Consider the following 97,165-nt stretch of genomic DNA (forward strand, 5'->3'; position numbering starts at 1 on the left):
GCCTTGGCCTGGCGCATCAGCTTCGATTGGTCGATGTACTTCACGACCATGATGTACCAGGTCGCGCCCGACATGATCAGCATCGCTACCAGCACGAAGCGCGCGACGAAATCGCCCTGCGCCCATAACGCGCCGATACCGTAGGGGTTCTCGACCGATTCGGTCTTGGCTTCCGCCAGTGGGGCCTCCGCGGCCGGCGTGGCTGCCGCGGAGGCCTCGACCGGAGCCGAAGCCGCGTCCGTCGGGGCAGGCGCAGTGGCTGGCGGCGGGTCCTGCGCTATCGCGGTCAGCGAGCTCGCCAGCAGAGCGGCGCACGCCAGAACCTGCATTTTTTGCTTGATACCACGCATGAAATATCCTCGCTTGGTGAAGTGAAACCCGCTCGCTCAGTCCTGCTTGCGGAAGGTGTACTTTATTTGTGCCCAGGCCGGTTCGGGCTTGCCGTCCACCGTGCCGGGCTCGAACTTGCAGCGCGACAGGCCGGCTATTGCGGCTTTGTCCAGGCGATCGAATCCGCTGGATTTTTCGACCTTGCTGTCGGTGACCTTGCCGTCGACGCCGACCAGCAATTGCAACTGAACCGTACCGATTTCGCCCAGACGTTCCGAGACAGCTGGATAGTCCGGTTCCCGGCAGGCCTTGGCTTTGACCAGCGGCGCCTTGTGGATGCCGCTCGCCACCGGTTGCGGCGGTGCCGCGACCGGTGGCGGGGTATGGGTCACCGTGATCGCGTTCGTCGGCGGCGGGGCCGAGGCAATGTTGATCTCCGGCGGCGGAATGAACGGCGGCGGCGGAATATCGAGCTGAGGCGGCGGTGGCGGTGGTGGCGGCTCTTCGTCCGTCTTCACCTCATCAAGAATCTTGGTCTCGATCGGCGCCGGCAGCAGCTCGATCGCCTTGCGCGCCAGGCCATTGACCAGGCCCCATACAAGCAAGACATGCAAAATCAGGACGCTGCTGAGGCCGACAATACGACGACCAGGATCTTGCTGCTTTCCAAACTCCACGAGACCTCCGAATCAGATGGGGAGCACGAAAGTAGCAGGCACCCGATTCGTGTCGGAACACCGACGCGAAACCGGCAGCGCGGCTAGAACACGAAGGTTCTTCTGGCGAAACACAAGGCCAATCGCGCTCGAAGCATCAACAGGTCGCCTGGGCATGGCAATAACGAATCTCCTCGCTAGACGGAACTTGTGCTCCATAAGAGCCGTTCCTCTGATTGGCCAATCGCTGATTTCAGCTGCAGCCACGTCTTTGCGGCCACGCCTTTTTGATCACATCGCACCGAAAACCGCTACGCCCGCCGTCAATAGTTATTCGTATCGTGGGACGGCGTGGGCGTTATCGTACCTATCTAAATAGATACGTCAACGCCATTGTTTATTGAACTTAGCTGGAAATTGCGCTGACATGCATGCGGATGGGTCGCAAATAGACGTCTTGGATCTCGCTTTCATTTTCGGCGCAAGCCGGCTGAAAAAAAGCATTATTCACCGATACTACTGGTCTGCCGCGCACTCAAGACTGACCCGGGTTCATAAGCTTGCGTCACTCGACGATGCCCGCACGACTTCGCTCGATCATTGACCGTTTCGATAGACCGTGACGACGCAGGCGCCGCCGAGACCCAGGTTGTGTTGAAGCGCGATGCGCGCGCCCTGGACCTGGCGACCGCCGGCAGTGCCGCGGAGCTGGTTGACCAGTTCCGTGCACTGAGCGAGTCCGGTCGCGCCGAGTGGATGTCCTTTCGACAGCAGTCCGCCGGAAGGGTTGGTCACGTAGCGGCCGCCGTAGGTGTTGTCGCCGTCGTTGACGAACTTCTCGGCGCCCCCTTCAGGGCAGAGCCCGAGCGCTTCGTAAGAGATCAGTTCGTTCTGCGCGAAGCAGTCGTGGAGTTCCACTACGTCGACATCCTCGGCACCGATGCCGGCCGCCTCGTAGGCCTGGCGTGCCGCCTCCTTGGCCATGCTGAAGCCGACGACCTCGCGCATGTCGCGCGCAGCGAAGGTTTTCGTGGTATCCGTGGTCATGGACTGCGAGGCGATCCACACGTCGGCGTTCAAACCATTGCGCTTTGCGAATTCTTCGCTGCACAACACCGCTGCGGCCGCGCCGCAGGTCGGCGGGCAAGCCATCAGTCGCGTCAACACACCAGGCCATACCGCCGGCGACGCCATGACTTCCTCGACCGTGACCGGCTTGCGAAACAGCGCCAGCGGGTTGTTCGCAGCATGCAGGCTGGCCTTCGCCCTGATCTTGGCAAAGGTCTCGAGCTTGGTGCCGTACTGCTGCATATGGGCAAGGCCGGCGCCGCCAAAGAAGCGCAGCGCGAGCGGAACCTCGCTGTTGCCGACCAACTCGTCTGCCGCCGCGTCGAATCTTTCGAACGGGCTTGGGCGATCACCGAATGCGGTCTTCAATGCACCGGGCGTCATCTGCTCGAAACCGAGCGCCAGAACGCATTCCGCTGCACCTGCAGCGATCGCCTGGCGCGCGAGATACAGCGCTGTCGAACCGGTGGAGCAGTTGTTGTTGACGTTGACGACGGGAATGCCGGTCATGCCGACTTCGTAAAGTGCACGCTGGCCGGCGGTGGAGTCGCCGTAGACGTAACCGACGTAGGCCTGCTGAATGCGCTCGTAGCCGATGCCGGCGTCCGCCAGCGCGGCATGCGTGGCAGCGGCCGCCATGACCGGATACGGATCGCTGGCGCCTGGCTTGGCGAACGGGATCATGCCGACACCTGATACCAAGACTTTCCGACTCATTGGCTGACTTTCTTCAGTGGTGTTTGGGGGAACCGATCACCCGCATTTGCAGGCGATCGAGCCGATGCAGCCTGCCATCGATGCTCGCGGGACTCAAGCGAGTACTCGCCAAACAGTTGATCGTCATCGTTGATTAGCCTGGGATTCTGAGTCTACCGGCCGAGGCGGGCGCAAACCGCGCCTTGAATTCAGCCGGAACGTCGCCTAGCGTAGCGGGCCCGGCTCGGCGCTCAGCGTTCGGCTGCGATGACCACCGCCTTGCGTGGACGCCCGCCGGAAAACCCAAGCAGTTCTGGCGAGGAGATGGCACGAATGACGGAGTTGATGCGCGAGGCCAGCCTGATCGGCGGTCAGTGGGTGACCGCCGATCAATGGATCGAAGTGGACAACCCGGCTACGGGCGAGCGTATCGGTCGCGTGCCGCGCTGCAGCGGCAAGCAGACGGCTCAGGCCATCGACGCCGCCGCGCAAGCCATGATCCCGTGGTCGCGACGCCCGGCCAAGGAGCGCGCCAATGTGCTGCGCTGCTACTTTGATCTGATCATCGCCAATCAAGAGCCGCTCGCCGCGCTGCTGACGCGCGAGCAGGGCAAGCCGCTGGCTGAGGCGCGCAGCGAGATTATCTATGCGGCCGGTTTCATCGAGTGGTTCGGTGAGGAGGCCAAGCGCGTCTATGGCGATGTGCTGCCGAGCCACGCGGCCGACAAGCGCATCGTCGTGCTCAAGCAGCCGATCGGCGTGGTCGCGGCGATCACGCCGTGGAATTTCCCGGCGGCGATGATCACCCGCAAGATCGGCCCGGCGCTGGCTGCCGGTTGCGGCGTGGTGCTCAAGCCGGCATCGCAGACGCCGTTCACCGCGCTGGCGCTCGGCTTGCTGGCGCAGCAGGCCGGCCTGCCCGACGGCCTGCTCAACGTCGTCACCGGCAGCGCCGCCGAGATCGGCGACGTGCTCACCGCCAGCGAAACCGTGCGCAAGCTGTCCTTCACCGGTTCCACCGAGGTCGGTGCACGGCTCTATGCCCAGTGCGCGCCGTCGATCAAAAAGCTCAGCCTGGAACTCGGCGGCAATGCGCCCTTCATCGTCTTCGACGATGCCGACATCGACGCGGCCGTGATCGGAGCCATCCAGTCCAAGTTCCGTAACGCCGGGCAGACCTGCGTCTGCGCCAACCGCATCTACGCCCAGGCCGGCATCCACGATACCTTCGTCGAGAAGCTGGCGGCCGCCGCCGCGGCGCTGCGCGTGGCGCCCGGCACCGAAGCGGGCTCGGAAATCGGTCCGCTGATCGACGACAAGGCCGTGGCCAAGGTGCGCGAGCACATCGCGGACGCGGTTTCGCACGGTGCGCGCGTGGTCACGGGCGGAACGCCGCATGCGCTCGGCGGGCGTTTCTTCACGCCCACGGTACTGGCTGGCGTGACGCAGGCCATGGCGATCAGCCGTGAGGAAACCTTCGGCCCGGTCGCACCGGTGTTCCGCTTCGAGACCGAGGACGAGGTGATCGCTCAAGCCAATGACACGCCTTTCGGCCTCGCCTCGTATTTCTACGCGCGCGATATCGGCCGCGTATGGCGCGTGGCCGAGCGCATCGAAGCCGGCATCGTCGGCGTCAATACCGGCCTGATCTCCACCGAGTTGGCGCCGTTCGGCGGCGTCAAGCTGTCGGGCCTCGGACGCGAAGGCTCGCGCTACGGCATCGACGACTACCTGGAGATCAAGTACGTCTGCCTGGGCATTTGACCGCCGCGCAAATCGCTTGCGCGCTTGTCGATCCTCGCGCTGCCCGTTCGTCGTCGCAATAGAGACACCACCACCCGGGAGAAACGAGGATGCGGTTCATCATCACGGCACAGACGGACACGAGCGCAGCGGAAGCCGAACCTGGACGCGACGGCGACCCGGGCCTCGACCAGGCCACGCTCGTCGCGTACATGAAGTTCAACGAAGACATGCACCAGGCTGGCGTGCTGGTTGCGTCCGAAGGGCTGAACCCGGCCGCCCCTGGCGCCCGCATCGTCGCCCACAAGGGCAAGCGCCGCGTCGTCGACGGGCCTTTCGCAGAATCCAAAGAGCTGGTCGGCGGGTTCTACGTGATCGACGTGAAATCGCTGGACGAGGCGATCGACTGGGCCTTGCGCTGCCCGGTCGGCATGAGCAGCGCCGACGTGCTGGAAGTGCGCCAGCTCACCGGCGCATCCGACCTCCCGCCCGAGATCATGGCGATCATTTCCGCGGCGGCGCCGAACTGGAGCGCCGCCATGCTGGCGAACTGAGCCAGCGATGCCCGATCAGCGCTTTCCGTGATGAGCATCACATAAAGCCGCCGCCGATCACCCGACACTCAGATCATCTGAGATCACGCGGGGATTGCGATGCCGGTGTTGACGGGAAGAGCCGCGAGAATTGCCGAGGGCCTGGACCGATGTGGGACGGAGTAATCGTCGGCACCGGCCTGTCGGCGCTCGGCGGCTTCGTGCTGATCGAGTCCGGCGATCGGCATCAGGCGGTGGCCGGCGGCGGCTTGCTGGCGGTGGGCATGCTGTTGCTGGTGATCTCGGTGCGCCTGCTCCGCCGCGGGCGGCGGCGCTAGTGTCGTGAGTCATGGCAAGCGTCGCGCCACTGTAGGTCGGCAATCCCTTGCCGACGTGTACCCCCGGATGCGCAATCGCCGCCTCATGTCGGCAAGGGATTGCCGACCTACGGGTCACCGGGCGGCGATCGCCCCGGCCTTGCGGTAGTACGTCGGTGCAACCCCGTGCCAACGCTTGAACGCCTGCGAGAAGCTCGACAGATCGGCGAAGCCCAGGCGCATCGCGATCTCGGTCAGCGACAGGCGCGAATCACGCAGCATTTCGTCGGCCATCGCGCGACGTGACTCGGCGAGCAGCTCGCGGAACGAGGTGCTCTCGTTTTTCAGCCGCCGCTTCAGGGTGCGCTCGCTGGTATTGCCGAGCCGCGCCATCGACGCCAGATCCGGCGCGACGCTACCCGGCACGCTCAGATACTGACGCACGAGCGACGCCGTGCTGGAGCGTGCCCGGCGCCGCTCCAGCAGCTCGCTGCACAGCTGATGGCACATCGCCGCGGTGATCGGATTGGCCTGAGGCAGCGCGCGCGGCAAAAAAACTCGATCGAACGCCAGGCTGTTGGTCGCGGCACCGTAGCTCGGCTGCGTGCCGAACAGGCTGCGCAGCTCGGTTGCGGCTTTCGGTGGTCGCTTCGGTTCCGGCGCCCGGAACCTGAGCCGCGAAATCATCAGATCGGGGCCGGCGATTTCGCGCATCAGCGTCGCCGCGGCGGCCATGTCGCGCTCCACCAGGAAGCGCCGCAGATCAGGAGCCAGATCGGGTTCGCCGAAGCTCAGTACCGCAAGCTCGCCTTCCTCGTGCAGCGTGATCAAGGTGAACGCATAAGTCAGCGGCAGGAAGCGCAGGGCCAGTCTCAGCGCGTCGGCGACCGTGGCGCTGCTGATCAGGCCGTAACCCCAGAGCCCGTAAGTCGAGAAGTGGTAGCGCAGCCCGACCTCGATACCGAAACGGCTCGGGCCTTCGGACAGCCTGAGCAGATTGCCGATCACACGCAGCTCCTGCGCCGCCGACAGTTCGGTGTTCGGGTCATCGAGTTGAGGCAGCGACAGGCCGCTGCCTCGCAGCAGCGGCTCGGCCGCCATGCCGCGCTCGCGGCCGAACTCGACCAGCAGCCGGGCGCTGGCAGTGCTGCGTTTGAAGTCCCAGAAGCTCAGAACGGACTCGCTTATTTGGACCGGGTGTTGGCCCCGATAATAAAGCGACTGTCCCCGATCGTCATTGTTTCGCGCTTGGGCCGGACGCAACATGGACCGCATGACAGCGGCCATCGGCCGACGAGCACCGGCTCCAGCCGGCGCCACAGCGAGAGAGGACGGCAGCGATGAGCGAGGTATTCGATTTTGTCGTAGTCGGTGGCGGTTCCGGCGGTTGCGTGGTGGCCGGGCGGCTGAGTGAAGATCAGGACGTGAGCGTCTGCGTGCTCGAAGCCGGTGGCGGTGGCGACAGCGCACTGGTCAACGTCCCGGTCGGCACCGTCGCGATGATGCCGACCAGCATCAACAACTGGGCATTCGAAACCGTGCCGCAGGCCGGGCTCGGCGGCCGCCGCGGTTATCAGCCGCGCGGCCGGGTGCTGGGCGGCTCCTCCGCGATCAATGCGATGGTCTACGTGCGCGGCCATCGCAGCGACTACGATCATTGGGCCGCGCTCGGCAACAGCGGCTGGTCGTTCGACGAGGTGCTGCCCTACTTTCTGCGCAGCGAGCACAACCAGCGCATCGACAACGCCTGGCATGGCCGCGGCGGGCCGCTGTGGGTCAGCGACTCGCGCACCGACAATCCGATCCACGCACGCTACCTGGAAGCGGCGCGGCAGACCGGGCTGCCGGTCACCGACGATTTCAACGGCGCCGAGCAGGAAGGCATCGGCATCTATCAGCTCACGCAGCAGCACGGCCGGCGTTGCAGCGCGGCGCGCGCCTATCTGCTGCCGCATGTCGCATATCGCGACAACCTGTCGGTGCAGACGCATATGCAGGTTCAGCGGATTCTGTTCGAAGGCCGGCGCGCGGTCGGCGTCGAGGTATTGCAGGACGGCAGACTGCGCACGATACGAGCGCGCCGCGAGGTGATACTCGCTGCGGGCGCTTTCCAGTCACCGCAGATGCTGATGCTGTCCGGCGTCGGCGATGCGGCGGAACTCGCCGGGCTCGGCATCACCGCGGTGCATCACCTGCCGGGCGTCGGCAAGAATTTGCAGGACCATCCGGATTTCATTTTCGGCTACGAATCCAGCAGCCTCGACACGATGGGCGTGTCGCTGGGCGGCAGCCTGCGGATGCTGCGCGAGATCTCGCGGTATCGCAAAAGCGGACGCGGCGCCATCACCTCGAATTTCGCCGAAGGCGGCGGCTTTCTGAAGACGCGGCCCGAGCTGGGCGCGCCGAATATCCAGCTGCATTTCGTCGTCGCGCTGGTCGATGACCACGCGCGCAAATTCCACTTCGGCCACGGCCTGTCATGCCACGTCTGCCTGCTGCGGCCGCGCAGCGCCGGCTCGGTCGCCTTGAGCAGCCGCGATCCGGCTGCGCTGCCGCTGATCGATCCGGCGTTCTTAAAAGATCCGCGCGATGTCGAGGAAATGGTCGAAGGTTTCAAACTGACCCGGAAGCTGATGCAGGCGCCGGCACTGGCCGAGCTGTGCCGCAAGGATCTGTTCACCGCCGACGTGCACAGCGACGACGAAATCCGCGAGGTGTTGCGGCGCCGCACCGACACCGTCTATCACCCGGTCGGCACCTGCAAGATGGGCATCGACACGATGGCGGTCGTCGATCCGCAGCTGCGGGTCCATGGCATCGAGGGCCTGCGCGTCGTCGACGCGTCGGTGATGCCGGCGCTGATCGGCGGCAATACCAATGCGCCGACGATCATGATCGCCGAGAAAGCGGTCGACATGATTCGCGGCTTTTTCGGCGCGCGCGAAATCCCCGCTCGTGCGACACCCATCAACGCCGAAGAGACCCGCCATGCGATCGCCTGATCCTCAACTGCTGGCACAAATGTCGCGGCCGCTGGCCGCGGTGATTATCGGCAGCGGCTTCGCCGGCATCGGCATCGCGATCGCGCTGCGCAGGCAGGGCGTGCTGGATTTCGTCATCGTCGAGAAGGCCGCGGACGTCGGCGGCGTGTGGCGCGACAACTGTTATCCGGGTGCGGCCTGCGACGTGCCCTCGCATCTGTACTCGTTCTCGTTCGAGCCGAATCCGCACTGGTCGCATGTGTTCGCGCCGCAGGCCGAGATCCACCAGTACCTGCAGCACTGCGTGCAGAAATACGATCTGCTCCGGCACATCCGTTTCAGCTGCGAAGTCGAGCAGGCGCAGTTCGACGAGCAGCAGAACCTGTGGAACGTGAGCCTGGCCGGCGGTGCCAGCCTGAGCGCGACGCTGCTGATCAGCGCGACCGGCCAGCTCAGCCGGCCGGCGTATCCGCGCCTGCCGGGCATCGAGGATTTTGCCGGACGCAGCTTCCATTCCGCGCGCTGGGACCGCGACTACGCACTGCAGGGAAAGCGCGTCGCGGTGATCGGCACCGGCGCATCGGCGATCCAGTTCGTGCCGGCGATCGCCGGCCAGGTGCAGCAGCTGACACTGTTTCAGCGCTCCGGCGCCTACCTCATGGCGCGCTCCGATCGTGCCTACAGCAGCTGGGAGCGCGCGCTGTGCCGGCGCTTTCCCTGGACGATGAAGCTGTACCGCGTCGGCACCTATCTGCGCTACGAGACGCGCGCGCTGGCGTTCACACGCTTCAAGCCGCTGATGCACATCGCGGTCGGCTGGCCGTTCAAGAGACTGCTGGCCACGCAGGTGCCGGATGCAGCGCTGCGCGAGCGGCTGATGCCAGACTATCCGATCGGCTGCAAGCGCGTGCTGCTGTCCGACGACTACCTGGCCGCGGTCACGCGTCCGAATGTCGAACTGGTGACCGAGAGCATCCGCCGCATCACCAGCAGCGGCATCGAAACCGCCGACGGCCGGCATCACGAGGTCGACGTGCTCGTCTACGGCACCGGATTCGCGGCCACCGAATTTCTGACGCCAATGCGCATCCGCGGCAGCGGCGGCCTCGATCTGAACCAGGCCTGGCGCCGCGGCGCGATGGCCTACCTGGGCATGACGGTGCCGCACTTCCCGAACTTCTTCATGCTGTACGGCCCCAACACCAATCTCGGCCACAACTCGATCGTCTACATGCTCGAAAGCCAGATCGCGCATCTGATGCGCTGCTTCAAAGCGATGCGTGCCAGCGGCATGACGCGCATCGAGGTGGAAAGCCGGCGCTATCGCCAATACAACCTCGGCATCCAGCAGCGGCTGAGCGGCACCGTCTGGAACGGCTGCAGCAGCTGGTATGTCGACGCCAACGGCCACAACAGCACCAACTGGCCCGGCTTCACCTTGAGCTACCGCTGGCTGACGCGGCACACCAGCCTGCAGGCGTATCGCTTGACGCATCACGCGGTCAGCCCGGTCGCCGGCTCCGGCACACAATGGATCGCCGAGCCGGATGGCCGGGTCGAGCGCGCGTTCGCGGCCTTTCTGCGCGGCGTATTGCGCAGCTGCTTCCGGGTATTGATCGGGCCGCCATTCGGCGCCGTGTTCCAGCGCCGAGTGGTCGCGACGCTGGCGCTGTTGATGCCCGGACGCGGCGGTGTGTTGCGCTATCGCAGCAGCGCGCGCGGTGTACCGGTCGAAATCAATGCGCCCCGTGCCGGCGAGGCCGGCGGTGCGATGCTGTATCTCCACGGCGGCGCGTTCTGTCTAGGCGGACCGTGGACGCATCGCAATATCAGCTCGCATCTGGCGTTCGAGGCCGGCATGTCGGTCTGGGTTCCGGTGTACCGGCTCGCGCCCGAACACCCGTATCCGGCCGCGATCAACGATGCCTTCGACTGCTATCGGGCGATGCTCGAGCACGGCTATCGCGCCGAGCAAATCGTGATCGCCGGCGACTCGGCCGGCGGCTCGCTGGCCCTGGTGCTGGCGCTGCTGCTGCGCGAGCGCGGCTACGCGATGCCGGCCGGCCTGGCGCTGATCTCGCCGGTCACCGACGCCAGCCTGGCCGGCGCGACGATCCGCGATCTCGCCGGTACCGATCCGATGCTGCGCAAGGGCTGGGTCGAACAGGGCATCGCCTGGTACGCGGCGCCGTCCGGTGCCGGCAGCTCGGTGCTTGAGCAGGATCTGCGCGGCCTGCCGCCGATGATCGTGCAGGTCGGCGACCAGGAGATCCTGCTGTCGGATTCCACGCGTCTTGCCGAGCGCGCCGCGGCTTGTGGCGTGAGCTGCGATCTGCAGATCTACATGGGCCGCTGGCACGTGTTCCATCTGCAGGCGCTGTATCTGCGCTCGGCCGGGCGCGCGCTGCAGGCGCTGGCCGACTTCGCCAGGATGCGCGTTGCCGGCAAACGGATCGGCGTCGCCGCTACTGCCCGCAATGAAACCAGCCGGGCGCTCGAGTCGTAGGTCGGCAATCCTTTGCCGACGTGAAGCCCCGATTGCGCATCGAAGGTACACGTCGGCAAGGGATTGCCGACCTACGAGCCAGCCGTCCCGGCCCTGTGACTCAGCTTGCGCTATGCAGCCGCTAGGGGGATGCTGATCGCGAACTCATCGCATCACGCGAGCGAGGCGTAGGAGACTCATACTTGATTTGCAAAGCATGTTCGGGCCAGATCGGCCTTGCGGCGGTGTGGCGCCCCCACAGCCGGCTGCGAGCGCCGGGCTCGGCTGGAACCATGGGCTTCAGCGCGTCCCCGAACCAGAAGCTCTACGCCTGCTCCGACTGTGAAACCGTACTGGTGAAAGGCCGCAATACCGGCTGGTCGGCCGCCATCAGGCTGGCCTGAACTTCTGACTCACGGTACTAGCGCAGTTCGGCGCCGCTGGCTAGCCTTGGATTCGCGGCGCTCAGACGGTATCGTCGCGGCCCGTTTTATACGCAGACCCGCCACCGCATGAGTTCCATCGCCAACCGCCTTAACCAGACTATTCGCCAGACTATTCTTCAGACCATCGCTGCCGAAATCGGCGCGCAGGCCCGGCAGGTCGACGCGGCGGTGAGTCTGCTCGACGAAGGCGCGACGGTTCCGTTCATCGCGCGCTACCGCAAGGAAGTCACCGGCGGACTCGACGACACGCAGCTGCGCAAACTCGAAGAACGGCTCGGTTATCTGCGCGAACTCGAGGATCGCCGCGAGGCGGTGATCGACTCGATCCGCAGCCAGGGGAAACTCGCCGACGAGCTTCACGCCAAGCTGCTGGCAGCGACGACCAAGTCCGAAGTCGAGGATCTTTATCTCCCATACAAGCCGAAGCGTCGCAGCCGCGCCGAAATCGCTCGCGAGCGCGGGCTGGAACCGCTGGCGGATTGCTTGCTGCAGGATCGCAAGCTGATTCCGATCGAAGCGGCAGCCGCCTTCGTGCAAAACGAAGTCACCGACGTGATCACTGCTGTGAAAGGGGCGCTCGAAGGCGCGCGCGACATTCTGATGGAGCGCTTCAGCGAGGACGCGGCGCTGCTCGGCAAGCTGCGCCACTACCTGCGCGAGCGCGGCCTGCTGCGCTCGCGCGTGTTCGACGACAAGAAGGAATCGGGAGCCAAGTTCTCCGACTACTTCGAGCACAGCGAGCCCTGGTCGAAAGTCGCCGGGCATCGCGCGCTGGCGATGATGCGCGGACGCAACGAAGACATCCTGATGCTGGAAATCGAGATCGATGCCGACGACGTAGCGCCGGTGAAGCCGGTCGAACGCATGATCGCCGAGACCATGGCGATCCGCGCCGATGGCGGCGCGGCCGACGCCTGGCTAATGGACGTGGTGCGCTGGACCTGGCGCGTGAAACTGTCGACGAACATTTCGGTCGACCTGATGATGGAGCTGCGCCAGCGCGCTGAAGCTGAGGCGATACAGGTGTTCGCCGATAATCTGAAGGATCTGCTGCTTGCCGCCCCTGCGGGCTCGCGGCCGACCCTCGGACTCGATCCGGGCGTGCGCACCGGCGTCAAGATCGCGGCGATCGACGGCACCGGCAAAGTGCTGGATACCTCGGTGATCTATCCGTTCCAGCCGCGCAACGACCTGCGCGGCTCGCAGGCCGAACTGGCACGTCTGATCAGGAAGCACGGCATCGAGCTGATCGCGATCGGCAATGGCACTGCCAGCCGCGAAACCGAAAAACTGGTCGCGGAACTATTGCCGCTGCTGCCGGAACCACGGCCGCGCAGCGTCGTCGTCAGTGAGGCCGGTGCATCGGTCTATTCGGCATCCGAGACCGCCGCCAACGAATTCCCGAATATGGACGTAACCCTGCGCGGCGCGGTGTCGATCGCGCGGCGCCTGCAGGACCCGCTGGCGGAGCTGGTGAAGATCGACCCCAAAGCGATCGGCGTTGGTCAGTATCAACACGACGTCGACCAGTATCGCCTGGCGAAGTCGCTGGATGCGGTCGTCGAAGACGCGGTGAATGCGGTCGGTGTCGATCTCAATACTGCGTCGGCTTCGCTGTTGTCGCGCGTGTCCGGGCTCAGCAGCAACCTGGCCGAAGCGATCGTCGTGCACCGCAATGCCAGCGGCGCATTCAAGACCCGCAAGCAGCTGCTCGACGTCACCCGCCTTGGACCGAAGACTTTCGAGCAGTGCGCCGGATTCCTGCGTATCCGCGACGGCGCCGAGCCGCTCGATGCCTCGTCGGTACATCCCGAGGCCTACTCGGTCGCGAGCCGCATCGTGAGGGCTTGCGGGCGCGATCTGCGCAGCCTGATGAGCGACAGCGCGGCGCTGAAAAAGCTCGACCCGCGCGATTTCGTCGACGCGCGTTTCGGCCTGCCGACGGTGCGTGACATCCTCACTGAGTTGGAGAAGCCCGGCCGCGATCCGCGCCCGGAATTCCGCACGGCGACTTTCGCCGAAGGCGTCAACGAAGTCGCCGACCTGAAGCCCGGCATGATGCTCGAGGGCACGGTCACCAATGTCGCCGCGTTCGGCGCCTTCGTCGATATCGGCGTGCATCAGGACGGTCTCGTCCACGTCTCACAACTCTCCGACCGCTTCGTCAAAGATCCGCGTGACGTGGTCAAGGCGGGGCAGATCGTCAAGGTACGCGTCGTCGATGTGGATCTGAAACGTCAGCGCATCGCGCTGTCGATGAAGAAGGACGACGGCAGCACGCCGACGGTCGCCGGCTCGCGCAGCGACAGCACGCGGGCACCGGACCGGCGCAGCACCAGGCCGCCGGCGAAAACTGCAGCACCGGTGGGTTCGCTGGGCTCGGCGCTCGCCGACGCGTTCAAGCGCAAATAGCAGCATCAGCGAAACCCCGTTCCTCCCGAGGAGCCGGGCTCCTGCGCCAGCCAGTCAATGAACACGCGCACGCGCGGCGACAGCTGGCGGTACTTCGGGTACAGCAGCGACACCGGCAACGGTGTCGGCGGATGCGCCGGCAGGACCTGCAGCGGCAGGATGCGGCATCGGCACCGCCGTCGCGCAGCGCCTGGCGACCGACGGCTTACGCCATGGTCGTCAACAAGGCCGGCAACGCCGCCGCGGTCGCCTTCCTGGCTGGCCCGGACGGCGGCTGGAACAACCATCAGACCCTGCGCGCCCACGACGGCATGGTCTGAGAAATCCCCAGTAAATCGGCTGCGGCGAGCCGATGGGTAACTCGGTCGGTCGGGCGGGCGGGCGCGAGCGACCGCTGGCCGAGGCTCCGCGAGGCCGCTCGGCGTAGCCTGGATTACTAAAACTTACTTACTGATTGATAAGTTTTAACAATGGCGAGCATTACAACTGACGATTGGGAAAGCGGAGGCCGCGCCCTCAGAATTCCTCCCATCGCAGCAAGATCTGCCGTCAGCTTCAAGGAGTCACCCATGAAAACCATCTTCCCCAGCCTTTCCAGCCTGTTCGTCACCTGGGCGTCCGCCGGCCAGTACGGCGAGGTCGCCGAGATCGATGCCACCGGCGACGAAGCTCCCGCCGCGCCCGGCAAGGTCCACACCCTGGCCAGCGGCAACCGCAAGAAGGCCGTCGGCGGCGTTCAGCAGTTCGGCGTCAGCGTCGGCGAGCCGAAGTACATTGACGGCTCGATGCTGGTGAAGCGCAAGATCGCCTGACAACAGGCTGCATCGGCCAAGGCCCATCGCTCGCAGGAGCGATGGGCCTTTTTGTTGTCGCGACACTGATTTGCGCTGCGTTCAGCAGCGACCGTCGAGAATGAATTTCTTACATCGAAAGCATCGAAAGCTTTGATATCTGCGATCGGGCAATCGGATATCAAACTATTTTGAAATCACCCTGAACTTATTGCCTGCATGCCTCTCTAATCCTGTGAATGTGGATCTCTCCCTTTTCACATTCTCCGTCTTCACTCCCTAGACGGATCTGGTTTCCCCAAGCCAGAAACTCTTGCCTCGCGAGTCCCACCCCTGGCTCGCGGGGCATTTTCTTTTTTGCGGCGCAATTTTCAGCGAGGCCTCGGTTGCGCATCGGGCCGCGCACGTCGGCAAAGGATTGCCGACCTACGGTGCGACGTAACAGTCCCGATACCTTGCCGCGGTGATCGCAGCCGAGTGGCGGCTCTACAATAGCCGCCCGAAACGAACACCTCAGCTTGCAAGGATCAACGGCTTATGTGGATCGAACTTCCGCCACGCAGACGGCGGACATTCGAAGCAGTCAGGGACGTATACGAGGAAAAACGCAGCTTCGCCCAGCGCGTCACCGTCGCGGTAGTGCTCGTACTGCTGATGGTCGGTCTCCTCGTCGGCAAGCTGGTCGGCATCCAGTTGCTGCAACACGACTACTACTCGACTCGCGCCGACGCCAACCGCACCCGCCTGGTGCCGGTGGCGCCGGTGCGCGGCCTGATCTACGACCGTAACGGCGTCGTGCTGGCGCAGAACCAGGCGAGCTTCGTACTCGAAATCACGCCGGAGAAAGTCCAGGGTCTGGACGACACGCTCAAACGCCTGGCGTCCGACGTGCGCATCACCGACCGCGACATCGCACGCTTCAAGGATCGCATGCGGCGCACGCCGCGCTATCGTGCGGTACCGCTGCGCACGCATCTGTCGCTGGAGGAAGTCGCGCGCTTCGAGCAGGACCGCTACGAGTACCAGGGCGTCGAGGTCAGCGCGCAGCTATCGCGCGAATATCCGATGGATACCCAGACCGCGCACCTGATCGGCTACGTCGGCGGCATATCGGAGGCCGACTACGCCAACCTCGATCCCGACCAGTACCAGGGCCTGAACCAGATCGGCAAATCCGGCATCGAGCAGAGCCATGAAGACGAGCTGCGCGGCAGCCCCGGCAGCAAGGTGATGGAAGTCAATGCCGACGGCCGGCCTCTGAACGAGCTCGGCTATCGCCCGGGCAAGGGCGGCAAGGATCTGGTGCTGTCGATCGACGCCAGGCTGCAGAGCGTGACCGTGCAGGAGTTCGCGGATCTGGATGGCGCGGCCGTCGCGATCGATCCGAAAACCGGCGAAGTGCTGGCGCTGGTCAGCACGCCGGGTTTCTCGCCGGCGCCTTTCGTCGACGGCATCGACAACGACTCCTACCAGGCGCTGCTGAGCGATCCGCGGCGGCCACTGTACAACCGTGCGGTGCTCGGAACCTATCCCTCGGGCTCGACGATCAAGCCGTTTCTGGGCATCGCCGGCCTGTACTACGGCGCCATCAGCACGACCAAGACGATCTTCGATCCGGGCTATTTCCAGCTGCCCGGCGTGGCGCGCAAGTATCGCTGCGACCGCCGCAGCGGCCACGGCTGGCTGGCGCTGGACCAGGCGATCGCGCAGTCCTGCGACGTCTACTTCTATCAGACCGCGGTGAACCTCGGCATCGATCACATCGACGAAATGCTGGCCCGCTTCGGCTTCGGCAAACTGACCGGCGTCGATATCCCCAACGAGAAGGCCGGCATCCTGCCGTCGCGCGAATGGAAGCGCCGCGTCTACCGGCAGAACTGGTATCTGGGCGAGACCGTGAACATGGGCGTCGGCCAGGGTTATTTCACGGTGACGCCGATGGAGCTGGCGCAGGCCGCGGCGCGCCTGTCCACGCGCGGCGGTGGCTTCAAACCGCACCTGGTTCACGCAAGCATCGATACCGCAACCGGCGAGAAGCGGGAACAGCTACCCGAAGCACTGCCGCCGATCTCGGACGTCGCGCCGGCGATCTACGACGAGGTGATCCGCGCGATGGGCATGGCGACTCAGGGCCCGACCGGCACCGCCTACGCAGTGTTCAAGGACGCGCCTTACACCGTCGGCGGCAAGACCGGCACCGCCCAGGTCGCCGGCCTGCGCCAGGACGAGGCCTACGCGCCGAAGATCGACCGCATCCCCAAACATCTGCGCGATCATGCGCTGTTCATCGCGTTCGCGCCGATCACCGATCCGAAGATCGCGGTCGCCGTGATCGTCGAGCACGCCGGCTTCGGCGCGACCTCGGCCGCGCCGATCGCGCGCCAGATGATCGACCAGTACCTGCTCGGCAAGGTGCTGTTCCGCGCGCCGCAGCCGGTGGTGCTGGCGACGCCCGAAGAGCAGGCGCCGGCCGATGCCGACGACGCCGTTCCCGACCCGGCGCCACCGGCGCAGTAGCGCGGCGGACCCGCGCCAGACGTGAGCCAGTTCTCATGTTGGGTCCGGGACTGATAAGTTGTGGGGGCGCCCCTCGCCGACACAGCGGATGACCGACAGGCTGGCCCAGGATTGCAGTGTGCTGCTCATCGACGTCGCCGGCTCGGTGCAGCTGCGCCGCGACGTCGGTGAGGTGGCCGCCGGCCGCCAGATCATGCACTTACTGGACTCGGCCATCGCCACCGCACGCGCGCACGGCGCGAGCTTCATCAAGGCCTACGGCGACGACATGCTCGCGATCTTCGAAAACGATGCGATCGCTGCCGCCGCCAATGTAGCGATACTGGCGCGCCTTGACATTCGACGGTGACGAGAAAAAGCACCGGCTCGGGCGCGGCCCCGCCTGTGAACTGCCGATCGCCGATCCCGAACTGCGCATTTCGACCACACACCTGGTCGTCGATTGCATCGATGGCTACTGGTTCGTGCAGGACATCAGCCGCAATGGCTCCTGGCTGCTCAGCGCCGACAGCGCACACGAGATGCAAATGCCCTACTGCCAGAGGGCGATGCTGCCGCAATCCGGCAGCCTGTCGCTGGGCCGGCCGGCGTCGCTCGATCCGGCGCAGCAGTTCTCGGTCCGGTTCAGAATCGAGCCGGCCTGAAACGCAAGCTATTCCACATGCTGCCAGCCGAATTCCCGGGCATTGCGCGCAACCGTTCCATGCCGGGCGGCGTGGTCATTCCGGTGCTGTACTACCCGAGCGCAGTCGACGCGGCACGCTGGCTGTGCGAGGCCTTCGGTTTCAGCGAAAGACTCCGGATTGGCGGGCATCGCGTGCAGATCGACATCGGCGGCGCAGCCGGCGCGGTCGTCGCGGCGATGCGTCCCGATGCATATCCGGCCGCGGAAAATAGCGGCCATTCGCTGATGGTCCGCATCGACGATGTCGATGCGCATTGCGCGCGGGCGCAATCCCGGGGAGCACGCATCCTGGCAGCGCCGGCGGACTATCCCTATGGCGAACGGCAATATTCCGTGGCCGATTGCGGCGGCCACGCCTGGACGTTTTCACAGACGCTCGCCGACATCGACCCGGCGAGCTGGGGCGGTGTCGAGCCGCCGTTTTGATCCAAACGATGGCCCACGCTACTCGGCCTTGATCGACTCCATCTGGATGCGCAGGGTCACGTCCATCTTGAACCCGTAGTCCTTGCCGGCCGTCAGTCCAAAGTCATCACGCTTGAACGTGGCGATCGCGTCGGCGCCGCAGAGTTCGCGCTTGAGCATCGGATGCGGGATGCAATTGAACAGATCGATATTCAGCACCAGCGGCTTGGTCACGCCGTGCAGGTTCAGATCGCCGACGACATGGGTCGGGTACCCGTTGACGAAGTCGGTGAGCCGGCCCTTGTAAGTCGCCTTCGGATATTTCGCGACGTCGAAAAATTCGTCCGACACCGCGTGCTCGTTCATTTTCTTGTGGCCGAAATCGACACTGGACAGGTCGACGACGACATCGACGCTGCCGGTCTTGGCCTCGCGATCGAGCACCATGCTGCCGCTGCTGCGGTCGAACTTGCCGCGCCAGACCGACACGCCCATGTGGTCGGCCTCGAAGCTCGGGAACGTATGCTCCGGGTCCATCTTGTAGGTCGCCGGCGCGGCGCTGGCAAAGCTCACCGGCAGCAGCACCAGCAGCGGGATCAGTATCTTTCCCGGCATTTTTTTCGGCATCTTCTTCGGCGTCGGCATGGCGTTCATTCCTCCGGAAATATCTTCAGGTAAGGCTCAGCTTCGCACAGTACGCGCGCGTACGACGGACGTTGCTGCAGGCGGTCGAAGTAGGCCGCGATATTCGGATACTGGCCGCGGAACGGCTGCACTTTTTCCGCATAGAACAGCGCCGGCGCCGCCGAGCAATCCGCCATCGTGAAGTCGGCGCCCAGCGCCCAGGTGCGCGTCGCCATCTGCGCATCGATCAGTGCATAGGCGGTGTTCAGGCCGGCGCGCGCCGCCGCAACGCCAAATGCATCGCGTTGCCCGGCCGGACGCAGCCGGTCGCCGACGATCTTCTGCATCGGTTCGCTGACGTAGTGATCATAGAAGCGGTCCAGCAGCCGGATATCGCGCGCGGTCTCGGCGTCGGCCGACATCAGCGCGCTGCGGCCGGGATGATGCAGCGCCAGATACTCGATGATGATGCTCGACTCCGGCACGAGCCGGTCGCGGGCCTCGTCGCGCAGTACCGGGAACTTGCCGATCGGCCAGATCTTCAGAAAGTCGCCACGCGAGGTTTCATTGCCCAGATCGACGATCACCGGCTCGAACGCCGCGCCGCTTTCGTAAAGCGCAATCAGCACTTTCTGGCAGAACGATGACATCGGGTGCAGGTACACGGTCAGTGTCATCACGCCTCTCCCGTCAGAGCTGCACCAACGGCTTGAAGCCGCCCCAGAACATGCGCTTGCCGTCGAAAGGCGCGTTCTGCGGGCCCATGCCGGCGAGCCGCGGATCGCTCATCACCTTGGCATTGATGCGGTCACGATCACTGCGCGACTTGTAGATGATGTAGGAGAAGATCACGACCTCGTCGGGCTTGAGCTTCACGCTCTGCGGGAACGAGGTCAGCTTGCCGGGCAGCACGTCGTCGGCGATCCATTCCCGGTATTCCAGCGCACCGTATTCGCGCCAGATCTTGCCGGCCTTGCGCGCCAGGCGACGATACGCGGCGAGATTCGCCTTGGGTACCGGCACCACGAATCCATCGACGTAAGCCATGAATATTCTCCTCGCAGGTCTTCGTAGGTCGGCAATCCCTTGCCGACGTGTACTACGAATCCCAACAGGACACATCACTCACGTCAAGCGCGGCAGCCACACGCCGACGCGCAGGCCGCCGCCTTCACGATCGTCCAGCAGCAGGCGGCCACCGTAGCGCCTGACGATATCGGCGACGATCGCCAGGCCCAGGCCCGAGCCCTGCACGTCCAGCGTGCGCGCCTGGTCGAGCCGGTAGAACGGCTCGAGCACCAGCTCGCGCTGATCAGCCGGAATACCGGGGCCGCGATCCTCGATGCGGATCTCGGCCTCGCTGCCGCGCTCGATCACGCTGAGTTCGGCCGCGCCGGCGTGCTTCAGCGCATTGCCGATCAGGTTGTCGAGCACCCGTGCCAGCGCCGCGCCGCGCACCGCGACGAAGATCGGCGACAGCGGCGGCGTGAACGACACCGGCTGCTGCAGCTCCCGGTACGAGTCGGCCTGCTGTTGCGCGATCTTCACCACGTCCACCGGCTCGGCAACTTCGACGGCCGAATCGAGCCGCGCCAGCGTCAGCGTGTCGCGCAGCAACTGCTGCATGTGGCCGAGATCGAGAACGGCGCGCTCGCGCTGCGTCGCGTCATCGATGTATTCGACGCGTAGCCGCAGCCGCGTCAGATAGGTGCCGAGATCGTGGCTGATCGCGGCGAGCATGCGCGTGCGGCCGTCGAGCAGGCCGCGCACGCGATCGCGCATCAGGTCGAAGGCGGTCACCAGCTGCTGCACTTCCCGCACGTTCGAGCGCGGCAGGGCGGCACCGTCGATCTGCTGGCCAAAGCGCTCGACCGCGCCGGCCAGGGTTTCCAGCGGGCGGACCTGGCGCTTCAGGCTCCAGGCCGAGAACAGCACGGTCAACAGGATCAGCAGCGCGGTGCCGGTGACCAGTTGCCCGGCCAGCGGTCGCGCCAGCAGGCCGCTGTGGATGTCGATGATCGCGACCCGGCCGTCGCGCAGCTCCACGCGCAATTGCAGCGGCTGCCCGGTGCGCAGGCTGTTGCGGCCCAGCAGCGCCGCGAGCCGGCCGCGCGGCGGCTGCGCGGTGCCGGCCGCCGCGCCGACACCGATATCGACACGACGATCGCCCAGCTCGCGCTTCAGCAGGTACAACACGGCAGGGAAATCCGCCTCGGCGGCGGCGGGTTCGACCCAGCCGCCCGGCTGCAGACGCACATCGAGATCGTCGTCGTCGCTCAAGGACCGCAGCAGCCAATACTCCGCCGTCGGCGGACTCGCCTCCAGCAGCTTGACGATCGCGGCGACGCGCGCCGGCAGCGGCAGAACCGGGTCTTCGCTGCTCTCGGCCTCGCGCTGCAGCAGGAACGCGCCGCCGGTGATCAGCATCGCCAGCAGCATCGCGCCGACCATCACCACGGTCACGCGCAGCGTCAGGCCGAACATCAGATGCGCTCGACCGGCACCGCCAGCATGTAGCCGCCATTGCGCACCGTCTTGACGATCGCCGGATGCGCCGGGTCGAGCTCGATCTTGCGGCGCAGCCGCGACAAGGCGACGTCGATCGAGCGATCGAAAGCCTCCCAGCTGCGGCCACGCGTCAGATCCATCAGCTGGTCGCGCGTCAGCACGCGCTGCGGATGGCGTACCAGCACCGATAGCAGATCGTAGTCGCCGGCCGATAGTTCGATCTCGCCGCCATCGGCGCGATTGAGCTGGCGCGCGGACAGGTCGAACTCGAACTCCGCAAAGCGCACGCGTTCGGCCGGGATCAACGACGTCGCCGCCGATACCGCCGGCGCGGTACGGCGCAGCACCGCGCGGATACGCGCCAGCAGCTCGCGCGGATTGAAGGGCTTGGGCAGATAGTCGTCGGCGCCCATCTCCAGGCCGATGATGCGGTCCAGATCATCGGCCTTGGCGGTCAGCATCACGATCGGGATGCCACTGCCGGCGCTGAGGCGGCGGCAGATCGACAGGCCGTCTTCGCCTGGCAGCATCAGGTCGAGCACCACCAACTCGGCACGGCGCTCGCTCAGCGACTGATCCATCTGCACCGCCGAGCGCACCCAAACCACGTCATAGCCTTCGCGCTGCAGCAGGCCCTGTACCAGAGGACCGATTTCGCGGTCGTCTTCGACGATCAGAATACGGGTCGCCAGCATGCGGACTCCTGGAAGGTTGTGAGCCGCGTTATAAGCGAAATCCGCCGATTTCCGCGCGCTTGTTACATCGTGTCACACGCCGACACCGCGGTGATATCGGACGGAGGCGCGACAGGCGGATGGTATGACCATTGGATTAGCGGAACACCACGGCGCGCTCGGCTTTATCCTGCTGTTCGTCGTCGTCGTCGACGTCGCCTACTACGCCTTCCACCGCACCAGCCATCGCGTGCGCTGGCTGTGGGCAACCCACTCGGCGCATCACCGCGTGCATCACGCCTGCAACCCGGAGCGGATCAACCACAATTTCGGCGGCGCGCTGATCGTCTGGGACCGGATGTTCGGCAGCTATGCCCACAGCGACCGACACGCGCCGCTGCGCTACGGTATCGACGGTGTCAGCCCGCGCTACAACGCGCTCGCCATCGCATTTGCGGAGTGGCGACAGCTGTTGACCGACATGCATCGGGCGGGTGGGCCGATCGCCGCGGTACGTACTGCGCTGTCGAGGCCAAGGGCGGCTTAGCCGCCAGGCTTCACACTACGGTTACTGCGCGGATATGCCGGACGCCAGGTAGCAAAAGTTGCTCGCTCCGCATGACATAAAGAATGAACACTTTTCGTCCCGCCACACGATAGAAAATCCGGCAAACATGCCTCGGTGGAGAGATTACCGCAACTCGATCGCGACGGACGTTTCAAACGGCTGCGCAATTCGATCTGCTGGCTGTTCTCGCCCTATCTCTGATCGACCGGCGCCGGTGACGGCTGCAGATCGATCTCGATGTGCCGGCTGTCCGGCTCGTCGTCATGATCGCGGCTGACGAAGCCCAGGCTGCGCGCCAGTGCCAGCATCGGCATGTTCTGTCGCAGCACATCGCCATGAATCCGCTGCAGGCCCTGGCGGCGGCCGTGCGCCAGCAGTTCACCCATCAGCTGGCGGCCGAGCCCGGAGCCAGCGTGGTCGTGATGCACCAGCAGCGCGAATTCGCCGCTCTCGCCATACGGGTCGGTCACCAGATGTGCGACCGCGCAGATCAGGCTGGGCTCGTCCTCGGCCTCGGCGGTCAGCACCAGCTCGCGGTCGTAGTCGATCTGGGTCATGCGCGCCGCCATCTCGTGCGAGAAATAGCGGATCGCGGCGAAGAAGCGCATCCGGATGTCTTCGGGGCGCAGGCGTTCCAGCAAGGTGATCAGCGCCGGTTCGTCCTCGGGGCGGATCGGCCGCACCCGGTAGCGTCGGCCGCGGCGCGACACGATGATCTTGCCCAGTGTCTCCGGATACGGCGCCAGCACCAGACGCTGGCGTTCCGGTGCCGGCTGCGCATCGAGCTGCAGCTGCGCGTCACCGCTGCGGTGCAACTCGCCGGCCGCATCGACGGCCAGCGTCAGGCGCAGCGCCGCGATCGGCGCCAGATCCAGCGCCATCTGCGATACGCCGGACAGCGCCCGCATCAGCGGCGCCTGCATCGCCGCCGGCAAGGCCAGCTCCATCGCCTCGATCATGCGCTGCGCGAGCAGGCCGTCGAGTGGCGGAAACGCGCGCGCGGTGGTCGAGCGCAGCAGGCCGCTGACCGCGGTGATCGTAAGATGCGTGCCGAACTCGCGATGCCGCTCGATCGCCAGCTCGAACTGCTGCGCGCCGGTGTCGGCCGACGATGACGGCAGCCGGTAGCGATCCAGCAGATCGTTCGCTGCGGCGGCATCGAGCGTGAGACAAGCACGTGATAGCGCGGCGTCGAGCAGGCCGCGCGCGGTTTCGCAATCCACCACGGCGCGCTCCGACGGCGGCGGCGTCTGCATCAGCAGCTCGCGGGTGCGGCCATGCAGCCAGCGATAACGCAGCGCGCGCGCCGCCTGGCCGGCGGTGACGAACGTCGCGAGCCCGGCTTCGGTCGAGCGCCGGCGTGCGTCGAGCGCGGTCTTCAAGCCCAGCCAGACCGTCACCAGACGCGGCCCGAGCTGCGCCGACAGCAGCGCGTCGACATAAAGCCGGTGCGCCGAATCCAGCTGCGGGCTGTGCACCAGCAGCAGGTAGTCGCACTGCGGGTCGGCGAGCAGCGCGCCGCACAGACCGGCCAGCGCCTCGGGCTCGGTCGGGCCGGCGTCGATCGCGCCTTCGAGCCGCCGTGCGCGCGGCGCGAGTTGGTGGATCGCGTCAAAGGTCTCGTCGCTGCAGGCGCCGAGTGCGAGCTGCTGCCGCAGCACCGCATCGACGCCCAGCGCGCACAGCCCGGCGCCATTGCCGACCGTCATCACGCGCACCCGATCGCGGGCCGGAATCCGCGCCAGCGCGGTCAGCGCGTCGAACAGGCCATCCAAGGTCAGGCACTCGACCAGCCCGGCGCGAGCGAATGCCGCGCTACGCACCGGATCGGCGCCGCTGAGCGCCGCGCGGCCGCCGACGCGGCTTTGCAGCACGACCACCGGCTTGAGGCGCGCACAGGCCCGCGCGGCCGACATGAACTTGCGCCCGCCGCGCACCGCACCGACCTGCAGAATCACCGCGCGCGTATTCGGATCGAGCGCGGCGACGTCGAGAAAGTCGGCGACGTCGGCGTCCTGTTCGGCGCCGGTGGTCACCGCCCAGGAGAAACCGATGCCGCGGCCGCTGGCCCAGTCGATCGCAGCGGCGGCGATCGAGCCCGACTGCGTGATCAGCGCCAGCGAGCCGGCGGCCATGTCCGGCGGAAACTCGCCGGCCGACAGGCCGCTGCCATGGAAAAAACCGGCGGAACGCGGCCCGAGGAATCGCAGCCGGTGCGGGCGCGCCGCCTGCAGCACCGCGTCCGGAATCGGATCGGCACTCGGCCAGATCACGCCGCGACAGCCCGACTCCGCCAGCGCCGCGATGGCGCGCGGCCCGATCAGCCGCGCATCGAACACCACCGCCAGCCGCTGCAGGCTGGCGCGCTTGAGCTGCGCATGCAGCGCCGGTTTCGAGACGACCTGCTCCAGCGAAGCCGCGCTCGCAGCCAGACGCTGCAGCAGGCCGCGCTCGAGCGCCGTGGTCGGCTCGCCGATCGCCAGCACGTCGCGGCTGCGCAACAGCTTGTCGAGATTCTGGCCGCTCATGCGCCGCTCATGCGCCGATAAACGGCCGCACGAAAGCTTCGACACAGCGCGCCAGCGCATGCGGGTTGTAGCCGCCTTCCAGCATCGCGACGACGCGGTTCTTGCAGCGGCGCGCGGCGAAGTCGCGGATCTGAGTGCCGGTCCAGTAGAAATCCTCGTCGCTCAGGCACAGCCCGGCCATCGGATCGCGCGCATGGGCGTCGAAGCCGGCGGATACGAAAATCATCTGCGGATCGAATTCTTCCAGCGCCGGCAGCCAGTGGTTCTGCACCGCGTCGCGATACGCCTCGCTGCCGGCGCCTTCGGCCAGCGGCATGTCGATCAGCCCCGGCGCATCGGGATCACCGGCCCAGTAGGGATACAGCGGATGCTGGTAGGTCGAGCACAGCAGCACGCGCGGCTCCTTGCGGAAAATGTCCGCGGTGCCGTTGCCGTAATGCACGTCGAAGTCGAGCACCGCGACGCGCGGGATACCGCGCGCCAGCGCTTCGGCAGCGGCCACCGCGATGTTATTGAAGAAACAAAAACCCATCGCGCGATCGCGCTCGGCATGATGCCCCGGCGGCCGCACGTTGCAGAACACGAAGCCGGCCCGTTGCGACAGCAGCAGCTCGACCGCCAGCACGCCGGCACCGGCCGCATGTAGTGCGGCCTCGGCGGTGTGGGCGTTCATCGAGGTATCCGGATCGATGTGCACCAAGCCTACGGCCGGATGCGTACCGAGCACCGCTTCGACATGCTCGGCGCCGTGCACGCGCAGCAGGGCCTCGGCGCTGGCGGACGGGGCTTCGGCGCGATGCAGGAACAGATCCAGGCCGGTGGCCAGCAACCGGTCCTCGATCGCCGCCAGGCGCTCCGGACATTCCGGATGCTCGTCCTCCATCCGGTGCAGCCGGCAACTCGGATGCGTGATCCAGTAGCTGGGCAGCGCGGCCATCGTGACTCCGGTGATCAATCGACGCCCGATTGAAGCACGAGTCCGCGCGGATTTCGCTGACGCCGGTCAACAGGGCGTAGGCGTAGGTTGGGGTGAGCGCAGCGAACCCCAACATTGATTCGCGCCGATGTTGGGGTTCGCTGCGCTCACCCCAACCTACACCGGTTTGCGCCAGATCCACAGCAGCGCCAGGCCGCCGATCAATCCGCCCAGGTGAGCAAAGTGCGCGACACCGGCAAACGTGCCGGTCACGCCCGAATACAGTTCCACCGCCGCGTACAGGCTGACGAACACCGGTGCCGGCAACGGGATCGGCGGGATCAGCAGGATCACCTTGCGCCGCGGATACAGCCAGGCAAACGCGGCGAGCACGCCGAACAGACCGCCGGAAGCCCCAACCGTCGGCACCGGATCGCGGGCGAAGAACGAGGTGAACGCGAGCTGCGCGAAGCTCGCAGTCAGCACACTCGCGGCATAGAGCTGGGCGAAGCGCGAGGAGCCGAGCGCGCGCTCGACGTCGCGGCCGAACATCCAGACACCCAGCATGTTGGTACCCAGGTGCATCAGGCTGCCATGCAGGAAGGCGCAAGTGACGATCTGCCAGGGCGCGAACCCGGCCTGCAGCGGCCACAGCGCGAAGTCTCGCAGCATTACGTCGCCGAGCAGCATCTGCAGGCCGAAGATCAGCAGATTGACAACGAGCAGCGCGTAGGTAACGGGAGTCATCATAGGGCCTGGCTTAGCGAGTAGCGCGGCAGGGCGTAGGTCGGCAATCCCTTGCCGACATGAGGCCCCGATTGCACATCGTGCTTCGCACGTCGGCAAGGGATTGCCGACCTACGGTTTTGCGTCCGGCTTCGGCTCGAGATTCTCGAAGTTCGGCTTATAGGCCTCGACGAAGGCGTTCCTCAGTATCGCCAGAATCGCCGTTACCGGATGGGTCTCGGTTGCACCGATCTCGCCACTGATTTCGATGCGTGTCGCGAACTGGTCTTTGCGATGATTCTTGAACAGCTCGGTGAACAGCCCCGCGGTCGCCTCCCAGGCCAGGCGCAGCGGATTCTTCTGCTGCTGCTCGACGTCCTGCTTCCAGCTGAAGATTTTCAGATCCTGGAATAGCGGCTTGGCGTAGCCGCGCAGATGCCCGTCGTGCGCGTCGAGCTCGGTGACAAACTCGCCGTGGCCGGAGGCGAAATCCAGCTTGGCGTAGGCGCGCGCAAAATCGTTGGCCTCGACGACGTCGATGTCGAGAATCCGCAGGCGCAGGCTGAAATCACGCGATTCGTTGAACGGATCGAACTCCGCATGCGCCTCGGCCGGCGCCTTGCCCAGCATCTGCGCATGGGCATCGAACACCGCGACTCGGCGGCCGCTCGCGTCCTCGACATTGGTCAGATTGCGCACGCTGCCGTTGACCTGGGTCGCGCGCAAATCAACGGGCGGCTCCGACACGAAATTGTGGAATACCAGCACGCCGTCGATCACCTGGATCTCGTCGATGCGTACCGGCATCAGCTTCTCCAGCTGCGAGCGCCAGTCCACGCCCTTGCCGCTCTGGCCATCGGCTTCGCCGCGGCCGTCGACGAAGTTCAGTTCGGCCTGGTAGAACTCCACGCTCGCGACGACCTTGCCGCGCACCAGATCGCGCCAGCGCACCGCCAGCTCGGTGCGCGGCGCTTTCAGCAGCGGCAGCGGCACCTTGCCGGTGTTCTTGACGATCGCCAGGTCGTGGATCGTGTACGCGCCGCGCCACAGATGCAGGTCCACTTCGCTGAACTGGCCGTGATAGCTGCCCATCGTCGCCAATCGGGCGTTCAGGTAGCTCGTGACCCAATAGGGCAGCGTCATCCGCAACAGCACCAGCAGCACCGCAATGCCGATGATCACGCTCAAGGATCGCATCCTGCGATTCATGCAAGAGACTCCATCACGCCGCAAGCATCCATTCTCAAGGAGCGGGCACCATGAAGGAAAAAACCGAGCAGCACCAGCGCAAGCAGACCGAGCAGGAGCATCCGCCGGTTCCGAGCATCGACACCCAGGACCGCGTGGACGAAGCCTCCTACGACTCGTTCCCGGCCAGCGACCCGCCGGCGCACAACGCCAGCCGCGAAAAGCCGACAGCAAAACCCAGCTGATCGAGCTCGAGGCGAGGCGCAGGCTTGAGGGGCGATGGCGGCCCTTCGTCCGCCTCACCGCAGCCCAGGGCCCGACCTGCAGGAGCCGTCCTCAGCAAGCTTGATGATGACGCGCATGCGCGCTTGGGCATACGCTCATTGGAGGACGAGCCGGTCTTTCGATGCTGGGCATTGCCCAGCGGGCCAGATCGCGCGGTGGCGGACAGGGGATGAAAAATGCTCACAAGCAGCTTGCAGCGGCTGGGACAAACATCGTTTGTCCGCTTTGTCGAAGACCTGGTACGCATTGGTGTCATCGGTGCGTTTCCGTTCGCCAGTATCGCCTTGCTCGCCGTCGTGCTCTCGGTTCCCCAGGGCCAGGACGTGCTGCGGGTATTGCTTGAGAAGTCGCGCAACGAACACGACATCGCCGACCTGATCTGCCTGGCGCTCACCGCTTTGATGCAGTCGCTATCGGTCTGGTATTGCCTCAGATGGCTGCTCACCGGCCAGTTTTCGGGGCTGCCGCTGCAGATCCCGGAAGGACATTGGCTGCGCCGCTGGATTCCCCGTGTCGGCGGCGCTTCGATCCCGGCGTCAATCGCGCTCTCGCTGGCGTTTATCCCGAACCGGCATCCCGTCGACTGGATCTGGATCGGCGGCTTCATCGCGCTGGCCGTGGCGCTGATCGTGTTCTTCATCGGACGCCGGATGCTGCTGGACACGCTGGGCGATCAGCGCGCACAGGTCGCGCCGCACGTAGCGCTGCCACCCGGCACGGTTCGAATCATGGCCTGGGCGCTTGCGCTGAGCTTCGCGATCACGGGGATTTTCATCGCGTTTCCTGTCACCGCCCCACGCGCCCTTGGTGCAGCCGCTCTACTGCCATTGGCACTGGCCAGCATCAACCTGTTCGGAAGCATGCTGCTGACCTGGCTTCCATTGAAGAATGGCCTGCCGATACTCACGCTTGCGGTGCTGGTCTGGGCGACGATCTGCGGCCTGTTCAACGACAATCACCGCGTGCGCACGACTACTGCGCTGCCGGGGAGCCTCGAAACGGAGCAGCGTCCCACTCTCGAGGAACAGTTCGTCAGCTGGAGTGCTCGCCACAATGCCGACGGCTCAGCGCCCTACGTCGTCATCGCGACCGAAGGTGGCGGCATTCGGGCGGCGTTCTGGACGGCCGCGATTCTCGAAGAACTGTCGCATCGCATCCCGGGCCTGAGCAGCCGCATCTTCGCTGTCAGCGGCGTTTCCGGCGGCAGTCTCGGCGCCTCGGCCTGGCTGGCAAGCCTGCCGCCAACGGATCGCGCGGCGACCAGCGCATGCACGGCAACGCAGTCGCTGCAGGGCGACTACCTGGCTCCGGCGATCGCTGGCGTGCTGTTCGGCGACGCGATCCAGCGGTTTCTGCCGTTCAAGTTTCCGCGGCAGATACTGGACCGGTCCAGGGCGATCGAGGAAAGCTGGGCCGATGCCTTCGATCAATGCCCGGAACAGCGCATGTGGCACACTTTGCGGGAGATCTACTCGAAGTCGGTTGCGCCGGACCTGCCCTCGGTGTTCCTGAATACGACGATCGTCGAAACCGGCCAGCGCGCCATCCAGTCCAATGTCCAGGTCCAATTCGACGACGCCGTGGATCTGCAAGCCGCGAAGTTCTCGAGCGCCTATCAGCCGCTGGCCGGCGTTACCCACAACAGTGCGCGGTTCCCGCTGATCAGCCCCGCCGGCACGGTGCTTGAGTTCAATGGCAAGAAATGGGCGCCGCGTTATCGCGTCGTCGATGGTGGCTACTTCGACAACTCCGGTGCCGCCACGGCCTTCGACATCATCCATCAGCTCCAGACATCGAAGAGCGATGACGTCGGCAAGCGGCGCCCGATACTGCTGATCATCCGCAACGATGCCGACGCGGAGAATCTGTGTGCAACGCCAGACTGCAGGAAGCTGATCAAGGCGGCCGGCGACCAGAAAATCGCAGCCACACAGTTGGTAGAAAAAGAAAAAGCGAAACGCTGTTCAACTACGGCGGGAACCAAGCCAGGCAACGTCGGCCCCAGTTCGATTCTCCCGGAGACCTCGTCGATCATCCTGGGGCTCTACAACGCACGTTCCGCTCACGCCCGCCTGGCAGCACTGGCCGCGGTGCGCGAGCTAGCGCAATCGCGTGCCGACGCATCAGCGGACTCCGCGACACCGGCCGCCGTCTACGAACTGGCTTTTCACATGCCAGACCCCTGCTCCGACAACGACGTCGCGCCGCCGCTGGGCTGGGTACTGTCGAATGCTTCGCAGGCTACGATGAGAAAATCGGCGGCAACGCTCGCCAGCAGCATCGCCGATGACCTGGCGGCACTGCTGCATCTCCAAGCGTTCAAAGCTCCTTGGCCAGACGCAGGCCGCTGAACTGCCAGCGCGCGTCGGCGGGAAAGAAGTTGCGATAGCTGGAACGCAAATGCGAGCGCGACGATGCACAGGACCCGCCGCGCAGCACCCACTGGTTGCTCATGAATTTTCCGCTGTATTGGCCGACCGCACCGGGGCCTGCCCGGTAACCGGGGTAAGCGATATAGGGGCTCGCGGTCCAGCACCAGACCGAACCGTAGATCGGCTCTGACGAGTGTTCGGTGACGATGCGCGGATGCAGTTCGCCGTCGGGCTGGTCGGCGAACTGGCCGGTGATGCGCCGGCCCCGGGCGGCCTGCTCCCATTCGAATTCGGTCGGCAAACGTGCTCCGGCCCAGCGTGCGTAGGCATCGGCCTCGAAAAAGCCGATATGGCAAACCGGGCGCTGCGCGTCGATCGCGTGCGTGCCGTGCAGCGTGAACTCGGCATCGAGTGTGTCGTTCCAGTACAGCGGATGCTGCCAGCGCTGCGCTTCGACCTGCGCCCAGCCTTCGGACAGCCACAGGCGCGGATCGCGATATCCGCCGTCGCGGATGAACTCGGCGTATTCGCCATTGGTGACCACGCGCGAGGCCAGCGCATAGGGCCGCAGCAGGACCCGGTGGCGTGGACCCTCGTTGTCGAACGCGAAGCCACGACCGGCATGGCCGATACCGACGATCCCGCCTTGATGCTCGCGCCACCGGAACGGCGGCGCTTCCGCCGCCATCAGGTTCTGCGGCCGGTATTCCGGCATCAGCGGGTTCTGCGCGAACAGATGCTTGATATCGGTGAGCAGCAGTTCCTGGTGCTGCTGCTCGTGATGCAGGCCGAGTTCCAGAAAATCGACTGCGGCCGGTGGCAGTGAATCGCGCAGCAGACCCTCCAGCAGCAGGCGGTCGACGTAGTGACGATAGGCCATGACCTCGTGCACGCTCGGCCGCGTCAACAGGCCGCGCTGATGGCGCGGATGCCGTCCGCCCGCACCTTGATCATCGGAGTTGAACAGGGACTCGAACCGCGGATGGAATACCTGGTAGTCGGCGCAATAGGGTTTGAGCACGAAGGTTTCGAAGAACCAGGTCGTATGCGCGAGATGCCACTTGGCCGGACTCGCATCCGGCATGCTCTGCGCGCCAGCGTCTTCGCCCGACAGCGGCGCAGCGAGTTCCCGGGTATACGAGCGTATTCCCGCGAAACGCGCGGCCAGTGCTTCGTCGCGCGACGCAACGTCGATACGGTCGACCGCGACCGAAGGATTGAGCGGGGACATCAGCGCGCGCTCCGATGGTGCAGCCTGGCCAGCGCGGGCCTTGCGGTCTCCGGCAACTTGCCCGGCACACCGCGGCGTATCGCTCGATTTACAAGGCTCCGCATTTCGTCTCTCCTCACGAACGCGACTTTATAGGCACACGACATCTGCGCACACGACTACAGAGCAACCACCATGCCGGTGCTTATGGCTCGGTCTCGCAATGTTGCGTGCCGACGCCCGGGGGCAGTCGGTCCAGCTTAGTGGTAGCGTTTCGAACGCTGACCAGTATCTACCTTGGAGAATGTCATGATCGATCACGTCTACAAGTCTTTGGAGTTGACTGGCTCGTCCTCGAAGAGCAGCGACGACGCGGTCAAAACAGCGATCTCGCGTGCGTCAAAGTCCATTCGCAACATCAAGTGGTTCCAGGTGACGGATGTTCGGGGACATGTGGCTGACGGAAACGTGGCTCATTGGCAGGTCACGATCAAGGTCGGGTTCACTCTCGAAGAGTGAGCCCTGCAAAAGGCGAGCTTCACCCTCGGCGACACCCTCAGCGACGTTTGACAACATCGTTTCGTAGGACGGTCTTGCTGTTGTAGCGCGTGGCTGGGAATAGCGGCGAGGGTTGATGCCCTGTTTGCGGGCTCGCTCAGGCGCCCGTCTCGGGCTCTTCACTGTCCACCATGTCAGCGCCTGTGGCCATGGCGCGATGGTGTCGGCCCGGTTTTTGTTAGGCCTACGTTTGGATTCGACCCGCTATTGTTACGCCGGGCCCACAAAACGATGTTGCAGTGCAGCGTGATCGTACCGAAGACCAAGCCGATCTTTCCGGCAGCACGCTGCGGGCTCCAGGCAAGCCGGCACCGCAAGCCATGGTGCATATTAGTTACCAGCAAGATCATCCATCAGGAGAGTCCTTATGAAGAATCTGTCCTCAGCCGCCGACGTCGGCGCCGCGCGCGAAAATCTCGCCAGCGATTTCCATTCACTCGTCAATCATGCCGAAGAACTGCTGCATGCGACGACTTCGCTTTCCAATGAGACCGTCGATATGGCGCGGCAGAAACTCAACGACAGTCTGCGTCAGGTGAAAGCGCAGATCGGCCCGGTGCGCGACGCCGCTTACGAGCGCGGCAAGCTGGCGGTCGATACTGCGGTGACGTTCGCGCGCGAGCGCCCGTGGCAGACCGCTGCAATCGTCTGCCTCGCGGCACTCACCATCGGCTTCATCGGCAGTCTCGGCAGCAGGAAGTAAATGTCCGAGCCGCAGCCGCAGCAGAACGTCTCCGGGAAGCTGCAGGGCCTGGCGCAAGCCTTCCTGCAGTACGCCCGCGCGCGCGTCGATCTGCTGCAGCACGAATGGCGACAGGAGCAATCGCGGCTGTTGGGCCAGTTGGCACGTACCGGTATTTTCGCGCTCGGTGCGCTGATCAGCTTGCAGCTGATCTGCGCGTTCGTGCTGATCGCGTTCTGGGATACACCCTGGCGCCTGCATGCGGCCGGCGGACTCGTGCTGTTGTTCGGCAGCGTTACCGGCCTGGCCTGGCGCGGCATGCAGGGCGGTCGCGATCACGACAGCCAGGCGTTCTCCAGCACCATCGCCGCGTTCGACAAGGATCGGGAAATCTTCGATCGGCTGGCCGAGTTGCGCGACGAGGCCAAGAAGCCCGGGGAGCGCGCGCCGCCGTCACCGTCCGCGATCCCGGTCAGCCTTGCCGCGGCGAGGACGATCCCCGAGCCGACGCGATATTCCGACTCCGGCCGGTCCGCTGCGCATACGATCGAGCCGGCGCCACCGGCATCCCGAGCCAACGGCGCATCGACGCCGGCATCATCTCGCTCCTGAGGAAGACATGAGCCCCGCAACATCAGAAAAAGTGCCGGACGCAGTGCCCGCCCAATCGCTTTCCGACGCGGAACTGATCGCCAGACTGGATCGCAGCCGCAACGAGCTGATGGAAGCCGCGGGTGCGCTGCAAAAGCCGCTGCATACGGTGCAACGCGTCGAGAACCTGATGCGCACGGTATTGCCGCTCCTGCCGTATGCGGTGGCGGCCATCGCCGTGCTCGGCGTCGCCAGCTCGCTGCGCAGCGGCCGCAAGCTCAGACCGGTGCTGCTGATCGCCACCGGCCTGGATGTGTGGCGACTGTGGAAGAGTTACAAGCTGACTGCGGCCCTGCCCTCGCCGGGATCGGCGTCGGTGCACGCCACCCGTCGACCGGATAGCGCGCAGACGCGCACGACCGGTTATCCCTGAGGAGGATCGAACAATGAGTTTCTGGACCACAAGCAAAACCGTGCTGGCGCTGGTGTCGATCGGCATCCTGATGACGCCGGTACTGCGCCGCCTCGGCTACCTGCCACCGGAAAACAGCGAAGCACCGGCCGGCGACGAAGCCGCCGGCGGCAACCAGACCGGCGCTGCCGATGCCGCCCCACCGGAATTGAACCTGCCGCACAACGGCAGCGGCGGCGAAAGCGCTCCGCGTCACTAAGGATGCCACGCGGCTACTCGACGCTCTGATCGAAAGCCTTGCGCTTGCGGTACAGCGTCGAGCTGTCGATCTTCAGCAGCTTGGCGGCGGCTTCGAGGCTCGCGGTACTGGCGACCACGGCCTCGATATGTGCCCGCTCCAGATCTTCCAGGCTGACCGGATCGCCGGCGCGCAGGCCCTGGCCCAGGTTGGGCGTGATCCGCCCGAACGGCAGATGCTCGGGGCCGATCGCCTCGCCTTCGCAGATGATCACGGCGCGCTCCACCGCGTTGTGCAGCTCGCGAAGATTGCCCGGCCAGGTGTGCAGCGACAGCAGCGACGCCGCGTCCTTGCTGAAGCGGCGCGCCGGCCGGTCGTAACGCGCGGCCAGCTGCAGCAGGATTTTGCCGGCGATCGGCAGCACGTCTTCGCGGCGATCGCGCAGTGTCGGCAGCAGCAGCGTAACGACGTTGAGGCGGTAGTAGAGATCTTCGCGGAAGCGGCCTTCGGCCACCATCTTTTTCAGATCCTGGTTGGTCGCAGCGATCACGCGCACGTTGGCAGTACGCGTATGCGGGTCGCCGACCCGCTCGTATTCGCGGTCCTGCAGAAAGCGCAGCAGCTTGGGCTGCATCGGTATCGGCAGATCGCCGATCTCGTCGAGGAACAGCGTGCCGCCTTCGGCGATCTGCACACGACCCTGACGGCTGTCGGTGGCACCGGTGAACGCGCCGCGGACATGGCCGAACAGCTCGCTGGTCAGCAGTTCGGCCGACAACGAGGGACAGCTCACCGTCGCGAATGCCGCCTCGCGGCGCGGACTCATGTCATGGATCGCGCGCGCCAGCACGCTCTTGCCGGTGCCGCTTTCGCCGAGCAACAACAGCGTTGCATCGGTACCGGCGACGCGGCGGCCCAGATCCAGCGTGGCCGACAAAGCCGGATTCGCGGTGCGCAGATCGAGCTGGCGATCGCGACCGCGATCGTTCTCCAGCGCGAGCACACGTTGTTCCAGCCGGCGCGCCTCGACCTGCTGCGCGACCGCGTGCGACAACTGGCTGGGATCGCAGGGCTTGACCAGGTAGTCGGCGGCGCCGACCCGGATCGCCGACAGCGCGGTGGCGACGTCGTCGGTTGCGGTGGCCATGATCACACGCATCCACGGCGCCCATTCGCGCAACTTTGGCAGCAGATCCAGGCCCGAGTCTTCACCCAGGTCCAGATCGAGCACGCAGGCGTCGAACACATTGCGGCCCAGCGCCGCTTCGGCTTCCGCGGCCGAGCGCGCGGTGCTGACGCGGTGGCCGTCTCCCTCAAGACAGCGACGGAACAGGCGCAGGATCCCACCGTCATCATCGACCAACAGGATGTTGGCGCCCCCAAGCTCGACACTCATCTTTTCACGACTCCGTACTTGGGCTGCGCCGTCGATGCGGCGCTGAGCATTATGGCATTGGGCTAATCCGATCCAGCGCTCAGCGCCCCGCGCTGCAAATCAGCCTGCACGCCATTTTGTCCTTGCAAGCTGCACGCCGGATGAAGCACATGCAAAGAGGCACCCTAACAACAACAAGCACTTAGTTCGGATCTGCCGCTGGCACGAAGCGTGAGACAAGCAGAGCGTAGTCCCCCAGGTCGCGTTCACCGACCCGTACGCGACCTAAGCCCGCTAAGGGGCGGAGCCTCCTCCGCCCCTTTTTTTGCCCGCGATTCGGCGCGTCGATGCAGTTGACGCAGGCGGCCTGCAAACTGCGCGGGCTGACGCTTCCGTATCGGCGATTCGCAGGCGTTCCAGGCGATGCGCGCTCTAAAAAAGTCCATCAGAACAGATGACTAGGCTCCGGCACGGAGCTTGAGGCGAGAGCTGCGCCCATGCGCACGTCTATCGCCACTGCCGAGATCCCTAGCCGTACCGCGACCCAGCTGACGGCAGGACTGCTGTCAGCCGCCGCCATTGCCGATGGCATGTATCTGCTGGCCGGATGGCCGCTGCCGGACATAGCGGCATTCTGGCTGTTGAACCTGTATCTGCTGACCGGCCTGCTGCTGCTGCCGCTGCTGCTGCAAGGTCGCCGGCGCGCCGTGCCACGGCTCGTTGCAATGGCACTGTGCGCCGCCAGCCTGGGCACGCGCCTGGGCAGCAGCGCGGCAGTGGATGCGTCGGGCCTGCCTCATCTGCTGCTGATGATGGCGGCGCTGCTGAATCTGAGACCGTTATCACTGGTGCCCGGCCCGCTCGTCGCCGACCGCTCCGCCACCGTATCGAACATCCAGAACTGAAGGACAAGGCGCAGTGCCAGGTTCGACTCGGCGTTTTGGATTCATCGAGATTACATATCGCTTTCACGAAGCCGCCACATCGGACACCTAAGATCACTTTGGGCGCGACTTTTTTGCGTCACGGTATCGTAACGTCCAGGCTGACAACTGATCGTGGAAAATGAGCAATACGTCGTCGCCGTCCTGATCGGGCTTGTTCTGCTCCGCTTGCTGGCCCGACGTCTCCGCCTGTCTCTCGCCAAACACCCCTCATTGCGCGGTCACGCGAAGATGTCGCGCCGGGTCGCCGCGCTGCTCAGCTTTTTCGACTACGACGCGGAACGCTATTTCAGCAGCGATCTCGCTCCTGCCGAAGTCGCAGCGCAGCGACGCTCCGGCATGGAACGTCTGCGGCAACAAGTCGTCGCCAGGTCGCCGACGACCCTGGCTTTCTGTGAATCGCTGGAAAGCAGCATCTCGGATGTGCAGTTCACCAGCCAGCACCGGGTTCCCTTTCCATACCGCAACCTGCTTCCGCAGGAATTGAAAAGCGGCAGCGCGGTAACGCGCTCGCAGGAAACCCGCGTCTGCGATCTGGACGGAAACTGGCGCTACGACGTTTCCGGTTCCTACGGGGTCAACGTATTTGGCTATGACTTCTACAAGGAATGCCTGAGCGAGGGCTATTCGGCAGCCGCCGACCTGGGCGCCGTTCTCGGCCCCTATCATCCGGCAATCCGCGAAAACGTCACCGCGCTCAAGGCAATATCCGGCCTGGACGAAGTGTCGTTCCACATGTCCGGTACCGAAGCGGTGATGCAGGCGGTGCGCCTCGCGCGCTATCACACCGGCAAGACCCATCTGGTCAGACTGTGCGGCGCGTATCACGGCTGGTGGGATGGTGTGCAGCCCGGCGTCGGCAATCAGCGCCGCGTCAACGATGTCTACACGCTGGCGGATCTGAGCCCTCGCACACTGCAGGTGCTGGAGACCCGGAACGATATCGCCTGCGTGCTGATCAATCCGCTGCAGGCGCTACATCCGAACGCGGACGCACCCGGCGACGCGACCCTGGTCAGCAGCGATCGAAGCACCGCGTTCGACCGCGCAAACTATTCGCGCTGGCTCGCGAGCATCCGCGACATCTGCACGCGGCGCGGAATCGTGCTGATCTTCGACGAGGTGTTCACTGGGTTTCGGCTCGCTTATCGCGGCGCCCAGGACTACTTTTCGATTCAGGCCGACATGGTCACCTACGGCAAGACTTTGGGTGGAGGCTTGCCGGTCGGCGTGCTCTGCGGCCGCGCGGCCCTGATGAAACGTTTCAAGGAAGCGCAGCCTGCCAACATCTCTTTCGCGCGCGGCACCTTCAACTCGCATCCGTACGTGATGACCTGCATGGCGGCATTTCTTCAGCGGGTCCGCCTCCCGCAATACCAGGAACTCTATGCGCAGGCCGATACGCTGTGGAACACCCGGGTCGAAAACCTCAACCGGGATCTGGCCGGCGCGGAGCTGCCGGTACGGCTCGCCAATCTGCACAGCATTCTGACCATCCTTTACACAGCACCATCGCGCTACAACTGGATGCTGCAATTCTACCTGCGCGCCGAAAGCCTGGAGCTCAGCTGGGTCGGTAGCGGGCGGATGATCATGAGCCTGAACTATTCAGACCGCGACTTCGCCGAAGTGGCAAGGCGCTTTCAGCGCGCCGCGCAGCAGATGAAAAACGACGGCTGGTGGTGGAGCGCGCCGCATCTGAGCAATCAGTGGATCAAGCATCAGATGCTGAAGGACATGCTGGCATACCGTTTCAAATGGCTGACCGGCAAGCGCGAGGCATCGGCAAACGGTGCACCGACGGCGATCGGGGAAAGCCGCTGACATGGCCGGTCGAACCAGTCTTCAGCATGCGACTTTCCGCGACGATCTGCACGCGGAGTTCAAGCGCTACCTGATGGCGGAAAGTGCCCGCTTCGATCGGGCCGAATGCCTACGCATCGATTTCCACTGCCATGATCACAACAGCGACGTACCCGACGAGCTCTGGGGACGCATTCTCGGCTTGCCGGAAACCTGGCTGAAGACGAGCAAATTGGTGAAGTGCCTGCAAGGCAACGGCAGCGACGTGCTGACCATCACCAATCACAACAACGCACGCTCGTGCTGGAAACTGCTGGAAAAAGGCCTAGACGTGCTCGTCGGCGCGGAGTTCACCTGCTTCTTCCCGGGCCACGATCTCTATCTGCACGTGCTCACCTATGGCTTCACGCCGGAGCAGGAAGCCGTCCTGAACCGCAAGCGCGCCGACGTCTACGATTTTCTGCGCTATGCCGCCGAGCACGATATCCCGGTCATACAACCGCACCCGCTGTATCTCTATACCCGGCAGCCGGGCATCAATCCGGAGCTGTACGAAAAGCTGGCGCTGCTGTTCCAGAACTTCGAAGTGCTCAACGGGCAGCGTGATGTCTGGCAAAGCGTACTAACGCTGCACTGGGCGCAGGGCCTGACCGAAGAGAAGCTGCGGCGCTACAGCCGCAAGCACGGTATCGATGCTACGGATTTCGGCGTTTCGATCGAGCGCGCCAAAACACTGACCGGCGGTTCCGATGACCACATGGGACTTTCCGCCGGGCAATGCGGATCGTCGCTGTGGGTTCCTGATCTGGCGCGGCGGCTGCGGGATACCGCAGCGTCGACTCTCGCTCTCGAAGCCCTGCGCGCGGGCCGGGTCGCTCCCTTCGGGGACGTCGGAGAGAACCAGAAGCTCAACATCGCGTTGCTGGACTACTTTGCCCAGGCCGCGACACGCATCGAAGATCCGGGCTTGCTGCGGATGCTGTTCCACCGCGGCGAACTCAAGGACAAGGTCGCCTGCTTCGCCGTGGCCAATGCACTGCTGGAGCTGAAGAAGCACAAAAAGACGCAGATGTTCGTGTCCTTCGTACACGACGCGCTTCACGGCAAGAAGCCGGACTGGCTGGTTCGATGGAACGTGTCGAAAGACTACCGGTTCTGCGTCAAACACCTGGAAAAGATCGCCGACAGCCGCAGAGACGCACCGGACCAGTTCGTCCCAGCGGTAAACGAGGCCGTCGCCGACATGTTCCGGGGACTCAGCAAGCTCGCGATCAAACGCCTGCGTGCCTCGATTCCGAAGTCGGACGATCTGCTGAGCGACCTTTCGACCGAGTCGCTGATCCGCAGCTTCGAGATACCGAGTCAGCTCAGCGCCATGCTGCTGGGCTCTACGGCAAGCGGCAAGAAGTCCGGCAAGCTGGATTTCAAAGAGCTGCTCGACCAGCTTGCGTTTCCGGCGCTGATCGGCGTGGTGCTGGCCGGCGCCCAGTTCGCCAGTACTCGGGCGCTCTACGAGAACCGCGAATTTCTGAATACCTTCGCCCGCCAGCTGGGCCGCAGTCAGCATCCGCAACGCGCGCTGTATCTCACGGACACGCTGCGCGACAAGAATGGCGTATCCAATTCACTGTCCGGAAAACTGGCCGAGATCCAGCGCAAGGATCTGCCGATCGATTTTCTGATCTGCCACGCGGACGCCGCGCCCGAACCACAGCTCCATGTGGTTCAGCCACTGGCCGAGTTCAGTTTCCCGAAGTTGGCGGAGCAGACCTTCCGCATACCGGACCTGCTGGAAATCGCCAACATCTTCTACCGCGGAGGCTACGACCGCATCGTCTGCTCCACCGAGGGCCCGATGGTCGTCGTCGCGCTGTTCCTGAAGCACATGTTCAATGTGCCTGCGCATTTCTTCATGCACACCGACTGGATGGATTTCCTGCGCCACACCACCGATCTGAATCAGCACGAACGCGACCGCATCCGGCGCCTGCTAAGGACGCTCTACCACCAGTTCGACAGCGTATTCGTGCTCAATTCCGATCATCGCGCCTGGCTGACCGGTCACGAGATGGGGCTTGCAGAAAGCGCCGTGCATCTGACGGCGCATCACACCGAACCCGCGACCTTCAACGTCGTCGCGACGCGCAAGTCCGAGCTGATTCCGGGTGCCAACGCCAGTACTCCGGTGCTGTTTACCGCATGCCGAATCAGCAAGGAGAAGGGCGTACTGGAACTGCCCGAGATCTATCACCAGGCCCGGCTTGCGATTCCTGATCTGAAGCTGGTGATTGCCGGCTCCGGTCCCGCGGAGAGCAAGCTTCGCAAAGCCCTGCCGGAAGCCACGTTCCTCGGCTGGGTCGACCGCCAGCAGCTCGCGCAGCTGTACGCAGGCCTGGACCTGTTCGTCTTCCCATCGAAGTTCGACACCTTCGGCAACGTCATTCTCGAAGCATTTTCACAGGGCATGCCAGTGCTGGCCTACAACTGCAAGGGCCCGAAGGACATTATCCAGAATGGCCGCAACGGCTATCTGGTGGACAGCATCGACGCGATGTCCGAGCGCATCGTGCAGCATTTCGAGAGCCGCGAACGCCATGCCGCGATGCGGCGCGAAGCCCTCAAGCGCGTTGCGGACTACCAGGCCGAACCGATCATGCGCCAGTTCCTGCAGGACCTCGGGCTGCAAGGGCCCGCGGAGAGGGTCGCACAGCGGACCGCGGCCTGAACCATGACCACCATCCTGCAATCTCTGAGTCAGCATGAACAGCTCAATTTCCTGCTGACGAATCGAATTCCGCGACGCGCCCTGACCCAGTTCATGGGCTGGTACAGCCGTATCGAGAATCGCTCGCTGACGCGTGCGTCCTTGCGCCTGTGGCGGACGTTTGCCGCGGACCTGGATTTGGAGGAAGCCGAGCAGCGCGAATTTGCGAGCCTGCACGACTGCTTCACCCGGCGCCTGAAGCCAGGCGCCCGTACCATCGATGCGCGAGCGGATATCGTTGTAAGCCCCTGCGATGCCATCGTCGGAGAATGCGGCAGCATCGACGGAACCCGGGTGTTTCAGGCCAAGGGCTTCCCCTATGAACTCGGCGAGCTGATGCCCGATACCGGGCTGCAAGAGCGGTATCGCAACGGCCGCTACGTCACGCTGCGGCTGAAATCCAGCATGTATCACCGCTTTCATGCGCCGGTGGCGTGCACAGTCGACGACATCACTTACATCTCGGGCGACACCTGGAACGTCAATCCCGTCGCCCTCAGGCGCATCGAAAAGCTCTACTGCCGCAACGAGCGCGCGGTGGTTCCGCTCAGCCAGTTGGCGACAGCCGGCAGCGTGTGCTTAGTTCCGGTTGCCGCGATTCTGGTGGCCAGTATGAAGTTCCACTGCCTGCCCGACGATCTCGATTTGCACTACCAGGGCCCGAACCGCATCCGCTGTTCCGCGCGCTACAAAAAGGGCGAAGAAATGGGCTATTTCCAGCATGGTTCGACGATCATCGTGTTCGCAACTTCAAACTACCTGCTGTCGGCGGGCGTATGCCAGGGCCAGACCATTCGCATGGGCCAGGCGCTGCTGACCGACACAGCCGCCGCCGCGCAGCAGCGGGCATCGAACCATTCAGAAGAATCGCCCAGCCGTGAAACGCTGGACTGAACGCGCACCTCGCCATCATCATCCGGAGCCTGCCATGACCTTTCTCGAAGAGCTGCACCAGCAACGCTGGGACGACCACCGCTACTACCATCACAGCCGGATCAACCAGACCCTGCATCTGGTCAGCGCCAGCTGCTTTCTGGTCAGTTACGTGCTGCTGTTCATCAACCCGGTACTGGCCGTCATGGTGGGCTGGTTGCTGGCGATGATCCTGCGCCAGATCGGCCACTTCTTCTTCGAGCCCAAAACCTACGACGAGGTCAACCACGCCAGCCATCAGTTCAAGGAGAGCGTGAAAGTCGGCTACAACCTGCAGCGCAAGATCGTGCTGCTGAGCATCTGGATTCTGGTGCCGATGGTGCTCTATGCCGAGCCCTCGTTCTTCGGATTCTTCGATTCGGCAGAAATAAATCGCGGACTGGTCTACAACACCTCGGTGCTATGGCTAATCGTCGGCATCGGCGCGGTGCTGTTTCGCACGGTCCAGCTGTTTTTCCTGAAGGGCGTGCAATCCGGTTTGGTGTGGTGCACGAAAATTCTCACCGACCCTTTCCACGACATCAAGATCTACCATCGCGCGCCGTATTTCATCGCCAAGGGCGCGATGTACGACGATATGAAGGAATGGTATTCCGAGCGTCCGGTCTAAGATGTACTTGCCAGCGTCTCGATCCAGGTGCGCCGATCAATAGCGCGATGACGACGCTGGTGATGCTGCCCGGTCTGGACGGAACCGAGGTCACCGCGACCATCCTGTGTGCCTCATTCGTCACAGCGCCGCATCCCGGACTGATCCCTTTCCGCGGCGTGCTTCGGTCGCCGCTGGTGGCCGTCGTTCGCGCGATACGACGCAGCCGCCTGCTGATCCCGGGTTATGCCAGCAAGGAATTGCGCCAGGCCAAGGCCAGGACCTGGAGACGTGTGGGCTCCACGGCGCTCGCGGCACGCTCAAGGGCGGTACTGCAGGTCGATGCTCGGCCGCAGCTGCAGTCGTGCCGTGCTCCACTGCTGTATCTGGTATCGACACACGACGAAGTGGTAGGCCGGTCCAGCCTGGATCAGATCCGGACGCTCGCCCCGCAGGCGCGGGTCGAGCAGATCGAGGGCAAGCATCTCGCACTCTTCACTCACCCGCGTACCGCGGCCGCCAGCATCACGGGGTTCTTGTCGGGTCGGGACGAGACCTGCGGAGCGCCCGCATGAATGACCCGCTGAATCTCGAGCTGCAGCCTCGCCTCCACGGCGAAACGATCTCCCTGGCTCCCCTGCGAGCCGACGATTTCGAAGCCCTGTACGCAGTGGCTTCAGACCCGCTGATCTGGGAGCAGCATCCCGATCCGCTGCGGTATCAGAGGCCGGTATTCGAACAATTCTTCTCCGATGCGCTCGCGTCCGGCGGCGCGCTGGTCATTGTCGACACGGCGTCGGGTCGGGTCATCGGCTCGTCCCGCTACTACGAATGGATGCCGGCGGATCGGGAGATCGCGATTGGCTATACCTTTCTGGCCCGGAGCCATTGGGGCGGGCGAACCAACCTTGAGGCGAAGTGGCTGATGATCCGTCACGCATTCCGTCGCGCAGAAATCGTCTGGTTTCACGTCGGCAAGAACAACTGGCGTTCGCGCATGGCCATGAAGAAGATCGGTGGAGTCTTCTCCCATGAGGCACCCAAGGAGTTGAATGGCCGTGTGCGGGACTATGTCTTCTTCAAAATCGAGGCGCCGCTGGAACTATAGAGAATGGCCAAGGTGATCCGAATGCCCGACGGTAGCGCAGCAAAACGAGCCAAACCTCTGAGGGCGATGCTCCGGAGCTTTACGGTACAGAGCAAAGCCGGGTTTTTACGCATCGATCCCGGGGCGCGTCACGCGCTCAATATTCGTGCAGCACAGCATCGGCCGATGATCGAGCTTTTTTACTTCGATGCCGGTGGCGGGCATAGGAGCGCATCGACGGCGCTGCTGCAGGTGATCACGCAGTCCTATCCGCAGTGGCAGGTCACTCTGGTCAATCTGCAGGAGTTGCTTCAGGACATTGATCCCGTACATCGCCTGTCGAAATTCCAATCTCAGGACGTCTATAACGCCATGCTGAAGCGTGGCTGGACTGGGGCAACAACGGTGATCCTGAGAGCCTTGCAGCAAGGCATCCGCGCCCTATCGCCCTTGATGGAAATGCAGCTGCGTCGACATTGGCAACAGAGTAAACCCGATCTGGTCGTGTCGCTGATCCCGAATTTCAACGGGGTGATGTTTCGCGCCTTGCGCGATGTGCTGCCAACAGTTCCCTACATCACCGTGATGACCGATCTGGCCGATTCTCCGCCGCGTTTCTGGCAGGAAGCCCAGGATCAGTACCTCGTCTGCGGGACCGAAAAGGCAATGCGCCAGGCACGGGCAATCGGCTATCGGCCGAACCGGATCTTCCGCGTGTCCGGCATGGTGTTGAAGCCGCAGTTCTATCAAAGCGTCGATCCGTGCGCCGTATTGACACGCCAGGCAATCGGTCTGAATGACGCCCGCCCGGTGGCCCTGATCATGTTCGGCGGTTACAGCGCGGATACCGCTCTGCAGATCGTCCACACGCTGCGCGACGACCATCCTTCGGTGCAGACGATCGTGATGTGTGGACACAACGAAGCACTGAGGCGGAAGCTCCAGGGGATCGACGGCTGCCATGCCGTCGGATTCACATCGGACGTGCCGTCCTACCTGCGCCTGGCCGACTTCTTCATTGGCAAGCCGGGGCCCGGAAGCATCAGCGAGGCACTCCATATCGGACTGCCGGTCATCGTCGAACGAACCCGTAAAACAATGACACAGGAGCGCTACAACACGGTTTGGATTGAAGAGCAGAAGATCGGCATTGTCGTCACAGGGTTCGACAAAATCAGTTCGGCCGTTGAAAAGATGTTGCGCAGGAATGTTCTGGCCAGGTTTCGCGCCAATGCGGCAAGGCTCGACAATCAGGCACTGTTCGAAATACCGAGGATATTCGATCAGATCCTCGCGGATCACTCCGCTGCCGCGCACGCCGTCGCAGTGAGCGCGGCCATCAGGCCCCGTGTCGAGGCCGGTTAGACGCTTGAGAATCGACGCTCGCCGCCAGCGTTGACTGGAGGCAACGAGCACTTACGAGCACTCACGACACTACGGTCGCGAATCCAGTTTGTCCGGCAAGTCGCCGGGCGCCGCGTCGATGATGGTGGCATGAAGCAGCTCGCGATTGGCCTCACCCAGTTTTGGGGCGTCGGCGAGCCGTGGCACTGCGGCGTCGACGAACTTCACCGCGCAGGCCGACGCCGGCCCGCCTGCTGCCCGCTCGACCATGCCGCGCGCGACGATCTGCGGGTGGAGCATGGCCTCCTCCGGTTTCAGCACCGCGCACGCACAGCAGTCAGCGGCGCTCAGCAGTGCATCCCAGTGTTCGCGCGTGCGTGTCTTGAACAGCGCCACCAGTTCGGCCGCGGTGCGCTCCGAACTGCCGTCGGCGACCAGGTCGGGACGCTCGACAGCCGCGCAGAACGCCGCCCAGAACTTGGGCTCCAGCGCGCCGACCGCGACATGTCCGCCATCGGCGCATTCATAGACCGCGTAGCGTGCCAGGCCGCCGCTGAGCATGTCGTTGCCGCGCGGTCGCGACCGGCCGTCATGACGGATCGCGACCATCGCCATCAGGTTCAGCGCGAAGCTGCCGTCGAGCAACGAGGCGTCGACAAAGGCGCCGGTACCGCTGCCGCGCGCACCTATCACCGCGGCCAGGATCGCCGATGCGCAATGCAGCGCGCCGCCGGCCAGATCGGCTATCGGGATGTTCGACATCGCCGGCGCCTGGCCGGCGTCGCCGCTCTGGTCGAGCAGGCCGGAAATCGCCTGCGCATTGAGGTCGTGACTGGCCGCATCGCGCAGGGGTCCGTACTGACCGTAGCCGGTCAGCGCCGCGTAGACCAGCTTTGGATTGCGGCTGCGCAAGGTCTGATAGCCGCAGCCTAGCCGGTCCATCACGCCGGGCCTGAAAGACTCCAGCAGCACGTCGGCGGTGTCGATCAGGCGCAGGAACGCGGCAAGCCCGTCGGCCCGGCGCAGATCCAGGGTCACCGAGCGTTTGCCGCGATTGACCAGCTCGAACAGCTGCGGCTCCAGCGAGCGCCCGTAGTCGCCGCCGTCGGGCTCCTCGACCTTGATCACTTCCGCGCCGTACTGCGCCAGCAGCAGCGAGCAGTAAGGGCCGGGCAGCAGCCGCGACAGATCGATGACGCGGACACCGGCCAGCAGGGAGTTCATCGTGCTCATCGCTTCAGACTCTAGTGCTCGACCACCAATGCCGCCGTCGGCGCTTTCGCGGCGCGGATCTTCGCGTAGTCGCGGCCGATGTACAAATACGCAGCCGGCACGATGTACAGCGTGAACAGCGTGCCGATGAACATACCGGCCGCGATCACCAGGCCGATGCAGAACCGCGAAGCCGCACCGGGGCCGGACGCGGACAGCAGCGGCACCATGCCGATCACCAGCGCGGCGGTGGTCATCAGCACCGGTCGCAGGCGGATCGAGGCGGCCTCCTCGATCGCGTCACGCTTGGCCATGCCCTGCTGCTGCAGCTTGTTGGCGAACTCGACGATCAGGATGCCGTGCTTGGAGATCACGCCGATCAGCGTCACCAGACCAACCTCGGTGTAGATGTTCAAGGTCATGCCGGGGAAGTGGGTCAGCTGCATGCCGTTGGTGATCGAGAAGATGTTGATCAGCAGCAGTGCGCCGCAGATCGACATCGGCACCGTCACCAGCATGATCAAGGGATCGGTGAACGACTCGAACTGCGCGGCCAGCACCAGATAGATCACGATCAGTGCGAATGCGAAGGTCAGCAGCAGCGCTGAACCTTCCTGCTTGAACTGGCGCGAGGCACCGGCATAGTCGAGCTGGTAGCCGCTGGGCATGATTTCCTGCGCCGTCTTCTCAAGGAATGCCAGCGCATCGCCCTGGGTCACGTCAGGGCGCGGCACCGCAATGATGCTCACCGAATTCAGCTGCTGCGAGTGCTCGATCGAACGCGGCACGACGCGCTCACTGACTTTGACCAGCGTGGATATCGGCACCAGTTCGCCGCTTGCGGCGCGCGTGTAGAAGCCGTCGATCTGGCCGGAATCGAGCCGGCCGGCTCGCTGCACCTGTTGGATCACCTTGTACGAGCGGTTGTCGTAGGAGAAGCGGTTGACCTCGCCGCCGGCGAACAGGGCCGACAGGTCGGCGCTGAGCTGCTGCATGCTCACACCCATCAGCGCGGCCTTGTCGCGGTCGATATCGATAACCGCCTCAGGCCTGTCGATGCGCAGGTTGGGCGCGGCGTAGAAGAACTTCTTCGAGGCCATCGCGCGGCCGACCACTTCGTCGGCGACGCGCGACATCGCGACCGGATCGGCGGTGGACTTGAGCACGAACTCCACCGGATAACCCTGTCCCGGCGTCGGCAGTGCCGGCGGCTGGATGCCGGCGAAGCGCACGCCGGAAATCTCGGCCATTTTCGGCATCAGCCCGGCCAGCACCTGATCCGTCGGCTTCGGATGCTGCTTCCAGGGCTTCATGATCATGCCCATAAAGCTCTGGTTGGTATTGCCGCCGCTGCCGATCGTGAAGCCGAAAATACGGTCGATGCTGGGATCGGCCTTGGCAACCTTCTGCACCTCCATGAAGTAGCGGTCCATGTACTCCATCGTCGAGTAGCCATCAGTCTCGATGATCGCGAACGCGAACCCGAAGTCCTCCTGCGGCGCCAGCTCGCCGGGCGTAGAAAACGCCAGGGCGAAACAGGACGCAAATACGATCGCCCCGAATACACCGATCACGTGCACGGTGTTCAGAGCGCCGTGCAAACGCTGCTTGTAGCCATGGCGCCAGGTCTCGAACTTGCCGTCCAGGTACAGCGCCAGCTTGTTGGGCTTGACGCCGTCGCCGCCGTGCGTGGAGCGCAACAGCTTGCTGCACATCATCGGCGTCAGTGTCAGCGCGATGACGCCGGAGATGAACACGCTCGCGGCCAGCGTGAATGCGAACTCCGAGAACAGCTTGCCGGTAATGCCGGTCAGAAAGCCGATCGGCGCGTACACCGACACCAGTGTGATCGTCATCGCGATCACCGGGCCGACCAGTTCGCGCGCGCCGCGGATGCTGGCGTCCAGCGGCGTCATGCCGTCCTCCATATGCCGGTGGATGTTCTCCATGACGATGATCGCGTCATCGACGACCATGCCGATCGCCAGCACCATCGCCAGCAAGGTCAGCAGATTGAAGCTGTAGCCGAGCACCAGCATGAAGAACACGCCGCCCATCAGCGACAGCGGCACGGTGACCGCCGGGATCATTGAATTACGGATCGAGCCGAGGAACAGGAAGATCACGACGATGACGATGATCATCGCCTCGGCCAGGGTCTTCTGCACTTCCTTGACGGCGTCGCGCACGTAGTCGGTGCCGTCATACGCGATGCGCGCCTCCAGGCCTTGCGGCAGATTCTGATGCACGCTCGGCCACATGTCCTTCACCGCCTGGGTCACTTCGAGCACGTTGGCATCGGGCCGGGCCTTGATACCGATGAACACCGCGCTCTGCAGGTTCCAGGTGGCGCCGCCATCGTAGCTGGACGAACCGAGCTGCACGTCGGCGACATCCTTCAGCCGCGTGACCGAAGCGCCGTCGGTCTTGACCACGAGCTGCTCGAAGTCCTCGGGCTTGCGCAGATCGGTGCGCGCGGAAATGCCGATGCGCACGTCGGCGCCCTTGGTTTCGCCGACTGCCGCAATCACGTTCTGGTTACGGATCTGCGCCGTCACCTCACCCGCGGTGAGATTGTGCGCAGCGAGCCGGTCACCCCTGAGCCAGACGCGCAGCGCGTAGTCGAAGCCGCCCTGCAGGTCCGCGCGCTGCACGCCGGGTATCGCGGCCAGCTGCGGCAGCACGATACGCGTCACGTAGTCGTTGATCTGGCTGGCATCCAGCACATCGGAGTAAAACGACAGGTACATCGACGCGGTGCCACCGGCCTCGGTCAATTCGACCACCGGGTCGTCCGAGGCCTGTGGCAACTGGCTGCGCAGCTTGTTGACCTTGGCCGAAATCTCGGTGATCGCCTCGTTGGGGTTCTTGTTCAGGCGCAAGTTCGCGGTGATCGTGCTCAGGCCCTGGGCGGAGCTCGACGTCAGGAAGTCGATGCCGTCGGCAGTCGCGATCTCGCGTTCCAGCGGGGTAGTGATGAAGCCTTCCATCAACGAGGCGTCGGCGCCCGGATACGCGACCGTCACGTTGACCTGCGCGTTCTGCAGGTACGGATATTCGCGGATTGTCAAGGTGGTCGCCGCGCGCAGGCCGAGCAGCAGGATCACCAGACTGATAACCGATGCCAGCACCGGCCGCTTGATGAAGATGTCGGTGAAATGCATTTCAGCTCTCCGCCGGCTTCGGGTTCAGATCGAGCTCGGGCTGGATCCAGTTGATGACGATGATCACCGGCTGTTCGTTGCAGCCGCCCGACAAGGATTTCGGCATTCTCATCTCAGCTCTCCGCAGGCTTCGGGTTGAGTTGCAGCTCGGGCTGGATCGAGTTGTTGATGATCACGGGCTGTTCGTTGCGCAGCTTCAGCAGGCCGGAGGTGGCGACCTGCTCACCGGGCTTGAGGCCGTCGATCACCGCAACGAAATCGCCGCGCACTTCGCCGAGTTTGACGAAGCGCTGGATCACGATCAGATCGGCAGCCGGCGGCGAGGCCGGGCCGGCAGCGGCCTTCTTTGCGGGCTCGGCAGCATCGCTGCCCGGCGTCGCCGCAGGCTTCTTTTGGACGACGAAAACCGCGGTGCCATACGAGCTGTAGCTGATCGCGGTACGCGGCACCACCAGCAGATTGCGCTCGCCCGGCAGCGCCAGCTTGACGCGGCCGAACTGGCCCGGCGTCAGCTTGCGATCCGGATTGGGCATACGCGCGCGCAGCTTGAAATTGCGCGTCGCCACGTCCACGCGCGGCTCGATCGCCAGCACCGCGCCGTCGAATGCATTGCCCGGATACGAGTCGACCGTAACCGCGACCTTGAAGCCCGGCTGCACCACGCCGACGTACTGCTCGGGCAGATCGAAATCGAACTCGATGGGATCGACCGACTGCAGCGTGACGATCGCGGTGCCCGGCTGCAGGTACTCGCCAACGGTGACCCGGCGAATGCCGAGCTGGCCGGCGAACGGTGCGCGGATATCCTTCTTCGCCAGCAGCGCGGTCTGCGACTGTACCGCCGCTTTGGCGGCGTTGGCTTCGGAGACCGCAGCGTCGTAATCGGACTTGGCAATCGCCTCGAGTTTGAACAGTTTCTCGCGGCGTACACGGTTGAGTTCGCTCAACTCGGCATTTGCCTTGAGCCGGTTCAGCTCGCCGAGTTCGGAGGCGGAATCCAGAGTCAGCAGGCGCGCGCCCTTGGCGACTTGTCGCCCCGATTCGAACAGCACCTGGGTGACGATGCCACCGACTTCGGCGGTCACGTCGGCGCCATTGACCGGCACCAGCGTGCCGATCGCCTCGAGCTTGTTGTCCCAGGTCATGGCCTGAACCGCGCCGGCCGACACCGTTGCCGCCGGCACCGGCATCGAGTCGACGTACTGGTTCATCATCTTGGTCATGAAAAGCTTGCCGCCGAACACGGCGCCGAACACCAGCACGCATGCCACCAGCACGATGATCATTCTCTTGGTCATATCCGCTTTCCCAGCCTTTTCGTGTTGCCGCTTGCGATCCGCGCAGGAACCGCTGTGGTATAGGTCGATCAGTTCTTCAAGTCGTTGTTCTGCTGCGCCTGCGGCGCCAGCAGCAGCGCGTCGATCTCGGCGAAATCGCGCTCGCTCAGGCGACCAACGGTCTGCTTGAGCTGCAGCAGGTTCAGCAGCAGGTTGTAGCGCGTGGTCGACAGGTCGAGCCGCGCCTGCACCAGCTGACTCTGCGCATTGAGCACGTCGGTGATGGTGCGCGTGCCGGCGTCGTAGCCGTTACGCGTCGCCGCCTGCGCGGCTTCCGCCGAGGTCACCGATTTCTCATAGGCGCGGTTCTCGATGTACGCGGTCTCGACGCTGCGGAACAGCTGCCGGGTCTCGCGCTCGGTTTCGCGCTGGATGCGCTCGAAATCCGCCGCAGCAGCGCGCTGCTGCGCAGCCGCCTGACGCAGACCGGCGCGGGTCGCGCCACCCGCGTAGATCGGTATGTTGAGTTCGACGCCGATGCGCGCATCGTCGGTGCGTGAGCCGAACGCGTAGTGGCTGGTGTCGTCGCGGCCGGCGCTGCCGACCAGATCCAGCGTCGGGTAGGCCTGCGCACGCGTGGTCTCGGAGCGCGTGCGCGCGATCTCCGCAGCGACCTGCGCGCTGGCGATGCGCGGGCTGGCGGCGCGCGCGGCGGCGACCCATTCCTCGGCGGTCGCCGGCATCAGCGCCGGAAACGTGACCTGCGCCGGCAGCGCCGGCAGCGCCGCCGCGCCGTTACCGGTGGTCTCCTGCAACTCGTCGCGCGCGTTTTCCAGATTGCGCCGCGCCGTCACACGCTGCGCCTGCGCCAGATCCTGGCGCGCCTGCGCTTCCTTCAGATCCGTACCCGGCACCAGTTCGACTTCGTAGCGCTTGCGCGTGTCTTCCAGCGACTGGTCGACGGCCTGCGCCTCAGCCTCGGCCTGGTCGAGCTGGCTCTGCGCGATCAGCACGTTGAAGTAGCGCTCGGCGACACGGCGCTGCAGATCAAGCCTCGCGCTGCGCAGCGTCAGCTCGGCCTGGCTTTCGAGCGCGTCGGCGCGATCGCCGATCGCGAACCAGTCGAGCCGGAACAGTGGCTGACGCAGCTTCGCGGTCGCGCCCCAGGTCGGATAGTCGTCCTGGGCGCTGCCGAACACACCTTTCGACCGGGTGTCGGCATAGGTGCCGGTGCCCTGTAAATCGACAGTCGGCCGGATCGTCGCGCGCTCGATGATGCCGGCCTCGCGGTCGGACTCGAACTGCGCCTCGAACACCGCCGCAGTGGGATCGTGCGTGCGCGCGGCGTCGTAGGCCTCGCTCAGGCTCATCGCGCCGGCGTTGCCGCAGACACAGACTGCGGCAACGCCGGCGGCCCCGAGCACGCGGCGGATCATGCCGCGACTCAGGCGGGGCAAGGTCTCAGACCTCGCAGCATTGTTCATCGAACACCTCGGTGAAAATTCTCTGTATCAATGCGTCGAGCGCCGCATCGTCGGACACGTCGAAGTAGGGCTGCCAGCCCTGACCGTTCAATAGCGACTGCAGATGACGGCACATCAGGCGGTAGGGATCGGGCACCGCGAACGGATGCATCACCCCTTCCGTGTGCACCAGGTTGTGCATGCCGACCACCAGCGCCCAAAGCCCCAGGCAGACCTGCTCGGCCGGCATGCCCCTGAGGTCGAGCGAACCGGCCGCGACGGCATCGTTGACGATGCCGACCGCGATCGCCGCGATCGGCGCCTCGGCGTCGAGCACGGACTGGCGGCGCGCCGCCGAAGCCGCGGTCCAGACTACCTCGCAAAATGCGTACTGGGACATGCGGAAGTGGTCGGGGCTGCGGCGCACGAACAGCATGTCGGCGACCGCGATCCCGAAAATGCGCTCGCGGGGCGGCGCCCGCCACCGCGCCAGGCGCTCGATCAACTCGGCGTGCTCGACCACGTCCTGCCGCGTCAACTCCAGCAGCAGGTCTTCCTTGGACGCGAAATGCTGGTACAGGGTGCCGACCGCGTATTCGCATTTCTCGGCGATCCGGGCCATCTGCAGGTTCAGCAGGCCCTCGCTGCGGATCAGCTCGCGCGCGGTCTCCAGGATCAGTTGCTCCCGGTTGCCCAGTTCCCTCTGGCGTCGCTCCCTGGTTCCCACAACCGCATCCGTTCTTTTTTTGAATTATGTTCAAGAACGGAGCGGAGATCAAGATATCCCTTGCGCGAACATTGCCCGAAGGGCGGCATGCTTCTAGCGATCCGTTGACCCGAAGCGACGTCTAGGGCCCGCTGACCACTAGTCGATCGCTGCGTTGCCGCCCAACAGACGGCCAGACAAGGCGCGAGGAGGAAGCATAGTGGTGACTATGGTGACGACGAGCAACGCGGTATGGCCGTCTGTTGGGCGGCAACCCGGAGGGCTGGCCCCGAAAAGGGCGCATTGCGGCGTCTCTCCCTCCTTGTGTACATTGAGTACACTGCGTCGGTCGTTCCTTGCACTGCGCCCTTTTCGGGGCCAGCGCAGCGACCGCCTAGTGGTCAGCAGGCCCTAGGCCAGGATGCAGGCCAATAGTCGACTAGGGTTCCGGCTGCAGCAGCTGCTGCGGCGCCTGGACCGAGAGTCGACGACCTCAGCAGCACGGTTCATACCGATTGGGGTTACACGGCGGGATAAAAGCCCGGGAGATCACGTTGCGCTTTCACGAGCGACTTTGCGTGAGGTCTTCCGCCCACCGTTGTAACGCTGCCGAGGTTCGCATGAGCGCCATCGAGTTCGCCTTCTCCAGTCGCAGGCTCGCGCCATGCGGCTGATCAACCGCGTGCCGACGCCCGGGCTGCGCATCGGCCTGGCACTGTTGCCGCTGCTGCTGATGGCACTGATCTACCTGAGCGCCTCGGCCCAGCGTCACGCGGTCAATCCCGACGACAAGCTGCTGCCCAGCGCGGCGCAGATGGTCACGGCGGTCCAGCACATGGGCTTCGAACAGGACACGCGCAGCGGCCGCTATCTGCTGTGGGCCGATACCGGCGCGAGCCTGCGCCGCCTGGCATTGGGCCTGGGATTGTCAGCGGCGATCGGCCTGGTGTTCGGCATCGCCGCCGGTACGCTGCCGCTGTTCGCGGCGCCGGTGTCGCCGCTGGTGGCGGTGCTGTCGATGATTCCGCCGCTGGCGGTGCTGCCGATCCTGTTCATCGTGTTCGGCCTGGACGAGCTGTCCAAAGTCATGCTGATCACCATCGGTGTCGCGCCGATGCTGGTGCGCGATCTCGAGCACCAGGCGCTGCAGATGCCGCGCGAACTGCTGATCAAGGCGCAGACCCTGGGCGCGAACACCTGGACCACGATCACGCGCGTGGTGCTGCCACAGCTGCTGCCGCGACTGCTGATCGCCTTGCGCCTGCAACTCGGCTGCGCCTGGCTGTTCCTGATTTCGGCGGAGGCGATCGCCTCCACCGACGGCCTCGGCTATCGCATCTTCCTGATGCGCCGTTATCTCGCGATGGACGTGATCCTGCCCTATGTCGCCTGGATCACGCTGCTCGCCTACTCGATGGACTGGCTGCTGCGGCGACTGACCGCACGCGCGTTCCCGTGGTTCGCGGAGAGCGGCAAATGAGCGCACCGGCGGAGGCGGCGGCGTTTCTCGAGTTCCGCCATATCTGGCAGGAATACGGCCCGCACGTGGTGCTGGAGAACGTCTCGCTAAGCGTGAATCGCGGCGAATTCTGCACCCTGGTCGGTGCGTCCGGTTGCGGCAAATCCACTTTCCTGCGCCTGCTGCTGGGCCAGGAATCACCGAGCCGCGGGCGCATCCTGCTCGACGGCGCCGCGCTCGCAGCCGAGCCCGACGCCACGCGCGGCATCGTGTTCCAGCGCTACTCGGTGTTCCCGCATCTGACCGTGCGCGACAACGTGATGCTCGGGCTCGAATTGCAGGCGGCGCGCGTCGTCGGCCGGCTGTATGGCAGCGCAAAGCGCCAGGCGCGCGAAACCGCCGAGCAGATGCTGGCTTCGGTCGGGCTGACGCATTCGATGGCGCTGTACCCGTCGCGCCTGTCCGGCGGCATGCAGCAGCGTCTGGCGCTGGCGCAGGCGCTGGTGATGCGGCCGCGCGTGCTGCTGCTCGACGAGCCTTTCGGCGCGCTCGACCCCGGCATCCGCCGCGACATGCATGGGCTGCTGCTCGATCTCTGGAAGCAGACCGGCGTCACCGTGTTCATGGTCACGCACGATCTATCCGAAGGCTTTCGCCTGGGCACGCGGCTGCTGGTATTCGACAAGCTGCGCGTCGATCCGCAGCACCCCCAGGCCTACGGCGCGCGCATCACCTACGACATCCCGCTGAACCAGGATCGCCGCGCGGCCGTGCTCGATGCACTGCCGCCGGATCTGGTGACGCAACTCAGCACGCGCGAGGTTTCCACTTCATGAGCCACGAGCTTGGCGAACTTTATAGCGACCTTCTGCCCGGCGGCGCGCACTGGTCGGCGGTGATCCGGCGCGGCCAGAGCCTGCGCATCACCGATCTGGAAGGCGGTGCCAACCTCGCGCTGCTCGCCTACGCGGCCAGCGAGAAAACCGAGCGCCTGAATCTGCCGGACACGCTGAAGTGCCAGCACTCCGCGCGACTCACCGCCGGCCATTGCCTGTACTCGGACATGGGGCACGTATTGCTGTGCATCACCCAGGACTCGCTGGGCTGGCACGACGCGATCGGCGGCGTGAGCAATGCGGCCGAGGTGCTGCAGCAGTTCGGTGCCGGCGACTTTCAGGATCTGCGCAACAGCTTCCATCGCAACGGCCAGGACAACCTGCTGGTCGAGATCGGCAAGTGGGGGCTGACGCGGCGCGATCTGGCGATGAACGTGAATTTCTTTTCCAAAGTGGTCGCCGATGATGAAGGCCGATTTGCGTTTGCGACGCCGCATTCGAAGGCCGGCGACTTCGTCGAACTGGTCGCGCCTATGGACACGCTGGTCGTGCTGACCGCGATCCAGCATCCGCTGGATCCGGTGACCGCCTATGCGCCGAAGCCGGTGCGGCTGAGTGTGTCGCGCGTTGACGATCTGGATGCCGCAATCGCCGCCTGTCGCGCGTCGCGGCCAGAGAATGCGCGGGGATTGGCGCTGACCGAAAGGCTGGCACTGTGATGATGCTGCGGGGCCTCAATCGCGGACAAGGTCCGCTCCTACAGGCTTTCTGCGCCGCCTTCGTTGCGCGCCCTGTAGGAGCGGACCTTGTCCGCGAAGCTTTCCGTGACGACATGCAAGACCTCGGAGCCACGAAGTGAACTTCATCGAAAGCCCCTTGAAACCCGAAGCCGCCATCCGCCGCGAAATCGTCCGTGCCGGCGAGCCTTACCTGGGCGAAGTGCGCGCCGGGCAGACACTGCGCATTCTCGACCTGACCGGTAACCAGGCGGTCGATACCTTGTTCTACAACGCGCACGATCCCACTGAGCGCTACGACGCGCAGGCGACGCTGCGGGCACAGCGCCAGGTTTACTTAAGCACCGGATCGAAGCTGCAGTCCACGCTCGGCCGCACGCTGCTGACCATCACCGCCGACACCTGCGGCCGCCACGACACGCTCGGCGGCGCCTGCGCGCAGGAATCGAACATGGTGCGCTACGCGCTGGACAAGCGGCATATGCACAGCTGCCGGGACAGCTTCCTGCGCGCGATCGCGCACGATGGTCGCTTAGCCAAGCGCGACCTGACCGCGAACATCAATTTCTTCATGAACGTGCCGGTTACACCGGACGGCGGGCTGACGTTCGAAGATGGCGTTTCCGCGCCCGGCAAGTACGTCGAGATGTGCGCCGAGATCGATGTGCTGGTGCTGATCTCCAACTGCCCGCAGCTGAACAATCCCTGCAACGCCTACAACCCCACCCCGATCGAGGTGCTGGTGTGGGCGGCTGCGTAGGGCGGGCCATCGTCACGGTGTCGGAGCGCAGCGACGTGGGTGCGGACGATGGCCCACGCGGCCCCTCCCGCACCCACGCTGTCGCGACACCGTGTCGGGGCCGCGCCGTGACCCGCCGGTATATCGCCGACTTTGACAACGGCGGGTCACGACCCGCCCTACGCTCCGGGACGACCTGCGAGCGTGGTGACCGCCCGACACTCACGAGCCTGAGCATGTTCGACACCGTCCTGATCGCCAACCGCGGCGCCATCGCCGTCCGCATCCTGCGCACGCTGAAAACCCTGGGCGCGCGCAGCGTCGCGGTGTACAGCGAATCCGACTTCGCCAGCCTGCATGTCGAGCGCGCCGACGAGGCGATCAGTCTCGGCGAAGGCGCGGCCGCGGCGACTTATCTCGACGCCGCGAAAATTCTGGCTGCAGCGAAAACCAGCGGCGCGCAGGCGATCCATCCCGGCTATGGCTTCCTGTCCGAGAACGCCAGGTTCGCCGAGGCGGTCGAAGCCGCCGGCCTGGCGTTCATCGGGCCGACGCCGCAGCAGATGCGCGCCTTCGGCCTGAAGCACACCGCCCGCGCGCTGGCCAAGGCCAACGGCCTGCCGCTGCTCGAAGGCACCGAGCTGCTCGATTCGCTGGCGCACGCGCATACCGAAGCCGAGCGTGTCGGCTATCCGGTGATGCTGAAAAGCACCGCCGGCGGCGGCGGCATCGGCATGCGCGTCTGCCGCAGCGCCGACGAGCTCGCCGCGCAGTTCGATGCGGTGAAGCGGCTCAGCGAAAACAACTTCCGCGACGCCGGCGTATTCCTGGAGCAATACATCACGCGGGCACGGCACATCGAAGTGCAGATTTTTGGCGACGGCAAAGGCGCCGTGATCGCGCTCGGCGAACGCGATTGCTCGGTGCAGCGGCGCAACCAGAAAGTGATCGAGGAAACGCCGGCGCCAGGGCTCAGCGATGCGCTGCGCGCCGAGTTGCAGGTGGCGGCGATCAAGCTCGCCGCCGCGGTTGACTACCGCAATGCCGGCACCGTCGAGTTCGTCTACGACGACGATGCGCAGCGCTTCTATTTTCTGGAAGTGAATACACGGCTGCAGGTCGAGCACGGCGTCACCGAGCAGGTGTTCGGCGTCGATCTGGTGAGCTGGATGCTGAAGCTCGCATCCGGCGATCTGCCGCCGCTGAGCGAACTCGCGGCCGCGCTGAAGCCGCAAGGCCACGCGATGCAGGCGCGGGTCTACGCCGAAGATCCGGGCCGCGACTTCCGGCCCAGCCCGGGCCGCCTGAGCCTGGTGCGCTTTCCTCAAGCCGACGGCCACGCGCTGCGCATCGACACCTGGGTGCGCAGCGGCAGCGAGGTGCCGCCTTGGTTCGACCCGATGATCGCCAAAGTGATCGTGCATGCCAACACGCGCGAACAGGCGCGTGCCGCGCTCGATGAGGCGCTGGCGCGAACCGAACTCTATGGCCTGGAAACGAATCGCGATTATCTGCGCCAGATTCTGGCCTTCGCACCGTATGTCGAGGGCCGCGCCTGGACGCGCTGCCTCGAAGGCCTGCACTACCGGCCGCATACGCTGGAAGTGCTGGCGCCGGGCACGCAGACCACGGTGCAGGACTGGCCCGGACGCCTGCGTTACTGGGACGTCGGCATACCGCCTTCGGGGCCGATGGACGATCGCGCGCTGCGTCTGGGCAATGCCCTGCTCGGCAATCCGCCCGAGGCCGCCGCATTCGAAATCACGCTGGCCGGGCCAACGCTGCGTTTCAACACCGACGCGGTGATCGCGGTCACCGGCGCGAGCTTGCCGGTGACGCTGGACGGCGACGCGGTCGCGATGAATGTCAGCCTGTTGGTCGACGCCGGTTCGACGCTCGCCATCGGCCGCATCGCCGGAGCCGGCGCGCGCGCCTATCTTTGTATACGGGGCGGCGTGCAGCTGCCCGACTATCTGGGATCACGCAGCACGTTCACGCTCGGGCAGTTCGGTGGTCATGGTGGCCGCGCGCTGGCGGCCAGCGACGTGCTGCATCTGCTGCCGCTGCGGGATCGCTCGGCCGGTGCGCAGCTCGCGGTCGATTGCCGCTTGCCTGCGGTACGCGAGCTGCGCGTGCTCTACGGCCCGCACGCGGCGCCGGAATATTTCACGGCCGCCTACATGCAGCGCTTCTTCGATGCCGACTGGGAAGTGCATTTCAATTCGTCGCGCACCGGCGTCCGCCTGATCGGGCCCAAGCCGGAATGGGTACGCGAGGACGGCGGCGAAGCCGGCCTGCATCCGTCCAATATCCACGACAACGCCTACGCGATCGGCGCGGTGGATTTCACCGGCGACATGCCGGTCATCCTCGGGCCCGACGGGCCCAGCCTCGGCGGCTTTGTCTGCCCGGTGACGGTGATCGAAGCGGATCTGTGGCAGCTGGGGCAGCTGAAGGCCGGCGATAAGCTGCGGTTTGTCGAGGTGAGTTACGAGGCGGCGCGCGAGCTTTTCGCAGAGCGCCTGAACGAGATCGAACATATTTCTCCCTCCCCCGCCTGCGGGGGAGGCGTTTGGCCTATCGCGGAGTGGCATTGGCCACTCCGCGACCAAGCCAAACGCGGGTGGGGGCGCGACGATCAGAGCAGCTCCGCGACGAATGCCCCCATCCCAGCCTTCCCCCGCTTGCGGGGGAAGGAGACAAGCAACGTGCTGCACTCCCCGATCCTGCTCGAAACCGGCAGCGGCTCCGCGCGGCTGGTCGCGCGCCTTTCGGGCGACACTCATCTGCTGCTGGAATTCGGCGATGCCGAACTCGATCTGGCGCTGCGCTTCCGCGTCGATGCGCTGATGACGGCGTTCGTCGAGCGCAAACTCGACGGTGTCGTCGATGTGACGCCGGGCGTACGCAGCCTGCAGATTCACTACCAGCCCCCGATGCTCACCTTGCAGACGCTGCTCGATGAAGTCGCCGCACTGTGGCGGCGTTTTCACGACGCCCGCGACATCCGGCTGCCGTCGCGCATCGTGCATCTGCCGTTGTCCTGGGACGATCCGGCAACGAAGCTCGCAATCGAAAAATACATGACGACGGTGCGCCCGAATGCGCCCTGGTGTCCGTCCAACCTGGAGTTCATCCGCCGCGTCAACGGACTCGCCAGCATCGACGAGGTCAAGCGCATCGTGTTCGATGCGAGCTACCTGGTGCTCGGCCTCGGCGATGTCTATCTCGGTGCGCCGGTCGCGACGCCTCTCGATCCGCGGCATCGCCTGGTCACGACCAAGTACAACCCGGCGCGCACCTGGACGCCGGAGAACGCGGTCGGCATCGGCGGCGCCTACATGTGCGTCTACGGCATGGAAGGCCCGGGCGGTTACCAGTTCGTCGGCCGCACCCTGCAGATGTGGAATCGCAATGATCCGCTGCCGGCATTCGACGGCCAGCCCTATTTGCTGCGCTTCTTCGACCAGATCCGTTTCTACGAGGTCAGCGCCGAAGAACTGCTGGAGATCCGCCGCCGGTTTCCGCTGGGCCGCTACCCCCTGCGGATCGAGGAAAGCACACTGGATCTGGCCGAGTACGAAGCCTTCCTCGAGCAACAGGCTGAATCCATCGCCGCGTTCCGAGATCGTCAGCGCGCGGCCTTCAACGACGAGCGCGCACACTGGGCCGCCACCGGACTGGCCCATTTCGAAAGCCAGGAAGCGCAGGCGGCGCCGGCCGATGCGATCGAACTCGAAGACGGCGAGCAGGGCGTGTACTCGCCGGTCGCCGGCAATCTGTGGCAGCTGCAGGCGCAGGTCGGCCAGCAGGTCGCCGCCGGCGAGGTCGTTGCGGTGCTCGAGGCGATGAAGATGGAGATCCAGGTCGTCGCGCCGGCATCCGGCCTGCTGCGCCGCTGCTTCGTGCAGCCGGGATCTTCGCTGCAGGCCGGAACACTGATGCTGACCATCGAGGAACGCGCGGCATGACCCGGCAGACCCCAACGATCGACCTGTCTTTCGACGCGCTGCGCGCCGCGTATCGCGAGCAGCGGCTGACGCCGCGCGCGCTGATGTTGCAACTGCGCGCCCGCGCGCAATCGCTGTCCGGCTACAACGTCTATATCCATCCGCTCGACGCCGCCGAACTCGAGCCCTACCTGCTCGCGCTGGAGCAGCGCCAGCCGGACGAGCTGCCGCTGTACGGGCTGCCGTTCGCGATCAAGGACAACATCGACCTCGCCGGCATCCCGACCACGGTTGCCTGCCCTGCTTATGCCTATACGCCGAGCCAGTCGGCAACGGTGGTCGCGCGCCTGATCGAACTCGGCGCGCTGCCCACCGGCAAGACCAATCTCGACCAGTTCGCGACCGGCCTGAACGGCCAGCGCTCTCCCTATGGCGGCTGCCGCAACTCGCGCGTCGCCGAATATCCCAGCGGCGGTTCCAGCTCCGGCTCGGCGCTCGCCGTCGCACTCGGCCTGGCGAGTTTCGCGCTCGGCACCGACACCGCGGGCTCGGGCCGCATTCCGGCGGCGCTGAATCACCTGGCCGGCACCAAGCCGACGCGCGGCATCGTGTCGACGCACGGCGTGGTGCCGGCCTGCCGCAGCCTCGACTGCATCGCGTTCCTGACGCGGCAGCCGCGCGAAGCCGGCGAGCTGCTCGCGCTGACCGCGCGTATCGATCAGGCCGATGCCTACAGCCGCCGCAATCCGGCCTGGAACGCCGCGCGCCATGCCGGTGCCGCGGGATCATTCCGTTTCGGCATTCCGGCGGCGCCGGAATGGCTGGATTGCCGCGAAGCACCGCGCCTGTTTGCCAGCGCAAGGGCGGCGCTGGAATCACTCGGCGGTGTTGCCGTCGAAATCGATTTTGCGCCGTTCATGGCGGCGGCACGGCTGCTCTACGAAGGCCCGTATGCCGCCGAGCGCTATGCCGCGTTCGGCGACATGATCGAGCGCGATCCGCAGGCGGTGCTGCCGGTGATCCGCCAGATCGTCGCGCCGTCACGCGACACCAGCGCCGCGACGCTGTTCCAGAGCCAGCATCGTCTGCAGGCACTGAAAGCCGAGTGCGATCGTGCGATCGACGGCCTCGATTTCGTGATGACGCCGACCTATGCACGCGCGCCGACGATTGCCGAACTCCAGGCCGAGCCGGTGCTGCGCAACAGCGAACTCGGCCTGTACACCAACTTCATGAACCTGCTCGACTACGCGGCGGTCGCGACGCCGGCCGGCTTTCTGGCCAACGGCCTGCCTTGGGGCGTGACCCTGTTCGGCCGCGCCTTCACCGACCAGTATCTGATCGGCAGCGCGCAGTCGCTGTCGGATGCCTTGTTCGCAACCGCGGCCGCAAGTCCGATCGCGACCATTGCCAGCGACCGCGCCCGCGTCGTCGTCTGCGGCGCTCATCTGCAAGGCCTGCCGCTGAATCACCAGCTGCTGACTCGCGGCGCGCGGCTGATCGAGAAAACCCTGTCGGCGCCGAACTACCGGCTCTATGCGCTGGCCGGCGGTCCGATCAAGCGGCCCGCGATGCTGCGCAGCGACACCGGCGGCGCCGCGATCGAAGTCGAAGTCTGGGAGCTGCCGAGCGCCGAACTCGGCTCGTTCCTGACCGGGATTCCGGCACCGCTGGGGCTGGGCAAGCTGCAGCTGGCCGACGGGAGCTGGGAAACCGGCTTCATCTGCGAAAGCAGCGGTCTGGCCGGCGCCGAAGACATCACCGCTTTCGGCGGCTGGCGCGCCTGGCTGTCGGCGCGCATCTGAGTTGGAAGCGGTGAGAGCACGATGCGCCTGTGGGATTCACGTCGGCAAAGGATTGCCGATCTACGAGTCGGACGCGCGCCCAGTTGTAGGTCGGCAATCCTTTGCCGACGTGCCAGGCCGAGCTTCAGCTGCGCCTGATCGCTTCCAGCTGTTGCGAAAATTCCAGCAGACTCGCCGGCTGCATCAGCCCGGCCGGCGGCTGTGCACTCGGCAGCGCGGCGCCGATATGGAAAATCGTCGGCTCCGCGCCGATGGCGCCGCGCAGCTTCGCCAAGGCCGGCTCGCAGGCTGCAGCGTCCGATGCCGAACTCAGCAACACCGCATTGGCATTGCGTTGCTGCGCAATAAACGCCAGCTCGTCGATCGGCATCGACGGCCCGACGTAGATCACGTCCCAGCCGGCGCGGCTGGCGGTAACCGCCGCCATCATCGCGCCGAGTTCCTGCAACTCCCCCGGCGCTGTCGATACGACGACGCTCGACGACCAGGGCGCGGCGCCGCAGCTGGCGAGCAGATCGCCGAGATAGCTGCGCAGATAGGCCGCGGCGAAGCGCTGGTGCGCAAGCCGCAGCTTGCCGCTGCGAACCTGTGCGGCGATCTCGGCCGCCAGCACGCCGACGAATTCATCGAACAGCTCAGGCACGCTCAGCGTGCGCGTCGCCTGCAGCAGGGCCTGCGCAAAACCGGCGCCGTCGAGCGCACGCGCGGCATCGAGCGTGACTTCAACCAGCCGCGCCCGCGGCAGCGGGATGCGCGGCGAGGCCTCGACACCCGGCAAGGTATCGCGGCCCACCAGCGCGCGCAGCTCTTCCATCGGCAGCCGTGCGATCTCGCCGATACGATGACCCAGCTCGACAGCCTGGCGCAGCAGCACCAGGCGGCGCACTTCCCAGTCGGAATAGAGCCGGCGCGATTTGGATGTGCGCTCGGGCGTGATCGCCGAATAGCGGCGCTCCCAGGCACGGATCACATGCGCCGAAAGGCCCGAGCGGCGCGCCGCCACATTGATCGGGCAGCGCGGAACTTCGGTAGGCAGCCTCGTCGCCAGCCCACCTTGCTTATGGTCGTCCATGACGCCTCTTTGTCTAGATCGTGTCTGGAGTCTGACAAGCCAAGCTGAACCTAAATTGAGCCCGTCCAGCCTGGCCTTGGGTTCACTGACAGGCCAGCCGGCGGCGGCTATGCTCGCGCGTTGTTCAGCTTGCCCACCGTTTCCGCACCGTTTCTGCGTCCTCACCAGTCCCTGCCCGGGAAAAGGCTTGCCGATGGCATCGAGCGCTGCCGAATCGCGTCTGACCCGCTTGCGCGAGGCCCTGGACGGCGGCCGCCTGCTGCCGGTGAAACGCTCGCTGGCGGCGCTGAATCCGGCCGAGATCGCGGACCTGCTCGCGGCCCTGCCCTGGGCCGAGCGCAAGCTGGTCTGGGACATGGTCGCCCCGGAAGACGACGGCGAAGTATTGCTGCACTTGCCCGAAGGCGTGCGCGACAACCTGATGCGCGACATGGACACCGACGAGCTGGTGGCGGCGGCCGGCGAACTCGACATCGACGATCTCGCCGACTTCGTCGAGCACCTGCCGGAGACCGTCGCGCAGCAGGTGATGCTGGCGCTGGACGCCGACGACCGCACGCGGCTCGAGTCGGTGCTGGCCTTCGAGCCCGACACCGCCGGCGGCCTGATGAACACCGACACGGTGACGGTACGGCCCGACGTGTCGCTGGAAGTGGTGCAGCGCTATCTGCGCCGGCGCGGCGATCTGCCCTCGCATACCGACGCGCTGTTCGTGGTCGACCGCTACGGCGGCTACCTGGGCACACTGAGCCTGGACAAGCTGCTGACGCGGCCCGAGGACCATCTGGTGGCGCAGGTCATGGACCGCTCGCGCGAAGCGCTGCCGGTGACGATGAAGGCGCGCGAAGTGTCGCAGCGCTTCCAGAGTTCGGATCTGGTATCGGCGCCGGTGGTCACGCCCGGTGACGGCCGACTGGTCGGCCGCATCACCATCGACGACGTCGTCGACGTGATCCGCGCCGATGCGCAGCACGACTGGCTGTCGATGGCTGGCCTCAACCAGGAAGAGGATCTGTTCGCGCCGGTGCGGCCGGCCGCGCGCCGCCGCGCGGTCTGGCTGGGTATCAACCTGGTCACCGCGTTCGCGGCGTCCTACGTGGTCGGCCAGTTCGAGGCGACGATCACCCAGATCGTCGCGCTGGCGGTGCTGATGCCGGTGGTCGCGAGCATGGGCGGCATCGCCGGCAGCCAGACGCTGACCCTGATGATCCGCGGCTACGCGCTCAACCAGATCGGCGGCGGCAATACGCTGTGGCTGCTGCGCAAGGAAATCCTGGTCGCGCTGATGAACGGCGTGCTGTGGGCCGTGGTCGTCGCGATCATCGCGTACTTCTGGTTCCACAGTTTCATGCTCGCCCTGGTGGTCGGCATGGCGATGCTGGCGAATCAGGCGATCGCGGCCCTGGTCGGCGTGTTCGTGCCGGTGACGCTGAAGAAGCTCGGCGTCGACCCGGCACTCGCTGGCAGCGTGGTGCTGACCACGTTCACCGACGTCTGCGGATTTTTCTGCCTGCTGGGGCTGGGAACGCTGATTTTGATGTGATCGATGCGTGGGGTTCGCTGCGCTCACCCCAACCTACGAAATGCCGAAGATCGTGTAGGTTGGGGTGAGCAAAGCGAACCCCAACACTCTCACAACGAAACCTATTCACCCGCGAGCTGCAGCCCGTCGATCAGCACCGAGCCGCAGCGAACATTGGCGCGCGTATCGACATCGGCGCCGAGCACGCGAATGCGCCGGTACATCTCGAGCAGGTTGCCGGCGATGGTCACGTTCTCGACCGGATACGCGATCTCGCCGTTCTCGACCCAGAACCCGGCCGCGCCTCGCGAATAATCACCGGTGACGCCGTTGACGCCCTGGCCCATCAGTTCGGTCACCAGCAGGCCCTCGCCCATCTCCCTGATCAGCTGCTCGTAGCCCAGTTCGCCATGACTCGCGACCAGGTTGTAGACGCCGCCGGCGTTGCCGGTGGTTTCCAGCCCGAGCTTGCGCGCCGAATAGCTGCCGAGCAGCCAGCCGCGCAGCACGCCGGCTTCGACCAGATGGCGCTGCGCGGTCGCCACGCCCTCCTGATCGAACGAGCTGCTGGACGAGCCGCCGCGGATGAAGGGCTGCTGCTCCAGCGTGACGATGTCCGAGAACACCGGCTGGTCCAGGTGCTCGAGCAGGAAGCTGGCGCGACGATACAGCGCGCCGCCGGAGATCGCGCCGATGAAATGGCCGAACAGGCCGCGCGCCTGCTGCGGCACGAACATCACCGGCACGGTGCGGGTCGACAGACGTTTTGCGCCCAGCCTTGCAATCGTGCGCTCACCGGCGCGGCGGCCGATCGCCTCCGCGGTATCGAGCAGCTGCGCATTGCGGCCGCCGTCGTACCAGTAGTCGCGCTGCATGTTGCCGGCCGGATCGGCGGCGATCACCGCGCAGGACAGCGAGTGCTGGGTGCCGCTGCGGCGGCCGACGAAGCCATGGCTGTTGGCATAGATAGACACGCCGCGCTGGGTCGACAGGCCCGAGCCTTCGCTCTGGGTGATGCGCGCATCCACAGCCAGCGCCGCCGCCTCGCAGGCGCGCGCCATCTCGATCGCCTGGTCCGGCGTCACGTCCCAGGGATGATCCAGCGACAGATCGGGGAATTGGGTCGCCAGGCGAGCACGATCGGCGAGCCCGGAGAACGGATCTTCCTCGGTAACGCCGGCGATCGCGCAGGCGGCTTCCATCGCCTGGCGGATGCCGGAGTCGGACAGATCGCCGGTCGATGCACTGCCCTTGCGATGCCCGAAGTAGACCGTCAACGACAGCCCGCGATCACGCTGGAACTCCAGGCTCTCGACCTCGCTCTTGCGCACACTGACGGAGAGACCGCGGGAGTGCGAGAGGCTGGCCTCGGCCTGCGTCGCGCCAGCAGCCTTGGCGGCGTCGAGCACGCGCAGCACCAGCGGCTCCAGATCGGCGGAAAGCGGGAGACCATCGGAGGGTGTCAGGGCGGGTGACATGGCGGCAAGAGTTCGTCGGCAGCGGAGCAGACGCCAGCTTATCACCGGGAAACTATTCAGCCCGGAGCAAGCCACGAAGTCCATCGTGTCGCGGCGCTTGAATCTTGATCGCTCGGCGGGACAAAGATCCCGGTACTACACATCCACAAAATCCACAAAGGAGCAAGCCCATGAATCATCGCATCGCCATTACCGTCGCCGCTCTCAGCCTGATGGCGGCGTCCGCCGGCCCCGCGTTCGCTGGCGACGACCGCTTGGAGAATCAGGCCGAAGCGCGCCAGGACCTGCGTGAGAACCAGCAGCAGAACCGCAAGGAACTGAATCAGAAGATTCAGGAAGAAAAGAAGAACGATCCGAACTTCAGCCATCAGGACGCGGCCGCCGCCCGGCATGCCCAGGACGAACGCATGCAGGACAAGCGCCAGAATTTGAGGGAGAAACAGCAGGACGCCCGCCAGAACGATCGCCAGGAAGCCAAAGACGCCAAAGACAAAAACTGATGTGGTCGCGCGGCATCCCGGGTCGCGGATGCGTCCGCGATCACGACAGCGATCACGACAGCGATCACCACAATGATTGATCGCGGCTGATTCCGGTACCCGTATAGAGCGGGTCTTGACCCGCTCTACTTTCTGTAGAACTTCCTCTGCCAGTTGCGATGACGCGTGCCGGCGCGGCGCATCAGCGGCAGCAGTGCGCCGGCACTGACGAACACCCGGTTCATCGCATGAAACGGCTGTTTCAGTGGCCGTACAAAATCGACGAACAGCACCACCCTCCAGCCTGCAGTGCAGTTCCAGGCCTCGTGGTTGTAGCTGTCGTCGAAGATCAGGCTCTCGCCTTCTGCCCAGTTGCAGATGCGATCGGCAATGCGGATGCCGGCCATCCAGCGCGGCTCCGGCACAAGCACGCCGAGGTGATACCGCAGGATGCCGTTGTAGGCGCCGCGATGCGCCGGAACGATCTTGCCGGGCGCAAGAATGCTGAAAAACGCATTGATGACGCCGGGGATTTCGGCGAGCGCCTGCATCGTCTGCGGGCAGCGCTGCGCGTTCTCGCGGGTGTCGAGCCCGGGGCCGACCAGCCAGTAGGTCTTCCACTGATCGTCGGCGGTGATGGTGCGGACCTCGTCGACGATCTCGTGGAAACTCGGCAAGCGGCTGCGCTCGCGCAATACCGATTCGAGCTCGCTGCGAATACCCGGCCAATAGGCTTCCACCTTTGGCGTCCAGGCGAAGTCGGCGTTGTCGTAGACCGGCGTATCACGGATCCGCGACACTTTTGCAATCACCGTTTCCAGCAGCGTCTGCGCCTGGATCGCGAGCCTGCCGAACGCGTTCGGCCTGGTGCCGAGCCGATGCGCGCGGCCGGTTTCATAGCCGGGCGCAGGGGTATAAGGCGGCATTGAAGGATGCGGCTCGTTCATCGCCGGATGTTTCCTCGTTCTGGTTTGACGACGCAATGAATGCATAAACGCGCGACCATGAAGGCCGCGTGGTGAATCATCGATGAACGCAAACCGATGGCTCAGGCCGTGCGATCGATGCCGGCCAGCGCATCGAGCAGGCGGCCATGCACGCCGCCGAAGTCCCCGTTGCTCATGACCAGCAGACGGTCACCCGGTTCCGCCTGCGCCACCAGCGCCGCCACCAGCGCATCGAGATGATCGTGCACCGCCAGCGGCGGACGCACCGCTGCCAGCGCGGTATGTGCATCCCACTGCAGATCCGGCCGCGCATAGACGAATACGGCGTCGGCGCCATCGAGGCTGTGCGCGAGTTCTTCGGCGTGATGGCCGAGGCGCATCGTGTTCGAGCGCGGCTCGAGCACGGCGATGATGCGGCCGCCGCCCTGGCTGCGCAGCGCCGCTATCGTCACGCGGATGGCGGTCGGATGGTGCGCGAAATCGTCGTAGACGCTGACACCGGCGACGACACCTCGCAGTTCCAGGCGACGGCGTACCGATTCGAATGACGGCAGTGCGGCGATGCTGACCGCAACCGGCACGCCGACATCGGCGGCGGCGGCGAACGCGGCAAGCGTGTTCGAGCGGTTGTGCGCACCGGCCAGCGGCGTCGAGACGATGCCCTGCGAGGCGCCGTCGACGATCAGCTCGAAGCGGTCGAGACCATCGGCACGGCCGCAGGGCTCGGCGCGCCAGCCATCGGCGATGTCGAAACGCGTCACACCGCTCCAGCAGCCCATCGCCAGCACGCGCGCCAGATTGGCGTCCGCGCCGTTGACGATCAACCGCCCGCTGCGCGGCACCGTGCGCACCAGGTGATGGAACTGGCGCTCGATCGCCGCCAGATCCGGAAAAATATCCGCGTGATCGAACTCGAGGTTGTTGAGGATCGCGGTGCGCGGATGGTAGTGGACGAACTTGCTGCGCTTGTCGAAGAACGCGGTGTCGTACTCGTCGGCTTCGATGACGAAATGCCGGCCCTTGCCGAGCCGCGCCGACACGCCGAAATTCAGCGGTACCCCGCCGACCAGGAAGCCGGGCGCCAGCCCTGCCGATTCCAGCAGCCAGGTCAGCAGCGACGTCGTCGAGGTCTTGCCGTGCGTGCCGGCGACCGCGATCACGTGCCGGCCCTGCAGCACGTTCTCGGCCAGCCATTGCGGGCCTGAAACATAGGGCAGGCCCGCGTCGAGCACGTATTCCATCGCCGGATTGCCGCGCGTGACGACGTTGCCGACGACGACGATGTCCGGAGCCGGCTGCAGGTGCTCGGGCGCGTAGCCCTGCAGCAGCTCGATGCCGAGCGCCTGCAGCTGCGTCGACATCGGCGGCCAGGCGTTGGCGTCGGAACCGGTGACGCGATGGCCGGCCTCGCGCGCGATCGCGGCGATGCCGGCCATGAAGGTGCCGCAGATACCCAGGATGTGCAGATGCATGGCCCTGACCTCAGAGGCTGTGAGTTTTTTGAACGCCGTAGCGAGGGCGTCGCTGCGCGTCCCCTGCAAGGCGCGCTGCGCGAAAAATGCTGAGTTTGGCGAGCCAAATGACTGCATTTTTCGCGTAGCGCAACGCCGCAGGGGGCGTGCAGCGACGTCCGCAGTAGGCGGGCGAAAAACTCACAGCCTCTCAGCCGCCGACGCCGGCGCCGACGGCCGGCTGGGCAAGCCCGAGCAGGCTGCCGATCACCGACGTTGCGAAGCCCACGAACATCAGCAGGCTGATGGATACCAGCATCGATACCAGCACGCCGACGACCAGTTTCAGATCCGCGGCCTGGCGGTAGACATGCGCGCTGACTGCGAAATTCCAGATCAGCAGCAGGTCGAACAGCAGCACCGGCCCGGCCGGCAGATTCAGTGCAGCGGGGTTCTGCTCGATCAGCTGCGGGTTCTGCGCGATCTTCAGGATCTCGGGCATCAGCTGCGACAGCGGCGCGATGAAGGCCAGCGCGATCAGCGTGCTGGTCAGCAGCAGCGCCTGGAAGGTCTGGGTATAGCGGTTCTCCATGTTGCGCAGGCGCAACAGGCTGCGCGTCGTCACCGACAGGCCGAGCACCGCCATCGCGGCGGAAACCGCGGCGAGCCCGGACGGAAGAGTCAGCGAGGCCAGCGCGAAATTCACCACCAGCGCGAAGGGGATCAGCAGCCGTGTCAGCGTCGGCGCGTAAGGCAGATCCTGCGGGCCTGCTCTGAAGAACAGGATGCGCAGAGTGACGGTCGCCACGGTTGTCAGCATGCGGGGGAGCGCTTAGGGCCGGTGATGGGAGAGCGGCTATTCTAAGCGCTCCGCTCCAGACCGGTTCCGAGGACTAGGGCCTGTTGACATTGAATCGGTCGTTGCGTTGCCGCCCAAAATGCGGCCAGGCAAGGCGCGAGGAGGAGGCATAGTGGTGACTATGGTGACGACGAGCAACGCGGCATGGCCGCATTTTGGGCGGCAACCCGAAGGGCTGGCCCCAAAGAGGGCACATCGCGGCGTCTCTCCCTCCTCATGTATTTCAATACACTTCGTCGGTCGATCCTTGCGCTGCGCCCTCTTTGGAGCCAGCGCAGCGACCGATTCAATGTCAACAGGCCCTAGAATGCCGATGAAGAACACTGCATGCTGATCGACACCGAGGCCGGGCTGCACGCGATGGTTGACGGCTTTGCCGGCCGTGACTGGCTCACCGTCGACACCGAGTTCGTGCGCGAGGAAACCTACTGGCCTCAGCTGTGCCTGATCCAGGTCGGGGACGGGCGCAGCGAGGCGGCGGTGGATGCAACGCGGATCGAAGATCTGTCGCCGCTGCTCGACCTGCTACAGAGCCCGAGCTGCGTCAGCGTGTTCCATGCGGCGAGCCAGGACCTGGAGATTTTCGTGCGCCTGCGAGGCGTCGCACCGACACCGGTGTTCGACACCCAGATCGCGGCCAGCCTGCTCGGCATCGGCGACCAGCTCGGCTATGCGGCGCTGATCGAACAAAAGCTCGGCATCAAGGTCGACAAGAGCCTGTCGCGCACCAACTGGGCGCGGCGGCCGCTCAGCGCGGCCGAGCTGACGTACGCGGAAGACGACGTGCGCCACCTGGCGGTGATCTATCCGGCGCTGCGCGACGAGCTGGTCGCGCGTGGCCGCCTGAGCTGGCTCGAGGAAGACTGCGCGCGCCTGTCGCGGCCGGAGCGCTACCGGGTACAGCCCGACGCGGCCTGGGAACGCTTGAAAGGCCTCGCGCGCCTGCCGGCGCCGGCCCAGCACGTGGCCGCCGCGCTCGCCGCATGGCGCGAACGCCTGGCCGAGACACGCGACCGCCCGCGCAAATGGATACTCGCCGACGACGCGCTGTTCCGGATCGCGGAGCGCCGGCCGGTCGACACCGGCCAGCTCGCCGCTTTGCAGGTGCTGCCGCCGAAAACGCTCGAACGCCACGCGGCCGAACTGCTGCGCGTGGTCGCGGCCGCTCGCGACACCGGCGCGCCGGCGCTGGCGCTGGAGCAGCTGCCCAGCGAAGCGCAGAAGACGCTCACGCAAAAGCTGATGACCAAGGTGCGCGAAATCGCGGTGGAGCTGGGGATTCCGTCGTCGCTGCTGGCTCCGCGTGCGGATATCGAGGCGGTGGCGCTGCGGGGTGCGGAGGCCGAGGTGCCGCTGCTGAGCGGCTGGCGGCGCGAGGTTGCGGGTGAGGCGCTGCTGAAGCTCTGACGCGGTAGGTTGGGGTGAGCCTGCGAACCCCAACATGGGTCCGCGCCGATGTTGGGGTTCGCAGGCTCACCCCAACCTACCTTCGATCCAACCCTAGCTCAGAACCTTGACGATGCTGTCGAAGATCGCATCGACTGTGCCGACGCCTTCCAGCGTCACCAGCTTGTTCTGCGCCTGGTAGTAGGCGAGCAGCGGACGCGTTTCAGCGTTGTAGACATCGATACGCCTGCGTATCACGTCTTCCTTGTCGTCCTCACGGCCTTCCTTGATCGCGCGGTCGAGCAGGCGCTTGACGATCTCCTCGTCCGACACATGCAAATGAACAGCCTTGTCGATACCCGGCTGGCCGAGGCGGGTCAGCATGCCGTCCAGCACCTGGGCCTGCGCGGTATTGCGCGGGAAGCCGTCGAGGATGCAGCCCTTCTGCGCGTCCGCCTCGCCGAGACGCTCCTCGACGATGCCGATGACGATTTCATTGGCCACCAAGCCGCCGGCGTCCATGGTCGCCTTGGCTTTTTTGCCGAGTTCGGTGCCGGCTTTGACGGCGGCGCGCAACGCGTCGCCGGTCGAAATCTTCGGGACGCCGTAGTGCGCGACCAGCTTTTCGCCCTGGGTGCCCTTACCGGAGCCGGGCGCGCCCAGCAAAACGATTCTCATCGAGATTGTCCTACGTCCTTGGTCGTGGTTGCGCGCGCCGGCGAGGGGCAGCGGAGCGGCGGCATGACGAAACGGTAACGGCTAGGCACCGGACCCGTCAACGAGACCATCGTATGGAGTGCCACCCCGGCGGCATTCTCCCGTAAACTTCGGCTCGCACTGAGCGGGCCAAGCGGCTCGCGGACAGGCTTCTTTCTTGCACGGCCGGCCGTCAACGGCGCGCCATCTTCCACGTCCCACCAAAGGCAACGCGATCATGGGTATTGAAGCACTAGGCCCCGGCGACAAAGCGCCAGCAGAATTTTATGTCGTCATCGAAATCCCGGCCTACGGCCCGCCGGTCAAGTACGAAGTCGACAAAGACACCGGCCTGCTGATGGTCGACCGCTTCATGAACGTGGCGATGTCCTACCCCGCCAACTACGGCTACGTGCCGAAGACCCTGGCCGGCGACGGCGACCCCGTCGACGTGCTGGTGATGACCCCGCATCCGGTCGTCGCCGGCTCGGTGATCAAGTGCCGCGCGCTGTGCGTGCTCGACACCGAAGACGAGAAGGGCACCGACGCCAAGCTGCTGGCAGTGCCGGTCGACAAGGTCAGCAACGGCGCCTACGACCACCTGCAGGATCTGGCCGACGTACCGGAGCGCATCAAGAACGAGATCCATCACTTCTACAGCTCCTACAAGCTGCTCGAGAAGGGCAAGTGGGTGAAGATCTCCGGCTGGCGCGACGCCGCCGCCGCTCGCGGCGAGATCGAGAAGGGCATTGCCGACTACAAAGGCTGATGCAGGGGCTCCGATCAGGGGCTGAACATCGCCTTGAGTTTCGGCGTGCTGCACAACAAGAAGGCCGCTGACGCGGCCTTCTTGTTGTGCAGCGTGAACTACTGAACCCGGTTACGTACCGGCGTCAGTACCGCACCATGCACGTAGGCACCCGCCGGCCGGCCATCGCTGCCCGCCACTTCATACCAGCCGCCGGATGCGGCGACCACGCGCAGCCGCTGGCCACAGCTCAGTGACTGCACAATCGGCGCCTCGATGCTGGGCTTGGCGCGCACGCGCGCATTGCAGGCCGCGGTCATCGAACTGAGGATTTTCTGAGGCGGGCTGAATTTTCCTGCGAGTTCGGAGTAATGCAGGAAGCCTTCCGTCGGATTGCCGCGCGCGTCGGTGATGCCGTACCAGGTCGGCGTCAGCGAGCGCAGGTTGATCCGGGTACCGGCCGGCAGGATTTTCAGCAGCGGCGATTCCGCGCTCGCCTGGCGACGCACATAGGCCTCGTCTGCGAGCGTGACGCTGTGGACCTGAGTGTTGTCGATATCGGCACGACGCTGCGCCTGCAGCAGCAGATCGGTTTCAAGATCGCGGATCAGGCCGTCGGCAGCGACCTGTGCCTGGGAACACTGCACGGTGCGACGCGACGATTTCAGCAGGCGCGCCGGCTGCGACCATGGATTCTGGATCGGCTCGTTGTAACGCACCGCCACCGAGGCGATGCAGTTGCCGCCGCCGATCCTGCGGATATCGCGTGCGACCACATGAGTGGCGTCAACCGCCGCCGCTCCGAAACTGACAGACGACAGCAGAACTCCCCACAGCGCACTGGACCAGCGTCCCATGTTCCGTCTCCCCAAAGACAGGACTTCTAGGCCGCAATCTAGTGAACCGGACGTCAGTTTCAAAATACCAGCCAGCGGCCGCCGCTCAGCCGACCTTAACTATGGTTCTTAATGGGCTGATTCATCAGAATTTTAATGGCGAGCAGAAAGCCTCTCGAATGGAGGCCTTGTTGCGACGCAGCAGAGTTATCCCGCTTTCCTGCTGCGGTGCCCGATTCCACATTGCTCATGCGACGTTCCTTTGCAGTGGGAAATCTACCTAGAAATAAAAAACCTGTCGAACGTCTATGCTGAAGCTGATTCAGCACCCCGATTGCCGTGCAAACGCGTCGCAAAACAGCTTGGAGAATGCCTGTGAAGTGGATGATCTACGGCGCCAACGGCTATACCGGCGAACTGATCGCCCGCGAAGCCCAGCGGCGCGGGCTGAACCCGATCGTCGCCGGCCGGAACAAGCTCCGCATCGAGGCCCTGGGCGCCGAACTCGGGCTCGAAACACGCTGCTTCGGGCTCGACGACTCGGCGGCCTTGGGGCGCGAACTCAAGGGCGTCGGCCTGGTGCTGCATTGTGCCGGCCCGTTCTCGGCAACCGCCCGTCCGATGATCGAGGCCTGCCTGTCAATGCAGTGTCATTACCTGGATATCACCGGCGAAATCTCGGTGTTCGAGTATGCGCAGGCCCAGCACGAGCGCGCCCGCCAGGCCGGCTGCGTGGTCTGCCCTGGCGTCGGCTTCGATGTGATCCCGACCGACTGTGTCGCCGCCACATTGAAAGAGGTGCTGCCGGACGCAACGCATCTGGCCCTGGGTTTCGACTCGCGTTCGGGCTTCTCGCCGGGCACCGCGAAAACCTCGGTCGAAGGCTTGGCACAAGGCGGCAAGGTCCGGCGCGACGGCAGGATCGTCGCCGTGCCGCTGGCGTATTCGGTGCGCAAGATCGACTTCGGCGGCGGCGAGAAGCTGGCGATGACGATCCCCTGGGGCGACGTCTCCACCGCCTGGTACACGACCGGGATACCGAACATCGAGGTATTCATTCCCGGCTCGCCCGGCATGATCGCCAACGCCAAGCGCGCCAACTATTTCCGCTGGCTGATCGGCTGGCCGCCGCTGCAGCGCGCGATCAAGCAGCGCATCGCCCAAAAAGTGAAAGGCCCCGATGAAACCCTGCGTGCCCAGCAGCCGACCTTCGTTTGGGGCGAGGCGCGCAACGCGGCCGGCGTGGTTCGCACCGCGCGCATCAAAACTGCCAATGGCTACAGCCTGACCATCACCGGCTCACTCGCCGTGGTCGAGCACCTGCGGCGCGAACAACCGGCGGGCGGCGCGTACACGCCTTCACGGCTGCTGGGGCCGGACCTGGTGACCAAGCTACCGGGCTCGGGGGAACTGAGCGTCACGTAGGTCGGCAATCCCTTGCCGACGTGAGAAGTCCGATGCGCAACCAGGGCCTCACGTCGGCAAGGGATTGCCGACCTACGAACGCGGTGACTCGTTGGACGGCCTCTACCTCTGGATGAACTCGATCTTGTAGCCGTCCGGATCCTCGACGAACGCGATCACGGTCGTGCCGTGCTTCATCGGGCCGGCTTCGCGGACGACGCGGCCGCCGCGTTCGCGAACCGCATCACAGGCGGCGCGGGCGTCTTCGACTTCCAGCGCGATATGGCCATAGGCGCTGCCCAGATCGTAGGACTCGACGCCGTAGTTGTAGGTCAGCTCGATCGCCGACGCCTTGCTTTCATCTTCATAGCCGACAAACGCCAGCGTGAACTTGCCTTCGGGGAAATCGTGCCGACGCAGCAGGCGCATGCCGAGCACGCCGGTATAAAAATCGATGGAGCGTTGCATGTTGCCGACGCGAAGCATGGTATGGAGGATGCGCATCAGGACTCCCGGTCATCGGCATCGATAAAACAACTCCGCCGATTTTAACCCGCATCCGTCGCGGCGCTTTAAGCTTTGACGATGGGCAGACCGGTCACCGCAAGCAGACGCAGCACCACCGAGCCGCCGCGTCCGCGTCACGGACTGGCGCGGGTGCTGTCCAAACTCGGCGTCTGTTCGCGCAGCCAGGCTGAGGCGATGGTCGCCGCTGGGCGCGTGGCGGTGAACGGCCGCGTTGAGCGCAATCCAGAGCGGCCCACCGATGCCGAAAAAGAGCGCATCGCCGTCGACGGCGCCGATATCCGCGCGACAGACAAGGTCTACATCGCGATCAACAAGCCGCGCGGGATCGTCGTCAGCGCTTCCGACGAGCGCGGCCGCGACACGGTTTATGCGCTGCTGGAGAACGCGGGCCTGCCTTGGCTCGGGCCCGTCGGCCGCCTCGACAAGGCCAGCGAAGGCCTGCTGCTGCTGAGCAACGACACGGTCTGGGCCGCACACATCACCCAGCCTTCCGGCCAACTCGACAAGACCTATCACGTGCAGGTCAACGGCCTGCCGGATGAAGCGGCACTGGCGGCGATGCTCAAGGGCGTTGTCGACAGCGGCGAGAAACTCGCGGCCCGCAGCGCTCGCCTGCTGCGCAGCGGCGGCCGGAACGCCTGGCTGGAGATCGTGCTCGACGAAGGCCGCAACCGCCAGATCCGCCGGCTGCTGGCAGCGCTCGGCTTCGACGTGCTGCGGCTGGTCCGCGTCGCCATCGGCCCGCTGGCGCTGGGCGACCTGGCGAAAGGTGCGTATCGGGTCCTGAGCGAAGACGAGGTTCGCACACTCGGTCGATAAAGCCTCCGCCGATCTCAGCCGTCGGCGGGATCGAGCAGCCTGGGTCCGGCTCCGTCTTCGGACAGGCGATCGAAGGGATTGCGCAGCTTGCAGCGCTCGATCGACAGACAGCCGCAACCGATGCAGTCGTGCAGCTGATCGCGCAAGGCCACCAGCTTGGCAATGCGCTGATCGAGATCGGACTTCCAGCGTGCCGACAATTTTTGCCACTCGGCGGCAGTCGGCGCGCGGCCCTGCGGCAGCGTCGCCAGCGCCTCGCCGATCGCCGCCAGCGGAATACCCAGCCTCTGTGCGACCTTGATCACCGCCACGCGGCGCAATACTTCGCGCGGATAGCGGCGCTGATTACCGGCGTTGCGGCGGCTGCCGATCAGGCCCCTGGCTTCGTAGAAATGCAGCGCCGATATCGCGACGCCGCTGCGCGCCGCAAGTTCGCCGACGCTGAGATCCTTGCCGAAAGTGGCGGGATCGAGCTTGCCCATGTCTGCCTCGCTTGACCTCAAGTTAAATTGAGGTTTTACAGTCTGCCCCCCTCGTCCGCAATCCCAGGAGCACGACGCATGTCCACGTTAGCGCAGCCGCCCGCCTTCGAAGTGATTGGCGAGTTCGCAATCGATCCCGAGCAACAGCGCGCTTTTCTCAATGCGCTCGCCGCACAGATCGAACAGCATTTCAAGCGCTACGCCGGTTTCATATCGGCGAGCCTCCATGCCAGCGACGACGGCCGGCAGGTTGTCGTCCACGGACGCTGGCACACTCAGCGCGACTGGGAGGCCGTGTTCAGGAACGCCGATTTTCAGCCGCCGACACGCGAAGTGGTCACGCGTTTCGCGGCGACACGACTCGGCTTCCAGCTCGTGCGTTCGGTGGAAAACCACATCCAGGGTGCACGATGAACCCGCCACTGAAGCTCGCGCTGATTTACGGCAGCGCCCGGCCGGGCCGCTATTGCGACACCGTTGTGCGCTGGGCCGCGGCGCAGATCGCCGGCGATGCGACCTTCGAGACGCAACTGATCGATCCCGTCGTGACTCAAGGCCTGGCATTGGCGCAAGGCATCGAAAGCGCCGATGCCTTCGTCGTCGTCACGCCCGAATACAACCACGGCTATCCGGCACCGCTGAAGGCGCTGATCGATTCGCAGAGCGAGGCCTGGCATGCGAAACCGGTGGCCTTCGTGTCTTACGGCGGCGTCTCGGGCGGCCTGCGTGCGGTGGAGCAGCTGCGCCAGGTTTTTGCGGAACTGCATGCCGTCACGATCAGGGACAGCCTGTCGTTCGCCAATGCCAGGGAGCAGTTCGACAAGGCCGGCGAGCTGCTCGCGCCGGAGCGCGCCGGCCGAACAATGTCGCGGCTGTTGGCTCAGCTCAAGTGGTGGGCTGGCGTGCTGCGCGACGCGCGCATCGCACAGCCTTATTCGTTGGTGGTGCTGTGATAGGCGCGATCCGTAGGTCGGCTATCCCTTGCCGACATGAGGCTCCGGTTGCGCATCGAAGGTTTCATGTCGGCAAGGGATTGCCGACCTACGGCTCATTCGTCAACGCGCTAAAGCGCCACCAGCGACCGTGAAACCTCGCTGACGAGTCCGGTCCGGAGCAGCTGCTCCAAAGCGGTGTCGACAGCGGCATAACTGCCGGACAGCAGCGCCATGCCGTCGTCGAGTTGCGCGACCACGTCGTCCAGCAGCGGCAGTGGGCCCAGCGTGCGGCAGATCGCAACGGCGCGCAGCTGCGGCGATATGGCCGGCAACATGCGCAGCTGATGGACGTGATGCAGACGCGCCAGCACCTGCTCGACCAGCGTCTGCTGCCGCGGCGTGCCTTCGAACACCACCAGTATCCGCGGCGGCTTGCGGCCGGTGTCCGCGACCAGGCCGTGAATCGACAGGCCGCGATGCGCGAACACCGCGGCGATCGAATGCATGATGCCGGGCCGGTCGGCGACCTCGAGCACGTAGACTACCTGGCGATCGGTGCTCATGGCGTGCTCCACGATGCGAGCCGCGCGCGGATCACCTCGGCCGCCGACAGCAGGCAGGCGCGCTCGTCGTCGTCCATGTCCAGATCAATCACCTGCGACCAGCCGCGCAGTCCGCAGATCACCGGCACGCCGAGCACGCCGGCGGGGCCGAACCAGTCGCCACGGCTCAAGCTGACCTGCGCCGGAATCACGCTCTGCCCGCCACTCAGAATCTGTTCGGCGAGTTCGGCAGTGACCGCGGCGGTGGACGTCGCGGTCTTGGCGCCGGAGATATGCGTGATCAACGGCAGCAGCACCGCGCGCAGATCCGGCGGCTGCGCCTCGGCATGGCGGAAAGCCTGCTCGACATGGTGGTCGCGGATCAGCGCAGCGAGTGCGGCTTTTTCCCTCGCCAGGCTGCCGGCGAAATCGGAGGCGACGCGCGTGCCACGCAGGCGCCGCAGCGCGGCCGCGTTCTCGGCCTCATCGAAGCCATAGATCCAGAAACGCGACAGGATTGGCACCAGCGCGTCGCCATGCTCGCCGAGCATGTAGCCATGCACGCGCTGGCGGCGCACACCGAAGTCGGCCGCGATTTCGCGGCGCAGCCGCATCGTGTCCTGATAGGCGCCCATGCCGAATACGCGATGCGGGTCGAGATGGCGCGAAAACACTTCGACTCCGAGTTCGACCGGATTGGTGACGATCACGACCAGCTCTTCGCCGTGGCCGCGCTGGGCCAGCGAGCGGGCATAGGACTCGAACACGGCGCGATTGCCCATGGCCAGCTCGTGCCGGCCGACCATGTTGCCGGAGCCAGTCGGCGCGGTGCGCCCGGCACAGAACAGGATCAGGTCGGCCGCCACTTCTTCGGGCGCGAAGGCGACATCGATTTCCGGCGTGATCTCGGCGAAGGCGTCATACAGATCGGCGCGCAGTCCATACAGGGCACTGGCACTGCCGCCATCGCGGCGGCCAACCAGCTGCAGGCGCTGACGCGGCGTCAGGATCTGCCGGGAAATAATCTGCGCTGCCAGCGATCGCCCGACATCACCGTTCGCGCCGATGATCGCGATATCCATCAGCCAGCGCTCTCGGCGAATGGCCGAGCCGAATCCGCGCACGGATAAGCAAATCCGCCAGTGATTGGCGCGTTCCGCTGCACAGCCTTGAAGCTCATTTCACAAGTCCTTGATTTTACGGTGCCAACTCCATGGAACGGGCTTTGCCATTGGATCAGGCACGCCCTACCTGCCACTGCTCGAGCCCAGACCATGCGCATCTCAGCCCTGTTGCCCGCCACCCTGCTGCTGTTCGGCTTCTGCGCGTCGGCGCAGGCCGGACCGTCGACCCTGTGCAACTACCAGATGAAGTACGACATCGAGATCGACGGCGACGGCGCCCATCTGCGCAACGCCAGAACTGCGCCAGATATCGACATCGCCGGGGATCGCCTGTGGATCGACGGCAAGGAACGCGCGCTGTCGACGATCGAGCGCCGGCGTCTGCTCGACTATCGCAGGGAGCTGACCGGTTTCACCCGCGACGTCAGCCGCGTCGCACTCGAGGGCGCACAGCTCGGCATCGAGGCTGCAGTACTGGCGATATCCACGCTGGCCGGCGATGACGACGGCGGAACGAAGCTGCTGAGCCGCTTCGACGGCTTGCGCAGCAAGCTGGCGCAGCAGTTCGATGGCCGGCATCTGCCGGCGCAGGCGCTCGGCAAGGACTACGACAAGGAACTCGACGAGACCATCGACCAGATCACCGAGGAAGCCGTCGCCGAGATCAGCAGCAGTGTCGCCAAGCTGGTGGCGATGTCGCTGTTCGCGCCGTCCCTGATGGAGGCGCGCGCCGAGCACGTCGAGCAGCTCGTCGACACCCATGTCGAGCAGCGCGGCAACCATCTGGAGCGCGACGCCGACGCACTCTGCGGACAGCTGCGCCGGCTTGATGCGCTCGAGAACGCGCTCAACTACTTCGACGCGTTCGATCGCGACGCGCCGTCGATCTAGTACCCGGCAGAAGCAGCCGGACATGGGCGGCGACGCAAGGACTTGAGTTCAGCGCAGCGGAATGTTGGGGATCGCTCCGCTCACCCCAACCTACGAAAAGCGCGTGGCACCCTCGACGTAGGTTGGGGTGAGCGCAGCGATCCCCAACATCAGACCGGCAAGCCTTGATCCCTGCGCGCGTTCCGCACCGCCGTGCGCCAGCCGTAGCGATCCTCTGCGGCACCGTCCTGCAGGTCGGCCAGCCGTTGAGACAGACGTGCCGCCAGATCGCCGCCAGCCGGCAGCACACGCGCATTTTCCCAGGCGATCTCGGACACCGGCGCGACGCCTGCCGCGGTGCCGACACCGAAGATCTCGCGCAGCCCGCCGGATTGCTGCCAGCGCTGCAGATCGTCGAGTGAAATCGCGGTCTGCTCGCAGCGCACGTCGAACTCGGCAAGCAGCTGCATGATCGAGACGCGTGTGATGCCGGCGAGGATGGTGCCGTCCAGCGGCGGCGTCAGCACGCGATCAGGCAGTGCGACAAATACATTCATCGTGCCGGCTTCGCCGAGATAGCAATGCTCGGCCGCATCCAGCCATAGCGCATCGTCGCAGCCTCTAAGTCGCGCCTGCTGCGCGCCGTAGAGACTCGCCGCGTAGTTGGCCGCGGTCTTCGCCGCACCGAGTCCACCAACGGCGGCGCGCGCCAACGTGCGCTCGGCCCAAAGGCGCTTCGGCGTCGAAGTATCCGGCGACGAGCACGGCGTCGCGACGATGCTCAGCGCGTGCTTCGCGGCGCGACGCAGGCCCAGCGATTCTTCGCAGGCGTACAGCGTCGGGCGCAGATACAGCGAACCGCGTCGATACGGAGGCACCCAGTCGCGATGCACATCGACCGCCCGGCACAGCATCTTCATCAACAGCGCTTCGCTGATCGCCGGCAGGCTCAGGCGCTCGGCACTGCGCTGCAGGCGCAGGATATGCTCGCGCGGCCGGAACAGGTGCAGCTCGTCGTTCGCATCGCGGTAAGCCTTCAGCCCCTCGAACACCGAGAGCCCATATTGCAGCGCGCCGCTGGCGACATCGAGCTGCACCGCAGCGCGCGGCAGCACCACCGGCGTCGACCAGCCGCTGTGCTCCTCGTGCTCGGCCATGACGACGAAGGGCGCGACATGACGGCCGAAGCCCAGCGCTTCGGGCTCGGTCAGCGAGGCGGGCCAGGGCTCGCTTTTCACCGGTCTGGAACGACTCGGCGTTGAAAGACTCATGACGCGATCACCTCGATGTTGGACCGGCCGGGCGCGACCATCGGCATCACCTGCCGGTCTGCAGAAATCGGAACGCGGATCAGCGCCGGGCCGGGCGCGGCGAACGCCTCGGCAAGAATCCGCATCGGCTCGCTGGCCGCGCCCAGGTCCAATGCCGGAATGCCGAAGGCCCGCGCGACCGCGCAGAAATCCGTCGGCCGCTCGAAGCTCGAGCCGACATAGCGGCGTCGATGAAACAGGCTCTGCTGCTGGCGCACCATGCCCAGCGCCGCGTTGTCGAGCAGCACGATCTTGAGGTTGCACTGCAGCTCGGCCAGCGTCGCCAGCTCCTGAATGTTCATCAGCAGGCTGCCGTCGCCGGTGAAGCAGACCACCGGATCTTCGGGCAAGGCGAGCGCCGCGCCGATCGCGGCGGGCAGGCCGAAACCCATCGTGCCGAGACCGCCCGAGGTGAGCCAGCGATCCGGACGCATGAACGGATAAGCCTGCGCAACCCACATCTGGTGCTGGCCGACATCGGTGGTCACCGCGGCATTCGGCCCGGCGAGTTCGGCGACCGCGCGGATGACAGCGAACGGTGTGCGCGTCTCGTCGGCCGCTTCCTGCGAGGCCGGATACGCGGCCCGCAGTTCGGCGATGCGCTGCCGCCATTGCGGGCGCGAATGCGCCGGCAGCGCGCGCGCCAGAGCCTCGAGCGCGAGGCGCGCATCGGCCTCGATCGCCAGGCTCGGCCGGCGGATCTTGCCGAACTCGCGGCGGTCCGCGTCGATATGAATGACCCGCGCATTCGGCGCGAAAGTGTCGGCGCGGCCGGTGGCGCGATCGTCGAAGCGCGCACCGACCGCGATCAGCAGATCGCATTCGTCGATCGCACGGTTGGTCGCCTGCGCACCGTGCATGCCGAGCATCCCCAGATTCAGCGGATGCCCCGCAGGCAGACTGCCGAGTGCCATCAGCGTGCTGGCCGTCGGCAGATCGCCGGCTTCGGCCAAGGCACGCGCGGCATACGCGCCGCGGCTCTTCACGACGCCGCCGCCGATATACAGCAGCGGCCGCCGGGCACGCGCGATCATCTCGGCAGCGACGCGGATCGCCTCCATGTCGGGCGCGATCGCCACCGGCTCGATACGCCGCGGCAGCTTGTGCAGATCGACCTCGATGACTTCGCGCTGCACGTCCTTGGGCACGTCGAGCAGCACCGGGCCAGGACGGCCGGTCTCGGCGATGCGAAAAGCTTCGGGCAGCAGATCGATCAACTCCGCCGCCGAGCGCGCGATGAAATTGGCCTTGGTGATGGTGTCGACGATGCGGCCGGTCTTCACTTCCTGGAATGCGTCGGTACCCATCAGCGCCTGGGGCACCTGGCCGGTGATGCAGACCAGCGGCACCGAGTCGAGCTTGGCATCGGCAATCGCGGTAACCAGGTTGGTCGCACCCGGGCCGGACGTGGCCAGGCACACGCCGGCGCGCCCGCTGATCCGGGCGATGCCCTGCGCGACGAAGCCGGCGCCCTGCTCGTGCCGCGTCAGCACGTGACGCAGGCGCGTCGCGCCGTCGAGCGCCTCGTAGAGCGGCAGCAGCGCGCCGCCGGGAATCCCGGCAACGAGCTCGACGCGTGCACGTTCGAGCAGTTGGACGATGAGCTGCGCGCCGCTGAGCCTTATGGTCATTTCACGAATCCTTCTATGGTGGACCCGTCGAAAAAACCGGCGCGGACAAGAAAAAACCCCCGCCGGTTTTGCCGGCGGGGGTTCTGATTCAAGCTTGCAAAGTCCCCTACGGCGCGTCGACTACGACGAGCACTACGACGAGGGCGGCTTTGCGGATCAGCTTCATTTTGTCTGCGTGTCTATGGCTTGCTGCTGGGGCTTGCTGCGGGCCGAAACAACCGGACCGGTTTCAGGAATCGCGCGAAGTCTAGCGAACGCGGCGCGCGCCTTACAAGTACCCGCGACCAGTAGCCGCGCGGCGGAGCATGACCGCGCACCGCCCCGGCCCTACACTCGCGACACACCGCCGCCGCCGGGACCTAGGGAACCTTAGATGAGCCAAGCCAACACCGACCTGCCCCGCATCGACGCGCCTTCGCGGCGATTGCTGGTGATGGAGGCCCGCGCACTGTTCGAGGCCGCAGACTTTGTTCTACGTGGGCCCAAGACGCGCAAGCTGCCGCGCGGTGACGGCCATCCGGTGATGATCGTGCCGGGCTTCGGCACCAATGATCGCGTGACGGCGCCGCTGCGTGCCGCACTGGAAAAACTCGGCTACGCCGCGCACGGCTGGGACTGCGGCACCAACCTGGGCATGCGCACCAAGCTGAAGAACGCACTCGCGCTTCGACTCGAGCAATTGCACGAGCGCTATGAGACGCCGGTAAGCCTGATCGGATGGAGCCTCGGCGGGGTGTTCGTGCGCGAAATGGCGCGCCATCAGAGCGCACTCGTGCGCAGAGTGATCACTTTAGGCAGTCCGTTCAACGGAAATCCCGACGCCAACAACATGGTCACGCTGTTCAAAATCGCCAACCGCGGCAAGCCGGTGAAGACCGACGTCGAAGGTTTTTTGAAACGAAAAAAACCGCCGCCGGTTCCTTGTACAGCGATCTATACGCGCACCGACGGAATTGTCGCCTGGCCCTGTTCTCTCGAGGAAAAAACGCCATTCACTGAAAATGTCGAGGTGCATGGATCGCATCTCGGCATGGTCTTCAACCGCGAGGTTCTGCGCGTGATCGCGGAGCGTCTGGCGCTACCGCCAGGCACCTGACCACGATTGTTTTAGACGCGGCTCAGTTTTCATATTGACTTTTCCCCAGCCACTACATCTTGTGTTTTGAAATAGCTAATGACACGATAGGACGTGGCTAAGGACGGTTGCGGTTGTCGTAATCGACTTGTCTCGATGTCTTTGCAAGGAGGTTGTCATGGCTGTCGCGAAGAAGGCTGCGGCGAAGAAGGCCCCGGCCAAGAAGGCCGCGGCGAAGAAGGCTCCGGCGAAGAAGGCTCCGGCGAAAAAGACCGCCAAGAAGGCCGCTAAAAAGGCCGTCAAGAAGGTCGCGAAGAAGGCAACGAAAGCTGCCAAGAAAGTCGCAAAGAAGAAAGCCTGAAGATTGTCTAGCGGTATCTGAGGCGCGTCGGGCTGACCGATGCGCCTTTTTTTTGCCCGCGCTTTATGTGCCGTAGCCGTAGGTCGGCAATCCTTTGCCGACGTGCACCTTCGATGCGCAACCGGGGCCTCACGTCGGCAAAGGATTGCCGACCTACGCGCCAGGTCTCTAGATCGCGTACTGCTGCGTGAACTGCTTGGCGAACTCTCCGAACTGCGAAGCCGGCAGATCGTTGATCCCCGCCGCCGCGGCACGACCGCCACCGGTGGGAAACTTGCGGCACAACTCGTCCGCACCCTTCTTGCGATTGAGCGGGGCGCGCACGCTGATCAGGTAATTCCCGTTGCTCTTCTCGGTCAGCACTGCGTGGGCGCGGTCCGGGAACAGGTTGGTCAGGTCATTGCTGTAGACGCCGCTGACACGCCGCGCCCAGGCCGCGTCCGGCAATATCAGCAGCGCCGCATGCTCGGTCGATACCGGCTCCGGCTTCGTCGACTCAGCCTTGGACATGTCGGTGTTGTAGCCGTCGGCAAGCTTCTGGAAATGCGTCTTGCCGTCAGTCAGAAAACCGAACGGAGAGGCATGCGCGCTGACCAGCCGGAACAACGCCTCCGGCGTGAAGTGCAGATCCTCGATGCGCTCGCCGTAGCCGTTGTAGTTGATGTACGTGCCCAAGTCCTCGAGCTGGCGCGTTTGCGCTTCGCTGATATCCAGGTGCTTGGCCATGATCTCGGCGCTGGCCTTGAGGTTGTCGCCGAACGCGCCGACGACCGCCCAGGCCAGGAAGCGATTCTTCAGATGGCCGTTGACCAGCAGGCTGGTGCAGACGTCCGGCGCCTCGTTGATGATCGCGGTCAGACGCTCGCTCTGCGGAATCTCGCCGGCGAAATGATGGTCGACGTACAGCACTTCGGCGCCGGCCGCGAGCGCGCGCTTGAGCGCGTCGCGGTTCTTGTCCAGCGACACGTCGAGCACCGTGATCCTGTCGCCGGCTTTGGCCTCGACCTGATCGAGCAGCTCGATATCACGCTTGACGCCGGTGATCAGCCTCGCCGAAGGGCGGGGCTCATCGAGGTGCAGCTGCGTCAGCGCGCAGATGCCGTCGGCGTCGCCGTTGAAGACATCGACAAAATTGATCCCGGCGCTCATGTCAGCCTCAGGCCTTGCCGGCGTCGACGATCTGGTAGTACTCCATCAGCACCTTGGCGACTTCCGGACGCGAGAATTCCGGCGGCGGCGCGATGCCGGCGCCAAGCATCGCGCGAACCTTGGTGCCACTGAGCGCGATGAAGTCGTCCGGCACATGGTCCGGCGCCTCGCGCATCATCACCACGCGGCCGAGCTTCTTGCTGAACGCGGTGTTGTCGGCGCGGAAGATTTCGATCGCCAGCGAGCCGGCCGGAACCTGCTCATCGAAAATCGTCTGCGCATCGAACGGGCCGTAGTAGTCGCCGACGCCGGCGTGGTCGCGGCCGACGATCAGGTAATCGGTGCCCATGTTCTGGCGGAACACCGCGTGCAGCACCGCTTCGCGCGGGCCGGCATACAGCATGTCGAAACCGTAGCCGGTGATCATTACCGTGTTCGGCTCGAAGTAGTGCTCGACCATCTTGCGGATGCAGGCGTCGCGCACGTCGGCAGGAATGTCGCCGGCCTTGAGCTTGCCGAGCAGCATGTGGATCACGATGCCGTCGGCGTTCAGGCGCTCTTTGGCCATGCGGCACAGCTCTTCATGCGCGCGGTGCATCGGATTGCGGGTCTGGAAGGCGACCACTTTCTTCCAGCCGCGCCTGGCGATCTCGTCGCGAATCTCGACCGCGGTGCGGAAAGTTTCCGGGAACTCGTCCTTGAAGTAGCTGTAGCTCAGCACCTGGATCGTGCCACTGAGCACGGTGTTGCCCAGATCGGTGAATGTGGCGACGCCGGGATGCTTGGGATCGACGTTGCCGAAGATCTGCAGCGCCATCGCGCTGAGCTGTTCGGCGGTCACGGCTTCGACGCCGGTCACGTCCATGATCGCCAGCACCGGCTTGCCCTCGACGTTCGGATCGCGCAGCGCGAGCTTGCCTAATCTGATGCCGGTCTCTTTGGTCACGTTGAGGATCGGCACCGGCCAGAACAGGCCGGACGTCGTCGTAAGCCGATCGCAGACGCTGAGCGCATCGGCGAGCGTCATGTAGCCGGTCAGCGGGTTGAAGTAGCCGGCGCCGAGCATCACCGCGTTGGCGGCGGCGGCGGAATTCACCAGCAGGCTCGGCAAAGATTCGGCTTCCTTCAACAGCGCAGCGCGCTGGGCGTCGTCGGCAACGTACAGCGGGTTCAGGGTTTCTGAGCCGTGGGGCTTGATCATGGCGTGTTCTCTGTGTGATTCATGGACGTCGATGCACTGCGGGTGACTCATCGCGGACAAGGTCCGCTCCTACAGTCGCGTCACCAGGGGTACGCAATATTTCGGTAGGAGCGGACCTTGTCCGCGATCACCTTCAGGCCGGCAGGATGCCGCGGTTCTTCAACATCGTGAGCAGGGTTTCGACCTCCAGCTCCAGGCTCATCTCGGCGCTGTGCAATACCAGCTCCGGCGCTTCCGGCGCCTCATAAGGATCGCTGATGCCGGTGAAGTTCTTGATCTCGCCGGCGCGGGCTTTCTTGTACAAGCCCTTGGGATCGCGCTTTTCGGCTTCGGCCAGCGGCACTTCGACATAGACCTCGATGAAGTCCATGCCGCCGTCGGCGTGCAGCTTGCGCACCACGTCGCGGTCGGCACGATACGGTGATACGAAGCTCGACAGCACGATCACGCCGGCGTCGACGAACAGCTTGGCGATCTCGCCGATGCGGCGGATGTTCTCGGTGCGGTCTTCGGCGGAGAAGCCGAGGTTCTTGTTGATGCCCAGGCGCACGTTGTCGCCATCCAGGCGATACACCAGGCGGCCTTGCGCATGCAGCACTTTCTCCAGCGCCACCGCAACCGTGCTCTTGCCCGAACCGGATAGTCCGGTGAACCAGATCGTCGCGCCCTTCTGCCCGAGCAGTTGGCCGCGTTCGGCTCGTGTCACTTCACCAGCGTGCCAATGCACGTTGGTGGCTTTCTGTTCCGTCATCGATGGTCTCGTCTGAGTGTTGTTGAACGATCGCCGGCGAAGCAGCTCGCCGCGGGCATCGATTGTAGGCTTGTCTCGCTCATGATAAAAATACAATATAAATATACAATCGTCATATTTTATTTATATCATAATCACGTAGGACTTAGATAAAAACCGCGTGCGATCATGAACCTGAACCACTTGGCGATCTTCCAGGCCGTCGCCAGCTCCGGAAGCGTCAGCGGCGGAGCGCGTGAGCTGCATATCAGCCAGTCGGCGGTTTCCAAGCAACTCGGCGAGTTCGAAAAGGCGCTGGGCCTGCTGTTGTTCGATCGCCTGCCGCGCGGCGTACGGCCGACCGAAGCCGGGCAGCTGCTGCTGGTCTATGCAAACCGCCTGTTCGCGATCGAGAGCGAGGCCGAGGCGGCGCTCGGCGATCTGCAGAGACTGGCGCGCGGCCGCATCGCGATCGGCTCCAGCCGCACCATCGGCGCCTATCTGCTGCCGCCCCTGCTGGCCGCGTTCCGGCGTAGCCATCCGGACGTGGAACTGTCGCTCCAGGTCGACAACACCAAGGTGATCGAAACCAAGCTGCTAGCCGGCGAGATCGACATCGGCTTCGCCGAAGGCACGGTCAGCAGCGAGTTTCTTGACTACCACGTGTTTGCTCAGGACGAGTTGGTGGTGATCGCCGCTGCGACGCATCCGGTGTGCGCGAACACGCCGGTGCCGCTGTCGGTGCTGACGCAGAACCCGCTACTGATGCACGAAGTCGGTTCCGGCACGCGCGAGATCACCGAACAGGCGCTCGCCGCGAAGAAAATCCAGGTGCGGCCGGCGATGACACTGGCGAGTACCGAGGCGATCAAGCAGACCGTCGCAACCGGAATCGGCCTGGGGATTTTGTCGGCGCTGGCGATCCGCACCGAAGTCGACGCGGGGATTCTGGCCGTGGTGCCGGTCAAGGGCTTGCGGATGCAGCGGCCGCTGTATCGCATACAGATGAAGAACGCCTGGATCAGCCCGTCGATGCGCGCGTTTCTGGATCTGCTGGAGAAGTCGGCGTGATGTCGCCGCGGACGAAGGCACGTAGGGCGGGTCGTGACCCGCCGTTTTTGTCCGCGCCGCACGACGGCGGGTCGCGACCCGCCCTACGCGGCTACGCCGCGGCGCTGCTCAGCGTCTCCGAGAAGAACTCGTCGACTCTCGCGCGCTGCTCCGCCTCGTCGTCAACGCGATTGATCGATCTCCAGAACGCGGCCTTTGCCGCGGCGTCGCCATCGGCCGCCTCGCAATACCACTGGATGTGTTTGCGAGCGACGCGCACGCCGCGGCGCTCCCCATAAAAGTCGTGCAGCGCATCCAGATGTTCGAGCAGCCAGCGCCGCTGCTCGAAACGCGAGGGCGGCGCCAGCAGTTCGCCAGTCGACAGAAAGTGCGCGATCTCGCGGAAAATCCACGGCCGCCCCTGCGCAGCGCGGCCGATCATCACCGCGTCGGCACCGGTTTGCTCGAGCACGGCGCGCGCTTTCCGCGGGCTGTCGATATCGCCGTTGGCGATCAGCGGAATGCGGATGGCGGCGCGTATTTCGGCCAGGGTACGATATTCCGCCGCGCCATCGAAGCGGTCCTCGCGCGTGCGCCCGTGCACGGTAAGCGCGGCGATGCCGCAGTCCTCGGCGATCCGCGCGATGCGCAGGCCATTGCGATGCTCCCGTGCCCAGCCGGTGCGGATCTTCAAGGTGACCGGCACGTCGACCGCGCGCACCACCGCGGCGAGGATCGAGGCGACGCGCGACTCGTCACGCATCAGCGCCGAACCGGCGTCGACCTTGCACACTTTCTTGGCCGGGCAACCCATGTTGATGTCGATGATCTGCGCACCGTGATCGGCGTTGGCACGCGCCGCCTCGGCCATCATCAGCGGATCGTAGCCGGCGATCTGCACACTGATCGGCTCGCTCTCGCCGGCATGGTCGCGCCGCAGCCGCGACTTGTCGGTATGCCACAGCGTCGGGTCGGACGAGGTCATCTCGGACACCACCAGGCCGGCGCCCAGCCGCCGGCACAGGCTGCGAAACGGCCGGTCGGTGACGCCGGCCATTGGCGCCAGAATCACCGCCGGTTCGATCAGGTGGGGTCCGATGAGCATTGGATATTGTCGCCTAACCGGGTAGCCGGGCGACACGTTCGGCAACAGGCCGATGCTAGAGTGCCGGCTGCAGAATCACCGTAGCCCGAGACCTCGCATGACTGACGCACCGGCCCCGACTCCTGTTGCTGGCATCCAGATCCTGGTCATGGACGACTCGCGTTCCGCGCGATTCGCGCTCGGCAAGTTCCTGGAGAGCCTGGGCTGCACGGTGACCAGCGTCGGCGACCTGGCCGCAGCGCTGGCCTGCCTGAATCGGAGCAGGCCGCAGCTGATGTTCCTGGATCAGGATCTCGACGACAGCGGCTTCGAAGCGCTGCGCGCCATCAAGCTGCACGCGGCCGGCCGGCTGATGCCGGTGGTGCTGTGCCTGTCCGACGAAATACCGGGGTTTGACGCCCAGGCTCTCGCCCATGGCGCCGACGGCGTGATGGTCAAGCCGCCGACGCGTCTTGGTCTAGCGGCGCTGTTGAGCACTCTGGTCCCCGGCATCGTGCTGCCGGCACGCGCCGAAATCGTCGCGGCGCCGGACAATACGCCATCGGCTATCGATGGCGATGACGACGCCGAAGAAATATCGTCAGGCTGGAGCGAGCCATCGCGGCCAGTGACGCCGCCACTGGTGACACTGACCGTCACCCCGCCCCTAGAAGCGGAGCCGCGGACAGCGTCTGTACTGCTGAACCACAGCAGCGTCGAAAGCCGTCTGCAGCAGTTCGAAGCACGCCTGGGCGCGCTGGAACAGAACGTCCAGAGGGAGCTGATGGAACTGCGCGTGCAACTCGATCTGAGCCTGCAGGCACAATCCGAACGCATCGATCAGAGCCGCGAAGCGATCCGCGCGATGGCGGCCGAAGAAGCGCAGGTGATCGCGGAACGCACCGTGATGGGCGCTGCCGCAAAAATCTCGGACCGCCTCGCCGAATCGATATTGAAAACGCTGGGCAAAGCTTAGGGCCTGTTAACACACGTCGGTCGCTGCGCTGACGTGTGTTAACAGGCCCTAAGCCGATACTGCGAATCAGCGCCGCGCCACCGAATAAAACAGCAGCGCCCAGCCGGCGATGAACAGCAGGCCGCCGATCGGCGTGATCGCGCCGAGCAGCCGTAGATTGCTCAGCGCCAGCGCGTACAGGCTGCCGCAAAAAACCAGCACACCGATGACGAAGCAGGCGCCAGCGGCATTCAGCGCCTGGTCCGGCGCGCGGTCCGGCGCGCCGCGCAGCAACAGGCCGACCAGACCCAGCGCTAGCGCGTGATAGAACTGGTATTCGTTCGCGGTCTTCCACACTGCGAGCAGGTCCGGCGACAGCTGCGCCTTCAAGGCATGCGCACCGAAGGCGCCGAGCAGCACGGCCAGCATGCCGTAGATCGAGGAGAACGACAACCAGAGCTTGCTCATTGCGCTGTTGGGCTCGGAGCCCTGCGAGATCCGTTCAGTGAATCCAGCACATTGAAGCCGATGCCGGCTGTCTGCAGGCGATGGATCAGCGGCTGACCCAGCACATGTGCCGGCGTCTGCACGCCGGGGCGCCGGGGCAGGCGATCGAACGCCAGGCAGAGCGCGGATTCGGCGAGCATCTTCGCGCTTTCGCCGTAGCCCGGATCGCCGCCGCTGACTTCGGTATACACGGTCTTGCCGCCGCCGGTGCCGATGAAGCGCACCGAGAACCAGCCCTCGTCACGCTCGGCCTGCGTCGGGCCAACGCCCTTGCCCGACAGCGCGACGATGCGTTTACGCACGACACCGACCTGCGACGCCAGCGCCAGCGCGCCGAGGCCGCCGCCGATCGCGGCCATCATCGGCAGGTTCTTCATCTGCAGATAATGGCCATAACGGAATTCGCTGCCGTAACGCTCGTCGCAGGCGGCCGACCGCAGCACCACCTGCGCATCGATCGTCGGCATCGGCACCACCCAGCTGTGCAGCTGGCGGTCGTAGCGCAGACGTCCGTGAGTGGTGCCGATGCGCCGGTCGACAGGCCGCCCTTCGACGCGGCGACGTTCCTTGCGCGTGCTCTGCATCTGGCGCCAGCGCGACATCGCGGTGACCGCCGTGCTCAGGGTTCCGCCGGACATCTTGCCGCCGGCGCGGACAAAGCCTTCGAGCCGGACCGGCACTCCTTCGGGGAGTTGCCGCACCGTGAAGAACGCGCCTAGATCATGCGGTACCGAATCGAAGCCGCAGCAGTTGACGATATGCGCGCCGCTGGCGCGGGCCTGGTCGTGATAGCGCAGCCACATCTGGTCGACAAACTCGGGCTCGCCGCTAAGGTCAACATAATCGGTGCCGGCTTCGGCACAGGCTGCCACCAGAGGCTCGCCGAGGTGAATGTAGGGGCCAACCGCACTGATCACTACGCGCGCCGACCGAGCGAGCCGCTGCATCGCTTCCGGGTCGCGACTGTTGGCCTCAATCAGCGGTATGTGATCGAGCCTGGGATCGAGCCGTGACAGGCTGTCGCGCAGCTTCTCGAGTTTGCGCCGATCGCGCCCGGCCAGGGCCCAGCTGAAAGGTTTGCCGCCGCGTTGCGCCAGATATTGGGCGACGAGCTTGCCGGTATATCCGCTGGCTCCGAACAACACGATGTCGAACTCGGGCTTGGTCCTTGTCACTCAACGGCCTCCTGGCAGTGATTCCCTTGGAGACCGATGATACCCGCGCTTCGATTACAGCCGAAAGCGTATGGCGCCCTCCAACAGCGCTTTTAAGCTGCTTTCTTCAAAATGCCGTCCTTTATCGGCAACGCCAGGATGCGCTTCACCTCGTCGCCGACGTTGCCGCGGCTGGCATCGACGCTGATCTCCGCGGCCTGCGGCGCCTCGAAAGGATCGTCCACACCGGTGAAGCTTTTGATTTCGCCACGACGGGCGCGTGCATACAGTCCCTTGGTATCGCGCTGCTCGCAGACCGCCAGCGGGGTCGACACGAAGACTTCATAAAAGCGGCCATAAGCGGAAATGCGTTCGCGCGCTTCGGCTCGCGAACTGCGATAAGGCGCGATCGCCGCGCACACGCAGATGCCGCCGTGCCTGGTCACTTCAGCTGCGACATAGCCGATGCGGCGGATGTTGAGCTCGCGATCGTTCTTGGAAAACGTCAGCCCCGAAGACAGCATCTCGCGAACGATGTCGCCGTCGAGCAGGGTCACCGGGCGCTTGTGCAGTTCTTCGATCTGGCGCACGAGTTCGCTGGCGATCGTCGATTTGCCGGCTCCGGAAAGCCCGGTCAGAAACAGGGTGAAACCCGTGCCGGTGGGCAGGGTCGGAGCTTTCGTCGCCATCCTTTTTCAGCCTTTTGTGCCCACGGTCGGGGCGTGCTTCTGCAATGGGGAGAGGCTCTTAAGGCCTTTTCGCAATTATCGGGTTGCCGGTCGCCGCTGTCACTGAGTAGCTTGCGCATCGGGTCAGCGACGGCTGCTGCCGCGCTCGCCGTTCTCGATCTGGGTGACGCGCCCGTTCTCCAGCCTGAGCACGCGCATGAACAGATTCGGGCCGAAGTCATAGACCCATTCCTCGCGAAAAACCTGGAGTACAGGGCGGTCGGCTTGCACCGGATATCCATTGCGATACGTCGGCCGGTACGGCAGGAAAAAAGTCTGGGCGACGGTGCGTGTCAGCGGCGCGCCACAGGCCATCAACAGCCGGTACTTGGACATGCCCTCGATCAGATGCTCGGGCGAACAGCGGCGTTCACGCTCGTCCGGCTCGGCGAAGCCATAGCCGTCGCTATCGATGTCGACGACGCGCGCATTGCGCAGCCGGACCACGCGCAGTAATTGCTGCGGGCCGAAGTTGTAGGTCCACTCCTCCTGCTCGGCGACCGCGCCGGGCGCGAGCGTCTGTTCGGACCATACATCGCGATAAGCCGGCGCGCCGCAGGTCGACAGCAGCTCGGCGGCGCGCGCCTCGACCGCGACCAGGCGCGATCCGCAGCGCATCGTGTCGCCCGCATGCGCCGGCACCGACAGCGCCAGCAAGGCGATCGGCAACACCCTCTGCAACACCCTCTGCAATAGGCGGCGGACGCCGCGCCATGGGCGGAACGCGGGCGCCGAAAGCGATGTCGGTATCATCCACGCATCATCACTCAGCGGCGCCCCGCGCGTCGCCTTGGATACGCAATCATGAAGATCAAGCTGGGCCTGGTCCTGGCGCTGGCATCGATGGGTCTGGTTCCGCTGATCGCGGCCGCCAAACCGGTCGCGGCGGAGCACATCGAAGTCGAACTGGTCAGCGAGAACACGAGCCTGGTCGCAGGCACGCAGACGGTCGCGCTGCGGATCAAGCCGGACGCCGGCTGGCACGTGTACTGGCGCAACCCCGGCGACTCCGGCCTGCCGACCAAGCTCGCCTGGCAGAACCTGCCGGCCGCGGGGGGCGCCGGCGAACTGCAATGGCCGTATCCGGAAGAACACAGCCTGGGCGATCTGACCAACTACGGTTACGGCAGTGAAACCCTGCTGCCGATCGAGTTGACGCTGCCCAACGACGCCCCCGCTGGCCCTCTGGCCGCGAAGGCCTCGTGGCTGGTCTGCGCCGACATCTGCATTCCGGGCAAGGCCGATCTGACGCTGGATACGCCCTACGCCGCCGGCGCCGCGCAGCCCGATCCGGCATGGGCGCAGGCCTTTGCGGCCACGCGCGCGAAGCTGCCGGTACCGGCCGCATTCGGCGCCCGCTTCCAGTTCGACACCACCGAATTCCGGCTGGCCGCGGGGCCGCTGCCGGGCAGCTCGAAAACGCTCGCGTTTTTTCCGTATGCCGGTGACGTGCTCGCGCACGCCGGCAGCCGCAAGCTCGCCTTCGACGGCCGCGAAGCACGGCTGGCGCGCCCGGTTTCCGCTTACTTCGTGCAGGCGCCGGACGCGGTCGAAGGCGTACTGGTGCTCGGGGATGGCCAGCATGCGAAGGCGTACGAGATCAAGGCGACACCCGGCACGGTCGCGCCGGTTTCCGGCGATGCGAAAGCCGCCGGCAGTAACACCGACCCGGCAGCGGCGGCCGGCGCACCCGGCTTCTGGCTGGTGCTCGCGCTGGCCTTCGGCGGGGGCCTGATTCTGAACCTGATGCCCTGCGTGTTCCCGGTGCTGTCGCTGAAAACGCTGTCGGTGATGAAAATGCAGGGCGCTTCGATCGATCAAGCGGCCGGCGAGCATCGCCGGCATGCGCTCGCTTACACCGCCGGCGTGGTGCTTAGCTTCGTCGGCGCCGCCGCGCTGCTGATCGGTCTGCGTGCCGGCGGCGCTGCGCTCGGCTGGGGCTTTCAGCTGCAGTCGCCGCTGTTCGTCGGCCTGCTGGTCTACGTGATGATCGCGCTCGGCCTGTCGCTGTCGGGCGTGGTGGCTTTCGGCACGCGCTGGATGGGCGCGGGTCAGAACCTCGCGGCAAAGCCAGGGCTTGCGGGCTCGTTCTTCACCGGCGTGCTCGCGGTTGTCGTCGCCAGCCCCTGCACCGCGCCGTTCATGGGCACCGCGCTCGGCTATGCGCTGACCCAGCCGGCGCTCGTGTCGCTGACCGTGTTCCTGGCGCTGGCGCTGGGCCTGGCGTTCCCGTTTTTGCTGCTCGGCTTCGTACCGCGGCTTGCGGCCTGGCTGCCGCGGCCGGGCGCGTGGATGGAAACGCTGAAGCAGGTGCTCGCTTTCCCGCTGTATCTGACCGCGGTGTGGCTGCTGTGGGTGCTCGGCGGGCTGACCGATCGTAACGGCATGGGCCTGGCGATGGTCGGCACTGTTGCGCTGGCTTTCGGATTGTGGCTGCTGGGGCGCTCGCGTCATCTGCTGATCCAGCTGCTCGCCTGGGCATCGCTGATCGGCGCGGTGGCCTTGCTGTTCCATCCGCTGCTGCGCACGCCGACGGACTCGGCGCCGCGCGTTGCCGCGATCGGCACCGAAGCGTATTCCGATGCGCGTCTCGCCGAGCTGATCGCACAGAAGCGCAGCGTGTTCGTCGACTTCACCGCCGACTGGTGCCTGACCTGCAAGGTCAATGAGAGAGTTGCACTGCATTCGCAAAAAGTCGTCGATGCCTTCGCCGAGCACCAGGTCGTTTCGATGGTCGCCGACTGGACGCGCGCCGACCCGGCGATCACGGCGGCACTGGCGCGTTACCGGCGCAGCGGCGTGCCGCTGTATCTGGTGTCGGTCGACGGCGCGGAGCCACAGGTCCTGCCGCAGGTACTTACTCCGGACCTGGTTGTCGAAGCAGTCGGCGGCCGTTAAGCCTGCGGCAGTCAGCATCAGGCGAGTTTGTGGCCATGGAGGGCCTGTCATGCGACCGATCCAAATCCTGGGAGCCAGCGCGGCGATGGTCGCGGCGCTGCTGGTGAATCAGGCCTACGCGGCGGCCCAAGTCGGCGCATTGGCACCGGACTTCCAGGTCGCGGGTGCCGACGGCCAGACGCATTCGCTGTCCGACTATCGCGGCCGGTTCGTGGTGCTGGAATGGACTAATGCGGAGTGCCCGTTCGTGCGCAAGCATTACTCCAGCGGCAACATGCAGAGCCTGCAGCAAGAGGCAGCGCGCGACGGCACGGTGTGGCTGACGATCATCTCATCGGCGCCCGGCCAGCAAGGCTATGTCGATGCGGCCGAAGCACTGCGGCTGACCGAAAAACGAAAAGCCTTGCCCACGGCGGTGCTGCTCGACGAGCAGGGTACGGCCGGCCATCTATACGACGCCAAGACCACGCCGCAGATGTTCGTCATCGATCCCAAGGGCACGCTGATTTATGCCGGCGCGATCGACAGCACACCGGGCACCGATCCTACCGATATCGCAACGTCGAAGAACTACGTGAAGTTGGCGCTCAGCGAAGCCCGCGCCGGCAAGCCAGTGACCGAAGCGGTGACCAAGCCCTATGGCTGCAGCGTGAAGTATTGAGGCGCGCGCGGCCTCTGCCCGGGACGCGAGCGCAAAATAAGTATCCCCCGGCAAAGCCGGGGGTTTTAGGTTGTGAGCCGCTCAAAGCGGCTATGCGGGGTCGCTAACGCGGCCCCGCTTGGGTCGGGCCACCACAAGGTGGCCCATCAGCGTAACAAGCT

General features: G+C 65.2%; 89 protein-coding genes, 3 pseudogenes and 1 riboswitch. Of the genes and pseudogenes, 50 read left to right on the forward strand and 42 right to left on the reverse strand.

The annotated features are described in order from the left end of the window. The 3 genes and pseudogenes from JWQ90_RS16630 to JWQ90_RS16640 all read right to left on the reverse strand — a co-directional run. Positions 1-350: pseudogene (locus JWQ90_RS16630) on the reverse strand (MotA/TolQ/ExbB proton channel family protein); the annotation flags it as partial. A gap of 36 nt (positions 351-386) precedes the next feature. After that, a complete protein-coding gene (locus JWQ90_RS16635) occupies positions 387-944 on the reverse strand; it encodes an energy transducer TonB (RefSeq protein WP_299696113.1) in 558 nt (185 codons plus the stop codon). A gap of 639 nt (positions 945-1,583) precedes the next feature. Beyond that, positions 1,584-2,771, reverse strand: a complete 1,188-nt coding sequence (locus tag JWQ90_RS16640) for a lipid-transfer protein (RefSeq protein ID WP_299696114.1) — start codon at positions 2,769-2,771, stop codon at positions 1,584-1,586. Between the two features lie 303 nt (positions 2,772-3,074). Here JWQ90_RS16640 and JWQ90_RS16645 point away from each other — a divergent pair, with 303 nt between their 5' ends. The 3 genes from JWQ90_RS16645 (at position 3,075) to JWQ90_RS16655 (ending at position 5,364) form a co-directional block, all read left to right on the forward strand. Further along, positions 3,075-4,514: an NAD-dependent succinate-semialdehyde dehydrogenase gene (locus JWQ90_RS16645; protein ID WP_366919533.1), complete on the forward strand. Its 1,440-nt coding sequence runs from the start codon at positions 3,075-3,077 to the stop codon at positions 4,512-4,514. Positions 4,515-4,603: 89 nt separating this feature from the next. Further along, positions 4,604-5,047 carry a YciI family protein gene (locus JWQ90_RS16650; protein ID WP_299696116.1) on the forward strand — a complete coding sequence of 148 codons (444 nt, stop codon included), beginning with the start codon at positions 4,604-4,606 and terminating at the stop codon, positions 5,045-5,047. Positions 5,048-5,196: 149 nt separating this feature from the next. Next, positions 5,197-5,364 (forward strand): hypothetical protein, encoded by a 168-nt coding sequence (locus JWQ90_RS16655; RefSeq protein ID WP_299696117.1) that lies wholly within the window; start codon positions 5,197-5,199, stop codon positions 5,362-5,364. A gap of 114 nt (positions 5,365-5,478) precedes the next feature. Here the strand turns inward: JWQ90_RS16655 and JWQ90_RS16660 are convergent, their stop codons facing one another. Further along, the gene (locus JWQ90_RS16660; RefSeq protein WP_366919535.1) at positions 5,479-6,516 is read right to left on the reverse strand and encodes an AraC family transcriptional regulator; all 1,038 of its coding nucleotides are present in this window, start codon (positions 6,514-6,516) and stop codon (positions 5,479-5,481) included. 167 nt (positions 6,517-6,683) lie between these two features. Here JWQ90_RS16660 and JWQ90_RS16665 point away from each other — a divergent pair, with 167 nt between their 5' ends. The 4 genes from JWQ90_RS16665 to JWQ90_RS16680 all read left to right on the forward strand — a co-directional run bounded on the left by JWQ90_RS16665 (position 6,684) and on the right by JWQ90_RS16680 (position 13,667). After that, positions 6,684-8,345: a GMC family oxidoreductase N-terminal domain-containing protein gene (locus tag JWQ90_RS16665; RefSeq protein WP_299696119.1), complete on the forward strand. Its 1,662-nt coding sequence runs from the start codon at positions 6,684-6,686 to the stop codon at positions 8,343-8,345. Beyond that, a complete protein-coding gene (locus JWQ90_RS16670; RefSeq protein WP_299696120.1) occupies positions 8,332-10,830 on the forward strand; it encodes an alpha/beta hydrolase fold domain-containing protein in 2,499 nt (832 codons plus the stop codon). The genes JWQ90_RS16665 and JWQ90_RS16670 overlap by 14 nt, the downstream gene beginning before the upstream one ends. Positions 10,831-11,012: 182 nt before the next feature. Beyond that, positions 11,013-11,213, forward strand: coding sequence for a hypothetical protein (locus JWQ90_RS16675; RefSeq protein WP_299696121.1), 201 nt, complete (start codon positions 11,013-11,015; stop codon positions 11,211-11,213). 108 nt (positions 11,214-11,321) lie between these two features. Then, the gene (locus JWQ90_RS16680; protein WP_299696122.1) at positions 11,322-13,667 is read left to right on the forward strand and encodes a Tex family protein; all 2,346 of its coding nucleotides are present in this window, start codon (positions 11,322-11,324) and stop codon (positions 13,665-13,667) included. A 5-nt stretch (positions 13,668-13,672) separates the two neighbouring features. Here JWQ90_RS16680 and JWQ90_RS29210 read toward each other — a convergent pair. Next, positions 13,673-13,819: pseudogene (locus JWQ90_RS29210) on the reverse strand (LysR family transcriptional regulator); the annotation flags it as partial. 84 nt (positions 13,820-13,903) lie between these two features. On the opposite strand from JWQ90_RS29210, the pseudogene JWQ90_RS29215 reads away from it, so the two are divergent. The 6 genes and pseudogenes from JWQ90_RS29215 to JWQ90_RS16710 form a co-directional block, all read left to right on the forward strand. After that, positions 13,904-13,987 (forward strand): annotated as a pseudogene (locus tag JWQ90_RS29215) (3-ketoacyl-ACP reductase); the annotation flags it as partial. Between the two features lie 249 nt (positions 13,988-14,236). Next, on the forward strand, positions 14,237-14,479 hold the full coding sequence (locus JWQ90_RS16690; RefSeq protein ID WP_299696124.1) for a hypothetical protein: 243 nt from the start codon (positions 14,237-14,239) through the stop codon (positions 14,477-14,479). Between the two features lie 516 nt (positions 14,480-14,995). Then, a complete protein-coding gene (mrdA, locus tag JWQ90_RS16695) occupies positions 14,996-16,975 on the forward strand; it encodes a penicillin-binding protein 2 (protein WP_299696125.1) in 1,980 nt (659 codons plus the stop codon). An 88-nt stretch (positions 16,976-17,063) separates the two neighbouring features. Continuing rightward, complete coding sequence (locus tag JWQ90_RS16700; RefSeq protein WP_299696126.1) at positions 17,064-17,324, forward strand: hypothetical protein; 261 nt, start codon at positions 17,064-17,066, stop codon at positions 17,322-17,324. Next, entirely contained in the window at positions 17,308-17,619 is a 312-nt protein-coding gene (locus tag JWQ90_RS16705) for an FHA domain-containing protein (protein ID WP_299696127.1), read from the forward strand. The genes JWQ90_RS16700 and JWQ90_RS16705 overlap by 17 nt, the downstream gene beginning before the upstream one ends. Before the next feature lie 17 nt (positions 17,620-17,636). Then, on the forward strand, positions 17,637-18,086 hold the full coding sequence (locus JWQ90_RS16710; RefSeq protein WP_299696128.1) for a VOC family protein: 450 nt from the start codon (positions 17,637-17,639) through the stop codon (positions 18,084-18,086). Positions 18,087-18,104: 18 nt separating this feature from the next. Here JWQ90_RS16710 and JWQ90_RS16715 read toward each other — a convergent pair whose 3' ends face one another. The 5 genes from JWQ90_RS16715 to JWQ90_RS16735 all read right to left on the reverse strand — a co-directional run bounded on the left by JWQ90_RS16715 (position 18,105) and on the right by JWQ90_RS16735 (position 21,892). Further along, positions 18,105-18,680, reverse strand: coding sequence for a YceI family protein (locus JWQ90_RS16715; protein ID WP_366919536.1), 576 nt, complete (start codon positions 18,678-18,680; stop codon positions 18,105-18,107). Between the two features lie 35 nt (positions 18,681-18,715). Beyond that, complete coding sequence (locus JWQ90_RS16720) at positions 18,716-19,366, reverse strand: glutathione S-transferase family protein (RefSeq protein WP_299696130.1); 651 nt, start codon at positions 19,364-19,366, stop codon at positions 18,716-18,718. A 13-nt stretch (positions 19,367-19,379) separates the two neighbouring features. Continuing rightward, positions 19,380-19,736, reverse strand: coding sequence for a DUF1428 domain-containing protein (locus JWQ90_RS16725; RefSeq protein ID WP_299696131.1), 357 nt, complete (start codon positions 19,734-19,736; stop codon positions 19,380-19,382). A gap of 78 nt (positions 19,737-19,814) precedes the next feature. After that, positions 19,815-21,173 (reverse strand): ATP-binding protein, encoded by a 1,359-nt coding sequence (locus JWQ90_RS16730; RefSeq protein ID WP_299696132.1) that lies wholly within the window; start codon positions 21,171-21,173, stop codon positions 19,815-19,817. Continuing rightward, on the reverse strand, positions 21,173-21,892 hold the full coding sequence (locus JWQ90_RS16735) for a response regulator (protein ID WP_299696133.1): 720 nt from the start codon (positions 21,890-21,892) through the stop codon (positions 21,173-21,175). The genes JWQ90_RS16730 and JWQ90_RS16735 overlap by 1 nt, the downstream gene beginning before the upstream one ends. Positions 21,893-22,016: 124 nt before the next feature. Between JWQ90_RS16735 and JWQ90_RS16740 the strand changes: the two genes are divergently transcribed. Next, positions 22,017-22,418, forward strand: a complete 402-nt coding sequence (locus tag JWQ90_RS16740; RefSeq protein WP_299696134.1) for a hypothetical protein — start codon at positions 22,017-22,019, stop codon at positions 22,416-22,418. A 212-nt stretch (positions 22,419-22,630) separates the two neighbouring features. Here the strand turns inward: JWQ90_RS16740 and JWQ90_RS16745 are convergent, their stop codons facing one another. The 4 genes from JWQ90_RS16745 to JWQ90_RS16760 form a co-directional block, all read right to left on the reverse strand. Then, positions 22,631-24,967 carry a GNAT family N-acetyltransferase gene (locus JWQ90_RS16745; RefSeq protein ID WP_299696135.1) on the reverse strand — a complete coding sequence of 779 codons (2,337 nt, stop codon included), beginning with the start codon at positions 24,965-24,967 and terminating at the stop codon, positions 22,631-22,633. Between the two features lie 7 nt (positions 24,968-24,974). Beyond that, complete coding sequence (locus tag JWQ90_RS16750) at positions 24,975-25,904, reverse strand: histone deacetylase family protein (RefSeq protein WP_299696136.1); 930 nt, start codon at positions 25,902-25,904, stop codon at positions 24,975-24,977. Between the two features lie 156 nt (positions 25,905-26,060). Then, positions 26,061-26,633 carry a rhomboid family intramembrane serine protease gene (locus JWQ90_RS16755; RefSeq protein WP_299696137.1) on the reverse strand — a complete coding sequence of 191 codons (573 nt, stop codon included), beginning with the start codon at positions 26,631-26,633 and terminating at the stop codon, positions 26,061-26,063. Between the two features lie 108 nt (positions 26,634-26,741). Next, entirely contained in the window at positions 26,742-27,818 is a 1,077-nt protein-coding gene (locus JWQ90_RS16760; protein ID WP_299696138.1) for a DUF748 domain-containing protein, read from the reverse strand. Between the two features lie 50 nt (positions 27,819-27,868). Between JWQ90_RS16760 and JWQ90_RS16765 the strand changes: the two genes are divergently transcribed. Further along, entirely contained in the window at positions 27,869-28,042 is a 174-nt protein-coding gene (locus tag JWQ90_RS16765; RefSeq protein ID WP_299696139.1) for a hypothetical protein, read from the forward strand. A gap of 216 nt (positions 28,043-28,258) precedes the next feature. Then, positions 28,259-30,433, forward strand: coding sequence for a hypothetical protein (locus JWQ90_RS16770; RefSeq protein ID WP_299696140.1), 2,175 nt, complete (start codon positions 28,259-28,261; stop codon positions 30,431-30,433). Here JWQ90_RS16770 and egtB read toward each other — a convergent pair. Then, positions 30,402-31,685, reverse strand: a complete 1,284-nt coding sequence (egtB, locus tag JWQ90_RS16775; RefSeq protein WP_299696141.1) for an ergothioneine biosynthesis protein EgtB — start codon at positions 31,683-31,685, stop codon at positions 30,402-30,404. The two genes, JWQ90_RS16770 and egtB, sit on opposite strands and share 32 nt — an antisense overlap. Before the next feature lie 288 nt (positions 31,686-31,973). Here egtB and JWQ90_RS16780 point away from each other — a divergent pair, with 288 nt between their 5' ends. The 5 genes from JWQ90_RS16780 (at position 31,974) to JWQ90_RS16800 (ending at position 34,166) form a co-directional block, all read left to right on the forward strand. Next, the gene (locus JWQ90_RS16780) at positions 31,974-32,183 is read left to right on the forward strand and encodes a dodecin (protein WP_299696142.1); all 210 of its coding nucleotides are present in this window, start codon (positions 31,974-31,976) and stop codon (positions 32,181-32,183) included. Between the two features lie 406 nt (positions 32,184-32,589). Then, positions 32,590-32,925 (forward strand): DUF883 family protein, encoded by a 336-nt coding sequence (locus JWQ90_RS16785; RefSeq protein ID WP_299696143.1) that lies wholly within the window; start codon positions 32,590-32,592, stop codon positions 32,923-32,925. After that, the gene (locus JWQ90_RS16790) at positions 32,926-33,516 is read left to right on the forward strand and encodes a phage holin family protein (RefSeq protein WP_299696144.1); all 591 of its coding nucleotides are present in this window, start codon (positions 32,926-32,928) and stop codon (positions 33,514-33,516) included. A gap of 7 nt (positions 33,517-33,523) precedes the next feature. Beyond that, positions 33,524-33,928 (forward strand): hypothetical protein, encoded by a 405-nt coding sequence (locus JWQ90_RS16795; protein WP_299696145.1) that lies wholly within the window; start codon positions 33,524-33,526, stop codon positions 33,926-33,928. A gap of 13 nt (positions 33,929-33,941) precedes the next feature. Then, a complete protein-coding gene (locus tag JWQ90_RS16800; RefSeq protein ID WP_299696146.1) occupies positions 33,942-34,166 on the forward strand; it encodes a hypothetical protein in 225 nt (74 codons plus the stop codon). 13 nt (positions 34,167-34,179) lie between these two features. Here JWQ90_RS16800 and JWQ90_RS16805 read toward each other — a convergent pair whose 3' ends face one another. Continuing rightward, positions 34,180-35,541 (reverse strand): sigma-54 dependent transcriptional regulator, encoded by a 1,362-nt coding sequence (locus JWQ90_RS16805; protein ID WP_299696147.1) that lies wholly within the window; start codon positions 35,539-35,541, stop codon positions 34,180-34,182. Positions 35,542-36,017: 476 nt separating this feature from the next. Here JWQ90_RS16805 and JWQ90_RS16810 point away from each other — a divergent pair, with 476 nt between their 5' ends. The 8 genes from JWQ90_RS16810 to JWQ90_RS16845 all read left to right on the forward strand — a co-directional run bounded on the left by JWQ90_RS16810 (position 36,018) and on the right by JWQ90_RS16845 (position 45,005). Continuing rightward, positions 36,018-36,425, forward strand: a complete 408-nt coding sequence (locus tag JWQ90_RS16810; protein ID WP_299696148.1) for a hypothetical protein — start codon at positions 36,018-36,020, stop codon at positions 36,423-36,425. A gap of 270 nt (positions 36,426-36,695) precedes the next feature. Next, entirely contained in the window at positions 36,696-38,288 is a 1,593-nt protein-coding gene (locus JWQ90_RS16815) for an aminotransferase class III-fold pyridoxal phosphate-dependent enzyme (RefSeq protein WP_299696149.1), read from the forward strand. A gap of 1 nt (position 38,289) precedes the next feature. Further along, positions 38,290-40,992: a glycosyltransferase gene (locus JWQ90_RS16820; RefSeq protein WP_299696150.1), complete on the forward strand. Its 2,703-nt coding sequence runs from the start codon at positions 38,290-38,292 to the stop codon at positions 40,990-40,992. Between the two features lie 3 nt (positions 40,993-40,995). Beyond that, positions 40,996-41,925, forward strand: coding sequence for an archaetidylserine decarboxylase (gene asd / locus JWQ90_RS16825; RefSeq protein WP_299696151.1), 930 nt, complete (start codon positions 40,996-40,998; stop codon positions 41,923-41,925). Between the two features lie 34 nt (positions 41,926-41,959). After that, positions 41,960-42,574, forward strand: a complete 615-nt coding sequence (locus JWQ90_RS16830) for an Mpo1-like protein (protein ID WP_299696152.1) — start codon at positions 41,960-41,962, stop codon at positions 42,572-42,574. A gap of 47 nt (positions 42,575-42,621) precedes the next feature. Then, positions 42,622-43,128: a hypothetical protein gene (locus JWQ90_RS16835; RefSeq protein WP_299696153.1), complete on the forward strand. Its 507-nt coding sequence runs from the start codon at positions 42,622-42,624 to the stop codon at positions 43,126-43,128. Further along, positions 43,125-43,661, forward strand: a complete 537-nt coding sequence (locus tag JWQ90_RS16840; RefSeq protein WP_299696154.1) for a GNAT family N-acetyltransferase — start codon at positions 43,125-43,127, stop codon at positions 43,659-43,661. Before JWQ90_RS16835 ends, JWQ90_RS16840 begins: the two co-directional genes overlap by 4 nt. Before the next feature lie 3 nt (positions 43,662-43,664). Beyond that, positions 43,665-45,005, forward strand: coding sequence for a glycosyltransferase (locus tag JWQ90_RS16845; protein ID WP_299696155.1), 1,341 nt, complete (start codon positions 43,665-43,667; stop codon positions 45,003-45,005). Positions 45,006-45,074: 69 nt separating this feature from the next. On the opposite strand, the gene JWQ90_RS16850 is transcribed toward JWQ90_RS16845, so the two are convergent. The 5 genes from JWQ90_RS16850 to JWQ90_RS16870 all read right to left on the reverse strand — a co-directional run bounded on the left by JWQ90_RS16850 (position 45,075) and on the right by JWQ90_RS16870 (position 52,827). Further along, a complete protein-coding gene (locus tag JWQ90_RS16850) occupies positions 45,075-46,217 on the reverse strand; it encodes a CaiB/BaiF CoA-transferase family protein (protein ID WP_299696156.1) in 1,143 nt (380 codons plus the stop codon). 11 nt (positions 46,218-46,228) lie between these two features. Continuing rightward, positions 46,229-49,360 carry an efflux RND transporter permease subunit gene (locus tag JWQ90_RS16855; protein WP_299696157.1) on the reverse strand — a complete coding sequence of 1,044 codons (3,132 nt, stop codon included), beginning with the start codon at positions 49,358-49,360 and terminating at the stop codon, positions 46,229-46,231. A 113-nt stretch (positions 49,361-49,473) separates the two neighbouring features. Further along, complete coding sequence (locus tag JWQ90_RS16860; protein WP_299696158.1) at positions 49,474-50,658, reverse strand: efflux RND transporter periplasmic adaptor subunit; 1,185 nt, start codon at positions 50,656-50,658, stop codon at positions 49,474-49,476. A 68-nt stretch (positions 50,659-50,726) separates the two neighbouring features. Continuing rightward, on the reverse strand, positions 50,727-52,073 hold the full coding sequence (locus JWQ90_RS16865) for a TolC family outer membrane protein (RefSeq protein ID WP_299696159.1): 1,347 nt from the start codon (positions 52,071-52,073) through the stop codon (positions 50,727-50,729). A gap of 25 nt (positions 52,074-52,098) precedes the next feature. After that, positions 52,099-52,827, reverse strand: a complete 729-nt coding sequence (locus tag JWQ90_RS16870; RefSeq protein ID WP_299696160.1) for a TetR/AcrR family transcriptional regulator — start codon at positions 52,825-52,827, stop codon at positions 52,099-52,101. 407 nt (positions 52,828-53,234) lie between these two features. Next, a riboswitch (guanidine-I (ykkC/yxkD leader) is annotated at positions 53,235-53,356 on the forward strand. Between the two features lie 114 nt (positions 53,357-53,470). Here JWQ90_RS16870 and JWQ90_RS16875 point away from each other — a divergent pair. From JWQ90_RS16875 to atzF, 6 genes are all read left to right on the forward strand, one after another. Next, entirely contained in the window at positions 53,471-54,286 is an 816-nt protein-coding gene (locus tag JWQ90_RS16875) for an ABC transporter permease subunit (protein WP_299696161.1), read from the forward strand. After that, the gene (locus JWQ90_RS16880; RefSeq protein ID WP_299696162.1) at positions 54,283-55,101 is read left to right on the forward strand and encodes an ABC transporter ATP-binding protein; all 819 of its coding nucleotides are present in this window, start codon (positions 54,283-54,285) and stop codon (positions 55,099-55,101) included. Before JWQ90_RS16875 ends, JWQ90_RS16880 begins: the two co-directional genes overlap by 4 nt. Beyond that, a complete protein-coding gene (locus JWQ90_RS16885) occupies positions 55,098-55,820 on the forward strand; it encodes an urea amidolyase associated protein UAAP1 (protein ID WP_299696163.1) in 723 nt (240 codons plus the stop codon). Before JWQ90_RS16880 ends, JWQ90_RS16885 begins: the two co-directional genes overlap by 4 nt. A 145-nt stretch (positions 55,821-55,965) precedes the next feature. Beyond that, a complete protein-coding gene (locus JWQ90_RS16890; protein ID WP_366919537.1) occupies positions 55,966-56,598 on the forward strand; it encodes an urea amidolyase associated protein UAAP2 in 633 nt (210 codons plus the stop codon). A gap of 215 nt (positions 56,599-56,813) precedes the next feature. Next, positions 56,814-60,548 carry a 5-oxoprolinase/urea amidolyase family protein gene (locus tag JWQ90_RS16895; protein ID WP_299696165.1) on the forward strand — a complete coding sequence of 1,245 codons (3,735 nt, stop codon included), beginning with the start codon at positions 56,814-56,816 and terminating at the stop codon, positions 60,546-60,548. After that, positions 60,545-62,332: an allophanate hydrolase gene (gene atzF / locus JWQ90_RS16900; RefSeq protein WP_299696166.1), complete on the forward strand. Its 1,788-nt coding sequence runs from the start codon at positions 60,545-60,547 to the stop codon at positions 62,330-62,332. The genes JWQ90_RS16895 and atzF overlap by 4 nt, the downstream gene beginning before the upstream one ends. 124 nt (positions 62,333-62,456) lie before the next feature. On the opposite strand, the gene JWQ90_RS16905 is transcribed toward atzF, so the two are convergent. After that, positions 62,457-63,404: a MerR family transcriptional regulator gene (locus JWQ90_RS16905; RefSeq protein WP_299696167.1), complete on the reverse strand. Its 948-nt coding sequence runs from the start codon at positions 63,402-63,404 to the stop codon at positions 62,457-62,459. 193 nt (positions 63,405-63,597) lie between these two features. Here JWQ90_RS16905 and mgtE point away from each other — a divergent pair, with 193 nt between their 5' ends. After that, positions 63,598-64,947 (forward strand): magnesium transporter, encoded by a 1,350-nt coding sequence (gene mgtE / locus JWQ90_RS16910; RefSeq protein WP_299696168.1) that lies wholly within the window; start codon positions 63,598-63,600, stop codon positions 64,945-64,947. 101 nt (positions 64,948-65,048) lie between these two features. On the opposite strand, the gene pmbA is transcribed toward mgtE, so the two are convergent. Next, positions 65,049-66,404, reverse strand: coding sequence for a metalloprotease PmbA (gene pmbA, locus JWQ90_RS16915; protein WP_299696169.1), 1,356 nt, complete (start codon positions 66,402-66,404; stop codon positions 65,049-65,051). A gap of 170 nt (positions 66,405-66,574) precedes the next feature. Between pmbA and JWQ90_RS16920 the strand changes: the two genes are divergently transcribed. After that, complete coding sequence (locus JWQ90_RS16920) at positions 66,575-66,904, forward strand: hypothetical protein (RefSeq protein WP_299696170.1); 330 nt, start codon at positions 66,575-66,577, stop codon at positions 66,902-66,904. A 125-nt stretch (positions 66,905-67,029) separates the two neighbouring features. Here JWQ90_RS16920 and JWQ90_RS16925 read toward each other — a convergent pair whose 3' ends face one another. From JWQ90_RS16925 to JWQ90_RS16935, 3 genes are all read right to left on the reverse strand, one after another. Next, positions 67,030-67,830 carry an aspartyl/asparaginyl beta-hydroxylase domain-containing protein gene (locus JWQ90_RS16925; protein WP_299696171.1) on the reverse strand — a complete coding sequence of 267 codons (801 nt, stop codon included), beginning with the start codon at positions 67,828-67,830 and terminating at the stop codon, positions 67,030-67,032. Positions 67,831-67,931: 101 nt separating this feature from the next. Beyond that, positions 67,932-69,302: a UDP-N-acetylmuramate:L-alanyl-gamma-D-glutamyl-meso-diaminopimelate ligase gene (gene mpl, locus JWQ90_RS16930; RefSeq protein WP_299696172.1), complete on the reverse strand. Its 1,371-nt coding sequence runs from the start codon at positions 69,300-69,302 to the stop codon at positions 67,932-67,934. A gap of 190 nt (positions 69,303-69,492) precedes the next feature. Beyond that, positions 69,493-70,101, reverse strand: coding sequence for a hypothetical protein (locus JWQ90_RS16935; protein WP_299696173.1), 609 nt, complete (start codon positions 70,099-70,101; stop codon positions 69,493-69,495). A gap of 366 nt (positions 70,102-70,467) precedes the next feature. Between JWQ90_RS16935 and rnd the strand changes: the two genes are divergently transcribed. Next, a complete protein-coding gene (gene rnd, locus JWQ90_RS16940; protein ID WP_299696174.1) occupies positions 70,468-71,547 on the forward strand; it encodes a ribonuclease D in 1,080 nt (359 codons plus the stop codon). Positions 71,548-71,640: 93 nt separating this feature from the next. Here the strand turns inward: rnd and JWQ90_RS16945 are convergent, their stop codons facing one another. Then, positions 71,641-72,204: an adenylate kinase gene (locus tag JWQ90_RS16945; RefSeq protein WP_299696175.1), complete on the reverse strand. Its 564-nt coding sequence runs from the start codon at positions 72,202-72,204 to the stop codon at positions 71,641-71,643. Positions 72,205-72,460: 256 nt separating this feature from the next. Here JWQ90_RS16945 and ppa point away from each other — a divergent pair, with 256 nt between their 5' ends. Next, entirely contained in the window at positions 72,461-72,991 is a 531-nt protein-coding gene (ppa, locus tag JWQ90_RS16950) for an inorganic diphosphatase (RefSeq protein WP_299696176.1), read from the forward strand. A gap of 98 nt (positions 72,992-73,089) precedes the next feature. Here the strand turns inward: ppa and JWQ90_RS16955 are convergent, their stop codons facing one another. After that, positions 73,090-73,827 (reverse strand): SH3 domain-containing protein, encoded by a 738-nt coding sequence (locus JWQ90_RS16955; protein ID WP_299696177.1) that lies wholly within the window; start codon positions 73,825-73,827, stop codon positions 73,090-73,092. A 348-nt stretch (positions 73,828-74,175) separates the two neighbouring features. On the opposite strand from JWQ90_RS16955, the gene JWQ90_RS16960 reads away from it, so the two are divergent. Further along, positions 74,176-75,231, forward strand: a complete 1,056-nt coding sequence (locus JWQ90_RS16960) for a saccharopine dehydrogenase NADP-binding domain-containing protein (protein ID WP_366919534.1) — start codon at positions 74,176-74,178, stop codon at positions 75,229-75,231. Between the two features lie 102 nt (positions 75,232-75,333). On the opposite strand, the gene gloA is transcribed toward JWQ90_RS16960, so the two are convergent. Then, positions 75,334-75,714: a lactoylglutathione lyase gene (gloA, locus tag JWQ90_RS16965; protein ID WP_299696178.1), complete on the reverse strand. Its 381-nt coding sequence runs from the start codon at positions 75,712-75,714 to the stop codon at positions 75,334-75,336. A gap of 81 nt (positions 75,715-75,795) precedes the next feature. Here gloA and JWQ90_RS16970 point away from each other — a divergent pair, with 81 nt between their 5' ends. Further along, a complete protein-coding gene (locus JWQ90_RS16970) occupies positions 75,796-76,557 on the forward strand; it encodes a pseudouridine synthase (protein ID WP_299696179.1) in 762 nt (253 codons plus the stop codon). A 14-nt stretch (positions 76,558-76,571) separates the two neighbouring features. Here the strand turns inward: JWQ90_RS16970 and soxR are convergent, their stop codons facing one another. Further along, a complete protein-coding gene (soxR, locus tag JWQ90_RS16975) occupies positions 76,572-77,039 on the reverse strand; it encodes a redox-sensitive transcriptional activator SoxR (protein ID WP_299696180.1) in 468 nt (155 codons plus the stop codon). A gap of 78 nt (positions 77,040-77,117) precedes the next feature. Here soxR and JWQ90_RS16980 point away from each other — a divergent pair, with 78 nt between their 5' ends. Together JWQ90_RS16980 and JWQ90_RS16985 are read left to right on the forward strand one after the other, a co-directional pair. Further along, entirely contained in the window at positions 77,118-77,453 is a 336-nt protein-coding gene (locus tag JWQ90_RS16980) for an antibiotic biosynthesis monooxygenase (RefSeq protein ID WP_299696181.1), read from the forward strand. Beyond that, positions 77,450-77,992 (forward strand): NAD(P)H-dependent oxidoreductase, encoded by a 543-nt coding sequence (locus JWQ90_RS16985; protein ID WP_299696182.1) that lies wholly within the window; start codon positions 77,450-77,452, stop codon positions 77,990-77,992. Before JWQ90_RS16980 ends, JWQ90_RS16985 begins: the two co-directional genes overlap by 4 nt. A 110-nt stretch (positions 77,993-78,102) precedes the next feature. Here the strand turns inward: JWQ90_RS16985 and JWQ90_RS16990 are convergent, their stop codons facing one another. Then, positions 78,103-78,537, reverse strand: a complete 435-nt coding sequence (locus tag JWQ90_RS16990) for a hypothetical protein (protein ID WP_299696183.1) — start codon at positions 78,535-78,537, stop codon at positions 78,103-78,105. Continuing rightward, positions 78,534-79,598, reverse strand: a complete 1,065-nt coding sequence (locus tag JWQ90_RS16995) for a hypothetical protein (protein ID WP_299696184.1) — start codon at positions 79,596-79,598, stop codon at positions 78,534-78,536. Before JWQ90_RS16995 ends, JWQ90_RS16990 begins: the two co-directional genes overlap by 4 nt. Positions 79,599-79,790: 192 nt before the next feature. Between JWQ90_RS16995 and JWQ90_RS17000 the strand changes: the two genes are divergently transcribed. Continuing rightward, the gene (locus JWQ90_RS17000) at positions 79,791-80,531 is read left to right on the forward strand and encodes a DUF2884 family protein (protein WP_299696185.1); all 741 of its coding nucleotides are present in this window, start codon (positions 79,791-79,793) and stop codon (positions 80,529-80,531) included. A 149-nt stretch (positions 80,532-80,680) separates the two neighbouring features. Here JWQ90_RS17000 and JWQ90_RS17005 read toward each other — a convergent pair whose 3' ends face one another. After that, positions 80,681-81,781, reverse strand: coding sequence for a branched-chain amino acid aminotransferase (locus JWQ90_RS17005; protein WP_299696186.1), 1,101 nt, complete (start codon positions 81,779-81,781; stop codon positions 80,681-80,683). Then, complete coding sequence (gene ilvB / locus JWQ90_RS17010) at positions 81,778-83,451, reverse strand: biosynthetic-type acetolactate synthase large subunit (protein WP_299696187.1); 1,674 nt, start codon at positions 83,449-83,451, stop codon at positions 81,778-81,780. The genes JWQ90_RS17005 and ilvB overlap by 4 nt, the downstream gene beginning before the upstream one ends. Positions 83,452-83,824: 373 nt before the next feature. Between ilvB and JWQ90_RS17015 the strand changes: the two genes are divergently transcribed. Together JWQ90_RS17015 and JWQ90_RS17020 are read left to right on the forward strand one after the other, a co-directional pair. Beyond that, positions 83,825-84,547 carry an alpha/beta hydrolase gene (locus tag JWQ90_RS17015; RefSeq protein WP_299696188.1) on the forward strand — a complete coding sequence of 241 codons (723 nt, stop codon included), beginning with the start codon at positions 83,825-83,827 and terminating at the stop codon, positions 84,545-84,547. 157 nt (positions 84,548-84,704) lie between these two features. Next, positions 84,705-84,887: a hypothetical protein gene (locus JWQ90_RS17020; RefSeq protein WP_299696189.1), complete on the forward strand. Its 183-nt coding sequence runs from the start codon at positions 84,705-84,707 to the stop codon at positions 84,885-84,887. 168 nt (positions 84,888-85,055) lie between these two features. Here the strand turns inward: JWQ90_RS17020 and JWQ90_RS17025 are convergent, their stop codons facing one another. The 3 genes from JWQ90_RS17025 to cysC (JWQ90_RS17035) form a co-directional block, all read right to left on the reverse strand. Then, the gene (locus JWQ90_RS17025; protein ID WP_299696190.1) at positions 85,056-86,036 is read right to left on the reverse strand and encodes a DHH family phosphoesterase; all 981 of its coding nucleotides are present in this window, start codon (positions 86,034-86,036) and stop codon (positions 85,056-85,058) included. Positions 86,037-86,043: 7 nt separating this feature from the next. Beyond that, on the reverse strand, positions 86,044-87,237 hold the full coding sequence (sat, locus tag JWQ90_RS17030; protein WP_299696191.1) for a sulfate adenylyltransferase: 1,194 nt from the start codon (positions 87,235-87,237) through the stop codon (positions 86,044-86,046). Between the two features lie 133 nt (positions 87,238-87,370). Next, on the reverse strand, positions 87,371-87,988 hold the full coding sequence (gene cysC / locus JWQ90_RS17035; RefSeq protein WP_299696192.1) for an adenylyl-sulfate kinase: 618 nt from the start codon (positions 87,986-87,988) through the stop codon (positions 87,371-87,373). 168 nt (positions 87,989-88,156) lie between these two features. On the opposite strand from cysC (JWQ90_RS17035), the gene JWQ90_RS17040 reads away from it, so the two are divergent. Next, positions 88,157-89,038, forward strand: a complete 882-nt coding sequence (locus JWQ90_RS17040) for a LysR family transcriptional regulator (RefSeq protein WP_299696193.1) — start codon at positions 88,157-88,159, stop codon at positions 89,036-89,038. A gap of 91 nt (positions 89,039-89,129) precedes the next feature. On the opposite strand, the gene dusB is transcribed toward JWQ90_RS17040, so the two are convergent. After that, complete coding sequence (gene dusB / locus JWQ90_RS17045) at positions 89,130-90,122, reverse strand: tRNA dihydrouridine synthase DusB (protein WP_299696194.1); 993 nt, start codon at positions 90,120-90,122, stop codon at positions 89,130-89,132. 97 nt (positions 90,123-90,219) lie between these two features. On the opposite strand from dusB, the gene JWQ90_RS17050 reads away from it, so the two are divergent. Beyond that, entirely contained in the window at positions 90,220-91,077 is an 858-nt protein-coding gene (locus JWQ90_RS17050; RefSeq protein WP_299696195.1) for a response regulator, read from the forward strand. A gap of 66 nt (positions 91,078-91,143) precedes the next feature. Here JWQ90_RS17050 and JWQ90_RS17055 read toward each other — a convergent pair whose 3' ends face one another. The 4 genes from JWQ90_RS17055 to JWQ90_RS17070 form a co-directional block, all read right to left on the reverse strand. Next, complete coding sequence (locus tag JWQ90_RS17055) at positions 91,144-91,524, reverse strand: DUF423 domain-containing protein (RefSeq protein ID WP_299696196.1); 381 nt, start codon at positions 91,522-91,524, stop codon at positions 91,144-91,146. Then, complete coding sequence (locus JWQ90_RS17060; RefSeq protein WP_299696197.1) at positions 91,521-92,738, reverse strand: saccharopine dehydrogenase NADP-binding domain-containing protein; 1,218 nt, start codon at positions 92,736-92,738, stop codon at positions 91,521-91,523. Before JWQ90_RS17060 ends, JWQ90_RS17055 begins: the two co-directional genes overlap by 4 nt. A gap of 92 nt (positions 92,739-92,830) precedes the next feature. After that, complete coding sequence (gene cysC / locus JWQ90_RS17065) at positions 92,831-93,406, reverse strand: adenylyl-sulfate kinase (protein ID WP_299696198.1); 576 nt, start codon at positions 93,404-93,406, stop codon at positions 92,831-92,833. 123 nt (positions 93,407-93,529) lie between these two features. Continuing rightward, positions 93,530-94,114 carry a DUF2845 domain-containing protein gene (locus JWQ90_RS17070; protein WP_299696199.1) on the reverse strand — a complete coding sequence of 195 codons (585 nt, stop codon included), beginning with the start codon at positions 94,112-94,114 and terminating at the stop codon, positions 93,530-93,532. A gap of 135 nt (positions 94,115-94,249) precedes the next feature. Here JWQ90_RS17070 and JWQ90_RS17075 point away from each other — a divergent pair, with 135 nt between their 5' ends. Together JWQ90_RS17075 and JWQ90_RS17080 are read left to right on the forward strand one after the other, a co-directional pair. Then, complete coding sequence (locus tag JWQ90_RS17075) at positions 94,250-96,343, forward strand: protein-disulfide reductase DsbD domain-containing protein (RefSeq protein ID WP_299696200.1); 2,094 nt, start codon at positions 94,250-94,252, stop codon at positions 96,341-96,343. 49 nt (positions 96,344-96,392) lie between these two features. Next, on the forward strand, positions 96,393-97,004 hold the full coding sequence (locus tag JWQ90_RS17080) for a thioredoxin family protein (RefSeq protein ID WP_299696201.1): 612 nt from the start codon (positions 96,393-96,395) through the stop codon (positions 97,002-97,004). The last annotated feature ends 161 nt before the right edge of the window (positions 97,005-97,165 follow it).

It is taken from the genome of Hydrocarboniphaga sp. (assembly GCF_028291725.1).
Taxonomy (GTDB): Bacteria; Pseudomonadota; Gammaproteobacteria; order Nevskiales; family Nevskiaceae; genus Hydrocarboniphaga.

Excerpts from the sequence above, each read along its gene's own strand:
- JWQ90_RS16640 (WP_299696114.1), bottom strand. The coding sequence starts at position 2,771 with ATGAGTCGGAAAGTCTTGGTATCAGGTGTCGGCATGATCCCGTTCGCC.
- JWQ90_RS16645 (WP_366919533.1), top strand. The coding sequence starts at position 3,075 with ATGGCACGAATGACGGAGTTGATGCGCGAGGCCAGCCTGATCGGCGGT.
- JWQ90_RS16650 (WP_299696116.1), top strand. The coding sequence starts at position 4,604 with ATGCGGTTCATCATCACGGCACAGACGGACACGAGCGCAGCGGAAGCC.
- JWQ90_RS16655 (WP_299696117.1), top strand. The coding sequence starts at position 5,197 with ATGTGGGACGGAGTAATCGTCGGCACCGGCCTGTCGGCGCTCGGCGGC.
- JWQ90_RS16665 (WP_299696119.1), top strand. The coding sequence starts at position 6,684 with ATGAGCGAGGTATTCGATTTTGTCGTAGTCGGTGGCGGTTCCGGCGGT.
- JWQ90_RS16670 (WP_299696120.1), top strand. The coding sequence starts at position 8,332 with ATGCGATCGCCTGATCCTCAACTGCTGGCACAAATGTCGCGGCCGCTG.
- JWQ90_RS16680 (WP_299696122.1), top strand. The coding sequence starts at position 11,322 with ATGAGTTCCATCGCCAACCGCCTTAACCAGACTATTCGCCAGACTATT.
- JWQ90_RS16690 (WP_299696124.1), top strand. The coding sequence starts at position 14,237 with ATGAAAACCATCTTCCCCAGCCTTTCCAGCCTGTTCGTCACCTGGGCG.
- mrdA (WP_299696125.1), top strand. The coding sequence starts at position 14,996 with ATGTGGATCGAACTTCCGCCACGCAGACGGCGGACATTCGAAGCAGTC.
- JWQ90_RS16700 (WP_299696126.1), top strand. The coding sequence starts at position 17,064 with ATGACCGACAGGCTGGCCCAGGATTGCAGTGTGCTGCTCATCGACGTC.
- JWQ90_RS16710 (WP_299696128.1), top strand. The coding sequence starts at position 17,637 with ATGCTGCCAGCCGAATTCCCGGGCATTGCGCGCAACCGTTCCATGCCG.
- JWQ90_RS16715 (WP_366919536.1), bottom strand. The coding sequence starts at position 18,680 with ATGCCGGGAAAGATACTGATCCCGCTGCTGGTGCTGCTGCCGGTGAGC.
- JWQ90_RS16720 (WP_299696130.1), bottom strand. The coding sequence starts at position 19,366 with ATGACACTGACCGTGTACCTGCACCCGATGTCATCGTTCTGCCAGAAA.
- JWQ90_RS16725 (WP_299696131.1), bottom strand. The coding sequence starts at position 19,736 with ATGGCTTACGTCGATGGATTCGTGGTGCCGGTACCCAAGGCGAATCTC.
- JWQ90_RS16730 (WP_299696132.1), bottom strand. The coding sequence starts at position 21,173 with ATGTTCGGCCTGACGCTGCGCGTGACCGTGGTGATGGTCGGCGCGATG.
- JWQ90_RS16735 (WP_299696133.1), bottom strand. The coding sequence starts at position 21,892 with ATGCTGGCGACCCGTATTCTGATCGTCGAAGACGACCGCGAAATCGGT.
- JWQ90_RS16740 (WP_299696134.1), top strand. The coding sequence starts at position 22,017 with ATGACCATTGGATTAGCGGAACACCACGGCGCGCTCGGCTTTATCCTG.
- JWQ90_RS16745 (WP_299696135.1), bottom strand. The coding sequence starts at position 24,967 with ATGAGCGGCCAGAATCTCGACAAGCTGTTGCGCAGCCGCGACGTGCTG.
- JWQ90_RS16750 (WP_299696136.1), bottom strand. The coding sequence starts at position 25,904 with ATGGCCGCGCTGCCCAGCTACTGGATCACGCATCCGAGTTGCCGGCTG.
- JWQ90_RS16755 (WP_299696137.1), bottom strand. The coding sequence starts at position 26,633 with ATGATGACTCCCGTTACCTACGCGCTGCTCGTTGTCAATCTGCTGATC.
- JWQ90_RS16760 (WP_299696138.1), bottom strand. The coding sequence starts at position 27,818 with ATGAATCGCAGGATGCGATCCTTGAGCGTGATCATCGGCATTGCGGTG.
- JWQ90_RS16765 (WP_299696139.1), top strand. The coding sequence starts at position 27,869 with ATGAAGGAAAAAACCGAGCAGCACCAGCGCAAGCAGACCGAGCAGGAG.
- JWQ90_RS16770 (WP_299696140.1), top strand. The coding sequence starts at position 28,259 with ATGCTCACAAGCAGCTTGCAGCGGCTGGGACAAACATCGTTTGTCCGC.
- egtB (WP_299696141.1), bottom strand. The coding sequence starts at position 31,685 with ATGTCCCCGCTCAATCCTTCGGTCGCGGTCGACCGTATCGACGTTGCG.
- JWQ90_RS16780 (WP_299696142.1), top strand. The coding sequence starts at position 31,974 with ATGATCGATCACGTCTACAAGTCTTTGGAGTTGACTGGCTCGTCCTCG.
- JWQ90_RS16785 (WP_299696143.1), top strand. The coding sequence starts at position 32,590 with ATGAAGAATCTGTCCTCAGCCGCCGACGTCGGCGCCGCGCGCGAAAAT.
- JWQ90_RS16790 (WP_299696144.1), top strand. The coding sequence starts at position 32,926 with ATGTCCGAGCCGCAGCCGCAGCAGAACGTCTCCGGGAAGCTGCAGGGC.
- JWQ90_RS16795 (WP_299696145.1), top strand. The coding sequence starts at position 33,524 with ATGAGCCCCGCAACATCAGAAAAAGTGCCGGACGCAGTGCCCGCCCAA.
- JWQ90_RS16800 (WP_299696146.1), top strand. The coding sequence starts at position 33,942 with ATGAGTTTCTGGACCACAAGCAAAACCGTGCTGGCGCTGGTGTCGATC.
- JWQ90_RS16805 (WP_299696147.1), bottom strand. The coding sequence starts at position 35,541 with ATGAGTGTCGAGCTTGGGGGCGCCAACATCCTGTTGGTCGATGATGAC.
- JWQ90_RS16810 (WP_299696148.1), top strand. The coding sequence starts at position 36,018 with ATGCGCACGTCTATCGCCACTGCCGAGATCCCTAGCCGTACCGCGACC.
- JWQ90_RS16815 (WP_299696149.1), top strand. The coding sequence starts at position 36,696 with ATGTCGCGCCGGGTCGCCGCGCTGCTCAGCTTTTTCGACTACGACGCG.
- JWQ90_RS16820 (WP_299696150.1), top strand. The coding sequence starts at position 38,290 with ATGGCCGGTCGAACCAGTCTTCAGCATGCGACTTTCCGCGACGATCTG.
- asd (WP_299696151.1), top strand. The coding sequence starts at position 40,996 with ATGACCACCATCCTGCAATCTCTGAGTCAGCATGAACAGCTCAATTTC.
- JWQ90_RS16830 (WP_299696152.1), top strand. The coding sequence starts at position 41,960 with ATGACCTTTCTCGAAGAGCTGCACCAGCAACGCTGGGACGACCACCGC.
- JWQ90_RS16835 (WP_299696153.1), top strand. The coding sequence starts at position 42,622 with ATGACGACGCTGGTGATGCTGCCCGGTCTGGACGGAACCGAGGTCACC.
- JWQ90_RS16840 (WP_299696154.1), top strand. The coding sequence starts at position 43,125 with ATGAATGACCCGCTGAATCTCGAGCTGCAGCCTCGCCTCCACGGCGAA.
- JWQ90_RS16845 (WP_299696155.1), top strand. The coding sequence starts at position 43,665 with ATGGCCAAGGTGATCCGAATGCCCGACGGTAGCGCAGCAAAACGAGCC.
- JWQ90_RS16850 (WP_299696156.1), bottom strand. The coding sequence starts at position 46,217 with ATGAGCACGATGAACTCCCTGCTGGCCGGTGTCCGCGTCATCGATCTG.
- JWQ90_RS16855 (WP_299696157.1), bottom strand. The coding sequence starts at position 49,360 with ATGCATTTCACCGACATCTTCATCAAGCGGCCGGTGCTGGCATCGGTT.
- JWQ90_RS16860 (WP_299696158.1), bottom strand. The coding sequence starts at position 50,658 with ATGACCAAGAGAATGATCATCGTGCTGGTGGCATGCGTGCTGGTGTTC.
- JWQ90_RS16865 (WP_299696159.1), bottom strand. The coding sequence starts at position 52,073 with ATGATCCGCCGCGTGCTCGGGGCCGCCGGCGTTGCCGCAGTCTGTGTC.
- JWQ90_RS16875 (WP_299696161.1), top strand. The coding sequence starts at position 53,471 with ATGCGGCTGATCAACCGCGTGCCGACGCCCGGGCTGCGCATCGGCCTG.
- JWQ90_RS16880 (WP_299696162.1), top strand. The coding sequence starts at position 54,283 with ATGAGCGCACCGGCGGAGGCGGCGGCGTTTCTCGAGTTCCGCCATATC.
- JWQ90_RS16885 (WP_299696163.1), top strand. The coding sequence starts at position 55,098 with ATGAGCCACGAGCTTGGCGAACTTTATAGCGACCTTCTGCCCGGCGGC.
- JWQ90_RS16895 (WP_299696165.1), top strand. The coding sequence starts at position 56,814 with ATGTTCGACACCGTCCTGATCGCCAACCGCGGCGCCATCGCCGTCCGC.
- atzF (WP_299696166.1), top strand. The coding sequence starts at position 60,545 with ATGACCCGGCAGACCCCAACGATCGACCTGTCTTTCGACGCGCTGCGC.
- JWQ90_RS16905 (WP_299696167.1), bottom strand. The coding sequence starts at position 63,404 with ATGGACGACCATAAGCAAGGTGGGCTGGCGACGAGGCTGCCTACCGAA.
- mgtE (WP_299696168.1), top strand. The coding sequence starts at position 63,598 with ATGGCATCGAGCGCTGCCGAATCGCGTCTGACCCGCTTGCGCGAGGCC.
- pmbA (WP_299696169.1), bottom strand. The coding sequence starts at position 66,404 with ATGTCACCCGCCCTGACACCCTCCGATGGTCTCCCGCTTTCCGCCGAT.
- JWQ90_RS16920 (WP_299696170.1), top strand. The coding sequence starts at position 66,575 with ATGAATCATCGCATCGCCATTACCGTCGCCGCTCTCAGCCTGATGGCG.
- JWQ90_RS16925 (WP_299696171.1), bottom strand. The coding sequence starts at position 67,830 with ATGAACGAGCCGCATCCTTCAATGCCGCCTTATACCCCTGCGCCCGGC.
- mpl (WP_299696172.1), bottom strand. The coding sequence starts at position 69,302 with ATGCATCTGCACATCCTGGGTATCTGCGGCACCTTCATGGCCGGCATC.
- JWQ90_RS16935 (WP_299696173.1), bottom strand. The coding sequence starts at position 70,101 with ATGCTGACAACCGTGGCGACCGTCACTCTGCGCATCCTGTTCTTCAGA.
- rnd (WP_299696174.1), top strand. The coding sequence starts at position 70,468 with ATGCTGATCGACACCGAGGCCGGGCTGCACGCGATGGTTGACGGCTTT.
- JWQ90_RS16945 (WP_299696175.1), bottom strand. The coding sequence starts at position 72,204 with ATGAGAATCGTTTTGCTGGGCGCGCCCGGCTCCGGTAAGGGCACCCAG.
- ppa (WP_299696176.1), top strand. The coding sequence starts at position 72,461 with ATGGGTATTGAAGCACTAGGCCCCGGCGACAAAGCGCCAGCAGAATTT.
- JWQ90_RS16955 (WP_299696177.1), bottom strand. The coding sequence starts at position 73,827 with ATGGGACGCTGGTCCAGTGCGCTGTGGGGAGTTCTGCTGTCGTCTGTC.
- JWQ90_RS16960 (WP_366919534.1), top strand. The coding sequence starts at position 74,176 with ATGCCTGTGAAGTGGATGATCTACGGCGCCAACGGCTATACCGGCGAA.
- gloA (WP_299696178.1), bottom strand. The coding sequence starts at position 75,714 with ATGCGCATCCTCCATACCATGCTTCGCGTCGGCAACATGCAACGCTCC.
- JWQ90_RS16970 (WP_299696179.1), top strand. The coding sequence starts at position 75,796 with ATGGGCAGACCGGTCACCGCAAGCAGACGCAGCACCACCGAGCCGCCG.
- soxR (WP_299696180.1), bottom strand. The coding sequence starts at position 77,039 with ATGGGCAAGCTCGATCCCGCCACTTTCGGCAAGGATCTCAGCGTCGGC.
- JWQ90_RS16980 (WP_299696181.1), top strand. The coding sequence starts at position 77,118 with ATGTCCACGTTAGCGCAGCCGCCCGCCTTCGAAGTGATTGGCGAGTTC.
- JWQ90_RS16985 (WP_299696182.1), top strand. The coding sequence starts at position 77,450 with ATGAACCCGCCACTGAAGCTCGCGCTGATTTACGGCAGCGCCCGGCCG.
- JWQ90_RS16990 (WP_299696183.1), bottom strand. The coding sequence starts at position 78,537 with ATGAGCACCGATCGCCAGGTAGTCTACGTGCTCGAGGTCGCCGACCGG.
- JWQ90_RS16995 (WP_299696184.1), bottom strand. The coding sequence starts at position 79,598 with ATGGATATCGCGATCATCGGCGCGAACGGTGATGTCGGGCGATCGCTG.
- JWQ90_RS17000 (WP_299696185.1), top strand. The coding sequence starts at position 79,791 with ATGCGCATCTCAGCCCTGTTGCCCGCCACCCTGCTGCTGTTCGGCTTC.
- JWQ90_RS17005 (WP_299696186.1), bottom strand. The coding sequence starts at position 81,781 with ATGAGTCTTTCAACGCCGAGTCGTTCCAGACCGGTGAAAAGCGAGCCC.
- ilvB (WP_299696187.1), bottom strand. The coding sequence starts at position 83,451 with ATGACCATAAGGCTCAGCGGCGCGCAGCTCATCGTCCAACTGCTCGAA.
- JWQ90_RS17015 (WP_299696188.1), top strand. The coding sequence starts at position 83,825 with ATGAGCCAAGCCAACACCGACCTGCCCCGCATCGACGCGCCTTCGCGG.
- JWQ90_RS17020 (WP_299696189.1), top strand. The coding sequence starts at position 84,705 with ATGGCTGTCGCGAAGAAGGCTGCGGCGAAGAAGGCCCCGGCCAAGAAG.
- JWQ90_RS17025 (WP_299696190.1), bottom strand. The coding sequence starts at position 86,036 with ATGAGCGCCGGGATCAATTTTGTCGATGTCTTCAACGGCGACGCCGAC.
- sat (WP_299696191.1), bottom strand. The coding sequence starts at position 87,237 with ATGATCAAGCCCCACGGCTCAGAAACCCTGAACCCGCTGTACGTTGCC.
- cysC (WP_299696192.1), bottom strand. The coding sequence starts at position 87,988 with ATGACGGAACAGAAAGCCACCAACGTGCATTGGCACGCTGGTGAAGTG.
- JWQ90_RS17040 (WP_299696193.1), top strand. The coding sequence starts at position 88,157 with ATGAACCTGAACCACTTGGCGATCTTCCAGGCCGTCGCCAGCTCCGGA.
- dusB (WP_299696194.1), bottom strand. The coding sequence starts at position 90,122 with ATGCTCATCGGACCCCACCTGATCGAACCGGCGGTGATTCTGGCGCCA.
- JWQ90_RS17050 (WP_299696195.1), top strand. The coding sequence starts at position 90,220 with ATGACTGACGCACCGGCCCCGACTCCTGTTGCTGGCATCCAGATCCTG.
- JWQ90_RS17055 (WP_299696196.1), bottom strand. The coding sequence starts at position 91,524 with ATGAGCAAGCTCTGGTTGTCGTTCTCCTCGATCTACGGCATGCTGGCC.
- cysC (WP_299696198.1), bottom strand. The coding sequence starts at position 93,406 with ATGGCGACGAAAGCTCCGACCCTGCCCACCGGCACGGGTTTCACCCTG.
- JWQ90_RS17075 (WP_299696200.1), top strand. The coding sequence starts at position 94,250 with ATGAAGATCAAGCTGGGCCTGGTCCTGGCGCTGGCATCGATGGGTCTG.
- JWQ90_RS17080 (WP_299696201.1), top strand. The coding sequence starts at position 96,393 with ATGCGACCGATCCAAATCCTGGGAGCCAGCGCGGCGATGGTCGCGGCG.